101 protein-coding genes, 1 tRNA gene, 2 pseudogenes and 1 other annotated feature (2 of these 105 cut by a window edge) are annotated in these 115,343 nt (G+C 53.3%); of the genes and pseudogenes, 73 read left to right on the forward strand and 31 right to left on the reverse strand.

Annotation, left to right across the window (positions count from 1 at the left end; translation table 11 throughout):
* The 3 genes from M8T91_RS00260 to M8T91_RS00270 form a co-directional block, all read left to right on the forward strand.
* On the forward strand, positions 1-512 hold the 3' portion of the coding sequence (locus M8T91_RS00260) for an ABC transporter ATP-binding protein (protein ID WP_301415743.1). The gene continues 184 nt to the left of window position 1, outside the view; only the last 512 of its 696 coding nucleotides appear in the window; its start codon lies off the left edge, out of view; the stop codon is at positions 510-512.
* Positions 509-1,666: an ABC transporter permease gene (locus M8T91_RS00265; RefSeq protein WP_301415744.1), complete on the forward strand. Its 1,158-nt coding sequence runs from the start codon at positions 509-511 to the stop codon at positions 1,664-1,666. Before M8T91_RS00260 ends, M8T91_RS00265 begins: the two co-directional genes overlap by 4 nt.
* 78 nt (positions 1,667-1,744) lie before the next feature.
* On the forward strand, positions 1,745-2,932 hold the full coding sequence (locus M8T91_RS00270; RefSeq protein WP_301415745.1) for an ABC transporter permease: 1,188 nt from the start codon (positions 1,745-1,747) through the stop codon (positions 2,930-2,932).
* 39 nt (positions 2,933-2,971) lie between these two features.
* Here the strand turns inward: M8T91_RS00270 and M8T91_RS00275 are convergent, their stop codons facing one another.
* Entirely contained in the window at positions 2,972-3,820 is an 849-nt protein-coding gene (locus M8T91_RS00275; protein ID WP_301415746.1) for a lysophospholipid acyltransferase family protein, read from the reverse strand.
* A 197-nt stretch (positions 3,821-4,017) separates the two neighbouring features.
* Between M8T91_RS00275 and glyQ the strand changes: the two genes are divergently transcribed.
* From glyQ to M8T91_RS00295, 4 genes are all read left to right on the forward strand, one after another.
* Positions 4,018-4,974, forward strand: a complete 957-nt coding sequence (gene glyQ / locus M8T91_RS00280; protein WP_301415747.1) for a glycine--tRNA ligase subunit alpha — start codon at positions 4,018-4,020, stop codon at positions 4,972-4,974.
* The gene (glyS, locus tag M8T91_RS00285; RefSeq protein WP_301415748.1) at positions 4,974-7,055 is read left to right on the forward strand and encodes a glycine--tRNA ligase subunit beta; all 2,082 of its coding nucleotides are present in this window, start codon (positions 4,974-4,976) and stop codon (positions 7,053-7,055) included. Before glyQ ends, glyS begins: the two co-directional genes overlap by 1 nt.
* A gap of 55 nt (positions 7,056-7,110) precedes the next feature.
* A complete protein-coding gene (gmhB, locus tag M8T91_RS00290; protein WP_301415749.1) occupies positions 7,111-7,698 on the forward strand; it encodes a D-glycero-beta-D-manno-heptose 1,7-bisphosphate 7-phosphatase in 588 nt (195 codons plus the stop codon).
* Between the two features lie 309 nt (positions 7,699-8,007).
* Positions 8,008-10,989, forward strand: a complete 2,982-nt coding sequence (locus M8T91_RS00295) for a S8 family serine peptidase (RefSeq protein ID WP_301415750.1) — start codon at positions 8,008-8,010, stop codon at positions 10,987-10,989.
* Positions 10,990-12,025: 1,036 nt separating this feature from the next.
* Here M8T91_RS00295 and M8T91_RS00300 read toward each other — a convergent pair.
* Entirely contained in the window at positions 12,026-14,233 is a 2,208-nt protein-coding gene (locus M8T91_RS00300; protein ID WP_301415751.1) for a TonB-dependent receptor family protein, read from the reverse strand.
* Positions 14,234-14,463: 230 nt separating this feature from the next.
* Here M8T91_RS00300 and M8T91_RS00305 point away from each other — a divergent pair, with 230 nt between their 5' ends.
* The 5 genes from M8T91_RS00305 to M8T91_RS00325 all read left to right on the forward strand — a co-directional run bounded on the left by M8T91_RS00305 (position 14,464) and on the right by M8T91_RS00325 (position 17,543).
* On the forward strand, positions 14,464-14,907 hold the full coding sequence (locus tag M8T91_RS00305) for a GNAT family N-acetyltransferase (protein WP_301415752.1): 444 nt from the start codon (positions 14,464-14,466) through the stop codon (positions 14,905-14,907).
* 139 nt (positions 14,908-15,046) lie between these two features.
* Positions 15,047-15,727 carry a phosphoadenosine phosphosulfate reductase domain-containing protein gene (locus tag M8T91_RS00310; RefSeq protein WP_301415753.1) on the forward strand — a complete coding sequence of 227 codons (681 nt, stop codon included), beginning with the start codon at positions 15,047-15,049 and terminating at the stop codon, positions 15,725-15,727.
* A 1,211-nt stretch (positions 15,728-16,938) separates the two neighbouring features.
* On the forward strand, positions 16,939-17,172 hold the full coding sequence (locus M8T91_RS00315; protein ID WP_301415754.1) for a hypothetical protein: 234 nt from the start codon (positions 16,939-16,941) through the stop codon (positions 17,170-17,172).
* Positions 17,173-17,184: 12 nt separating this feature from the next.
* Positions 17,185-17,364, forward strand: coding sequence for a hypothetical protein (locus tag M8T91_RS00320; protein ID WP_301415755.1), 180 nt, complete (start codon positions 17,185-17,187; stop codon positions 17,362-17,364).
* A 2-nt stretch (positions 17,365-17,366) separates the two neighbouring features.
* Positions 17,367-17,543 carry a hypothetical protein gene (locus M8T91_RS00325; protein ID WP_301415756.1) on the forward strand — a complete coding sequence of 59 codons (177 nt, stop codon included), beginning with the start codon at positions 17,367-17,369 and terminating at the stop codon, positions 17,541-17,543.
* A gap of 112 nt (positions 17,544-17,655) precedes the next feature.
* On the opposite strand, the gene M8T91_RS00330 is transcribed toward M8T91_RS00325, so the two are convergent.
* From M8T91_RS00330 to M8T91_RS00340, 3 genes are all read right to left on the reverse strand, one after another.
* Positions 17,656-20,271 carry a TonB-dependent receptor gene (locus M8T91_RS00330; RefSeq protein ID WP_301415757.1) on the reverse strand — a complete coding sequence of 872 codons (2,616 nt, stop codon included), beginning with the start codon at positions 20,269-20,271 and terminating at the stop codon, positions 17,656-17,658.
* 315 nt (positions 20,272-20,586) lie between these two features.
* Complete coding sequence (locus tag M8T91_RS00335; protein WP_301415758.1) at positions 20,587-21,396, reverse strand: iron chelate uptake ABC transporter family permease subunit; 810 nt, start codon at positions 21,394-21,396, stop codon at positions 20,587-20,589.
* Between the two features lie 6 nt (positions 21,397-21,402).
* Positions 21,403-22,233, reverse strand: a complete 831-nt coding sequence (locus M8T91_RS00340) for an ATP-binding cassette domain-containing protein (protein ID WP_301415759.1) — start codon at positions 22,231-22,233, stop codon at positions 21,403-21,405.
* Between the two features lie 215 nt (positions 22,234-22,448).
* On the opposite strand from M8T91_RS00340, the gene M8T91_RS00345 reads away from it, so the two are divergent.
* Positions 22,449-23,234 carry a metal ABC transporter solute-binding protein, Zn/Mn family gene (locus tag M8T91_RS00345; RefSeq protein ID WP_301415760.1) on the forward strand — a complete coding sequence of 262 codons (786 nt, stop codon included), beginning with the start codon at positions 22,449-22,451 and terminating at the stop codon, positions 23,232-23,234.
* Between the two features lie 88 nt (positions 23,235-23,322).
* On the opposite strand, the gene M8T91_RS00350 is transcribed toward M8T91_RS00345, so the two are convergent.
* Positions 23,323-23,628, reverse strand: coding sequence for a hypothetical protein (locus M8T91_RS00350; protein WP_301415761.1), 306 nt, complete (start codon positions 23,626-23,628; stop codon positions 23,323-23,325).
* A gap of 283 nt (positions 23,629-23,911) precedes the next feature.
* Between M8T91_RS00350 and polA the strand changes: the two genes are divergently transcribed.
* The 3 genes from polA to M8T91_RS00365 all read left to right on the forward strand — a co-directional run bounded on the left by polA (position 23,912) and on the right by M8T91_RS00365 (position 29,417).
* The gene (gene polA / locus M8T91_RS00355; RefSeq protein ID WP_301415762.1) at positions 23,912-26,650 is read left to right on the forward strand and encodes a DNA polymerase I; all 2,739 of its coding nucleotides are present in this window, start codon (positions 23,912-23,914) and stop codon (positions 26,648-26,650) included.
* Between the two features lie 734 nt (positions 26,651-27,384).
* Positions 27,385-28,353, forward strand: coding sequence for a ribose-phosphate diphosphokinase (locus M8T91_RS00360; RefSeq protein ID WP_301415763.1), 969 nt, complete (start codon positions 27,385-27,387; stop codon positions 28,351-28,353).
* Positions 28,354-28,958: 605 nt separating this feature from the next.
* Complete coding sequence (locus tag M8T91_RS00365) at positions 28,959-29,417, forward strand: hypothetical protein (RefSeq protein ID WP_301415764.1); 459 nt, start codon at positions 28,959-28,961, stop codon at positions 29,415-29,417.
* Positions 29,418-29,727: 310 nt separating this feature from the next.
* On the opposite strand, the gene yihA is transcribed toward M8T91_RS00365, so the two are convergent.
* Positions 29,728-30,387 (reverse strand): ribosome biogenesis GTP-binding protein YihA/YsxC, encoded by a 660-nt coding sequence (gene yihA, locus M8T91_RS00370; RefSeq protein ID WP_301415765.1) that lies wholly within the window; start codon positions 30,385-30,387, stop codon positions 29,728-29,730.
* A 123-nt stretch (positions 30,388-30,510) separates the two neighbouring features.
* Between yihA and M8T91_RS00375 the strand changes: the two genes are divergently transcribed.
* The 7 genes from M8T91_RS00375 to M8T91_RS00405 all read left to right on the forward strand — a co-directional run bounded on the left by M8T91_RS00375 (position 30,511) and on the right by M8T91_RS00405 (position 35,800).
* A complete protein-coding gene (locus M8T91_RS00375; RefSeq protein WP_301415766.1) occupies positions 30,511-31,170 on the forward strand; it encodes a c-type cytochrome in 660 nt (219 codons plus the stop codon).
* Between the two features lie 225 nt (positions 31,171-31,395).
* A complete protein-coding gene (locus tag M8T91_RS00380; RefSeq protein ID WP_301415767.1) occupies positions 31,396-32,082 on the forward strand; it encodes a thiol:disulfide interchange protein DsbA/DsbL in 687 nt (228 codons plus the stop codon).
* A gap of 391 nt (positions 32,083-32,473) precedes the next feature.
* Positions 32,474-32,938 carry an ecotin family protein gene (locus tag M8T91_RS00385; RefSeq protein WP_301415768.1) on the forward strand — a complete coding sequence of 155 codons (465 nt, stop codon included), beginning with the start codon at positions 32,474-32,476 and terminating at the stop codon, positions 32,936-32,938.
* 275 nt (positions 32,939-33,213) lie between these two features.
* Positions 33,214-33,699, forward strand: coding sequence for a hypothetical protein (locus M8T91_RS00390; RefSeq protein ID WP_301415769.1), 486 nt, complete (start codon positions 33,214-33,216; stop codon positions 33,697-33,699).
* 188 nt (positions 33,700-33,887) lie between these two features.
* On the forward strand, positions 33,888-34,478 hold the full coding sequence (locus M8T91_RS00395; protein ID WP_301415770.1) for a hypothetical protein: 591 nt from the start codon (positions 33,888-33,890) through the stop codon (positions 34,476-34,478).
* 194 nt (positions 34,479-34,672) lie between these two features.
* Positions 34,673-35,044, forward strand: coding sequence for an ACT domain-containing protein (locus M8T91_RS00400; RefSeq protein ID WP_301415771.1), 372 nt, complete (start codon positions 34,673-34,675; stop codon positions 35,042-35,044).
* A 174-nt stretch (positions 35,045-35,218) separates the two neighbouring features.
* Positions 35,219-35,800 carry a hypothetical protein gene (locus M8T91_RS00405; RefSeq protein ID WP_301415772.1) on the forward strand — a complete coding sequence of 194 codons (582 nt, stop codon included), beginning with the start codon at positions 35,219-35,221 and terminating at the stop codon, positions 35,798-35,800.
* 922 nt (positions 35,801-36,722) lie between these two features.
* Here the strand turns inward: M8T91_RS00405 and M8T91_RS00410 are convergent.
* Positions 36,723-37,448 carry a 4'-phosphopantetheinyl transferase family protein gene (locus M8T91_RS00410; protein ID WP_301415773.1) on the reverse strand — a complete coding sequence of 242 codons (726 nt, stop codon included), beginning with the start codon at positions 37,446-37,448 and terminating at the stop codon, positions 36,723-36,725.
* Between the two features lie 562 nt (positions 37,449-38,010).
* Between M8T91_RS00410 and M8T91_RS00415 the strand changes: the two genes are divergently transcribed.
* The 19 genes and pseudogenes from M8T91_RS00415 to M8T91_RS00505 all read left to right on the forward strand — a co-directional run bounded on the left by M8T91_RS00415 (position 38,011) and on the right by M8T91_RS00505 (position 55,249).
* The gene (locus tag M8T91_RS00415) at positions 38,011-38,739 is read left to right on the forward strand and encodes a beta-ketoacyl synthase chain length factor (protein WP_301415774.1); all 729 of its coding nucleotides are present in this window, start codon (positions 38,011-38,013) and stop codon (positions 38,737-38,739) included.
* Positions 38,729-39,514 carry a lysophospholipid acyltransferase family protein gene (locus tag M8T91_RS00420; protein WP_301415775.1) on the forward strand — a complete coding sequence of 262 codons (786 nt, stop codon included), beginning with the start codon at positions 38,729-38,731 and terminating at the stop codon, positions 39,512-39,514. Before M8T91_RS00415 ends, M8T91_RS00420 begins: the two co-directional genes overlap by 11 nt.
* Entirely contained in the window at positions 39,511-39,768 is a 258-nt protein-coding gene (locus M8T91_RS00425) for an ApeE family acyl carrier protein (protein ID WP_301415776.1), read from the forward strand. The genes M8T91_RS00420 and M8T91_RS00425 overlap by 4 nt, the downstream gene beginning before the upstream one ends.
* 10 nt (positions 39,769-39,778) lie before the next feature.
* On the forward strand, positions 39,779-40,033 hold the full coding sequence (locus tag M8T91_RS00430) for an acyl carrier protein (RefSeq protein WP_301415777.1): 255 nt from the start codon (positions 39,779-39,781) through the stop codon (positions 40,031-40,033).
* A gap of 8 nt (positions 40,034-40,041) precedes the next feature.
* Positions 40,042-40,581, forward strand: coding sequence for a COG4648 family protein (locus M8T91_RS00435; protein ID WP_301415778.1), 540 nt, complete (start codon positions 40,042-40,044; stop codon positions 40,579-40,581).
* 8 nt (positions 40,582-40,589) lie between these two features.
* Positions 40,590-42,296, forward strand: coding sequence for an ApeI family dehydratase (locus M8T91_RS00440; protein ID WP_301415779.1), 1,707 nt, complete (start codon positions 40,590-40,592; stop codon positions 42,294-42,296).
* Positions 42,268-43,023, forward strand: coding sequence for a glycosyltransferase family 2 protein (locus M8T91_RS00445; RefSeq protein ID WP_301415780.1), 756 nt, complete (start codon positions 42,268-42,270; stop codon positions 43,021-43,023). Before M8T91_RS00440 ends, M8T91_RS00445 begins: the two co-directional genes overlap by 29 nt.
* A 2-nt stretch (positions 43,024-43,025) precedes the next feature.
* Positions 43,026-43,949, forward strand: coding sequence for a lysophospholipid acyltransferase family protein (locus tag M8T91_RS00450; RefSeq protein ID WP_301415781.1), 924 nt, complete (start codon positions 43,026-43,028; stop codon positions 43,947-43,949).
* Positions 43,946-45,505 (forward strand): HAL/PAL/TAL family ammonia-lyase, encoded by a 1,560-nt coding sequence (locus M8T91_RS00455; RefSeq protein ID WP_301415782.1) that lies wholly within the window; start codon positions 43,946-43,948, stop codon positions 45,503-45,505. Before M8T91_RS00450 ends, M8T91_RS00455 begins: the two co-directional genes overlap by 4 nt.
* Positions 45,495-45,926: an acyl-CoA thioesterase gene (locus M8T91_RS00460; protein ID WP_301415783.1), complete on the forward strand. Its 432-nt coding sequence runs from the start codon at positions 45,495-45,497 to the stop codon at positions 45,924-45,926. The genes M8T91_RS00455 and M8T91_RS00460 overlap by 11 nt, the downstream gene beginning before the upstream one ends.
* Before the next feature lie 2 nt (positions 45,927-45,928).
* On the forward strand, positions 45,929-46,540 hold the full coding sequence (locus M8T91_RS00465) for a LolA family protein (protein WP_301415784.1): 612 nt from the start codon (positions 45,929-45,931) through the stop codon (positions 46,538-46,540).
* Positions 46,541-46,551: 11 nt separating this feature from the next.
* Positions 46,552-48,813: an MMPL family transporter gene (locus M8T91_RS00470; RefSeq protein WP_301415785.1), complete on the forward strand. Its 2,262-nt coding sequence runs from the start codon at positions 46,552-46,554 to the stop codon at positions 48,811-48,813.
* A gap of 6 nt (positions 48,814-48,819) precedes the next feature.
* Positions 48,820-50,049, forward strand: coding sequence for an NAD(P)/FAD-dependent oxidoreductase (locus tag M8T91_RS00475; protein ID WP_301415786.1), 1,230 nt, complete (start codon positions 48,820-48,822; stop codon positions 50,047-50,049).
* Between the two features lie 47 nt (positions 50,050-50,096).
* The gene (locus M8T91_RS00480; RefSeq protein ID WP_301415787.1) at positions 50,097-50,585 is read left to right on the forward strand and encodes an ApeN family LolB-like membrane protein; all 489 of its coding nucleotides are present in this window, start codon (positions 50,097-50,099) and stop codon (positions 50,583-50,585) included.
* Positions 50,586-50,587: 2 nt separating this feature from the next.
* Positions 50,588-51,751, forward strand: a complete 1,164-nt coding sequence (locus M8T91_RS00485; protein WP_301415788.1) for a beta-ketoacyl-ACP synthase — start codon at positions 50,588-50,590, stop codon at positions 51,749-51,751.
* A 3-nt stretch (positions 51,752-51,754) separates the two neighbouring features.
* A complete protein-coding gene (locus tag M8T91_RS00490; RefSeq protein WP_301415789.1) occupies positions 51,755-52,201 on the forward strand; it encodes a hotdog family protein in 447 nt (148 codons plus the stop codon).
* Positions 52,202-52,930 (forward strand): 3-oxoacyl-ACP reductase FabG, encoded by a 729-nt coding sequence (gene fabG, locus M8T91_RS00495; RefSeq protein ID WP_301415790.1) that lies wholly within the window; start codon positions 52,202-52,204, stop codon positions 52,928-52,930.
* The gene (locus M8T91_RS00500) at positions 52,930-54,156 is read left to right on the forward strand and encodes a beta-ketoacyl-ACP synthase (RefSeq protein ID WP_301415791.1); all 1,227 of its coding nucleotides are present in this window, start codon (positions 52,930-52,932) and stop codon (positions 54,154-54,156) included. The genes fabG and M8T91_RS00500 overlap by 1 nt, the downstream gene beginning before the upstream one ends.
* A gap of 95 nt (positions 54,157-54,251) precedes the next feature.
* A pseudogene (locus tag M8T91_RS00505) lies at positions 54,252-55,249 on the forward strand (IS30 family transposase).
* Positions 55,250-55,470: 221 nt separating this feature from the next.
* Here the strand turns inward: M8T91_RS00505 and M8T91_RS00510 are convergent.
* Positions 55,471-55,869 (reverse strand): ApeA family protein, encoded by a 399-nt coding sequence (locus M8T91_RS00510; RefSeq protein ID WP_301415792.1) that lies wholly within the window; start codon positions 55,867-55,869, stop codon positions 55,471-55,473.
* A 304-nt stretch (positions 55,870-56,173) separates the two neighbouring features.
* Here M8T91_RS00510 and M8T91_RS00515 point away from each other — a divergent pair.
* The 3 genes and pseudogenes from M8T91_RS00515 to M8T91_RS00525 all read left to right on the forward strand — a co-directional run bounded on the left by M8T91_RS00515 (position 56,174) and on the right by M8T91_RS00525 (position 59,628).
* A pseudogene (locus M8T91_RS00515) lies at positions 56,174-57,390 on the forward strand (IS3 family transposase).
* Positions 56,452-56,568 (forward strand) — a sequence feature (AL1L pseudoknot). It overlaps the preceding pseudogene by 117 nt.
* 818 nt (positions 57,391-58,208) lie before the next feature.
* Complete coding sequence (locus M8T91_RS00520; RefSeq protein WP_301415793.1) at positions 58,209-59,375, forward strand: Aq_097 family APC-type transporter; 1,167 nt, start codon at positions 58,209-58,211, stop codon at positions 59,373-59,375.
* A gap of 115 nt (positions 59,376-59,490) precedes the next feature.
* A complete protein-coding gene (locus M8T91_RS00525) occupies positions 59,491-59,628 on the forward strand; it encodes a hypothetical protein (protein WP_301415794.1) in 138 nt (45 codons plus the stop codon).
* A 526-nt stretch (positions 59,629-60,154) separates the two neighbouring features.
* Here the strand turns inward: M8T91_RS00525 and M8T91_RS00530 are convergent.
* The gene (locus tag M8T91_RS00530) at positions 60,155-60,301 is read right to left on the reverse strand and encodes a hypothetical protein (RefSeq protein ID WP_301415795.1); all 147 of its coding nucleotides are present in this window, start codon (positions 60,299-60,301) and stop codon (positions 60,155-60,157) included.
* Between the two features lie 176 nt (positions 60,302-60,477).
* Positions 60,478-61,253 (reverse strand): IS5 family transposase gene (locus tag M8T91_RS00535; protein WP_301415796.1). Its coding sequence is split into 2 segments (ribosomal slippage): positions 60,478-60,938 and positions 60,938-61,253, totalling 777 coding nucleotides; the frame shifts between segments, so codons are not numbered across the junction.
* 391 nt (positions 61,254-61,644) lie between these two features.
* On the opposite strand from M8T91_RS00535, the gene M8T91_RS00540 reads away from it, so the two are divergent.
* Entirely contained in the window at positions 61,645-62,733 is a 1,089-nt protein-coding gene (locus M8T91_RS00540; RefSeq protein WP_301415797.1) for a ferritin-like domain-containing protein, read from the forward strand.
* A 304-nt stretch (positions 62,734-63,037) separates the two neighbouring features.
* Positions 63,038-63,643 carry an SOS response-associated peptidase family protein gene (locus tag M8T91_RS00545; protein ID WP_301415799.1) on the forward strand — a complete coding sequence of 202 codons (606 nt, stop codon included), beginning with the start codon at positions 63,038-63,040 and terminating at the stop codon, positions 63,641-63,643.
* A gap of 395 nt (positions 63,644-64,038) precedes the next feature.
* Here the strand turns inward: M8T91_RS00545 and M8T91_RS00550 are convergent.
* From M8T91_RS00550 to M8T91_RS00575, 6 genes are all read right to left on the reverse strand, one after another.
* Positions 64,039-64,114, reverse strand: a tRNA-Phe gene (locus M8T91_RS00550).
* Between the two features lie 122 nt (positions 64,115-64,236).
* Positions 64,237-64,512: an oxidative damage protection protein gene (locus tag M8T91_RS00555; protein WP_301415800.1), complete on the reverse strand. Its 276-nt coding sequence runs from the start codon at positions 64,510-64,512 to the stop codon at positions 64,237-64,239.
* Positions 64,513-64,528: 16 nt separating this feature from the next.
* The gene (gene mutY, locus M8T91_RS00560) at positions 64,529-65,608 is read right to left on the reverse strand and encodes an A/G-specific adenine glycosylase (protein ID WP_301415801.1); all 1,080 of its coding nucleotides are present in this window, start codon (positions 65,606-65,608) and stop codon (positions 64,529-64,531) included.
* A 69-nt stretch (positions 65,609-65,677) separates the two neighbouring features.
* Positions 65,678-67,801: an AsmA family protein gene (locus tag M8T91_RS00565; protein ID WP_301415802.1), complete on the reverse strand. Its 2,124-nt coding sequence runs from the start codon at positions 67,799-67,801 to the stop codon at positions 65,678-65,680.
* Between the two features lie 174 nt (positions 67,802-67,975).
* Entirely contained in the window at positions 67,976-70,090 is a 2,115-nt protein-coding gene (locus tag M8T91_RS00570) for a TonB-dependent receptor (protein ID WP_301415803.1), read from the reverse strand.
* 82 nt (positions 70,091-70,172) lie between these two features.
* Positions 70,173-70,463: a hypothetical protein gene (locus M8T91_RS00575; RefSeq protein WP_301415804.1), complete on the reverse strand. Its 291-nt coding sequence runs from the start codon at positions 70,461-70,463 to the stop codon at positions 70,173-70,175.
* A 124-nt stretch (positions 70,464-70,587) separates the two neighbouring features.
* On the opposite strand from M8T91_RS00575, the gene hisB reads away from it, so the two are divergent.
* The 4 genes from hisB to hisF are packed head-to-tail and all read left to right on the forward strand — an operon-like array spanning position 70,588 to position 73,372.
* Complete coding sequence (hisB, locus tag M8T91_RS00580; RefSeq protein ID WP_301415805.1) at positions 70,588-71,175, forward strand: imidazoleglycerol-phosphate dehydratase HisB; 588 nt, start codon at positions 70,588-70,590, stop codon at positions 71,173-71,175.
* Positions 71,175-71,825: an imidazole glycerol phosphate synthase subunit HisH gene (hisH, locus tag M8T91_RS00585; protein ID WP_301419158.1), complete on the forward strand. Its 651-nt coding sequence runs from the start codon at positions 71,175-71,177 to the stop codon at positions 71,823-71,825. The genes hisB and hisH overlap by 1 nt, the downstream gene beginning before the upstream one ends.
* Positions 71,826-71,879: 54 nt before the next feature.
* A complete protein-coding gene (hisA, locus tag M8T91_RS00590) occupies positions 71,880-72,608 on the forward strand; it encodes a 1-(5-phosphoribosyl)-5-[(5-phosphoribosylamino)methylideneamino]imidazole-4-carboxamide isomerase (protein WP_301415806.1) in 729 nt (242 codons plus the stop codon).
* 2 nt (positions 72,609-72,610) lie between these two features.
* Positions 72,611-73,372 carry an imidazole glycerol phosphate synthase subunit HisF gene (hisF, locus tag M8T91_RS00595; RefSeq protein WP_301415807.1) on the forward strand — a complete coding sequence of 254 codons (762 nt, stop codon included), beginning with the start codon at positions 72,611-72,613 and terminating at the stop codon, positions 73,370-73,372.
* A gap of 152 nt (positions 73,373-73,524) precedes the next feature.
* Here hisF and M8T91_RS00600 read toward each other — a convergent pair whose 3' ends face one another.
* The 3 genes from M8T91_RS00600 to gpmI form a co-directional block, all read right to left on the reverse strand.
* Positions 73,525-74,883, reverse strand: a complete 1,359-nt coding sequence (locus M8T91_RS00600) for a S41 family peptidase (RefSeq protein WP_301415808.1) — start codon at positions 74,881-74,883, stop codon at positions 73,525-73,527.
* A 160-nt stretch (positions 74,884-75,043) separates the two neighbouring features.
* Positions 75,044-76,171: a murein hydrolase activator EnvC family protein gene (locus tag M8T91_RS00605; protein ID WP_301415809.1), complete on the reverse strand. Its 1,128-nt coding sequence runs from the start codon at positions 76,169-76,171 to the stop codon at positions 75,044-75,046.
* A complete protein-coding gene (gene gpmI, locus M8T91_RS00610; RefSeq protein ID WP_301415810.1) occupies positions 76,171-77,718 on the reverse strand; it encodes a 2,3-bisphosphoglycerate-independent phosphoglycerate mutase in 1,548 nt (515 codons plus the stop codon). Before gpmI ends, M8T91_RS00605 begins: the two co-directional genes overlap by 1 nt.
* A gap of 226 nt (positions 77,719-77,944) precedes the next feature.
* Between gpmI and M8T91_RS00615 the strand changes: the two genes are divergently transcribed.
* The 6 genes from M8T91_RS00615 (at position 77,945) to smrA (ending at position 81,397) form a co-directional block, all read left to right on the forward strand.
* A complete protein-coding gene (locus M8T91_RS00615; RefSeq protein ID WP_301415811.1) occupies positions 77,945-78,361 on the forward strand; it encodes a rhodanese-like domain-containing protein in 417 nt (138 codons plus the stop codon).
* A 40-nt stretch (positions 78,362-78,401) separates the two neighbouring features.
* On the forward strand, positions 78,402-78,662 hold the full coding sequence (gene grxC / locus M8T91_RS00620; protein ID WP_301415812.1) for a glutaredoxin 3: 261 nt from the start codon (positions 78,402-78,404) through the stop codon (positions 78,660-78,662).
* Between the two features lie 158 nt (positions 78,663-78,820).
* Complete coding sequence (gene secB, locus M8T91_RS00625; RefSeq protein ID WP_301415813.1) at positions 78,821-79,318, forward strand: protein-export chaperone SecB; 498 nt, start codon at positions 78,821-78,823, stop codon at positions 79,316-79,318.
* 163 nt (positions 79,319-79,481) lie between these two features.
* On the forward strand, positions 79,482-79,934 hold the full coding sequence (locus M8T91_RS00630) for an acyl-CoA thioesterase (protein ID WP_301415814.1): 453 nt from the start codon (positions 79,482-79,484) through the stop codon (positions 79,932-79,934).
* Positions 79,927-80,790 carry an SDR family oxidoreductase gene (locus tag M8T91_RS00635; protein ID WP_301415815.1) on the forward strand — a complete coding sequence of 288 codons (864 nt, stop codon included), beginning with the start codon at positions 79,927-79,929 and terminating at the stop codon, positions 80,788-80,790. The genes M8T91_RS00630 and M8T91_RS00635 overlap by 8 nt, the downstream gene beginning before the upstream one ends.
* A gap of 19 nt (positions 80,791-80,809) precedes the next feature.
* Positions 80,810-81,397 (forward strand): DNA endonuclease SmrA, encoded by a 588-nt coding sequence (gene smrA / locus M8T91_RS00640; RefSeq protein WP_301415816.1) that lies wholly within the window; start codon positions 80,810-80,812, stop codon positions 81,395-81,397.
* Between the two features lie 164 nt (positions 81,398-81,561).
* Here the strand turns inward: smrA and M8T91_RS00645 are convergent, their stop codons facing one another.
* Both M8T91_RS00645 and M8T91_RS00650 read right to left on the reverse strand, forming a co-directional pair.
* The gene (locus M8T91_RS00645; protein ID WP_301415817.1) at positions 81,562-82,056 is read right to left on the reverse strand and encodes an META domain-containing protein; all 495 of its coding nucleotides are present in this window, start codon (positions 82,054-82,056) and stop codon (positions 81,562-81,564) included.
* Positions 82,057-82,119: 63 nt separating this feature from the next.
* On the reverse strand, positions 82,120-82,593 hold the full coding sequence (locus M8T91_RS00650; RefSeq protein ID WP_301415818.1) for an META domain-containing protein: 474 nt from the start codon (positions 82,591-82,593) through the stop codon (positions 82,120-82,122).
* 137 nt (positions 82,594-82,730) lie between these two features.
* Between M8T91_RS00650 and M8T91_RS18800 the strand changes: the two genes are divergently transcribed.
* Both M8T91_RS18800 and M8T91_RS18805 read left to right on the forward strand, forming a co-directional pair.
* Positions 82,731-82,967: a pyruvate kinase gene (locus M8T91_RS18800; RefSeq protein ID WP_367317731.1), complete on the forward strand. Its 237-nt coding sequence runs from the start codon at positions 82,731-82,733 to the stop codon at positions 82,965-82,967.
* Positions 82,901-83,164, forward strand: a complete 264-nt coding sequence (locus M8T91_RS18805; RefSeq protein WP_367317732.1) for a pyruvate kinase — start codon at positions 82,901-82,903, stop codon at positions 83,162-83,164. The genes M8T91_RS18800 and M8T91_RS18805 overlap by 67 nt, the downstream gene beginning before the upstream one ends.
* A gap of 26 nt (positions 83,165-83,190) precedes the next feature.
* Here the strand turns inward: M8T91_RS18805 and M8T91_RS00655 are convergent, their stop codons facing one another.
* The 8 genes from M8T91_RS00655 to gshB form a co-directional block, all read right to left on the reverse strand.
* Positions 83,191-84,441: a heme biosynthesis HemY N-terminal domain-containing protein gene (locus tag M8T91_RS00655; RefSeq protein ID WP_301415819.1), complete on the reverse strand. Its 1,251-nt coding sequence runs from the start codon at positions 84,439-84,441 to the stop codon at positions 83,191-83,193.
* On the reverse strand, positions 84,438-85,796 hold the full coding sequence (locus M8T91_RS00660) for a uroporphyrinogen-III C-methyltransferase (RefSeq protein WP_301415820.1): 1,359 nt from the start codon (positions 85,794-85,796) through the stop codon (positions 84,438-84,440). The genes M8T91_RS00655 and M8T91_RS00660 overlap by 4 nt, the downstream gene beginning before the upstream one ends.
* A gap of 119 nt (positions 85,797-85,915) precedes the next feature.
* Entirely contained in the window at positions 85,916-86,686 is a 771-nt protein-coding gene (locus tag M8T91_RS00665) for a uroporphyrinogen-III synthase (protein WP_301415821.1), read from the reverse strand.
* A gap of 13 nt (positions 86,687-86,699) precedes the next feature.
* Positions 86,700-87,617, reverse strand: coding sequence for a hydroxymethylbilane synthase (gene hemC, locus M8T91_RS00670; protein ID WP_301415822.1), 918 nt, complete (start codon positions 87,615-87,617; stop codon positions 86,700-86,702).
* Positions 87,618-87,698: 81 nt separating this feature from the next.
* Entirely contained in the window at positions 87,699-88,130 is a 432-nt protein-coding gene (gene ruvX, locus M8T91_RS00675; protein WP_301415823.1) for a Holliday junction resolvase RuvX, read from the reverse strand.
* Positions 88,131-88,162: 32 nt separating this feature from the next.
* Entirely contained in the window at positions 88,163-88,747 is a 585-nt protein-coding gene (locus tag M8T91_RS00680; RefSeq protein ID WP_301415824.1) for a YqgE/AlgH family protein, read from the reverse strand.
* Positions 88,748-88,782: 35 nt separating this feature from the next.
* Complete coding sequence (locus tag M8T91_RS00685; RefSeq protein ID WP_301415825.1) at positions 88,783-89,691, reverse strand: energy transducer TonB; 909 nt, start codon at positions 89,689-89,691, stop codon at positions 88,783-88,785.
* A gap of 100 nt (positions 89,692-89,791) precedes the next feature.
* A complete protein-coding gene (gshB, locus tag M8T91_RS00690; RefSeq protein ID WP_301415826.1) occupies positions 89,792-90,748 on the reverse strand; it encodes a glutathione synthase in 957 nt (318 codons plus the stop codon).
* A gap of 347 nt (positions 90,749-91,095) precedes the next feature.
* Here gshB and pilG point away from each other — a divergent pair, with 347 nt between their 5' ends.
* The 6 genes from pilG to M8T91_RS00720 all read left to right on the forward strand — a co-directional run bounded on the left by pilG (position 91,096) and on the right by M8T91_RS00720 (position 101,943).
* The gene (gene pilG / locus M8T91_RS00695) at positions 91,096-91,491 is read left to right on the forward strand and encodes a twitching motility response regulator PilG (RefSeq protein WP_020413651.1); all 396 of its coding nucleotides are present in this window, start codon (positions 91,096-91,098) and stop codon (positions 91,489-91,491) included.
* Between the two features lie 244 nt (positions 91,492-91,735).
* Positions 91,736-92,098 carry a twitching motility response regulator PilH gene (gene pilH, locus M8T91_RS00700; RefSeq protein ID WP_301419160.1) on the forward strand — a complete coding sequence of 121 codons (363 nt, stop codon included), beginning with the start codon at positions 91,736-91,738 and terminating at the stop codon, positions 92,096-92,098.
* Positions 92,099-92,115: 17 nt separating this feature from the next.
* A complete protein-coding gene (locus M8T91_RS00705; RefSeq protein WP_301415829.1) occupies positions 92,116-92,655 on the forward strand; it encodes a chemotaxis protein CheW in 540 nt (179 codons plus the stop codon).
* A gap of 163 nt (positions 92,656-92,818) precedes the next feature.
* The gene (locus M8T91_RS00710) at positions 92,819-94,960 is read left to right on the forward strand and encodes a methyl-accepting chemotaxis protein (RefSeq protein ID WP_301415831.1); all 2,142 of its coding nucleotides are present in this window, start codon (positions 92,819-92,821) and stop codon (positions 94,958-94,960) included.
* A 115-nt stretch (positions 94,961-95,075) separates the two neighbouring features.
* Positions 95,076-101,417, forward strand: a complete 6,342-nt coding sequence (locus M8T91_RS00715; protein ID WP_301415833.1) for an Hpt domain-containing protein — start codon at positions 95,076-95,078, stop codon at positions 101,415-101,417.
* Between the two features lie 43 nt (positions 101,418-101,460).
* On the forward strand, positions 101,461-101,943 hold the full coding sequence (locus M8T91_RS00720; protein WP_301415835.1) for a chemotaxis protein CheW: 483 nt from the start codon (positions 101,461-101,463) through the stop codon (positions 101,941-101,943).
* 352 nt (positions 101,944-102,295) lie between these two features.
* On the opposite strand, the gene M8T91_RS00725 is transcribed toward M8T91_RS00720, so the two are convergent.
* Positions 102,296-104,953, reverse strand: a complete 2,658-nt coding sequence (locus tag M8T91_RS00725; protein WP_301415837.1) for a penicillin-binding protein 1A — start codon at positions 104,951-104,953, stop codon at positions 102,296-102,298.
* A gap of 147 nt (positions 104,954-105,100) precedes the next feature.
* Between M8T91_RS00725 and M8T91_RS00730 the strand changes: the two genes are divergently transcribed.
* The 8 genes from M8T91_RS00730 to gltB all read left to right on the forward strand — a co-directional run.
* On the forward strand, positions 105,101-106,177 hold the full coding sequence (locus M8T91_RS00730; protein ID WP_301415839.1) for a pilus assembly protein PilM: 1,077 nt from the start codon (positions 105,101-105,103) through the stop codon (positions 106,175-106,177).
* Between the two features lies 1 nt (position 106,178).
* Entirely contained in the window at positions 106,179-106,754 is a 576-nt protein-coding gene (locus M8T91_RS00735) for a PilN domain-containing protein (RefSeq protein WP_301415841.1), read from the forward strand.
* 12 nt (positions 106,755-106,766) lie between these two features.
* A complete protein-coding gene (locus M8T91_RS00740) occupies positions 106,767-107,387 on the forward strand; it encodes a type IV pilus inner membrane component PilO (RefSeq protein WP_301415843.1) in 621 nt (206 codons plus the stop codon).
* Complete coding sequence (locus tag M8T91_RS00745) at positions 107,384-107,914, forward strand: pilus assembly protein PilP (RefSeq protein ID WP_301415845.1); 531 nt, start codon at positions 107,384-107,386, stop codon at positions 107,912-107,914. Before M8T91_RS00740 ends, M8T91_RS00745 begins: the two co-directional genes overlap by 4 nt.
* Positions 107,914-110,097 (forward strand): type IV pilus secretin PilQ, encoded by a 2,184-nt coding sequence (locus tag M8T91_RS00750; RefSeq protein ID WP_436970312.1) that lies wholly within the window; start codon positions 107,914-107,916, stop codon positions 110,095-110,097. Before M8T91_RS00745 ends, M8T91_RS00750 begins: the two co-directional genes overlap by 1 nt.
* Positions 110,097-110,618 carry a shikimate kinase AroK gene (gene aroK, locus M8T91_RS00755; RefSeq protein WP_301419163.1) on the forward strand — a complete coding sequence of 174 codons (522 nt, stop codon included), beginning with the start codon at positions 110,097-110,099 and terminating at the stop codon, positions 110,616-110,618. The genes M8T91_RS00750 and aroK overlap by 1 nt, the downstream gene beginning before the upstream one ends.
* Positions 110,619-110,701: 83 nt before the next feature.
* Positions 110,702-111,787 (forward strand): 3-dehydroquinate synthase, encoded by a 1,086-nt coding sequence (gene aroB / locus M8T91_RS00760; RefSeq protein WP_301415849.1) that lies wholly within the window; start codon positions 110,702-110,704, stop codon positions 111,785-111,787.
* A gap of 339 nt (positions 111,788-112,126) precedes the next feature.
* Positions 112,127-115,343 carry the 5' portion of a glutamate synthase large subunit gene (gene gltB / locus M8T91_RS00765; protein WP_301415851.1) on the forward strand. It continues 1,232 nt past the right edge of the window, so 3,217 of the gene's 4,449 nt are visible here — the first part of the coding sequence; it begins with the start codon at positions 112,127-112,129; its stop codon lies beyond the right edge, outside the window.

Consider the following 115,343-nt stretch of genomic DNA (forward strand, 5'->3'; position numbering starts at 1 on the left):
CCAGTGGCGGCGAGATTTGGTTTGATGGTACCCGCATTGACTCCCTCAGTGAGAGTGCCCTGACCCGCTGGCGCGCGGAAAATATCGGCTTTATTTTCCAATTTTACAATTTGATGCCGATGCTGAATGCGCAGCGCAATGTGGAATTGCCACTGCTGTTGACAAAACTGCCCAAGACCCGGCGCCGCAAAAATGTGGAAACGGCGCTGGCTCTGGTAGGCCTGAGTGACCGCACCAAACATATGCCCGGCGAAATGTCCGGTGGCCAGCAGCAGCGGGTGGCTATTGCCCGTGCCATCGTCTCGGACCCCAAGCTGATACTGTGTGATGAACCCACCGGCGACCTGGACCGCGGCACTGCCGATGAAATCCTGGAAATGCTGCAGCTGTTAAACCGCGATCACGGCAAGACCATCGTCATGGTCACCCACGACCCGGCTGCGGCCAAATACGCCAAGCGCACCCTGCATCTCGACAAAGGACAGTTTGTGCAGAAGGAAGTGGTGGCATGAACGATCTCTACTTAATTTACAAAAACATGACGAGGAAGCCACTGCGGCTGTTTCTCACCTGTTTTGCCATCTTTATTGCGTTTTTGATCTTTGGTGCCGTCACCAGCTTGAAAAGTGCACTCAATTCCGGCGTGGAACTCTCTGCAGACAATCGCCTGGTGGTGTTTAACCGAATCAACTTTACCAAATCCCTGCCCATTGCCTACTACCAGAAAGTCGCCGCGGTGACAGGTGTGAAGGACGTCACCCATCTGAACTGGTTTGGTGGCTACTATCAGGAACCGGCCAAACAAATTGTCTCCATGGCGGTGGAGCCTGAATCCTATCTGCGCGTCTACGGTGAGGTTATTATTCCCGAGACGCAGAAACAGGCCTGGTTCAACAACCGTCAGGGAGCCTTGGTGGGGGAAAAACTGGCGGAGATGTATGGCTGGAAAATTGGCGACAGAATTCCGGTTTCTTCGAATATTTTTACTCATAAGGACGGTGGCTATACCTGGGAATTTATCGTCTCTGGTATTTTTAAAGGAAATACTGAGCAGTACGATACCCGACATATGCTGTTCCACTACCAGTATTTTATGGAAACCCAGACTTTTGGCGGTGATTGGATTGGCTGGATGGCACTTACCACCGACGATCCGTCGCTGAATGAAAAGGTGGCGAAGGTGATCGACGACACCTTTGCCAATTCCCAGAATGAAACCGACACCAGCACGGAAGAAGCCTTTAATAAGGCATTTATCGAGCAGATTGGTAATATCGGCCTGATCATTTTCTCGGTGGTCTTTACCGCGTTTTTCACCATTCTTGTTGTGGTTGGCAATACCATGGCGCTGTCCATTCGCGAGCGCACCGGAGAAATTGCCGTACTGAAAACCCTGGGATTTTCCAGCACGAGAATTTTTCGCATGGTTTTATCCGAGTCCATGCTGATTGCACTGATCGGCGGCCTCTCCGGGCTGGCGGCCGCCTGGTTTCTGGTTGAGGTGGGGAAAACCTTCCTTGCACAGTTTTTACCCAGCCTGATTTTAGATGGCAATGTGGCCTTGCAGGCACTGGTATTTATGCTGTTGCTCGGCCTCGTCACCGGGCTGCTGCCGGCTTTTAATGCGCTGCGTGTGAATATCGCCACGGCATTTAACCGCCAATAATAATTTGTTTTATCTTCAGCCTGTTGCGACCCCTGTTATATCGGGAATGACAGCGAAGCTTCGACGAGGAGGGAAAGAATGGGTTCTCTTATTGCACAAATTGTCTCGGTAACCTTGATGAATCTCGGCAGTTTGCGCCGTCGCCTTTGGATGTCGCTGGCCATGGTGTTGGCTTCGGCAGTGGTGGTGGCAATATTGCTGGCATTTCTCGCCATGGCCAAGGGTTTCGAGGAGACCATGCGCGGTGCCGGCTCCAGCCAGATCGCCATCCTGATGCGCGAGGGCTCTTCAACCGAACTCAATTCGGTGATTCTTCAGGATCAGGTCAACCTGATTGGCGCATCTGCCGGTGTCGCTCGTGGCACCGACGGTCCGTTGATTTCACCGGAGCTTTACGTGATTGTGGATGGCATCAAGAAGTCCAGCGGAACCGAGGCCAATATCCCCCTGCGCGGGCTCAATACAGCCGGTATGGATATGCGTACCAATATGCGTTTGGTAGAAGGGCGCCTGTTTACCCCGGGTACCAACGAGTTGGTTGTGGGCGCGGGGGTACTGCGGGAGTTCGATGGCTTCGAGATCGGCAGGGCGGTGCGCTTTGGCAAAAACCTGTGGACTGTGGTGGGTGTGTTTGCCACTGAAGGCAATATTTTTGAAAGCGAGCTGTGGGCGGATATCAATATTATCCAGAGCCACTACAATCGCGGCAACAGCTATCAGTCAATCCGCGTGAAGCTGGAAAATGATGGAGACCTTGGGCCGCTACAGAAAACCCTCGAAAGGGAACCGCGCCTGAATCTGGAGATTCAGACCGAACGCGATTATTTCGCCAGCCAGGGAAAACAATTGCAGTACATTGCCATTTTCGGCTGGATTGTCAGTGCCATTATGGCCCTCGGTGCCCTGGCCGGCGCGCTCAACACCATGTACACCTCAGTGGCGGACCGGGCCAGGGAGATCGCCACTCTGCGCGCGCTGGGTTTCAGCAGTTTTTCCGCCTTCTGCGGCACGGTTGCCGAGGCCATGGTGCTGGCGGTCGCCGGCGGCCTCCTCGGTTCCCTCGCTGCGTTTGTTTTCTTTGACGGTCTCAACACCTCCACTCTGGGGGGTAGCTTTACCCAGGTGGTTTTCAGTTTTGAGATGTCGCCGGAGCTGTTTCTGCAAGGAGCCATACTGGCGTTGGTCATCGGCTTTATCAGTGGTTTTTTCCCCGCCTGGCGCGCGGCGCGCATGCCGGTGATTGTGGCATTTCGTCACGGAGCCTGAGCGGGCTGCTGCGTACAAGCAAAGGTGCCCTCACGGAGCCTACTGTTTCTTGCGGTAGACGGTGCTTTTGCCCTGTGGCTGTTTGCGAAAGCGTTTGTATTCCCACTGGTACTGTTCCGGTGCTGCGGCAATACAGGCCTCCACGCCGCGATTCATGGCCGCCAGGGAAACCTTCTGCTCGTCACTGTAGATCGCTTTCTCCGCGGGCAGGAAAACCAGTTCGAAGCCTGCCTCCACCCGCATGCCAAAGCCGAATACACAGTGACACTGGGTGCGTTTTAGCAGGTTGTGGGCCAGGGTCATGGTGAGTGCCGGACGACCGAAAAAGGGGGCGAAGTCGCCGCCCATATCCGGCTCCTGGTCGGGCAGCACCATGGCGATATGGCCGGCCTTCAGGCACTTGAGCAGGGCGCGCACGCCGTGAACATTGGTGGGTACCATCTGGGCGCCGGTTTGCTCACGGCCAGTGCGGATAATCGAATCCAGGGCGGCAATTTTTGGGGGTGCATACAGCGCCATGGAGGGTCTCAAAGACGCCAGGAAGATACCGAAAATCTCCCAGTTGCCCGTATGCGGCATCAGCACCAGTGTACCGCGACCATCCTCGTTGCCCTGTGACAGCAACTGCAGATTGCGTACCCCCAGGATAGTGTTTTTATTGACAGCCCAGGAGTGATGCCAGAGGCTCGCCATTTCGCAGCCGGTCATAGCAGTGCTCACCACACTCTCGCGAGCCAGTTGCTCCCGTTTTCCAGCGTCCATGGCCGGGTAGCAGAGCCGCAGGTTGATACGACTCAGGCGCAGGCCCTCTGTGCGAAACAGCACCGCCAGTCCGCCGGCGCAGCGCCCCAAGTGCCGCGACCATTTCAGTGGCAGTCTGCCCACCATTTTTAGTACACCTGCCGCGAGGTACCCCTTAATATCCACTGCACTCACTTCCTATACCAAACGCCGCAGCAAACGGCCAAGAGACCAGACACAGCTGGTCAAACTGCCCGGCACGGCCACAGTGCTTTAAGCGCGAGAGCTGCTGCCGCTATAATTGCGTCCCTTTGCCCACAGCTGATACTGATCCGGAGATAACGGTGTCCAAGCAATACGATCTCAGTACCTTTCAGGGACTTGCTTTTGCCCTGCAGGATTATTGGGCGCGCCAGGGGTGCGTCATTCTACAGCCTCTGGATATGGAAGTGGGTGCCGGCACCTTTCATCCGGCGACTTTCCTGCGCGCCGTGGGTCCGGAAAACTGGAACGCAGCCTATGTACAGCCATGTCGCCGCCCCACCGACGGCCGCTATGGCGAAAACCCCAACCGCTTGCAGCACTACTACCAATACCAGGTGGTGTTGAAACCGTCCCCGGACAATATCCAGGAACTGTACCTCGACAGCCTGCGCACCATGGGGGTGGACCCGGCCATCCACGATATCCGCTTTGTGGAGGACAACTGGGAGTCCCCGACCCTGGGCGCCTGGGGTCTCGGCTGGGAAGTGTGGCTAAACGGTATGGAAGTGACCCAGTTTACCTATTTCCAGCAGGTAGGTGGTCTGGAGTGCTTCCCGGTCACCGGCGAGATCACCTATGGTCTCGAGCGTATCGCTATGTACTTGCAGGGCGTGGAATCCATCTACGACCTGGTGTGGACCCGCAACCCAGGTGGCAGCCCCGTCACCTACGGCGATGTTTTCCACCAGAACGAAGTGGAGATGTCCCACTATAACTTTGAACACGCCGACGTAGAGTTCCTGTTCGCCACCTTCGATCACTGTGAACGCGAAAGTGCGCGCCTGATTGAACTGGGCCTGCCGCTGCCCGCTTACGAGCAAGTCATGAAGGCCTCCCACGCCTTTAACCTGCTGGATGCACGCCACGCCATCTCAGTGACCGAACGCCAGCGCTATATCCTGCGTGTACGCACCCTGGCCCGCGCCGTGGCACAGGCTTACTACGATGCGCGCCGCGCCTTAGGCTTCCCCATGGCAGATGAAGCCTTGCGGGCAGATATTTTGGCGGAAGACATCGAGCAAGAGGAGAAGCAGTAATGGCTCAGGATTTTCTGGTAGAGCTGGGCACCGAAGAGCTGCCACCCAGGGCGTTGCACAAATTGATGAACGCTTTCGCCGAGGGTATTACCCAAGGTCTCAAGGGCGCCGAGCTGTCTTTTGGCGAGGTTAAAGCCTACGCAGCTCCGCGCCGCCTGGCAGTAGCGGTGTTCGGCTTGGCAGACAAGCAGCAAGACAAACAAATTGAAAAGCTGGGCCCGGCCGTCAAAGTCGCCTTCGATAAAGAGGGTAAGCCCAGTAAAGCCGCTGAGGGTTTCGCCCGCAGCAACGGCGTGACCGTTGAAGAGCTGGGACGCAAAGAGACTGACAAAGGCGAGCGCCTGGCTTTTATCAGCGAGCAGAAAGGCGCTGAAACTGAATCCTTATTGGCGGGCATTGTCGAGAAAGCGTTAGCTCAACTGCCTATTCCCAAGCGTATGCGCTGGGGTGCGCGCCGCGAGGAGTTCGTGCGTCCGGTGCACTGGCTCGTCATGCTGTTTGGCAACAAGGTGGTAGATGGCGAAGTGCTGGGCTTAAAAGCCGGTAATACCAGCCGTGGTCATCGCTTCCACTGCAATCGCGCGCTGGAGATCCACTCCGCCCACGATTATGCGCAGGTTCTGCGCGAGCCCGGCTACGTAATGGCGGACTTCGCCGAGCGCCGCGAAGCCATTCGTGCCCAGGTGATTGCCGAGGCCAATAACGTCAACGGTGAAGCGGTAATCGACGACGATTTGCTCGACGAAGTGACTGCGTTGGTGGAATGGCCTGTCGCCCTCACCGGCCGCTTCGAGGAGCGCTTCCTGGAAGTGCCCGCAGAAGCCCTGATCTCCTCCATGAAGGCGCACCAGAAGTATTTCCACGTGGTGAATGAAGATGGCCAATTGCTGCCTTTCTTTATCACCGTGTCCAATATCGAGAGCCAGGATGCCGCCCAGGTGATCCACGGCAATGAGCGCGTCATCCGCCCGCGACTGGCAGATGCCGCCTTTTTCTTCGAGACCGACAAACAGACCAGTCTGGAGTCTCGTCGGGAGAAATTGCGCCAGATTGTGTTCCAGCAACATCTGGGCAGTGTCTACGACAAGACCGAGCGGGTCTCCGCTCTGGCGCGTGCCATCGCTGAACAGGTGGGTGCCCACAGCGACTGGGCCGAACGCGCCGGGCGCCTGTGCAAGTCGGACCTGGTTACCGAAATGGTGTTTGAATTCGCCGATATGCAGGGTATCGCAGGTTACTATTACGCGGAAAACGATGGCGAGCCGCTGGATGTAGCCAAGGCCATGTATGAACAGTACATGCCCAAATTCGCCGGTGACGAGCTGCCCGCCAGTGAGACCGGTACCGTGATCGCCCTGGCGGATCGCCTGGATACTCTGGTGGGCATCTTCGGCATCGGCCAGCCTCCCAGCGGCTCCCGTGATCCCTTCGCCCTGCGCCGCGCCAGCCTCGGCATTATCCGCATTCTGGTGGAAAAGCGTCTCGACCTGGATCTGCGCCAACTGCTGGAGCTGGCTCGCGACAACTATCCGCGCACTGCCCTGGGGGAGTATGACAGGGTTGTGGAGCAGGCCCTGCAGTATGTGTTGGAGCGCTTTCGCGCCCGTTATGAAGACGAAGGTATCGCCGCCGAGGTGTTTATGTCGGTGGCCGCACGCAATTTGTCGTGCCCACTGGATATCGACAACCGCGTGCACGCGGTCAACGCCTTCAGCCAGCTGCCGGAGTCCGGTGCCCTGGCTGCCGCCAACAAGCGTGTTTCCAATATCCTCGCCAAGCTTGACACCGCCTTGCCCGAAACTATCGACGAGGCCCTGTTGCAGGAAGAGGCGGAGAAGGCCCTGTACGCCGCTGTGCAGGTGGCCCGAGCTGAGGTGGAGCCGCTGTACAGCGATGCGCACTTCGCCGAGGGTCTCGCTGGCCTGGCGGGTTTGCGGGAAACCGTAGACACTTTCTTTGACCGTGTGATGGTGATGAGCGACGACGAGCGACTGCGCGAGAACCGCCTGGCCCTGCTGGCCCAGCTGCGGGCACTGTTTCTGCAAGTTGCCGATATTTCCCTGCTGGCACCGGCCAAATAACCCCTATAGGAGCCCCGGCTTCTGCTTCGCTTCAAACCAACAGGGCGCATCAGTCATGCCAATGATCATTCTCGGGCGCGATGGGGTTATCAACGAAGCCCCCGACACCTGCGTCAGATCTGCTGATGAGTGGCAGCCCCTGCCCGGCAGTATCGAAGCCCTGGCTGCGCTCAGTCGCGCCGGTTACCAACTGGTGATTGCCACCAACCAGAGCGGTCTGACCCTCGGTCGGTTTGATCTCGATGACCTTGAGGCCATACATACCAGGTTGCGCGCGCTGGTGGAGGATGCCGGCGGTGAGATCGCCGCGATCTTTTACTGCCCCCACGGCCCCGAGGACCACTGCCGTTGCCGTAAACCCAAACCGGGATTACTCGAAGCGATAGAGGCGGAGTTCGATACCAGTTTGCACGGATGCTATCTGCTTGGGGATAAGCTCGAGGATTTGCAGTTGGCGCTGGCAAAAGGCTGCAAGCCGGTACTGCTTAAATCCGGTGAGGGGGAACGCACGTTGAAAAAGATAATGGCGCATTCCAATCCAGACCTTGAGAACACGGTTCTATTTGCGGACTTGGCGCAGTTTGCTCAATTTTTGTTGGGCGGGTGTGTGGAGGACGCAAACAGGTTTCCGGCTGCGCCTTGAACCGGTCGATTTGCATATACATGACTTGCTTATCTTTCTCTACCTGCCCTTTCCGCCGCACCCATCACTACACAATAAATTGTGTGCCAACACGTTGAGTTGTAGACGACATTCCTTTAAAAGCTGGTAATGGGACGGGCAAGTCCACCATTGCAACCGCTATTTCTGACAGACCATGGATGGGCGCGGCGTTTCGAAGAGGGCCCTGTTGCGCGGCACTGAAAATACAGTGTGTGCCGCAGCGTTACAGAGATTACCCTGCCAGCCGCTATTTTCCCGCCTGCGTAAAAACATAAAAGGAACTTTTTAATGAAAAAAACGATAATTTTCGCGCTCATGACCGGACTGCTCATTTCGGGCAGCAGTTTTGCTGAAACGGGCAGTGGCAAACCCGCTGCCAATGCCGAAAAGCACAGAAAGGTTTATATCGTTCAACTAAATGGTGAACCGCTATCCTCTTACAGCGGCGCCGCCCCCGGATCGTCCGCGGTGAAATCCGCTTTGCAGCGCAGGCTTGACCTGCGCAGCGGCAGCTACCGACACTATGCCGGGTTCCTCAAGTCGCGCCGTGAGCGGGTGCTGTCCTCCATGCCCAGTGTGCGCAAGGTGCATGAGTACGATACGGCCTTTAACGGTTTCGCGGCGGTAATGAGCAAAAAAGAAGCCGAGGCGTTGCGCAGTCACACTGAGGTCAAGGGCGTATGGGAAGATCGTCTGCTCAAACCCCATACAGATTCCACTGCGGACTTTCTCGGCCTGACCCGTGTACCCAGCCCCTGGCTCTGGGGGATAACCGGTGAAAATGTGGTTGTCGGTGTGATCGATAGCGGTATTCACCCCGAGCATCTGAGCCTTGCCGACATCCCCACGCCCCGCCAGGGTAACCGCGGCGCTTCTATTCCCTACGGGCCTGTGCCCGAATCCTTTGTTGGCGAGGGCTGTGATTTCGGCAATACCGCATTCAACCCCAACGACGCTGCCTTCACCTGTAACAACAAACTGATCAAGGCCAAGTCCTTTTCCGACGCCTTCCGCTCCACGGGTACACTGGCGGACTACGAATTCCTCTCTGCGCGGGATGCCGACGGGCACGGCACCCACACCGCCACCACCGCCGCCGGCAACTACGGTGTGGTGACACCGGAAGGGGAAACCCTTACCGGCATGGCGCCGCGGGCAAGGGTTGCCGTGTACAAGGTATGCTGGGATGCGCCGAACCCGGACGACAGCGGCTGCTCCTCGGCGGACGCTATGGCGGCTATTGACGAGGCCGTGGCCGATGGCGTGGACGTGATCAACTACTCTGTGGGTGGCGGCAGCACCATCTTCACCGGTGCGGACGATATCGCATACCTGTTTGCTGCGGATGCGGGTGTTTTCGTTGCCACTTCCGCCGGTAACGGGGGCCCCGGTGTCGCCACCATCGGCACACCTTCCGGCGTTCCCTGGATCACCGCAGTGGCTGCCGCTGAGGATGACCAACGCTTTGGTACAGCATTGCGCGTGGATTCACCAGCGCCTATCGCCGGAACTTACGATGCTCTGGAGGGCAGTGGCCCCGTCTCCATGCAGGACGCTGGGCTGCTGTCGGCACCTGTCCTCGTCAGTGTGCCGCTCGAAGCTTGCGCTGCACTCGATAACAGCGCGGTTATGGCAGGCAAAATCGCCCTGGTAAAACGCGGGGGCTGCTCCTTCACGGACAAGTACAATAATGTGGCGGACGCCGGTGCGGTTGCGATCGTCGTATACAACGATGGCACGGCGGAGGATCGCTTTGATCCGATTGCCATGTCCGCGCCGGACACGCGTATTCCCGGCGTGATGATCCGCTATGCGGATGGCGAACTGATTGCGGGCAGTGAAGGCGTCAGTGGCATACTGGACCCCGCACTGCAGATTTCCCGCGAAGACCGTATCGCCAGCTTTTCCTCCCGGGGCTACAATGCCGGCGCGCCGGATATTATCAAGCCGGATGTGGCGGCACCGGGTGTTGGCATTCTCGCCGGTATTTCGCCGACGCTAAGCGGTGGCAGCCTATTTGGACGCCTGAGTGGTACCTCCATGGCCAGCCCCCATGTGGCTGGTGTGATGGCGCTGCTGAAACAGGCCCACCCGGACTGGTCTCCGGCAATGGCCAAGTCCGCGCTTATGAGTACGGCCCGCACCGACTTGCGCAAAACATTCGGCCCGGAAATGGCAGATCCGTTCGATATCGGTGCCGGCGCCATCGCACCCTCTTCCGCTCTCCAGCCCGGCCTGGTTTACGACGCCGGTTTTAATGACTATTTGGCGTTTTTATGCGGCGCTGAAAATCAGCCGCAAATTGTCGAGCGCACGACCTGTGACAACCTGGTTAATCTGGGTTATTCCATTGACAGCAGTGACCTGAACTTGCCCTCTATCGGTATTGGTGCACTGGTGGGAACCCAGACCGTAAAACGCCGTGTCACCAGCGTATCCCGCGGCTCAAAGTGGTACTGGGTCTCGGTTAATGCGCCGGTTGGTGTCGAGGTACAGGTACATCCGCGCGTGCTGCGATTAAGAGAGGGGGAAAGCGCGGAGTTTGAGGTTACGTTCACAGTCACTGAGAACGCTGCAATGAACAAGTGGGCTTTCGGCGACCTGAGCTGGCAATCAGTGGGCACCCGCTACTATGTGCGCAGCCCCGTCGCCGTCCGTCCGGTAGCCTTGTCGGCACCAACACAGGTCGCCGCTGAAGGTACCGACGGCATCCTCAATCTGGATGTGCGGTTCGGCTATAACGGCGACTACCAGGTGACGGTAAACGGCCTGGCAGAAGGCGTGGCCAATCCCGGCAGTGTAGAGGACGGCGGTTCCCAATTGATCTTCTTCGACGTGCCGGAAGGAACGAATCTGGCCCGCATAGCCCTGTTCGATGCCGATGTAGGCGATGGCAGCGGCAGTGATGATCTGGATTTACGGGTGTTTGGGCCGGCTCCCGATTTCCCGGAAGTGGGCAGCAGCGGTTCTGAAACCTCTACCGAGTCCGTGACCATACTCAACCCCGCGCCCGGGGAATACGCCGCGTTTGTCGATGACTACGATTCTGCAGCAGGCGCAACGCCTTTCACGCTGTTTAATTTCAACCTGACCGGTGACAGTGGCAATACCCAGTTGAATGCACCGGGCCAGGCGCAACTGAATAGCAGCGGCACTATCGCGCTTGAGTGGATGGGGCTTGCGCCCAATACCCGCGCCCTCGGCATCCTGAACCACGGCAATGGCGCGCAGGCCTTCGCGGAAACTGAAGTGATGGTCAACACTCAGTGAGAGGATAACTTGCCCCGCCATTGGGCTACTTTATCACTTCCGAATACCGGCAAAGACTTTTTTGTCTGCGCCGGTATTTTTTTACAATGACTGACAATCGCTCTCGGTTTAAATACAGCGACAATTTTCAAGAAATCAGGGTTAAAGTCTTTATCCCAGAAAGACCACCAGCATGAGGTAACCTGTTCAAATCCAACGTGTTGTGAGGGCACTCTCCCAAATTACTGCTCATTGATTGGGGTCATTAGGTATTCAATGACAGACCGTTTTAGAAAAAATACCTGCTTATAAAATCCCGCCTAAACCGTTGTGTTGGTCCAGACATGAAACAACCGACTATAGAGAAAAAGACATACTTATACTTACGACAAACGTCCGTATAATATTCGACAAATAGCCTTATTGTTACAAAGTTAATCTGGTTTCAATCCCTTCTCTAGTACTGTTTGATAGGCGACATAAACGCGTTGGATAGTGAGTGCAGTAAAATCGGTACCAAAGTTCTGCCAAATTGCAAGGTGCCGATTTTATAAGAGCTATTGCTTGTACATATAATGTATGCATAGAAGGAAAAGTCACCCCAACCATAACCAGTAAGATAATCTTCCGTGATGGGCCAAATTGGCATTGGCAACTGCGGTGGAGGTAGGGGTACAAGATACATCAACTTGATAGGGAGCACTTGAGAAAAGGCAAAACCGACTGAATATTATTAAAAGGCTGGATTCAGTGTAAGAGGTACGTTTGGCATCTCTCAGACCGTTGATCGCCATCATAAGGTACCGCCCCGGTTCGTAAACGATCATGTTGATGCTATCCAGAAGCCAATCATTACCTGAAGTGTAAGCCTGAAATATTTGGAAGTCGCCCTCTCTTAAACTGGGTGTCATTCACCAGCGATTTAACGAATAGCTAGTGCGTTGCAAGTGCGCATCCGGTTCGGAGGAGAGGCGACTTGGCCGCTAAGTTACTGCAGCGAATTACGGTAGACAACTACAACAGTAACTGAACGGCCACGGTATTTGGCCAAAGTGATTCAGAAGATGTACTTGATCCCCACAGTGGCCGCGCGCGGCCGGTTGGCGCGGGCGCCTTCCGGGCTGCGGCTGATAATCACCTGCTCGTCAAACAGGTTATCCACTTTCAGGTAACCGGTCAGGTCGGCGCTGAAATCGTAGTGTGCGGCGGCATCCACCACCCACAGGGACTCGGTGTAATCGAACTGGTTGGCACCGCCGCGGTTACAGCGGGTGTTGACACACATCTCATCCTGATAGGCTGCGGTGAGGTTCAGGCGCCAGGCGGCGCCACTGTCCAGGCCCGCAGATACCGCGAAGACATTTTCCGGCAGGTATACCAGGTTATCGCCGGCCAGCAGGAGTTCCTCAGGGTTCACATCGCAGAGGGGGTCCCCATTGCAGAGCGAGTCCTGGTCTTCGGTGACCTCCGCATCAGTGTAGGTGTAGGTGGCACGCACTGGCAGGGTCCAGCCGTTTGCGAGCACCCACTCGCTGCCCAAGGCAGCTTCCAGGCCCTTGATTTCCGCCTCACCGAGTTGAAAGGTGCCACTTTCGGCTCCATTGGGGCAGGATACGGCCACAGAGCAGTTCTGCACTGCATTCTCATAGTCGCTATAGAAGGCGATCAGCTCGGCGGCGAGGGTGCCGTTATCAAAGCGTGCACCCCACTCATAGTTGGTGGATAACTCGGGACCCTGGCCATTTTTAGCACCGGCACCGGGCGGGGCGAAACCGCGATGCACACCCGCCAACAGGCCCCACTGCTCGCTGACCTGATACACCAACCCCAGCCCCGGCAGCCACTCATCTACTTGGTTTGAGCGGTCACTGCCTTTCTCTGTACGCTGCGCATCGTTGTAGCGCTGTTGCTGGGTTTCCAAATCCTCATAACGCAGTACCGCCGTCAGGGTCAGTTTATTGCCCAACTGGATATCGTCGGAGATAAAGAAGGAGGTGGCATCGGCCTCTTCAATACGGTTATTACTAGGGCTTGGGAGTTCAACGCGATCAAATACCAATTGACCATTAATCTGGTCATAGATCTCCACGGGCTGGTATCTGTCCACCTCATCCCAATGCCGTCGTAAACCTAGGGTCAATTCGTGGTTGATGGAGCCGGTATTGAACAGCCAGTCGGCGCTGACCTGGATACCCTTGGATTCGTACTCACGATTGTTGTGCTTGATGCCAAAATCACGGTAATCCTGCTGCCCATCGAGTATCGCTTGCGCACTGGCAGCTACAGTTTCGTTGTCGCTATTGGCATCATCAATCAGGCCTCCGAGGCTGACCTTAAACCAGTCACGCTTGAACTTGTTGTAGTAGGCCTGGGTATGCAGCGTGAAGCCCTCGTCCAGTTCGATGCTGTGATTCAGCTGCACGGTGCTGTGGCGGTTCTGCATTTCATCCAGGGCGCTGATGCCGTAGCGGCGGTTGGGGTCGTCGTTTAAGTCGGCATCGCTCAGTCCCAGGTAGCTCATGCCGGACTCCTCTTCGGAGTACTGCAGTTTGATATCCAGTTGCTGACGATAGGTCGCATCCGCATCGGAGCGCAGGCGGCCCTTGAGCAGGTAATCCTCTTTGGCAATATCCGCGCTGCCGGCGCGATCGATGCTGCGGAAACCATCTGCATACTGTTGCTGGGTTTCCAGCAGCCAGCCGGTGTTTTCGGTGCTGGTGCCGTAATAGCTGTGCAGGCGAGCCTCGCCATACTCGCCGGCTTCGAGTTGTACTATGCCTGCAGGGCTTTCCGGGATTGGTGTGCTGAGCATATTCACGGCGCCGCCCACCGTGAATGGGCCGTAGAGCAAGGCAGCGGGGCCCTTCAGCACTTCGATGGCATCCAGACGGCCGGCGCTGGGGAAATAGTAGGCCTCGGGGGCTGAATAAGGTGCGGGCGCAATCAACACGCCATCTTCCATCAGAGAGATCTTGCCGGAGCGCCCCCCCTGGGCGCCGCGAATCCCGATGTTCGGCCGCAGGCCGTAACCATCCTCTTCCAGCAGGTAGACACCCGGCACCGAGCGCAGTATGCGGTTGATATCCACAAATTCAAACTCGGCCAACTCGTCGGCGTCGATCAGGTGTGCAGAACCCGGCAGGCTGGAGATGGATTCGGGATCGCCGATGACGGAAACAGTCTCCAGGCGCTCTTCGGCCAGACTCGGCATAGCCGTCAATGCCGCCAGGGCAAATGCCAGTGGCGAACGGGGGAAAAGTGTCATGGACCCTCCAGGAATTGAGTAGTATTAATAATGTTTTATTTGTTAATAAGAATGATTACATTTTACCATTGATTTGAGGTTCAACAGTTATTTTTTTGATTGCCCTTTGATGTCACTGGTGGATTGTCCCGTTTCGGATGGTTTCCACCCGATTGGGAGAACATTTTGTAGGGGCCGTACTTTGCCCTGATTAGGATTGTGCCTGTGTATCTGTCTCGGGAGCGCCGCCCGTGATTAGGAAGGCAGAATTCAAAGAGCTGGATCGGCTGGAACAGCTGTGGTTGCACGCTGCGGTCAGCTCACACCCCTCCCTGCCCCGAGCCTTCTGGCTAAATAGGGTACGCCAGTTTCGCCGTGAGTGCCGACGCGCCGGTCTGTGCCTGGTGTTTACCGGCCGTCACCCGGCGGTCGCCGAAGCCTTTATCACTGTTCTGGATCAAGACCGGCTTGCCCACCTGTGTGTCAGCCCCCTGTTTGCCGGTTGCGGTATCGGTGCAAGCCTGGTAGCTGCCGCCGGGCAGGGGAAAACCCAACTGCAGACCCGGGTGCTGAGGGAGAACTTGCGCACACGTTATTTCCTGCAGAGGTATGGCTTTGTGGAAACCGGGCGCTGCTACTGTGCGGAATACGGACAGTCGCTGATTCTGATGCGCTGCAGCACACTGCGGGGATAGTGGGGCAGGACATGCCCGTTGCGCGGCGGTGAATTGCTTATAACTGAAAATTATTACTTCAATTCTTTTTATTGTTTCTATATAGATAAGGAACTGGGTAGCATGCCTTCCATCCTAGTTTTTCTGTGCACTGATTTTTATGGGACGTAACGCTTCCGCCAATTCCCTGCATGTGGCTTCTGACCCATTCTTCCATCACGGCGCCGATTTGGACGCATTGAATCGCGATTTCGTCGGAGAGAAGCCCAGCGAGATCATGCGATTTACCATGGAGCGTGCGCAAAACCCGGTGGTGTTTACCAATTTTCGCCCGCTGGCGGTGGCTTTTTTACACCTGGTGACCAGAGAAAAACCGGATATTCCGGTGATCTGGGTAGACCATGGCTATAACACGCCGGAGACCTACCGCCATATAGAATCTGTAGTAAGCAAGTTTAATCTGAATCTGCGCACCTATGCCCCGAAGATGTCAGCGGCCCATTACCATGCCGTGTATGGCGGTATCCCCCCGCTGGACACTCCCGAGCACGACTTTTTTTCCCGCACGGTAAAACTGGAGCCATTCAATCGTGCCATGGGGGAATTGAAACCGGATGTCTGGTTGAACGGTATCCGCCACGACCAGAACGCACATCGCAAAAACCTGGACATTTTCACCCTGGGCAATCACGGCACCATCCGCGTGGCGCCGATGTTCCATTTGAGGGAAGTGGATGTGGAAGGCTATGTCTACGACAATAAGCTGCCGGATAACGATGTGTACTTTGACCCCACCAAGGGGGAAGAGCACCGGGAATGTGGATTGCTGCTGGAAAAGTAACGGTGCTCCAGCCCAACGGGGTCTAAACGCCTCGCGTGTGTGCAGCTATTTCCTGTGAGGCCTCGGTTGATCCACTTCGCTGTTATCTGTCAATTCTATCGGTCAGTGTGTGGCACTGCGGCTATTGTAAAGGCGCGCACCGATTTGCTGTCGACAGCGGGGTTTGTGCCGCAATGAACATCCCCCAGGTAGACATCTAACCATGCCGTAGTGGGCTTCCGGTTTTTTTACCTGGTGGAACCCCTTTTTGCCCGGGTAACCCGTTTAAGGAATAAGGTTTTTGGGCGGTTGAGAATAATCGCAGGCCTATTGAGACTTTCCCCTTTCAAATCCTTCTGCCCTGCTAAATCTGACCATAGTGTGTGTCTCACAAAGTTTGGCATTATACCAGTAAGAGAATTTTACGGGCTGCGGCCATTAATCAGGAAATACATCTGGTGGGCAGGGCTGGCACGAAGATAACGATTGGTGCCAAGCCTTAGTACAGTGTGTTGCCACGGGACCTGTTTTAGTAAAGTGTGTGTAATTTGTTGCGCTTTTTCAGGCCGGAAACTTTTGAAAAACTCGACCGGTTTGCGCGTGCTTAGGTGGCTAACCGTTGTTGACTTGATTGGAATTCAGCGTATTCCCGGGAGAGCATCCGAAACTTTTTGAGGTCTTCTGCCAGCATCTTCCCCTATTCGAGATTCCCACTTGCTGCTACCCGGAGCTGCTTGCGGGGCATTTTAAAGCAATTTCATGGATGTACTTTACCGACAATCACAACCCAATATAATTGAGAAAATACCCCTGTCATCAGGATCACTCAAGCCAGTTTTAACTTCGGTGATACTAGGGTGAGCGCATTCGAAAACACCTGAGCAATCGTAGCGAAGGGCTATCGACGTTTGCCAAGACTTTGAAAGCTCCTTACGCGGGAATTGTGGAGATCAGTGTAGTTATCGACTTTGTCGCCGGTCCGGCTGTGGTTTCACACAGAGCATGACGACTGCTTTTTTGAAGAACAGAAAAACTGCTGCAATGGTTATCCTGCGCGCAATAAGGCGGCTATTTGGGATGACAGCTTTGCGCCTATCTGGCCCGACAATGAATTTTGTGTCAATACTCTGAAGAGTATGCATTTTCTGCAGTGCCCGTCGCGTTTGTTACAGGGTGGGCTATCCTGTTGTTAACTATCAATTCTATCAAGCACGGCAGCACTGGAATCCCTTTTGAGGAATCTGTTCGATCGCTTTAGCCGATCTAGAAAAGCACGATATACAACCGGAGTGGTTGGTCTGGTTATCGCTGTGCCGTTCCTGCTTTGGGGGATCTTCGGTGCTATGGGCGTTGTTCCGTCACTACAAGCGGTTTTTGGGATATCGGGGCTGCGCATTCCTGCGGCAATCACGATTTTCGGTTTATTGATCGCCGCCGTTGGCTTCTGGGACTATGGTGACAATTAACTGGAGATTCCTGTGTTTAAGCTTTCGGATGTTTTTATTCTGTTGGCGGTCGCCATATCCTTTGCCCTGTCCGGGTATCTCTGGTTTAGTGGATACAGGGAACAGGGGGTTTTCACCGCGCTTTGGGTGCCGAGCATTCTGGCTTTTGGCATCTATTTTAAAGTATCGGCTTTAATTGCGCGCAGGGATTGACAGTGTCTGATTTATTCATTCTTGTGATCGCGGCTTGTGTATTTATTTGTATGTTGATCGGTATCGTGTTGACGGTATACGAATTACACAAGGCTGGTTCGGAACCCGTTCGTCCTGGGGTCAATAGTGGGATGAATGCGGACAACCCAAAAGAAAAGGCGCAAGATCCACGCAGCTAGCGCCTTTGATTGTGCTCAAAGGTCGTGGAATTCCCTCGCACACACGGGAAGTGTAGCAGTAAAGCAGGGAGGCACTGCGCCTCCCTTCCCGGGAAAAGCCCGCTACCGCTGATCAAAAGGTGTAAGTCATTTTTCCATAGATAAAACGGCCGCGCGGATCGTGCTGGGACTGCACATAACCATACAGATCGGCATCGCCGTCACCGATCGCAAAGGGAGGCGCTTCGTCGAAAACATTATCCGCGCCCAGGCTTAGAATCATATTTGCAAAACCGGTATATCGCGCTTGCAGGTTCATGGTCAGGAATGAGTCCACCGTGCGGGAAGTATTGGTGTCATAATCAAGTGTGCCGTCAAAGTCAATATCCGGCGTATCCTCGAATTCGCCGATATAACTCAGGCCTGCGCTGAATCCAAAACGGTCAAAGGTCCAGTCGCCTGTCGCATTCCAACGATGTTGGGGATATTCGTATTCTCCGGCCAAATCTCTTGTCAGGAACGCGTCGCCATCTGCGTTCAATTCTACGCGTTCGAATTCCATCAAGTAGGAATAATCAAACCGCAACCCGAGATTGCCACCGGCCAGGGCCAAACCGCTGTAAACGAAACTGAGGTCGACACCAGATACTTGCTGTTCGCCGATATTGGTAAAGCCACTGCGAATGGATTGCAATGCCCCCAGAGATTCTCCCTGTCGCGGTGTGCCCCTTTGACAGATGGTGCTACTCTGGTCATTACAATGCCTGCGGTAAAGGAACCCGAAAGGCGCCTCGTCAATCTTGCCTTCTTGGGTGATCTTCCAGTAGTCCAGGGACAATTGAAATCCTTCGATGGGCTCGAAAACAGCGCCGATATTGAAGGATTCGGATTCTTCGGCGTCCAGGTCGGGGTTACCGGAATAAATGATGGTGTAGTCGGTTTGACTGCAGTATGCCTCATTGACCTCGCAGCCGAAGGTATCTTTGAAGAACAGGGATTCCTGTGAGTCACCAAGACCAATTTGTGCCAGAGAGGGGGCACGGAATCCGGTACCCCAGGAGGCGCGCAGAGACAACTGGTCACTGGCGGTCCACAACAGATTGGCCATGGGATTAGTCGTGCTGCCAAAGTCGCTGTAATCGTCGTAACGGCCGGCCAGGGTCAGGTCGAGATTGGCGGGTAGGGGAATGGCGATTTCCACAAAGGCGGAAGTGATATCCCGGCTGGCTTTGGCGGAAACGGACTCGGTGCCAAAAATCAGACCGCGCTGGAACTGGTCATCGGGGATATCGGCGGCTTTTTCCTCGCGGTATTCGAGCCCCGCTGCCATTGCGACCATTCCGCTGGGAGTATTGAACAGGTCGCCGTTGATAGTGAGGTCGTAACTGGTGAGTTCGGATTTGCCCTGACGCACCAGACTGGTGGTAATGGCATCAATCACAGCGTCCGGATTCTGCACACCACCGAAGGGGTTGTAGCGCCCCGCATTGATTTCCTCCTGCAGCAGGTCCGTGCGAACCCAGCCCTGGGAGCGGTCTCCGGTCTGAGTGGATTCGCTGCGGGAACGCTGTACAGAGGTCTCCCAGTCCCAATCGGCAATACTGCCGCGCAATCCGAACACGCCGCGCAGATTATCAGTCTCTATGTTCCACTGCCGTGCGCCTGCATCCACGGTGCGATAGCGGAAGATATCCACACGTTCACCGAAGGGGTTGTTGGGATGATCTGCCTCCACGTAGAGTTCGGCATCTCCATCCAGCGGGGTGGGGGCGCCCTGGGCCACAGAAGTATTGTGCTGCACGGCAATTTCGCTGAAAAATTCAATATTCTCGGTCAGATCCGTATGGCCGAGCATCAGTAGACCGGTGCGCTCCGCCTCCGGGGTGATCAGGGTCCAGGGGCCGTAATCGTAGAGGCAGACCTCCCCGGTATCACGCTCTTCGGGACAGTTCGGGTCGGGGACTGTTATTCCGTTGGGAAGTGTGAAGCTGCCTGGGTAGCCCCGCGACGAGCGGAAGTCTTCTCCACCCCGTCCGGACTGATTGGCGGTGCCCAGACCGCTGCGTTCGGAACTGGCCAGGCGACTGTTTTTATGGTGGTCAAGTATCACTGTGAGGTTGGAGCCTTCGCCATTGATGCCCCAGACTGCGGAAAGGGACTGTTCGTCATAACCATCGGCACCGCCGTAATCCATGGAGATCTCCGCGCCTTCGAAATCCTTGCGCAGCACCAGGTTGACCACACCGGCCACGGCATCGGATCCATAAATAGCGGAGGCGCCGTCCTTCAGGACTTCTACCCGCTCAACAGCGGCCAGGGGAATACTGTTGATATCGACAAAGTTGGTGGTGATGCCCTCGGCAAAAGCGCTGATGGCCACACGCCGGCCATTCACCAGCACCAGGGTGGCATCCGCGCCCATACCGCGCAGGCTCACAGCAGCAGCGCCGTTGGCGGTGGAGTCCTGGTTATTGCCGCGAGTGGAAAAGGTGCCATTACCAGCGGCCGGGTTCTTTTCGAACAATTGTTGCAGATTGGTGTAACCGGATGTTTCGATGGTCTCGCGATCCAGAACCTGGACTGGTGTGGCATTCTCAAATTCGGTATTGCGACTGATGCGCGATCCCACAACAGTGATCTCTTCGATGGCGCCTTCCTCGGCGGCGATGAGTGTTTGTGGTGTTGTTGCTGCGGCAGCGGCCAGGATGGCGCTGGCCAGTAACGTGCGGCGGGGAGTGAAATTTTCCATGATTCTTGCTCTTCCTTTTGTCGTCATTATCCGTGACTGGCCCAAATTGGCTGGTCGTCGCGCAACACTAGCAACGGCGGAATATTGAAACAATTGGCTGTTGGCCGGGCAGAGGTTTATTGAAGAAATGGGTGATATAGATCCCATTATTCAGAAAACCAAAGCGCCAAACTGCAACGGTAGCGGTTTATCCTAAGCACTTGAAGTGTGGGGAATGCCAGGCGGGTTTGCGCAGTTTCTTTCTAAGGTGGCAACCAAATACACCGTCCAGGTCTTGTTGGCTTGCCGGTGCATTGCTCAAAAGGCATCCAGTGGCTATCTGGTTCCGGTTGGCCACAACTGACAGATAAGGAAGAGTAGCGAGGCTGCCAGTACGATGGCGGGGCCTGCAGGGGTATTCCACAGAATCGAGGCCAGCAGGCCGAGCACGACGGCAAAGCATCCGATCAGCGATGCCATCATGGCCATGAACTCCGGTGTACGGGAGAGCTTATGCGCAGCCGCTGCGGGAATGATCAACAGCGCGGTGATCAGCAATACACCCACGACTTTCATGGCGATGGCAATCAGCAGTGCCAGCATCAGCATCAGTGCCAGGCGTACACGCTCTACGGGTATTCCCTCAACGGAAGCGAGTTCCTCGTGCAGAGTGAAGGCCAGAAGTTTCTCCCAGAGAAAACAGAGCAGCAAAAGAATCCCCACTGCAGTGGTAGACATCAGCAGCAGGTCCTGGCTATTGACTGCGAGCAGATCGCCGAGCAACAGGGAGAGTAAATCCGCTTTAATCCCGAACAGGCCTATGGTGACAATGCCGAGGGCGAGCATTGAGTGGGAAAGAATCCCAAGCAGGGTGTCCACAGCGAGTTTCTGGCGACGCTGCAGGTATACGAGCAGTATTGCCAGCAGGCAACAGGTGCCGCCTATCGCCAGTATTGGAAGAATATGCAAAACATAACCCAGAGCCACGCCGAGCAGGGCGGTGTGCGCCAGGGTATCGCCAAAGTAGGCCATGCGTCGCCAAACGGCAAAACACCCCAAAGGACCGCTCACCAAAGCGACCAGCAGGCCGGCGCCCAGGGCGTACCAGAGGAATTGACTGTGCAGTAATTCGCCAGGCTCAATCACTGATGTTCACTCTTCGTCTCTGCTCGCAGCGGTTGGACCGGAGTGCTTGCGCGGGCAATCGGTCGCCTTCGCGATATCGCCACTGAGGTTATGGTGGTGGTTATGCTGATGGGTGTAAGGGGCCACCTTGTCGCCGAAGAGCTCCAGATAGGCCGGGTCCCGGCTGACCTGTTCCGGGAGACCCTGACAACAAATATGCTGATTGAGACACAGCACCCGGTCTGTAGCTGCCATGACCAGGCGCAGATCGTGGGAAACCAGTAGAACGCCACAGCCGAGTTCGTCCCGGAGCGTGGCGATCAACTGGTATAATTCACCCTGCCCACCCACATCCACACCCTGGGTGGGTTCATCCAGTACCAGTAGGTGTGGTTTGCGGGATGCCGCGCGGGCCAGCAGGACTCTCTGCATCTCTCCGCCGGAGAGGTTGGAGAGGTTGGTGTTTTTTAGTTGCCCGGCCCCGACTCTGTCCAGTGCGGCCTGTGCCTGGGAGGGCTGCAAGCGCCGCTGGCCCAATAATAAAAAGCGTTCAACAGACATGGGCATGGCGCTGTCAATATGCAGTCGCTGGGGCATATAGCCGATACGCAGCCCCGGTTTGCGCCAGATCATACCGCCGCTGGGCCGTGATAGGCCCAGCAGCAGTCGCAGCAGTGTGGTTTTGCCGGCACCGTTGGGACCGATAAGAGTGACAATGTCGCCCTGTAGCAACTCTACAGTAATGTCCTTTAGCAGTTGCCGACCGGCGAGCTGCAGAGAGACATTGTCGGCAGTAATGAGCGACTCGGAAGGGCTCAGGGTGAAATCTCCGGGGCTGGCGTGGGCAACAAGAGGCATGGGTGTTACGGCTTTGCTGCAAGTCCACTGGGTTGGGTACTGACCAATCGGGCTGGCGGCTTGAAGCCGGTTGTGATTATATCGCAGTTTTGCGTTGCCATCTGTCTTCCATGTTTTCCTCTAAGCGTCTTTTCCCTTTATCCGTTTTGGCCCTGCTCGGTTTTTGCCTCCTGGCCTGCGCTGACCCGCCCCCCCCCACAGGGGGAGAGTTGGTAGTGAGCGTGCGTCCGCTGGCCCTGATCGCGCAGGAAATTACCAAGGACGACGTACCCCTTCGGATATTGATTGAGGGAAGGGATCCGCACCACTATGCACCCAGTATCCCCGAGCGGGCGGCACTGGAGCGGGCATTACTGGTCGTGTGGCTGGGCCCGCAGATGGAGGGTGTTCTGGCCAGGCAGATGGCCTCTCTGCCCGCTGAGCGGCAGTTACCGCTGTTGGCCAATAGTGCTTATGAGTATCAGGGTGCCAGCGATGCGGACATGCACCTGTGGCTGCGCCCGCGCAACGCGGCAATTGCGGCGGCGCAAATTGCTGAGCGCCTGGCACAGCTAAGGCCGCAAAGCGCCGAGTTGTACCGGGGTCGCGCGCGGGATTTCTCCCGCTCCATGGCCAATCTGCAGAAAGTACTGGATCGCGCCCTATGGGGCTATCGCAATGTGCCTATTGTTGTGACCCACGACGCCTACGGGCATTTCTTTGGTTCTGCCGGGATAGAGACGCGCGCGCTAACCCGCGGTAGCGATAGCGGGTACGGTGCCAGAGCCATGCTTGATCTCTCTGGTGCAGGGGAGGGCTGTCTGTTTGGTGATGCTCCGGAAAATGCGCGCGACAGGCAGCTGGCTGAACATCTGGGTCTGCACTATGGGACCCTGGACCCGCTCGGCGCGCAGTTGGGTCCGGACGCCAGCTACCGGGATCTGATTGAATCCCTGCTGGCCCAGGCCCGCATGTGCCTGAGCCGGATTCCCGATGTGTCCGTCCGCGACTTCCGGAATTGATTGCAACGGGATTGGTTTTGGAATTTTGATGGGAGAGGGCGCCCAGCGGAGTCGGCACTGGGCGCAGTGCTGTGTTGGAATGGCCCGCTCAGTCGGGGGAATTGGCACTGCGTTTCAATTGTTGTAATTTTTTTGCGCGGTCGGCATCCCTTCTGGCCTGCTGAAGCAGTTTTTCCAGTTGACGCATCTGGCGTTGGAACAGCCGTTTTTCCTGTGCCTGCCGGGCTTTCTTGAGCATCAACTCATGATTTGGTGCGGTGGTGTGTTTTGAGGGAAACTTCTCTGTGTCCGGATACCCATCGCGGGCCTCCTCAGCTTCACCGGCCAAAACAGCGCCTGCCGAAGCTTGTATGCAGGTGATCATTAATAGAGCGGTGCCGATCACTCCTCTCATAGTTGGAATCCTTCCTTCATCATCTGTTGAGTCCTATTTTCTTGGGAATAAAAGTGTCTGTGCCGCCTGTTGGCAGCCAGAGTGCATTTGGTTCCCGGGGGGGCAGCGAGCGGTGAACGTCGCTATCGAGAAGACTAGCCCAGCATGTGGTTCTGGTGCGGTTGGTGCGCCAATAGTTGTTATGCGCAGGTTGAGCGGAAAATCTGTGCGAAGGGCGTTATCCTATTGGCCAGCCCGCCTCCTGTGGGTACAAATAAAGCCCAACAACAGAACGCCTTGACTTATGAGTAAACAAAGCTCCGGTGCCGCTCCGCTGATTTTGGTGGATGGTTCTTCTTACCTGTATCGCGCCTACCATGCCCTGCCACCGCTGACAACCAGCCAGGGAAAGCCCACCGGTGCGGTTCGCGGAGTCATCAGCATGTTGCGCCGCCACTTGAAGGAGCACGCCGACAGTACTGTGGTAGTGGTGTTTGATGCCAAGGGCAAAACCTTTCGCGACGAGATGTTTGCTGAGTACAAGTCCCACCGCCCGCCGATGCCCGATGACCTGCGCGAGCAGATTCAGCCGATTCACGACATTATCGACGCGATGGGCCTGTCCCGTCTGGTTGTGGATGGGGTTGAGGCAGATGATGTGATCGGCACCCTGGCATTGGAGGCCCAGCGCAGCGGCCAGGAAGTGATTATTTCCACCGGTGACAAGGATATGGCGCAACTGGTGCGCCCGGGGATCACCCTGGTCAACACCATGTCCAATACCGAGATGGACACAGACGGCGTGGTAAAGAAGTTCGGCATAGGGCCCGAACTGATTATCGATTTCCTCGCCCTGATGGGTGATAAGTCCGACAACATTCCCGGTGTGCCAGGCGTTGGAGAAAAGACGGCGTTGGCGCTGTTGCAGAACCTTGGTGGCCTTAAAGAGATTTACGCCGATCTGGGTGCCATCGCCACTCTGGGTTTTCGCGGCGCCAAGACCCTCGGCAGTAAAATGGCCGAACATCGCGCGGCGGCACAGCTGTCTTACCGGCTCGCCACCATCAAGACCGATGTGGAAATGCCCTACCATCCCCGGAACTTGCACAATTCTGCACCGAATATCGGAAAGTTGATCGAGTTGTTCGGACAAAACGAGTTTCGCACCTGGCTGGAAGAGCTGACCAGCGATAAGGCCGAGGAGGCCATGGCCGAGGCGGTGGAGCGGGACTATGTGGTTGTGACAGCAATGGCCGAACTGGATGCCTGGCTGCAGCGGCTCAAAAAGGCAAAAATCTTTGCCTTTGATACGGAGACCACCAGCCTCAACTATATGCAGGCCAGACTGGTGGGGGTGTCCTTTGCGGTTGAACCCTACCGCGCCGCCTACGTGCCGCTGGCACACGATTATATGGGCGCACCTGAGCAGCTGCCATTTGAACAGGTACTGCAGAAGCTCAAGCCGCTTCTGGAGGACGAGAAGCAAAGGAAAGTGGGGCAGAATTTAAAATACGACAGCCATATTCTGGCCAACTACGGCATTAGGCTGCGTGGTATTGCGCGGGATACCATGCTGGAATCCTATGTACTCGACAGCACTGCCAGCCGTCATGATATGGACAGCCTCGCGCTCAAATACCTGGGTGAGCATACGGTGCATTTTGAGGATATTGCCGGCAAAGGCGCCAAACAGCTGACTTTTAATCAGATACCGTTGGACAAAGCCGGCCCCTACGCGGCAGAGGATGCCGATATCACCCTGCGCCTGCATCGGGAGTTGAACGGCCGCCTGGCGCGAGTGCCGTCTCTGGTAAAGGTACTCGATGATATCGAGATGCCCCTGCTGCCGGTGCTTGTACGTATGGAGCGCAACGGCGCCTACATAGATGCAAAAATGCTCGCGGCACAGAGTGCCGAACTGGAACAGGAGATGCGTGAGCTGGAACAGCAGGCCTACGCGGTGGCAGGAGAGGAATTCAATCTGAGTTCCACCAAGCAGCTGGGGGCAATTCTTTTTGAAAAGTTACAGATTCCGGTGATCAAGAAAACCCCCAAGGGAGCGCCTTCCACGGCGGAGGCGGTGTTGCAGGAGCTGGCCCACAATCACGAGTTACCGGCGTTGATCATGCAGTACCGGGGCCTGGCCAAGCTGAAAAACACCTATACCGACAAACTGCCGAAAATGATTGATCCTGCCAGTGGCCGTGTACACACCTCCTACCACCAGGCGGTAACAGCCACTGGGCGACTTTCTTCCAGCGATCCCAACCTGCAAAATATCCCGATTCGCACCGAGGAGGGTCGCCGAATCCGTCGGGCTTTCACCGCGGACCCACGTGTCAATGGTGGCAGCGAGATCATCGCTGCGGACTATTCGCAAATCGAGTTGCGCATTATGGCGCACCTGTCTGCAGACCGAGGGCTGGTGAATGCCTTTGAACGCGGTGCTGATATCCACCGCGCCACTGCCGCGGAAGTGTTTGAAGTGGCCTTGGATCGGGTCAGCGACGAGCAGCGCCGCCGCGCCAAGGCCATCAATTTTGGCCTGATTTATGGCATGTCGGCCTACGGCCTGGCCAGGCAGCTGGGCATTCCCCGCGCGGATGCCCAGACCTATATAGACCGTTACTTCGAGCGCTATCCGGGGGTTCTGCACTATATGGAGAACACCCGTAAGCAGGCTGCGGAAAAAGGCTATGTGGAAACCCTGTTTGGCCGTCGTCTGTACCTGCCGGAGATCCGCTCTCGCAATGCGATGCAGCGCCAGGCCGCCGAGCGCACCGCGATCAATGCGCCTATGCAGGGCACAGCCGCAGACATTATCAAGCGCGCCATGATCGCGGTGGATACCTGGCTCAATAGGCAAAACCTGACCAGCAAGCTGATCCTGCAGGTGCACGATGAACTGGTACTGGAGGTGCCCAAGCCGGAAATAGAGACGGTTGCAACTGCTCTGGCGGAATTAATGCAGGGCGCTGCGCAGTTGCGCGTGCCGTTGACTGTTGATCTGGGACATGGCAAAGACTGGGATCAGGCGCATTGAAGCATCGGTTGTTGGTAGGTTTTAGGCCTGCAGGGGAGCGCATGCGTTGTGCCGAGGTAAAGAAGTAGTCCCCTCAGATACCTTTTGAGTGAAAATGGCGCCAATTAGTGTGTTTTAACTGCTATTTTTACAATCTTTGCCGAAATCCGTGGAACTGTTCCGGCGACAGCCCCTCTAAAGTGGCAAGATCGTTGGAATGCGTCATCATCCCCCAAGGAAGTCAGATGTTTGCCCCGGAACTCCCCAAGTCCGGGGCATTTTTTTGTCCTCTCAAGTTGAATCTTCCCCCGCCAGGCACTCTTTTGTGTCCTTTCTCATCCACTCCATTTCACAACCCTGAATGGCAGACCCTTTGGAGGTTTACTGGGCTAATCTGAGCACTACAGAGACCTAATTTCCACAGTGAGCATCTTCAGGGGCCTGTTCCCAGGGTCCGCTGACCTGCGGTTTGGCGTGTTGTATAAATGAGGATATTTGGGTTTTGTTTGCCTGAAGAGTGGCGGTGTGGGCTCCTGAAATACCATCCTCACCGCCAAGTTGGGTAGGTATTGCACGGGTGGCGAAGCATGAAAGATGGCACTCCCATTGGGCTGCCGGGTTTATCAAAAGAGAGACTGCGGTATCGATGCATAGATTAAATGAGCATATTCCCCGTGCCGCCCACCAGCTTCAGGAGCCGTTGGCATGACGCATAGGGTGGGTTTGACTTCCCGGTGGTTTGCGGGAGGTTGGTTATGGGTCGCTTGAAGCTATTTAGCCTGGATGTTGGCGCCGATTTTTGTGGACGCGTGGCCGCTGCCCTGGGAGAGCCCCTTTCCCGACACGAGGAACGCAGTTTTGTGGATGGTGAGCACAAGGTGCGCCCTCTGGACGACGTGGAGGGGGCCGATGTGTTCCTTGTGCAGTCCCTGTATGCCGATGTGTGCAGCAGTCTTGATGAAAAACTGTTGCGCAGCCTGTTTTTTATTGGCGCCCTCAAGGATGCCGGGGCATCGCGTATCACTTTCGTGATGCCCTATCTGTGTTACGGGCGCAAGGATCGGCGTACAAGGTTGCACGACCCCTTGCCAACACAGTATCTGGCCAGCTTGCTGGAGTCAGCCGGTACCCACACAGTTATGACGATGGACGCCCATAATTTATCCGCTTTTGAGAATGCGTTCCGCTGTCGCACTGTGCATTTGCTTGCCCGGCCTCTCCTGGTGGCGTTTGCCGCAGGACGACTGGCTGGAGAGCAGCGGCCACTGGTGGTGTTATCGCCGGATGAGGGTGGTATCAAGCGCGCGGAAATGTTTCGCCGGGCTCTGAGTGAGTGCTTAGAGAGAGCGATCGGCAGAGTTTTTGTCGAGAAATATCGCAGTGGCGAGCAGATCAGTGGTGGCACCTTGATTGGTGAAGTGGAGGGAACGGTGGTGCTGATTGTGGATGACCTGATTGCCAGCGGTGCAACTCTCTGTCGGGCAACGCTGGCAGCTGAGGCTGCGGGGGCTGCGGGTATCGTTGCTCTCGCGAGTCACGGCCAGTTCAGTGGAGATGCCAGAGCCCTTGTGTCGCGCCTTCCACTGGAGGTCGTTGCCCTGACCAACTCCCTGCCCCAGACAGACTTGCCGAACAATTGCGAACTGCTCGATTGTGCGCCTCTTCTCGCAGAGGGAATCCGTCGCCTGCACGACAACGGCCCGGTGTGTGAACTGACCATTTGAAGGGCTTTCCCTGTGAATACCGGCCACAGGTCCAAAACATCCACCATTTACATTTATTTACTCCAGTCTCGGGAACAAAGGGATGCCCGGTCGTATCCAATCCACCAGATCATTGTTACTCTCTAACCCCAAAGCGTTCAGCTTTTTCACCCCGGACTATCCCCATCTCCGGGGTTTTTTTCTCCCTGAATGCCCCCTGGGGGATGGATGGCAGGTGACGGTTTTCCGGGTAGAAATCCGGGCTAGTTGACAAGATTGGAATCTATTTCCGGAAATCCGGATGTGGGCGAGTATAGTATTCACATTCCTCTGATCGCTTTACTCGCCGGGTGGGAATACCAACGGCAGCAACCTAAGCTTCCCTGTGTGGAGGATCTTGCATTGAAGAGGAACCCTCAGGCGTACCCGTCCCCCTGGGTGCGCTTGGCAAGTGCCCATCCCCAAGGGCACTGACTCCTGGCCGGCAGTCCCCATCTGCCGGCTTTTTTTATACTCAAAAAGCTCCTGCCAGGACTCCTTAAGCAAGCGGCAAAAATTCAGTTTAATTATTTGCAAATGATAATTGTTCGCATTACACTGAGTGTGTTTCAAGCAAGGGAATTATCGTGAATTTACGTTACCTATGCGCAAACCACCGCCAGTGGTTGATTGCTGACACGGATCGTGCGGAAAAAACGTGGCTGGACTGGATAGAACTGGGCAAGATCCTCTCTGAAGAGGGCAATGAAAAAGAGGCGATTCCCTATCTGGGATGCGCTTTTGACCTTGCGGGCTTTCTGCTGGCAAAACAGTGGCCAAGCTATGCCGTGTCTGCGACACGCTTTAGTGAAAACGCCCTCTGCCTGATGGCAGCCTACCGGGAGTTGGGGGATGAAAAATTACACCGCTATATTCTCGCCGGCGCCAGTTCAATCCTCGCGCGCCAGCTTGGAGATGGCCTCAAGCAGCGGATTGCCGCTGACTGTATCAGTGCCCTCTATCCAACGGGTGTCGGCGACGCAATGCAAAAAGCAGCCCAAGCTAGATGGCCCGTCCACCTCGACAGAGATTGCCGGCTGCACTGAGGAAACCGCCCGTGTAAAGCCTGCAGAAACCCCGCGGCTGCTGACCGTTGCCATTCGCGAAGACACCCTGGTTGCGCTCTTGGCGCAACGCTGTCTGAGCGTTGAGGAGCTGCACTGCACGACACCCCAGACGCGCCAGCAGCTGCGGCAGGTATTGTTACGCTCCCTGTTGCCTCGGGATAAGTTGAGTTGCGCGCCGACAACAAAGAGTGCTGAGTGAAGCGGTTATTGCACGAAAGGTTTCCCAACCAGGCGCCCTTTAAAATCAGTATCAGTGCAGGCTGCGGCCGGTAGCCTGTAAGGGTTGAGGTCAGCTACTTGTGGCGGAGGGCTCCGTGCGGGATATGAGCCATTCATTCAATTTGCGCTCCAGCGTGTCGATACCCGTTTTCCTGGTGGAGGAGAACAGCTGCAGGGTAACCTCCCGGTCCAGACCCTGCTCCCTGAGGGCTTTCTCCACGGCAAAGCGGATATTATTGGCGGGGCCATGCTTCAACTTATCCGCTTTGGTGAGCAGGCAATGCACAGGCAGGCCTGCCTCAACCGCCCAGGTCAGCATATGCAGGTCGAACTCCTTGAGGGGCTGGCGTATGTCCATCAACAGCACCAGGCCGCGCAGACATTGGCGCTGCTCCAGATAGGCAGCCAGGTGGCGCTGCCACTCGTCTTTCATAACACGGGCCACCTTGGCATAGCCATACCCGGGCAGATCCACCAGTCGCTGCTGCTCAGACAGGCTGAAGAAGTTGATCAACTGGGTGCGCCCGGGTGTCTTGGAGGTTCGCGCCAGCTTGCTGTTGCCGGTCAACGCGTTGATGGCGCTGGATTTTCCCGCATTGGAGCGGCCGGCAAAGGCCACTTCGGCGCCGGAGTCCTCCGGGCACTCGGCCAGGGTGGGCGCACTGGTCAGAAATCGTATAGCACGGTAGTTCAGTTTTTGCGGCTGGGCATTCAGTTTGACAATTGACATCGTTTAAGTCCGCTGATCCGGTACACTCGTTTGGCGCGCAAGTATATAATGCCGCGGTTTTCGCCTCGCAGGATTTATGGGGCGGAGCGGAACACCATATCACAGCGCGCAACGGGACGATGTATGAACAGCTTTATCAAGAACACTGCTCGGGTACTTGGTCTGGTTATCGCCTTGGGAACCACATCCCTTGCAATGGCTATGGGTGATGCGGCTGAGGGTAAGACAAAGGCCGCCCAGTGTGCAGCTTGCCATGGTGCTGACGGCAATAGCCCGGTGCCCGCCTTCCCCAAAATCGCTGGTCTCGGCGAGAAATACCTGTTCAAGCAGCTTATGGATATCCAGGAAGGCAAGCGTAATGTGCCACAGATGATTGGCCAGCTGGACAATTTTAACGAGCAGGATCTACAGGATATCGCCGCCTACTTTGCCACCCAGCCGATGCAGTTGACCGGGTCCGAAGCGATTGCAGTCACGCTCAATAATGGCGAAAGTGTCGACGGCCTCATCTTTGGGCGCAAATTGTACCGTGCGGGTAATATGGAAACCGGCGTGCCAGGCTGTATGGGCTGTCACTCCCCCAGCGGTCAGGGCAATGCACCCGCCGGCTATCCGCGACTTTCCGGTCAGTATCCGGAGTATATTGAAGCCCAGTTGAAGGCATTCCGTGTCGGTACCCGCACAAATGACGGGGATACCCGTACCATGCGCACAGTTGCCAGCCAGATGTCCGATGCCGAAATCACCGCTGTCGCCAACTATATTGCCGGCTTGACGGAATAACAGCCAGGCCCCAGCAGCGGGAGGCCGGTCAAATGCCGGCCTTTTTTTGTGCCCGGTGCCCGCTCAAGCAGTGGGGAATCGGGTAAAGTAGTCGCACTTTCGTCGCGTTTCCTTGCCCCAAGCAACGGGAACTTCAATAATCTGCGTTGTCTATTGTGCCTCAGTGACCCGGCAGCCCGCCGCTAACAGGCCTCGATCAACGTAGGTACAAGCTGGAGAAGACTTATGAGAGCAGTTCTCGCCCCTATAACAATGGTTTTGGCTATATTGTTCAGCCTTGCCGCCTGTGCGCAGGAAAGCGGTGGGTTCAAAGCCGGTCAACACTATCAGGTGCTGCCCCAAGCGGTACCGCAGAAAGACGATAGCAAGATCGAAGTAACCGAAATGTTCTGGTATGGCTGTGCCCATTGCTTCCATTTCGAGCCGACCCTGGAACGCTGGAAAAAGAATATGCCCGGCGATGTTACCCTGCTGAAGCTGCCCGCTATCTGGCAGCCACTGATGGATGTCCATGCGCGCCTGTTTTATGTGGCTGACGCAATGGGTGTCCTGGAAAAGATGCATACCCCGATCTTTAATGCCATCTACACTCAACGCCAGATGCTTGCAGTTCGTGAAGGCCGGAACTGGAAGCCGGACCTGCCGGCAATTGAGGCTTTGTTCAACAAGCACGGCGCCGATGGCGCCAGGGCTGTCAAGCTGATGAACTCCTTTGCCATTAACAGCAGGGTCAAGCAGGGTATGGCCAACCAGCGGGCTTACAAGATGACCGGTACTCCAGAGGTGGTTGTGGCCGGTAAGTACCGTATCAGTTCTTCTCTGCCGGGCTATAAAGGGAAAAATAATGGCCAGGAACTGATGCTGCAGGTAGCTGACTATCTGATAGCCAAGGAGCGTGCGGAGCGCGGTTAATCTCTACGCTGTGTCTGAGCCCGCTTTGTTCGGAGCGGGCTTTTAATACCCGGCTGCCCCGGCGACGATAGTGTTTTCTGGGGTTGTTCACCCGCCCATTTCCCACTGGCAAATGACTGCTAAGCAGAAGACGGTCTTAGTCCCGTTTTTTGTGCCGCCCACCCATGCCCCGCCCCTCCAAAGACAGAAGGACTTGCGATCAATAGCGAATCGCCTCTGCCGTGGCTTGTTTTCGCCAGGCCTCAGGCGCCGGTAAGGTATGCGCGAGTGGTGTATTCCCTTATCTTGGCACCTGTATCCTCTTGATGGCGTCTACTGCACTGGAGAAAGCTGTCTAGACTGTAAAAAGGTTTATACGCCAAAAACGTGGCTCCGAGGTGAGGAATTTGCCATGAAGAAACCCCTCTTCGCAGTGCTAATCCTTTTGTATATGACCACCGTGCAGGCCGCTGATCCCCTCGATGCTTTCCCGGTAGAAGTGGAAGGGAAGCAGCGCCACGTTATCCAGCTGCCAAAAGTGAAGGATGAAAGTCGTTTTATGATTGAACTGGTGCCGGGGCGGCGTGAAATGGCTGACTGTAATTTGCGTAGCTTCACTGCACCTCTGCGCCGTGAGGTTTTAGCCGGCTGGGGCTATCCCTATTACGTCCTGTCCGATCTGAAGCCCACCTCCGGCGCGCGCAAGATCTGCACACCCAGCACCACCTCCCGACGCTTTATCCGCGTACGCGGGGATGGGCTGATACTCCCCTACAGCAGCCGCCTGCCACTGGTGGTTTACCTGCCTGAGGGGGTGCTGCTCAAATACCGTGTCTGGCGCGCGGATAAGAATCTGTCTGACGCGCGTACCCAATAAATACAGCCAAACAGGCCACTACCCCATTGGTTCTATTCCAGCAACTGAGCTGGCGCTTTTGTTAATATTTTCAATGCTTCTAATGCCACTGTGGGATTTTGTGTCTAGCCTTACTAGCAAAGGATGTGAAAAAGAACGCCTGAGAAATTTTTCACGCCGGCTTTTGGGGCTTGCACTCCGCACCGGACAGGAAAATTGGCGGCACTTTCTGCCGCCTTCTACAGTAACCCGCGCCCGTGCAAATGGCTTCGGGGGCAGAGACAGTAGAGCAGCGCATGAAGTATTTGCGTCATTTCCTATCGAAAGGTGTTATTGCTTCTCATCTTCAAACCTATGCCGTCGTTCTTGTACTTTTTCTGCCCGGTCACCCCGCTGCTGCGGCAGAATCAGCGCAAATGCAGTGGGCTGGCAATTGGCTGGTGGTTAGTGAGGGCGATGACCAGTTGGTTTGGCAGCTCAATGCGGATGGTTCTGGCTATGCCTATGGTTTTAATGACGGGGGGCGATTGACGCACGGGTTTGCCATTAACTGGCAGCTGGATGGCGATCGTGTGCGAGTGCGCACCGGGGCCTCGGTACGCTGCAAAGGGGGTGTGGTGTCGGTGGCATTCCGTGGCTGGAGTCGCTCAACACTGCTGTTTGCGGTTATTGATGGACGTCACTGGCTGCAGGCTGGCGGCGGCTTGTTGAGCTTCCAGCGTCGCCTGAGTAACTGGAGAACGCCCCAGGCCGGCAGCAATTGCCCGGATCTAGCCAGTTGAACTGGTCCTGTGTTGACGCCGGTTATAACAGGCAAAAATACTGTGGCACACTCGCAATGGGCCTGGGCATACCTTGTGCTCAGGACCTAAAGCGGTGGCATGTAACACTCGCCCTGCTCTTTTTGCTCATTGCTGGCCAAGTCTCGGCAGTTGAGGGCAAAGAAAAAAGTGGGCATGATGGCTGGCATGTGAAATCGCGCCTTGATGCCAGCCAGTGGGTTGGTGCCTGGCTCATCTCCCGCGACGGCGAGGCGCGCCATGTGTGGAGTCTGAAGCCTGACGGTACTGGCCGCTCTTATGCATTTCTCAATCGCAATGGGAAAATGCAGTTTGTATTTGGCTATGATATCCACTGGTATTTTGATCCCTTCACCCAGATGGCAAACATCAAAACCGGGCGCAGGCTTATTTGCCGGCGCGGAAAAATATACCCTTATTTCCTCACTTTGAAATCCTATGAAAGCGACTATGCGGTGCGGGGAAAGTTCGCCTGGCAGACAACCTGGACAGAAGTCAGTATTGGGCGTAACCGACTGCACAAATCCCTGGTGGTATTTTTAGCGCCCCTCTCCGCTTGGCACGATCCCGGTCGCGATGCTCCTTGTCCCGAGTTTCCCAGCCTGCATCTGGAAAAGGATATTGATATGGCCCTGCAACGTTGGGAGGAAGAAGAATCGCCGGATGCTGAAAAGAATAACAGATCACGACCGGGAGAAACAGAATCCAGAGAATTGGAGGAATCGAAAAAAAAAAGCGTGAACAAAGACAAACGAAATTAGAATGAGTAGCCGGTAAGGCAGAAAACCTATCAATACACAAGCTCCGCCACGGGCAATGGGGACCACCTATTCTCGGCCTCAGCCGTAGAGGAATGGTTGGTCAACCCGGGATGCCCCTACTTTTGTAGACAGGAAGTTTTGTATGGCAATAAGGTATGAGCGCTGAGGCCTCTTGCGCAGGGATCTTGCGGAATATGTGCCCCAGGCTGCAGGAGGAAACCTACGTATTCTGCCAGGTGGCGAATACCCGGCTGATGGATGTGATTGCGAACAGCCTGTGTATTTTTCGCGAAGGTGAGGGTATGAGTGTAATTTTGCCCCGGAATCTGGCTCGGCAACACGGTCTCGTTGCCAGCGCACCATTTCGCCTAATCACACTGCAGATAGTATCCGGCTTTAGTGCGATTCAATTGACAGCGATTGTTGCTGGAGCGCTGGCTGATGCCGGCATCGTTGCCAATGTGGTAACTGTGCTGCGCCACGATCATATCTTTGTACCGGAAGATAGTGCCGAACGCGCGCTGCAACTCCTGCGCGGTATCAGCAACCGGGCATACTATACCTGAGCTGCAACGGCTGTGCGCGTTGATTACCCTCCACCCCAACCTCACGGAGAAATCCGTCAGCTTCTGCCCGATCTATTCTATGTACCTGGGACGGTGACGCTGGTCCCGGCGGTCACAATTAATCGCAATATGGCCATAGTGCGTTGGGGAGGGGATCTTATTCTGGTGAATCCAATGCGTTTGCGCCCTCAGCAGGAGGAGAAATTGCGGGATATTGGACGGGTTCGCCATGCAATACGACTGGGATATCATCACGGACAGGACGATCTCTACTACCGGGATCACTTCGATCTCACCTTCTGGCGGCAGGCGGGATCTGATTTTTATCCCCCCAGTGCAGATCAATTGCTGAGAGAGGGAGGGGAATGCCCCGTGCCCGGGGGGCGCTTTCTGGAGTTTTCCTGCAGCCGATTTCCAGAAGCGGTGCTTTGGCTGCCCTTCAACGGTGGTTTGCTTTTGAGTTGCGATGCGCTCCAGTATTGGGGCAGTTGGCGAGGCTGTAACTGGTGTGGCCGTTGTCTGCTGCGATTTGCCGGGATGCGCTCTGGTATGCAGGTAGTACCGGCTTGGCGGTTGCGTATGGGTTCTCGGGGTAGGCACCCGTGGCAAGGGCTGCAGAAGGATTTTCAGCGCTTGCTAAAGCTGCCTTTCCTGCACTTTCTTGCCGCCCATGGCGAGTTTTGTGCCGACAATGCCCACGAAGCCGTATTTACCGCAGTGAATCGGGCTTTTCCGAAACTCAAAGGAGCAGCATAGTCAGGATTTCCATGCCCATTTGTGATATGCGGTTGAGTGAGCGGACGACCCACAGTGCCACAGAATTCTGCTGCTTGTCTGATGCTGCTGAGCGTTGGCCGATTTTGTTGTTGATTTGAAAAAGAACATCAATTAAAGCCAAGACTCTGCTCATTGCCCTGCTGGTTGTTTACTCCACTACACCGACGTCTGCCTCTATTGCCGATGCCGTTAATATCTATCGTAAAGTGAACTTCTTGATCTCTGCCTGGCTGGCGGCCAGGGTTAGTTTCAGAAGATGACTTTCCAGCGTCAGTTCGGAGGGGAGTGAACCGGGATTTGTTTTGCGGAGGTCGGCTGGCTTTTGGGGCTTCGGTATCGAAGCGTCGGACTATGGCATGGATGATTGCGTAGATCTGGATGCGCAAGGAAACATTGATGTGATGCTGGAGATCGCATGCCTATTCATGGCGGAGGCGGATAAGGAGATGTGCTGGGCTCTGATTACTCCGCGGAGTATCCCACCATCCTCCTGAATATGCCAATCTGCTGTACCCCTTCCGCGAAATGGTCACTTTCTGTGCAGAGTAATCCTTCCTTGATCCTATGCCGGAGGCGGTGATGTTCTTGCGGAGTGATTGCTACAATTTCGTCTGCTATGAGGTACCTTCCATCTATTGGATCGTCGGTCGCGAGGATCAGCAGCGGTGATGCATGATGTCGCAGAAGAGGAGGCTTTTCTGTGTGAACGCTACTATGAGCCTGGAGATGCTACATATGTAGCAATCGGGCATTTTGGACTGTCTGAAAGCCAGAAAAGTAATGGATGCACTGGATAAGCCCAGCGGGTATGCGGGATTTTTGGGTAACGAACTCGGTAAAGTGCGATTCGTGCTGTTAGCTTCGAGCATGATAAGCTGTGAGCCTGATTGTGTAATAATAGCTAGCTCAATTGTGAGGCGGCAATCCTGTACAGCCGGACTTTACTACCTCTTGAATCGTTGAAATTGGTTCTGTAAGTACCATTTAAGTGAAACGGAGGAGGGGTGGGCGCCCCATTGCCAACCAGGGCAAGGTAGGCCCCCCTTCCAATCGCACCTCTCCAACAGTGAAATTCTGCAAGCCTTTTTGGCCAGGAATTGACATCATTGATAATGGGAATGGTGGTTAATAGTTTACCAAGATCCTCTCCTGAGCACTTGGAGAGTGCTTCCTTGGTTGTCCAGATACGTAAAAACTCCTGAGCCAATACAGACTTAGGTTGTTTTTGCAACCAAGAAACTTCTTCATCATGAAAGCAACTCTGTGCTATTGCCAGCCAATCCCTTGATGGATATTCCAACTCGTAGTCGATGCCAAGCATATCTTTGCCTATAGCGACGGCCAGATAATCAGCCGAGTGGCTAATTGAAATATTCGCAAGATGAGCACCTCCGCATGAGGCAAATGTTGGCGCTACTGCTGCAAGATTCACTTTTTCAGGCTCACAAGCAAAGTGCTCAGCAATAAAGACACGAACAAGCAATCGTCCCGCTAAGAATTGAGTTTTCCGTCTTGTGCTGAGCATTTGGTGTAGGCGTGAAAGCTCCTCTTTACTTAACAGACTGGTCGATGTGGACTGCCAGTCATTGGACCAATGAGAAAAGGAAGTGCAAGTGAAATTCAGCATGAAGACTCATTTGACAGATTGTTTAATTGCCAATCAAAAAACAGTCAGAATGATAGGCTGTTATCCTTCTTAATCAATTAGCAATAGAGGCTATATCTAGATTCCTTGTGTAGGGGAGCAAATACCCAGGGGAATAGCCAAAAATAGCGGATTCGCCTCAGTGAGGTATAGTGACTTAAACTAACTTTTGGTCCAGTACCCTTCAATCTCAATGAAGAGCAGCTTGTTTCCTTTAAAGGAATCTTTTGAGGATTTTAGACTCAATATAGGATTAAAATGTGCTCTTGGTGTCTGAATACTCTTTATCAGTGGCGCTCGGGCATAGATAAAAATGGACAATGATACGAAAGCGTGCACTTTATGGAAAGTATCTGTGTCCATTTGTAATTTAATTGGACTCCCAGCTGAAAATAATTTTTCTTTTGCTAGCGGGAGTTGATCATTTTGTGTACCATTCCGGCCCTGTTACTAGTCGCGCAATGCCTAAAAAGTCAGATCAAAACAATGGCAGAGTTGTGGATATTGGATATTGGGGGGTGGAGTTCAGCTCCATTATGGTTGTTTGTCTATCGAATTTCTAATCACTGCTTGGCGAGCATGGTATTCGGGGATATCAGAGCTTTCTGAGTGGCAACGTTGGCGTTGTGAGAAAGCACTGCCCGAAGGTGAAAACCAGGCCGATGTTTCCTTCCTTACCGCTATGCAACGCCGTCGTTTGAGTCCATTGTCTAAAGCAGCACTTAATGCTGCTTATCCGCTTCTCAAACAGCGGGATATACCTTTGCTCTGTTGTTCTGTACACGGTGAATCGGTGAGAACTCATTCATTGCTAAAGAGCGCTGCCGCTGCCGAGGACTTGTCACCCACCGCCTTTGGACTTTCTGTTCACAATGGGATTGCTGGCCAACTTTCAATCCTATGCTCAGTACAATCTCCTGCGTTCGCTTTGGCCGGAGGTGACTTTCCATTGCTTGCTGGTTTATTGGAGGCTGTTGGTATATTGCAAGATGGAGCAGAGGAGCTGTTGATAATATTTTATGAAGAACCGTTGCCGGAAATGTATCAGTCCAGTGCGCAAAGTCCAGCCAATATTTGTGTAACGGCAATGCACCTAGCTAAGGGTACAAATGTACAGGATAAAAAATCTTCTTTGGTGTTATCTAAGAGTACTAAGATTGAATCGGCATTTGAGGCTCCAGATTATCAGCTCCCCCTAATTAGTGCCCTTGTAGAGGGATATGGAGTTGTTCCGTTAGGAAAAGGATGGGAGTTACACTTAAATGCAGCCTAAGTTCCTGTTTACCGGACGAACAGATAAATACTGGTTGAGGTTGTTAGCTACTGCTACAGCCTTTAGCTTGTTTGGTTTTAGTGGATTGGTTTTAAGATTTGTTGTTTTTCCGCCTCTCAAATTAATTTATCGAGATCATGAAATACGTAAAAGAAAGGCAAGGTTTTGTATTCATCTTGCATTTCGTACCTTCATTGGTTTCATGCATAAAACAGGCATTTATACTTATAACTTCCAAGATCAAGAGAAGTTACGTAGACCTGGCCAGCTAATATTGGCTAACCATCCATCGCTGATAGACGTTGTTTTTTTAATATCTCGTATTCCTAATGCAAACTGTATCGTAAAAGCAAGTTTGTTTCGGAATCCGTTTATGCGCGGAGCAGTAAATATTGCCGGTTATATTCCCAATGATGGTCCGGAAAAAATTATAGAAATGGCTGCAAAGGCACTTAAAAATGGCGAGTCAATAGTTTTGTTTCCGGAAGGCACACGTTCTGTACCGGGAAGGCCTTTTAAATTTCAACGCGGTGCCGCCTATATGGCGTTGCGCTCCGGTGTGACTCCTACGCTGGTTACCATTACATGTAATCCGCCTATGCTGATGAAGAATATTCCATGGTATAATATTCCGCTTTCTCGACCTCATTTCCAATTTAAAGTCACTGAATCTAGTAGTTTTCTGCAAGTTGTAGAAAAAGATGAGACTCCTATAGTTGCTCGCAAGATTATTCAAGAATTAAAAACATTTTTTACCGAGGATTGTACTGCGTGAATGAATTAATAAAAGAGCTTAAGGTGCTGATTATAGAAGTTCTTAATTTGGAGGATGTTACACCGGGAGATATCGCAAATGATGAACCACTATTTGGAGATGGGCTCGGTCTTGATTCCATCGATGCCCTTGAATTAGGTCTTGCGCTACAAAAAAAATATGGAATTTCGATAGATGCAGAAAATGAAAATACGAAGTTATATTTTTCCAGCGTAAATAACCTGGCAAAGTTTATCGATAGCGGTCGCACTTAATGAGGTGATTATGTTGGGTAACAAAGATGAAATACTGGTAAAGCTAACAGAAATTTTAGTGGAAATGTTTGAAGTTGAAGAGAAAAATATTAGAGAAGATGCACTTCTCTCTGATGACTTGGATATAGATAGTATCGATGCCATTGATCTGATTGTTCGTTTGAAAGAACTCACTGGAAAGAAAATTTCTCCTGAAGAATTCAAGAGCGTCAGAACTGTTGGTGATGTGGTAAAAGCCATTCAAAAAGTTATGGCAAATCAATGAAACGTTACGTGAAACTATTATTTTCAGTAATATTGATCCTGTATCCATTAACAGTTTACTTTGGTCTCCAGTACCTATCTTTAAATAGCATTCTGATGTTATTGCTTTTAATTACAATAATGCGGTTAGTATACAGTGATGATAATGGAAAAAAAATAGGAGGAATGGTTACTCTTTCTCTATCTCTAGTGCTTGTCCTTTCGTGGTTACGTGATGACCCAAATGGATTACTCTGGTATCCAGTTCTTTGTAATATAATCTTATTTTGGTTGTTTGCTTATAGTCTAAAACAACCTAAAAGTATAATTGAGCGTATTGCCCGGATAAAAGAGCCTGACATGCCTTACAATGGTGTAGTGTATACCAGGAAAGTTACAAAAATATGGTGTATTTTCTTTTTGGTTAATGGATCCTTTGCCACAGCAACAGTAATAAATGGCAATATGCAAGTCTGGGTATTATATAATGGCTTGATTTCATATATATTAATGGGCTTGTTAATAGCTTCTGAATGGCTTGTACGCCGCCGCATCCATAATGAAGTGTGAATATTGCTGTGATCGAAGTTCAATTTAATCAACTTTTTGGATACCGAGATGATAATGAAACAGTAAGTCATACCCTTACTGGCAAGGTTAATTTTCAGCAATTTAAAAAAGAACTTGCCTGGGCCAGTTACAAATTAAGAAATATAATAGCCAAAAAAAGAATATCTCGAGTTGCTATTTACTGTGAAGATAGTTATGAATTTTCTATTTTATTTTTTTCAGCTTTATCGTGCGCAAAAATTGTTGTCGTGCCTGGTAATAATAAAAGAATCACAATCAATTCTTTTGCGGAACCGATATTATTTCTCGGTGAGTGGAATAGAAAAACAGTAATAAAATTGGATGAGTTACTCCTAGATACAGGAGATCAAAAATTACCACAATTTTTTTCTAGTAGTATTCAGTTATTTACCTCTGGTAGTAGCGGTAGGCCGCAAGTTATATCCAAAAAAATTGAGCACCTATTTAAAGAGGTAAGTGAACATGAAAAAAAATGGAATTCATTGAATCGTAAAATTACTACTCTGGCAACCGTCAGCCATCAGCATATATATGGCCTCTTATTTAAGATACTATGGCCTATAATGAGTGGTCGAACCTTCGTAAGTAAAACCTATACAGATGTTCCTAAATTGCTTTTAGATGCGGCTAACTGGGCACCTGCGATGTGGATTGCGAGCCCAGCTCAGTTGAGTCGTAGAATGACAACTTGGCCTTGGCACCTTGGCAAGGCTTTTACGCATATATTCTCATCTGGAGGAGCACTGCAACTAGAGGATGCACAGGCTATCGAGAAACTCTGCGGAATTGTACCAAATGAAATTTATGGCAGTACAGAAACAGGAGGAATTGCTTGGCGTTGCCAACAAACTGAACCAAGCTGGACCCCATTAGCCAAAGTCAACCTATCTTCAACAAGTGATGGTCTGCTGAGAGTTAATTCACCCTGGTTGGATTTTCCGTTTTCCTGTCATGACAGGATAGAATTGCTTGAAAATGGAAATTTTCATCTTCTAGGAAGGATAGATCGCATTGTTAAAATTGAAGAAAAGAGAATTTCACTTTCTGAAATAGAGATCAGGTTGATTGCTCATGATTATTTTGTTAATGCGAAAGCCTTAGTTGTTGAACGAAAACGAAAAAACATTGCTGTAGTGGCAAAACTATCCGAGAAAGGATTAAATCTGTTAAAAACAGAGGGCAAAGTCCGATTTATAAAAAAGGTACGTAAATACCTGGCTTTAGACTTAGAAGGGGTAGCCTTACCGCGACTCTGGCGTTTTGTTGATGAAATTCCAACCAATCAACAGGGGAAAACACCAAAAGAAACTCTAATGCGAATGTTTGATACAACACCAGATACTATGGTACCTCATGTTGAAAAACGTGAGCAAATAGGCAATAGAGGCAAAATTGTGTTCAGGGTAAATTCAGACTTGCCTTGTTTACCAGGCCATTTTTCTAAAGCACCAGTTGTGCCTGGTGTAATTCAAATAGATTGGGCAATGCATTTTGGTAGGGAACTATTTGGTATTAGTGATATATTTTCTCACATGGAGGTGATTAAATTTAAACAGTTAATGTTGCCAGAAGACTTGGTTGCACTAATTATTGAGTTTGATCCGGGTAAGAAAAAATTGTTCTTTTCTTTTCATGATTATAATGAAAGCAATAAGGAGTACAGTAGTGGAAAAGTGTGTTTCCGGCATGACTAGTTATTGCTTTGTAATCCCTGTCTATAATCACGAATTAGCTATAGGTAAAACGCTAGCATCCTTGGACCTATTTAAGCTTCCATTTATTTTAGTAGATGATGGCAGTAATAAAAAATGCCGGGAAACGCTTCAGTCTATAGAAAAAAAATACGCCGGGCAGGTTCGTCTGATAGTAAGAGAAGTAAATGGAGGCAAAGGTGCTGCAGTAAAGGCGGGATTAAGGGCCGCTAAAGAATTTGGGTTTAGCCACGCCATACAAATTGATGCCGATGGACAGCATTGCCCGACGGATATTCCACGGATACTTGATGAAAGCCGAAAGCAACCTGATGCTTTTATCTGTGGATATCCGATTTATGACGAGTCGGTGCCAAAAATTCGGCTTTGGGGTCGATATCTAACTCATGCCTGGGTATGGATTAATACTCTTTCTTTAGAAATCAATGACTCAATGTGTGGATTGAGATGTTATCCATTAACCACAATTGTAAAGCTTTTAAATACAGAATATGTGGGTAATCGTATGGACTTTGATCCTGAAATATTAGTGCGATGGCATTGGCATAGAAAACAGTTAAGGCAAGTACCTGTTAATGTTCGTTACCCAGAAGATGGTATTTCTCATTTTAGAAGCTTTAAGGATAACCTTTTAATTTCCATTATGCATACCAGATTGTTTTTCGGAATGATATTACGTCTATTCCGGATTCATAAAGTGGAGTATTGATCTTGTTTAGTTTGCACTGGTCCAAGTATAGAGAGCAAGGTTTTTTTCTGGGCATCCGTTTTCTATTTTGGTTGCATCATAGGATTGGGCCTTATGCCTTTAAAGTAACAGTGTATCCCGTAGTGCTTTTTTACTATCTGAAGAATCGAAGTGGTCGCAAAGCAATAAGAGAATACCTTGATCTTTTTTCGAAGCGTTTTCCAAATAGTTGCACACGTTCAAATTGGAGAACCGGGTTTCAAATTTTTCTCAATTTTTCCAATAGCGCGATAGAAAAACTCGAAGCTTGGTTTGTAGGAGTGCCTGACAATCAAGTAAATTTTCCTAACAGAACAGTGCTGCATCATTTGGTGACAAGCGGGCAAGGTGGACTGATTATTGGCTCGCATCTGGGAAACCTCGAAGTTTCCCGTGCATTAGGCAGCTTGACTGAAGTGCGTGTTAATGTCCTTGTACATACCAAGCATGCGGTGAAGTTCAATCGGATGATGAAAATGTTGAATCCTCTTAGCCAAGTGCGATTGATACAAGTAACGGAAGTCTCACCAGCTTTGATGATGCACCTCTCAAAGGCGATTGGATGTGGAGAGTTAATTATTATTGTGGGTGATCGAATTCCGATTAACTCTGTTGGAAGAACTTGTGATGCTGTTTTTCTCGGGAAACGAGCACCCTTCCCCCAAGGGCCATACATCCTTGCGTCATTACTCAAGTGCCCGATTTATACGCTTTTTTGTCTAAGTAGTTCAACTGGTTACGATATATATATGGAAAAACTATGTGATCGTGTTTTGATGAAAAGGAATGACAGAGAAGGCCATATTAATTTTTTGGTATCGGAATTTGCCAAGAGGTTGGAGCGATATTGTCGCCTGGCTCCTTTGCAATGGTATAACTTCTACCCATTTTGGGATCAGCAAAGATGAATGCAGCAGTTTTGCAAGATGGCCAGGTAATTTTTGGTGGTACAGATTTAACTATTAATCAGATAAATAGTATCGCTAAGGGACATGCGGAAGTGTGTCTGTCAGAGAAAGAGGAGTTTATTTCCAGAATCAACCGTGGAGCTGAATTTCTGGATAATCTTTGGAAAAAAGAGGGGGTTATTTATGGTGTTACCACTGGGTATGGCGATTCTTGTACTGAAAGTATCCCCACTGAATTGGTAGAAGAACTCCCTTCTCATTTGTTCACCTTTCACGGTTGTGGGATGGGGGAGATGTTTTCCATCGAGCAAAGTAGAGCGATTTTAGCTGCTCGAATTGTGAGTATTGCAAAAGGATTCTCAGGCGTTCGTTACAAGCTGCTTCAAAAATTGGTTGATCTTTTAAAGAAAGATGTGATCCCGGTAATTCCACAAGAGGGATCTGTGGGGGCGAGTGGTGATTTGACTCCTTTATCCTACATTGCTGCTGTATTGTGTGGTAAACGTAAGGTATGGTACCTAGGTCAACAGATGTATACCACAAAAGTCTTTGATGCTTTGCAGATAGCGCCCCTAAGGCTACGTCCTAAAGAGGGCTTGGCAATAATGAATGGCACAGCAGCGATGACGGGCCTCGCGTGTCTGGCTTATAAACGTGCTGAATATTTGTCGCAGATAAGTGCTCGTATCACATCAATGATGTGTATCGCATTACAAGGCAATGCTTATCATTTTGATAATTCCTTGTTTTCTGTAAAGCCCCACCCAGGCCAAAATCAGATTGCCCAATGGATACACGAGGACTTAAATGTAGGAGCGGCACCTAAGCATAATAATCGATTACAGGATCGCTATTCATTACGCTGCGCTCCTCATGTTATAGGTGTTCTCCAAGATTCACTACCTTGGCTAAAGCGATTTATTGATAACGAGCTTAACAGCACAAATGATAATCCGATTATTGATGGTGAAAATGAAAAGGTTCTACATGGTGGACATTTCTATGGGGGTCATATTGCTTTTGCAATGGATAGCTTGAAAAATGCTGTGGCTAATCTTGCAGATTTGCTTGATAGACAAATTGCTCAACTATCCGATGTGAAATTTAATAATGGATTGCCCGCTAATTTATCTGGAGCAGTAGGAACTCGCAGTTCAATTAACCATGGTTTCAAAGCTGTGCAAATTGGTGCCAGTGCCTGGGCAGCTGAAGCATTAAAACAGACCATGCCTGCCAGTGTATTCTCAAGATCAACTGAATGCCATAACCAGGATAAGGTGAGTATGGGAACCATTGCTGCGAGAGATTGCATCAGGGTGATAGAGTTAACTGAACAGGTTGCTGCCTCTGCGCTAATGATAGCTTGGCAAGGAATTCAGCTCCGCATACGTAGTAATTCTATACTTTGGAACAGTCTTTCTTATTCTTTGAAAAATACAATAAAGCAAGTTTCCGATCAGTTCACACTTCTCGAGGAAGATAGGGAACTTGAAGATGCTCTGAGGCGATTTGTTAGTTTAATCCAGAAAAGACACTGGAGATTATATGAAGCCTAATAGCAATAAGATATCAGAAAAATGGCGTGCACGAGTAGAAATACAGATACCTTTTCATGATGTAGATGTAATGGAAATTGCTTGGCACGGACATTATACAAAGTATTTTGAAATTGCCCGTTGTGCCCTCTTAGATAAAATCAAATACAATTATCCTCAAATGCGTGAGTCGGGTTATGCATGGCCGGTTATTGAATTAAAAATTCGTTACATAAAACCACTGATATTTAAACAATGGATCGTGATATATGCTGAAGTTTCAGAATATGAAAATCGCCTAAAAATAAACTATACCGTATACGACAAAGATAGTGATAAACGTCTTACCAGGGGGCATACAGTACAAGTGGCAGTAGAAATGAAAAGTGGGGAAATGTGCTTTGTATCACCTCCATTATTATTAAAAAAACTTGGGATTTAAAAATGTCGAAGTTAAAATTATTCGTGCTTTGTTTGGCTATTTTTCTGATGCCAAGCTGCCTTCTTGCCTTGACTACAGAACAACGCCAAGTACTGGAAAAGATCGAAGATAGAATAGAAATAACAGGGCAAATGATAGGAAATTTTTCTCAAAAAAAAACAATCCCGCAACTACCACGCCCTTTGATTTCTAAGGGTGTAGTGGCAGTTTCCGATGATTTGGGTATAAGTTGGAGGATAGAAAGTCCTGTTAGCTCTCATCGAATTTTCTGGAATCCTGATAATAATAATGGAAAAGGTTCCTCCACGGATCCAATAGATAACCAAATAACTTACCCACTTTTACAGATTATCAAGGGCAATTTCTCTTCTTTAAATGATTTGTTTTATCTGAATGCACAAATAGAGCAGGAATACTGGCGAGTTAGTCTTATACCAAAACAGAAATCTTTTAGGGAGATTATAACTTCATTAGAGATTTCTGGAAATCATCATGTCAGAAAAATTATAATAGCAGAAACGAATCGAGCAATAACAGAGCTGGAAATCTCCGATTTTTATTCAATTAATCAAGAAAAAGAGAAATTTTTGGCTGAATTCTCGGAGAATAAATAGGAATAGGCTTAATGAAGTTTCGAATCCTATCCTGGCTATTATTGGTTTTCTCTATATCTATTTTAGCAGCTTTAAATTATCACGACGAGTGGATTCAAACTGATATTTTATTGCTAGCAAATAATGATGAACTTCCAAATAATATAGAAAAAGTTCAAAGCCAAATTAATCAGAAGCTGCAAGGAGGTGTGCTGTGGGTGCTGGTAAGTTCTTCAGAAGATACTTCTACTTTAGCAAAAGATACAAAACAGCTAGCAAGTAAGTTAACAGGTAGTAGTATTTTAACATCTGTAGAGTTTCGCTGGGCCAGTGATAAAAGCTTCAACAATGAATGGAAGTTTCTTTATCCGTTTAGATATCAACTACTCAATTTCAATGATAGGACTATTTTATACAAAAATCCAGAGAAATTAATTCAACAGCAGTTAGAGGTGATTTATGGACCTGGAGGCGTAGCTATTGATTGGAGCGGAGATCCCTTTTCTATTTTTCGTCGTTATTTTTCTCTTTCCGCAGATACTAAAATTGAGATAATTGGTGGAATACCAATTCATAAAGTGGGATTGAAAAATTATACCATAATTTATAGTGTGGCCACTCCTTTTGATCTCGGAGGAAACGCTGATACTCCCCTGCTGCTGTTACAAAAAAAATTAAAAGATTGGGCAAAAAAAAATGGAAATCAGCTGCTTGTTGCAGGTTCACCTTTACATACAGAATATGCTGCTAGTAAAGCGCAAAGTGAAATTCGTACTATAGGAGCAATATCTATAATTGCTATTTGTGCCTTATGTATTTTCATATTCCGTTCTTTATTCCCACTTTTGGCATCGATATTTTCAATCTTACTGGGCATACTTTCTGGTATAGCTGGAGTGATTATTGTTCTTGGCCAGATGCACATTCTTGCCTTTGTATTTGGAACAATTGTATCTGGATTGGCAATTGATTATGCATTTCATTTCATTTGCAATAGATTGCGTCCAGGATGCCCTAGAGACAATGATATTTTTCAGGGTCTTTTACTTGGACTAGTATCGAGTTGCTTAGCATTTTTTGCTTTATCTCTTACTCCATTTTCTCTGTTAAAACAGATAGGCATCTTTGTCGGCTTCGGATTATTGGGTGCTTGGCTAACTGTTTTTTTACTATTTCCTGCAGTTATAAAATTGAATTCGCGGACCATTACCTTATTTGATAATATTCCAAAAATAAATCCGAAAATATATTTTGGCCTAATTGCGATATTGCTTATTCTTGGTAGTATGATAATTCCACAAATAAAATTGTCTAGTGATATTGATTTATTTTACCAGTCACCAGAATTTCTTAAATTGGATGAAAAAAAACTAAATTCTTTGGTCAAAACACGCCCTGAGTCAAGCTACTTTCTTGTTTCTGGTAATAGTGAGCAACAGGTTTTATCACGGGAGTGGGCTTTAAGAGATTATCTGAATAAATTGAAAGAGCAAGATATTATAAAAAATTTTAAAGGGGTAACTGACAGATTTCCGCCGAAGGAAGTTCAATTGGCTGACTGGAATCTATTAAAAGAATTTTATAAAAAAGATCTGGTGAAAGAATTTTATTATAAACTTGGATTTAAATCCGAAGAAATTAATGATAAAATTAAAAAAATGAACCAGCCATTTCGTATACCAAGCTTAATGGCGTGGTCAGAAGTAACAGGGGAATTATTTCAAAATCTTTGGTTGGGCTGTCACGAAGACCGATGCTATTCTGTGGTTCGTATTTATGGTTTAGAAGGCACCATTCCTGAGCTAAAAGAAATTTCCGGAGTTGTTTTTATTGATCCGGTAAGCACTATTTCTAAAATTATTTCGTCGCAAAATGACCAATTGATAAGACTTTTACCGATAATATTAATTATTGTCCTTGCTGTTACAATAATGCGACTCGGGGTTAAGCAGGCGATAAGTGTAGTCATACTTCCTTTGAGTTCAGTTATTGCGACAATATCAACCATTATTTTGATGGGCACTTCAGTAAATCTCTTTCACGTTGCTGCTTTGTTGCTTATTTTTGGCATTGGAATGGATTATGCGGTTTTTGGTCATATATGCCAAAGGAAAGAACAGCATTATACGCAACTTTCTATCACAATGGCGGGATTAACAACTCTCTTGGGATTTGGCCTATTGGCGTTATCAGAAACACCGGCAATAGCAGATTTTGGCTTGGTCTTAACTATCGGATTACTATTAAATCTAACTTTAACATTTTTATACTTTTGTATTAGAGGTGAAAGATAAGATTACATGAAAAAGATTATCTCTGATGTTGTGATAATTGGTGCTGGCCCGGCTGGAGCTATTGCTGGAGCTTTAATAGCAAAACTAGGTTGGGTTGTTAATGTGATTGAAAGAGAAGAGTTTCCTCGTTTTTCTATAGGAGAAAGCTTGCTGCCACAATGTATGAAATCTCTTGAGCGTGCAGATATGATGAAGGTTATAAAATCCGCTGGATTTCAATTAAAAAATGGAGCTGCATTTGAATGGAATGGTGCAAGAACATCCTTTGAATTTTCTGATAAATTCTCTAATGGTCCGCAAACCACTTTTCAGGTGCAAAGAGCAAAATTTGATAAAATTTTAGCAGATGAAGCGGAACGCCAAGGTGTAAAAATATATTATAATCATATAATAAAAAAAGCCGAGGTGAATAAACAAAAAGCAACATTAATTGTAAAAAATGGGGATGCAAGTTTGATTTTTCAGGCTCGCTTTGTATTGGATGCGAGCGGGTTTGGTAGAGTTTTACCGAATTTGCTTAAGCTAGATATTCCTTCAGAGTTTCCTGTGCGTGAATCGGTATTTACCCATGTCGAGGATAATATAAATGATAGCCAGTTTGATAGAAATAAAATTTTAATAACAGTCCATCCAAAAGAAAGAGATATATGGTATTGGCTAATACCTTTTTCTGATGGCCGTGCTTCAATAGGTGTAGTTGGAGACAAAAATAAGCTTGCATTTTTGGGAGATTCCCCTGAAGAGGTTTTGGAAAATTCAATATTATCTGCTCCTTCTCTTGCAAAAACACTTGTAAATGCAAAGTATGATATGCCAGTTCAGAGAATTCATGGTTACTCAAGTAATGTCTCAAGGCTTGCTGGACCAGGATTTGCCCTGTTAGGCAATGCAGGTGAGTTTCTCGATCCCATCTTTTCCTCTGGCGTCACTATAGCCATGAAGTCCTCTGAGTTGGCTGCAGCTTGTCTGCATAAACAACTATCGGGTCAAACAGTTGATTGGGATGAAGAATTCTCTAAACCTTTAAAAGATGGTATTGAAGTCTTCAAAACATTTGTAAAATCCTGGTATGAAGGACATTTTCAGGACGTTATATTTTATCAAACTGAAAAAAAAGAAATTAAGCGTATGATATGCTCCATTTTGGCTGGCTATGCGTGGGATAAAACAAATCCTTTTGTTGCTGCTCCACAGCGAAGGTTAAATGCATTGGTGGAAATATGTTCTTCAGAATAGCACAGATTATATGCCTAATATTTCTTGTCGGTTGTACGAATCTTTCTTTGACTAAAGAAAAATATAATGCCTTACCTTTGGCGCCCTTGTTAGATGAGGATAAACGACAATTAAGCCAACATATAAAAGTAGATTATCTCGGTGAACGCTATGATGTTATTGCAGCATCATTGTTTTCCTCCACTGAACTGAGGGTAAGTTTTTTGAGCCTTGAAGGTATTAACTTACTCGATGTTCTGTATGATGGGCACAATGTACATCTGAAATATTATCTAAAAAAGCCCATACAGTTTCCTCCTGAAATGTTATTGGCAGATATTCAGCTTGTTTATTGGCCTGTTGAAATACTCCGTAAACAGTTACCATCAAATTGGAGGTTGAAAGAGTTGTCGGTTGAGAATACTTATCAGCGTCAGTTAATCATTGATGGGAGAGTATGTTCTGAAGTTCACTATAGCACCGATGACATTTGGATTGCTAACGTTCAGCTTGAGCATAAATTCCTTGATTATAAGCTAAGTATAAGGAATCTTTAGCTATGAATGGCTGTTTCCTTAATCATATGGGTTTGGCCTGTGCCCTTGGAGAGACGGAGAAAGATATTATAAAGTCTTTGTTTAAGGGGGATACCTCTTTCATGCGGCCGGACCTTGATCGAATACCAGGATATCATGGATATTTTGGTAAAATAGACTTTCACTTGCCAGAGATACCTCGGTTATATGAGGCCTACGATTGTCGTAATAATCGGTTAGCTTTGGCAGTTTTGCAGCAGATTGAGGGTGAAATTTCTAATTCCATTGCTCGTTATAGTGCTAATCGTATTGGTGTTGTTATGGGAACTTCAACTTCGGGGATTGAGTCTGGAGAAACCTATCTCAAGGGTCATGAAGAGAAAAATTTTAATTATCGATACCAACAGCAGATGGGCGGATTGAGTTCGTTTATAGGAGAGTATCTGGGTATTCATGGACCCCAAATTACTGTTTCTACAGCTTGCTCATCCAGTGCTAACGCTTTTGCTTCTGCGCGACGCCTTATATCTATGGATATTTGTGATGCAGTCATTGTTGGAGGAGTCGACTCCCTATGTGATATGACAATTAGAGGATTTCATAGTTTGGGAGCACTAAGTGCTGGCCAAACCAATCCCTTCAGTACTAATCGGGATGGTATTAACCTAGGGGAAGCTGGTGCAGTTTTTTTGATGAGCAAGGAACCCAGTGGGGTTTGCTTATCGGGTATTGCTGCTTCATCAGATGCGTATCATATGTCAGCACCGCACCCTAAAGGGCGCGGTGCCGAGATATGTATGCGAAATGCACTAGTTGATGCCGGTCTCGAACCTTTCGCAATAGATTATTTGAATCTTCATGGCACAGGCACTCACCATAATGACTCAATGGAAGCAACTGCTGTTTGGAATGTATTTGGCGATAATATTATTTGTTCTTCTACAAAACCATTGACAGGGCATACATTAGGTGCGGCTGGAGCGCTTGAAGTGGCTTTTTGTTGGTTGGCAATCAAATACGGGCAAATCTTGCCCCATTATTTCGATGGTAATTATGATCCTCATATATCACACATACAGTTATTTCGATATGGGGATAATAGCAAGTGTTTACGCTATGTTATGAGTAATTCCTTTGCATTTGGTGGCAACAACTGCTCGGTGATTCTCAGTAAGCTGGAGATTTAACAGATGCAGAAGTATACAGCTGAAGAATTGGTTCCACACAGCGGTGGTATGTCGCTTCTGGATGAGATTCTTTTGGTGGAGGAAGATAAGCTAAAAGCTAAGCTACAAGTACGTGATGATGGGTTGTTTTCCCGTGATAAACGAGTTCCCGCATACGTTGGTATTGAGTATATGGCACAAGCAATTGCAGCCTTCTCTGGGTATCATGCCAAAGAAAAAAGTGAAGATATTCGTTTGGGATTTCTGCTTGGAACGAGAAAATTCGTGAGTAATATTGAAAGTTATCAGTGTGGAGATGAAATTACGATTCAGGCTGAACGTCTCTTACAGGCTGAAAATGGTATGGCAACATTTGAATGCCGGATAACTGGATCAGGTGTGGAACAAAATGCACGCCTAAGTGTATATCAACCTGATAATGTAGAAGTATTCCTGAAGGAAAAAAGCTAAATGTCAAAGTGGGTTTTAGTCACAGGATCTAGCCGTGGTATAGGTCGAGCCATCGCAATTGAATTAGCTAAGGATGGTTTTAACATCGTTTTACACTGCCGTAACCGTCGTGATCTGGCAGAGGTAGTTGCAGGAGAGATAACCAGATTAGGATGTAACTATCGTATACTGCAGTTTGATATATCTGAACGTGAATCTGCAAAAGAGATTCTGCTGAAAGATATTGAAGACAACAGTTGTTACTATGGCATTGTGTGTAATGCAGGAGTTACTTCCGATAACGCATTTCCTGCTATGTCAGGTAAGGAATGGGACAGTGTAATACATACCAATCTAGACGGTTTTTATAATATCTTACAGCCATTGACTATGCCAATGGTACGACGACGGGCTCCCGGCCGGATAGTAGTCATGACATCAGTATCCGGGCTCATTGGAAATCGGGGGCAAGTTAATTACTCTGCTTCTAAAGCCGGGCTAATCGGTGCAAGTAAAGCTTTGGCTTTGGAATTGGCAAAAAGAAAAATTACGGTAAACTGCGTTTCTCCAGGCCTTATCGGCACTGATCTTTTGAGTAAAGACTTGCCCGTGGGTGAAATCCTGAAGATGATACCCGCTAGACGGCTTGGTAAACCTGAAGAAGTTGCGGCAGCAGTATCTTTTCTTATGCACGAACGCGCTGAATATATCACCCGGCAAGTAATTTCTGTAAATGGTGGTCTTTGCTAATGAAACGTGTGGTTATTACCGGAATGGCAGGGATTAGCCCTATTGGACAGGGATGGGATGCGGTCAGCTTTTCCTTGCATAATCGCCTTACAGGCGTAACTTACATACAGGATTGGGATAAATATGAAGGGCTTGAGACCCGCCTTGGAGCCCCTGTAAGAGAATTTAAAAAACCGGTCCATTATGACCGAAAACGTACCCGTAGTATGGGGCGGGTATCTTTAATGGCTGTTTTTGCCAGCGAACAGGCCTTACTAGATGCGGGCCTTTTAGATGACCCCGTTTTGAAAAGTGGTTCAGTAGGCATCTCTTATGGATCTTCGGCTGGCACACCAGCTGCAATGGCTGACTTTGGTAATATGCTCCTCAATTGCCGTACCGATGGTTTAAATGCAACCAGCTATATTAAAATGATGGCCCATACTGCAGCGGTGAACATCAGTGTATTTTTTAGGGTATGCGGACGTATTTATACCACCAGTTCTGCTTGCACTTCTGGTAGCCAGGGCATTGGTTATGCCTATGAAGCAATTCGGAATGGTGTTCAAAAGATAATGATTGCAGGTGGTGCAGAAGAACTTTGTGCGACGGAAGCTGCAGTTTTTGATACGCTCTATGCAACCTCTACCAAAAATGACTCCCCAGAAACTTCACCTCGGCCTTTTGATAAATACAGGGATGGGCTAGTTATTGGTGAAGGCGCAGGAACTCTTATTTTAGAAGATTACGAGCACGCAATTGCCCGTGGCGCCAAAATATACGCTGAAGTTGTTGGGTTTGGTACAAACTCTGATGGCAGTCATGTAACCCAACCTCAGTCATCCACGATGGGGGTTGCTTTACAACAGGCGATGTGTCAAGCGGGAATCAATGGGAATGATATTGGTTATGTAAGCGCACATGGTACAGCGACTGATCGAGGTGATATTGCCGAAAGCCATGCAACTTATAATGCATTCGGAAGACCCGTTGCAATTAGTTCATTAAAAAGTTATACAGGTCATACTCTTGGAGCCTGCGGGGTTCTGGAAGCTTGGGCCAGTATACAAATGATGCGTGATGGATGGTTTCACCCCACAATTAATCTAAGCGAGGTCGACCGTGACTGTGCTGACTTGGAATATATAACGGGCAACGGTCGCAGGATAGATACTGAATTTGTGATGAGTAATAATTTTGCTTTTGGAGGAATAAATACCTCTCTTATCTTTAAACGTCTGGAATAACATAATACGTGGTTTCGGATACTAAGTGCAATTGGATAAGGAGAAGAGCCAGCTGGTAGACTCCACGCATCTCCCGACCAAGAGATGAAGCACTGATGAGTTACCACCAGCTGACCGAAGAAGAAAGATACCAGATTTACGTATTATTGAAAGCAGAACATAACCAGAGGGAGGTTGCGGCTTTGTTGGGGTGCTCACCTTCAACGATTAGCCGGGAATTGAAGCGTAACCGGGGTTTGAGGGGTTACAGACCCGACCAGGCGCAACGCTTCAGTAACAATCGCAGAACTACGGCTCACAAAGCAATCAAAGTGACAGATGAGGTGAGAAGCTGGATAGAAAAGCTGCTTCGCCAGGAACTGAGCCCTCAACAAGTAGCAGACTACCTGTTGAGGCACAAGCAGGTGTCGTTGCACCATGAGACGATTTATCAAATTGTTTACGCCGATAAGGCTGAAGGCGGAGAGCTTTACAAGCATTTGCGAGTGCTCTCCAAGCCCTACCGCAAACGGTATGGCCATTATGACCGACGTGGACAGATCAAAAACCGCGTGGATATCGATGATCGTCCAGAGGTGGTTGATAGTCGTTGCCGAATCGGTGACTGGGAAGGCGATACCGTGATGGATAAGGGACGCAAGAGCGCTTTGTTGACCATGGTAGAACGCAAAACGCTGTATACGGCTAACCGGCTAACCGGCTAACCGGCTAACCGGCTAACCGGCTAACCGGCAAGCGGGCCGACTTACTTGCAGAGGCAGCTGTCACGAGCATGAAACCTCTGAAATCGAAGATTAAAACCATTACCCTCGATAACGGTCTGGAGTTTGCGGAGCATGAGAAAATCGCCATCGGCCTTGGTGGAGATGTCTACTTCGCTTACCCGTATGCTTCCTGGGAGCGATGTATCAACGAAAACATCAACGGTCTTATTCGACAGTATTTTCCCAAAAGCACCGACTTCAGTGAAGTCACGGATGAAAAGGTACAAGCAGTGATGGATCGACTTAACAACCGTCCGAGAAAGACATGGGGCGGTCGATCACCAAACGAACTATTTATGGGGCAGCGGGCAGATTTGCTTGCCGTGTAGTGAAATTGCAGTTATTACTTGAAACCGCGATACATTAACTATTTGATTTTTATGAAAATTATAAAGGGGCAAATAATAAGTGGCGTTTAGAAAATACTACTTTTGGGCTTGTTAAATTTCGCGAAAAATACAATAGGATAAGATTTATAACTAGTGATGCTGTGTATAATTTGAATTTTTAGTTGGCCCAACCAATTGAAAAGTTGAGCCATGGGTCAACTTCAGCGTGACATTTCTTTAATTATCGCGCTGTTGAGGTTGTTTATCCAGCGGTTATAACTTCTGTGGATGGTTTTTCGTTGGCCATCATAATCAAGCATTTTGCTATCTTTATAGGTGATGCTATAACTATCATTGTCGTAATTGATGTTAGCTTCAGCATGATGTTTTCTTATATCAATTGAGGCCAAAATTTGACCTGGAGAAACTTCCTGGCAAGACCATCCTTTTACAATGCAACCAGCAATAATTGATTGTTTAACGGAATCTCTAGTTTGTGACGAACCATCTATGCGGCTGGGTACAATTCGGTCTTGAATATTTAATAGTGGATAGCTGGTGCATGCTCCCAAGGTTACAGCGACTAAAGATAAAAATAATACTCTTTGCATAAGTTTCATAAAATTTCCTGATTATGGTTAAGGCAGAATCATTGGGGATGAATAGCTTGGATGGTTTTTCATGCTTGGTCGTTGTTAGGGCTGGGTAAAACGTCAACAGCACGGGAAATCGACCTAAAAGCTTGTACCGAAACCATTTGAAGCGCTCCTCATAGTAGCAAAACTATCTAATAATTTTGCAGCTTTGTAAAGGTAAGGTTTCAAGATTGTTGCCTTTTTCTATGCTGTCTCAGTTCCTGCTGAGATGTTAGTCCTGAATCCCCCCGGGTTTCTCGGAGGCTAACTTTCTTGAGAGAATTAGCCAATGAGCAAACGACCTGGATACTCTCCCGAAGTACGGGAGCACGCAGTTCGCATGGTATTGACCAGCGAGCACGAGCACCAATCACGCTGGGCAGCGATCACATCTATCGCTTCCAAGATCGGCTGCACACCCGAGACCCTACGATCATGGGTCAACAAGATGGAAGTCGACAATGGTATTAGGCCTGGCACCACCAGCAGCGACACGGCCCGTCTCAAAGAGCTGGAGCGCGAAGTCCGCGAGCTGAAGCGCGCTAACGAGATCTTGCGCAAGGCTGCCGCTTTTTTCGCCCAGGCGGAGCTCGACCGCAAACCGAAGTAATGGTGGCACTCATTGACCAGGAACGTGAGGCGCACGGTGTCGAGTCAATCTGTGAGGTTCTGCCGATTGCACCGTCGACCTTTTACCGCTGCAAGCATCTACAGGCCAATTCAGAGCAACGCTGTGCGCGCGCTCAACGTGACGATGAGCTGAAGCCTGAGATCCAGCGGATCTACGAAGAAAACCACCGCGTCTATGGTGCACGCAAGGTCTGGAAGCAGCTTAACCGTGAAGACGTAAAGGTCGCCCGCTGCACAGTTGAACGGCTGATGAAGGTACTGCAATTGGAAGGTGTTCGAAGAGGCAAACGTTGCGTTACGACTATCCCGGATGAGCTGGCCGATAAGCCGCTGGATCTGGTGAATCGCGAGTTTACGGCAGAGCGCCCCAACCAGCTTTGGGTGGCCGACATAACCTATGTTGCAACTTGGTCTGGTTTTGTTTATATCGCATTCGTTGTCGACGTATTCTCCCGCCACATTGTTGGCTGGCGCGTATTAAAGAGCCTTCAAACCGACATTGTGCTTGATGCTCTGGAGCAGGCACTCTGAGCACGAGGTAAGCCCCGTGGCGTTACCCATCACAGTGATCGAGGTAGTCAGTACCTGTCAATTCGATATACCGAACGGCTTAGTGAGGCGGGTTTTCAGGCGTCAGTCGGCCGTGTCGGCGACTCCTACGACAACGCACTGGCAGAAACCATCAACGGTTTATTCAAGGCGGAGGTCATCCACAGGGCAGGTCCCTGGAAAGGGCTGGATGAGGTTGAACATGCAACCTTGACCTGGGTCGACTGGTTTAACCATCGCCGCATTCTTGGGCCAATTGGCGATATGCCTCCAGCTGAATACGAAAACCTGTATTATCAACAAACCGAGTCTGCCCAAGCGGCATGACTCAAATCAAATTGCCTCCGACAAACTCGGGATGATTCAACTTGTTGGAGCGGGAATTTACTGCAGACAAAATACAGCTGTCGGGAAAATTCCTGTAAAAAAATTTCTTCAATTCTTCTAAAGTAGAAGCTGTCTCTGAAAAACTGCTAATGTGCTGAGCTAGAAAGGAGTAGGCAGTGTTAGAATTCACTGAAGTTAAGTATAATCTCACCAGAGAGCGAAGTGCTCTTGACTGTCTCCGCGAGGATAACTTTGAGGCGAAGAAAACCTCTTAAATCTGCTTCTGTTCTTACTGGTTGAGACCAATTTTGTCAAAACGCATACCGTCGGAAGCACAATATCATCACTCATGAGTTTTTCGACTCCTGCTGCAGAATGACTGTAGCCCTGCCCGTGTCATGCAATGACAAGTATCGCAGTGGTTTGGTCATTGACAGGCGGACCAACTGACATGTGGAGTAGGTTCCCGATATGAAAATGGGGGAAGTGTATCGAGGAGGGATTTGGCCGGTGCAAAACTGTGGGCTCACTCAACCCTATCAAAGTATGAGGATAGGAGCAAGGTGGTGTATTTAACATGGCATACATCGGTTGGAATTTAACGCGAACGGTGAATCTGTAAGGATAGTTTATTTGATGAGATGGAAAACAAGGCGATGCTCCGGAGATCTGGTAACAAACTGGCCAACTTCTTCACTTTATCGTTGTTTTTTCAAGAATGTAAGCGATCTTTCTGGGCAATTCCCAGATTGTTTAAATAGCCTTCCAATCTATGAATGAATAGGCATTCACAAAAACAAGCATCACAAAGGATTCACATGAATACGTCTGCCTCGAACCTGCTCATCAGTAATCAATCAACTGCTAAAATTCGCATGAATCTTCTGGCCACACCCCTTGCTTCAATTTTTGGGAGTGGTTTCCTGGTAATTTTACCGGTACTGGCCACAGCCACAGGCAACGGGATGGGGATAGCCATTATCGTAGTGACATCTTTGGCGTATGCTGTTGGAACAGCGATTCGTTTTAATATTCAACATGCGGAACCAATAATCGAAAAAGGCCAAAATACGCTGGTCTCATCACTAGACCGCATCTCTGATGTGTCAATATCCGTTGCCTATATCATTTCAATTACCCTGTATTTACAAATACTCTCATCATTTTTGCTGGCTGGCTTCAATCTTACTTCTCAGTTATTCCAAGATATATCCACCACCATTGTCATTGTCTCTATAGTCATTGTCGCTTTGACACGCGGATTGGGGACGTTGAATTTCCTGGAAACATGGTCTTTGATGACAACGCTCGCATTGGTCGTTGTTATTATTCTTGGGTTTATTCAATATGATCTCGCCAGTATTCAGCAGGGAGTACAAAGTATTCCCACACCAACGGCAAGCTGGTGGGAGATGGCAACGGTTGTAGGTGGTGCCTTAATTGTTGTTCAAGGTTTTGAAACCCCCCGTTTTCTTGGAAACAGCTATGATGCAGGCCTTCGTGTGTGGAGTTCACGCTGGTCTCAGGTTGTTTCCTCGACTATCTACATTGCATTTGTATTCCTCGCGATACCACTTATTCCCGAGTTGGGTGGTCAGTACGCGGATAATCTTTTGATTAAATTGGTCACTTATACAGCGATACCTTTCTTGTCAGCCGGAGTTGTGAGTGCCGCATTGCTAAGCCAGTTTTCCGCTGCGGTAGCAGATACCATAGCGACTCAAGGTAATGTTACGGAAGTATCTCAAAAAAGAATCCATCCGAAGTTAATCTATCTTTCAATAGGGATTTTGGCGATTATTTTAACTTGGTCAGCGGACACCTTTGAAATTCTAGCACTGGCTTCAAAAGCCTTTGCATTTTACTATTTTTTGCAGTGCCTGATCGCACTGATTATTGCACCAAATAATCTCTATCGTCTTGGCTTTTCAGCAATCGGGGTTGCCATGTTATTTATAGTGCTGTTTGCAAAGCCTGTAGGATAGCTAGTGGGTCATGTGATGAATTTTATACCGATTGTTTTGCCCGCTCGGCTGAAGCCAGAATTTGACTTGCTGGCCTTGTCGGTTTTTTACCGGCTGTGTGGTGCATTGCACCGAAGTGGGTAACTCCCGTCAGATACTGCACTGCCGCGAACTGAGTGTCGCGCTGGTTCAACGCTATGTCACCCTGGCTGCCGTGCTGCGCTTTGTGACCGATTATATCGGTTATACTGTGGCTAACCAGGGATTCAGGTAAGGGGAGCGCAAGGGTGAATTGCTTTACAGCATGCTGGTATACGGCCTGATCGGATGGCTGGTGTTTTACTATGTGTTGATGCTATGGAGAGAGACTTTTTTCACTGCGATGCTGGCCGCGGTCAGCGCCTGCTGAGCAGTGGGGCTGCTTTGGCGGAGATGGGGGTCGGAAATGGTACTTTGAAATACTCTATTGGCTGAGACTTATAACCGATAATGGCCAGGGAGCTCTGTGGAACCGCTTGCAGCAGGATACCGGTATCTAGCCTTAGCAAGTGGCTGTGACCCTGATGAACGGGACAAAGCTGTATTGTGATGTGGTGCAGGATTTTGACAATACAGTGGTGTGACTTTTTGAGACGGATCAGCTCGGAAATATTGCCCTCTATGAAAACCTGAAAAAAATCGGACTGGAAAGATGGGAAGGAAGTGAAATTTGTGCGCAGCGATAGCTGGGGAGACAACTTGAACTACATCTCCAGCCGGGAAGTCAGGTATGTGGAAGTACGCTACCTGAAGAAAAGACGCTAATCCTTATCGGGCTCCGGTTTGTCGCGGTCTGGTGGGGTTTGCTTATCACCAGCCTTTTGGCCCCGGCTTACATACGGGCTCTTGTCGTCATTATCATTTTCATCGGTCATCGAAGTTTGAAACCGCTTTTTATTTAAAGGCATAATGAAATCTCCTTGTTTGTTTGGTGGGGATAAAGGAGTATCATGTCTAAGTTGCTACAGTTGAAATGTTTATCAGGTATCGAGATATGCAGAGCAAGGCCGATAGTAAGAGGTAAATACCCAGCTCAATATGAAGATAGAAGGGAAGGGTAAGTAGTACATGAACTATATTCCTCTTAGGGCCTGTTCACACTAATTAAAGTGTCGACAATAAGCGCAAAGTGAATAAAAAATGTGAAAACGACATCCAGTTTGTCAAAACGAGAGAAAATTCTTCTGAAGCCCTTCAGGCGTCGAAACAGCCTCTCCACTTCATTTCGTTTTTTGTACGCCTCCACGTCGTATTTCCAGGTGCTCATTCGGTTACTCTTCGGTGGCACGACAGGTTCCATGCCCAGATCGAATACCAACTGCCGGGTTTCATTACCCTCGTAGGCCTTGTCCATGATCACTTTGGCACCATCCCAACCGCAGTTCTCAAGGCCTTTCAGCAGCTTTCGGCCCTCCGGAGCGTCTCCAGCCTGCCCCGGTGACAGAGAAAATACTACGGCGCGGTTGTGGTCGGCTGCAACCATATGAATCTTGGTGGTCCATCCTGCTCGTGATTTGCCGATAGATTGAGGACCGTTTTTTTTAACGCGCCAGTGCCATCTGGATGAACTTTAACAGCCGTAGAATCAAGAGAGATATGATCGACCTGGATATTGATCACATTATTTTCCTGGAGGGCCAGAAAGACCCTATCCAGTACACCTTGCTTGGCCCAACGATTCGCCCGCATGTAGACGCTGTGCCAACGGCCGAATTTCTTCGGCAGACCTCGCCATTTGCAACCATGCTCGGCTATGTAAAGAATGGCGTTCAGCACTTGTAAGTTGGATATTTTCACATTGCCGCGCTGAAGGGGCAGAAAATCTTCGATAATTTTGTATTGTTGCGCTGTAATTTCCATGAGGGGATTATACAGGATTTAGTGTGAACAGGCCCTAGAAAAGGATGCGGTTTATTTACCGCTTACATATGATGTCAATCTAAAAGAATGAAATCATGGATTTCCAACTCTACCCTAAGAAATACGAAAATTTGGTTTTGCAGCATACAATATCAAAATTGAACGAAACCCGAATGGCTGATCAAATAAAAACAAAATAGGTGATCAAGATAGGCCAGAATCTGCAGGCGCAACGGGGATGGTGAGTCAGGGGTGTAAACAGTTTGGCAGGAATACACTAAATTACTTCACTATATTGAGGCTGCAGAAGCTTTAAATAAGCTTAAAAGAGGTGTATAAAATACAGTGTTCACGTTAACGGCTTTCTAGGGACAATGGATAAAGGATAATCATGGCTATTGAATATGTAGATACAGCGCCCAATAACATCATTGAAGACTCAAGACCACAGATAACAGGAGAAGATATTGACAGTATTGTCGAAATCTTTAATACCCCTTTAACCGGATCCTACAACTGGGACTACGACTCTGCCGACAATCGTATTCGTAAGCTTTACGAATTGGGTAAACGGCTCAATTGGAACGCTTCTATCGATGTCGACTGGGCTATAGAGCTCGATAAAACAGAACCCCCAATGGAAAAGGAGTTTAATCCCTATAGCGACTACCCCGATTTTCTAGCCCTATCCCGTGAAGAGCAGCTCCGTTTTGGCTGGCACAACCAAGCCTGGACGCTGTCGCAGTTTCTCCATGGCGAACAAGGGGCCTTATTGGTCGCTTCGCAACTGGTCTCCTGCGCCCCGACCTATGAAGCCAAACTCTACGCCGCCTCTCAGACCTTTGATGAAGCCCGCCATGTAGAGGTCTTTGCCAAATATCTTAATGACAAAGTGGCTATCCGCTATCCGGTCAATAAGCCTCTCAAGCTGCTGCTCGATAAGATTCTTACCGACCCACGCTGGGATTTAAAGTTTATCGGTATGCAGATCATTATTGAAGGACTTGCCCTCGCCGCTTTCAATACTGTCAAAATTACCTGCAGAGATCCGCTGTTAAAAAATATCATTCATTTGGTGCTCCGCGATGAAGCACGTCATGTCTCCTTTGGCGTTAATTATTTAGAAGCGTTTGTACAATCACTGAGCGAACAAAAGAAAGAAGAGCGTGCTAAATTTGCCTATGAAGCCTGTTGTGTCATGCGTGAGAGACTGATTGCCACCGATGTCTTCGAACATTTTGGCTGGGATGTCGAGGCGGCAAGAAGCCATATTTTGAAGTCGGATATTATGGTTCATTTTAGAAAACTACTCTTTACCCGAATCGTGCCTAATCTTAAGCGTATCGGCTTGCTACCGGAATCATTCCGCGATAAATATGATGCTCTCGGTATATTAGAGTTTGAAAACCTCACCAGCGATGCCGTTATTGACTGGGAGGAGATGGCCAAGCCTCTCTATGAAGATGTCGACACCCCATAAAAGTCACTGTCGTTAGACACACAAAGTTATGATTTACATCACTATTAGCATGTCTCTTGATCTAAGCAAAGGCCGATCATCGCCATAAACGTTAGGACATTTTTTATGGTTGATTGTTTCGTGCCTAATGGATTCAGTAAGATACAATCCCGAAGGGGCTGAGCTTTTTTCAAGATTTATTTGGGGATTGGTAGTGCAAATGAATCTGGAAGAAGAAAATGGCATTGCTCACGAGAGATTCCGGCTAACATAGGATCTGGGAAAAAGACTCAAATAAGGAAATCTGGTAAAGGGGTTGGCACAGATGTGTAGTGTATTCGATGTGGATGATCACGCCGGTATGGAGCGCTTCCTAAAGGAGTATGGAGTACACCATCCGAAGCGCAAGTTGTATGGCCGCCGCAGACGGCCCACCCAGAGGGTTTCCATTGTCACTGCCAGGCATGGGGAGCCATCAGTTGAAACTGCAATCTGGCACCTGTATATGGAGCGCGACGGCGACAATTGGCAGAAGCTGGACAAGCGCCCCGAGTACCGCAAATCCCGCTGCCTGATCCCCACCACTGCCTGGGTCGAAAGCCTGCATGCCAAGAATCCGGTTAAATTTAGTTATGGGGAACCCTTTTTCTTTTGCGGGCTGTATAAGACCTGGGGCGACAGGTTGAGCTGTTCCATCATCACCATTGCGACCCATCCCAGGACCAGGAGATATCACGATAAATCCCTGCCCATGGTCGCGCGGGCCGATCAGGACTTTGTGCAGGACTGGCTCAGCGGAGGAGAGGATATCGCCTCCTTTGGACCCTACCTGCATCCGCATATTGAATACGCCGGTCATCCGCTGTCGGTGCGGCCGGTGGAAAGGGCGACTTCTACGCACTACACTGGCGAGCCGCTGGACCTTTCCTGATTTCAATTCTCTTCATGGTATTTTGCCGCCAGCGGTGAAGGTTTATCACGCCCCTCCCCACGCCTGCCGGCTTTGAGCTTTTCTTTACCCAGTGAAATTGGAAAACTCCGCAAACCCACGCAAGCCGTGGGTTGCAGCGATTTTTGGGATTTCACAAAATGAAGAGTTTTGAATAAATGTGAAGAGGTTTTTCACAGGCCAAAATGGCTGAAAGCTAGTAACCACGGGGTTTTCCGCAAAGTAAGGAGGTTTTGGAACAAATCTGCTCAGAGGGTGAGGAGTGAATATTGCGTTGGCGCTTTGTTGACACATTAGCGTCTTTATAACGCCAAGAAAGAGATCTACCCAAAAATTGAAAAACCCGCGAAAGCTGGCGCTGGCGCGGGTTTCAGGCATGGTGCCCAGAGGCGGAATCGAACCACCGACACGGGGATTTTCAGTCCCCTGCTCTACCGACTGAGCTATCTGGGCATTGAGATCCTCACGGGTCCCCCAAGGGCCGCGAGGCGCGTATTAAACCTGCTCCCAAGGCCGGAGTCAATGCCTTGATTGTAAAAAGTTTTTCCTTGCCGGGGGCGGTTTTCACAGCCCCGTTAGGGGCCCTCTGGGGGGGCGTAACCCTCCACCAGATCGTACTCCCCACCGCTTAGAAACTTCTGCATCTGTTCGCTCAGGTAGGTGCGGCTGGACGGCTCCATCATGTTCAGATGCTTTTCATTGATCAGCATGGTCTGGTGAGACAGCCACTCCTGCCAGGCTTTTTTGGAGACGTGTTCAAAAATATCCATACCCTTGGGGCCAGGGAAGGGGGGGGTGTCCAGTCCCTCCAGCTCTTGTTGGTATTTGCGGCAGAATACGGTTCTGGACATGGATTCCTCCTGGTTGTCAGTCGGTCGTGGTCAGCAGGGGCGCCCGCAGTGCAAGTAGCTGTTTAGCCAGCTTAACGATTGGTGCGGGCAACCCTACCTCCTGAGCGGCGCGAGGGCGATTCAAGTTGCGCAATTTATACCAGCCGACACCGCGTTTTGCTACTTGTGTGGGGGCTTTGGCGAGCTGTACCCACACCGGGGAAATATCCAGGTGGAAATGGGTAAAGGTGTGGCGCAGCGGTGGCAGAGGCTGAATTGTGCTGGCGCGCCAGCGCCGTTGATTGAGCCAGTCCTGGGTGTCGTCAGACTGGGGCGGGCACCAGAGGCCGCCCCAGATGCCTTTGGCAGGGCGCTGCTCCAGATAGATTTGGCCAGCGTATTCCAGCAGCAGCATGGTGGCGCTACGTGTGGGTTTTTGCTGACGCGGCTTCTTGTGAGGATACGTCTGGGGATTGCCCTGGGCATGGGCCCTGCAGCATTTCTTTAGCGGGCAGCCGTGGCAGTTTGGTGTGGAGCGGGTACAAAGAGTGGCGCCCAGGTCCATGATGGCCTGAGTGTAAAGGTTACCCTGGGTGTCGGGGGTATAGGTCTCGGCCAATTGCCAGAGTTTGTTGGCGACTGCTGTGCGACCGGGCCAGCCCTCCACAGCGTGATAGCGGGCCAACACCCGCTTCACATTTCCATCCAGAATCGATGCCTTCATCCCCATGCTGATGCTGGCAATGGCGCCGGCGGTGGAGCGGCCGATACCGCTGAGCCCGGTGAGGGCATCCAGGTTGCGGGGGAACTCGCCATTGTATTGATCCTGTACGGTCTGCGCGCATTTGTGCAGATTGCGAGCGCGGGCATAGTATCCGAGGCCGCTCCAGTGGGCCAGCACTTGTTCCAGAGGTGCGTTGGCCAGGGTTTGCAGGGTGGGGAAGCTGTTCATAAAGCGTGCATAGTAGGGAATCACTGCACTGACCTGGGTCTGTTGCAGCATGATTTCCGAAACCCAGACACGGTAGGGGGTGATGTCCTGCTGCCAGGGCAGATCCTTGCGCCCGTGTTTGTGAAACCATTTGAGAATGGCATTTTGGAACTGCTTGGGTGTCATGGATTACTGTGCGGTTGGGCGGTGTGAATACCTGGAATGTGCACCGGGTGTGACCCGGTGCGGTTTCAATCAGCGACCGAAGAGATTTTTCAGTTTTTCTTTCAGTTCGTCGACCTTTTCCTCCACTTTTTCGCCGTATTTCTTTTTGGCTTTGTACTTCAGTTCTTCGCGCAACAAATCGTCCAGGCGGCGGCTGTCGGGTTTGCAGGTGCCGATATCAATATCGTCGAATTGGCCCTTGCATCGCAGTGGCAGTGGGCGATTGCGCAAGCGCGGATTTTTTACCGTACAGCCGTCGGCAGAGGTGTTTTGGCCCACCAGGGAGAGACCTAGAGCGAAATCGAAGTTCTGTCTTTTCAGATTTACCGTGCCGTCTCCGGTCAAGGCAATATTCTCGATGCCCGCGAGTAGATCGCCTACTTTCACCTCCTGACCTTTGATCGTGATCGTAGCCCGCAAATCCTGCAGATGGGTTTTGGCGGGCCAGTCCCGATTCGGCATCGGGGTGTTTTCCGCATAGCTGAAAAGCTGGCACAGGCCCTTCTCCAGATTGAACGGTGCAATGGACAGCTCCCTGCTGGAGAGCACCGCAGAGGCGCGCAGGTTTTGTTGCAGGCTTCTGCTGGTTTTGCCCTTGGTGAGTGCGTCCCAGTTGAGACTGGCCGCGCCGGCCAGCTGCACTTTCCTGTCGGGGAAGAGGGCCTCCTGTACCTTGCCGAGATCCACCCCGGTGAGGCCGCCGTGCACCTGGGCTTCGGCGGACTGCGCGCGCGCGTTGAGTTCACCATTGGTATCGAGTTGGCCGCCGTAAATACTGGCGCTGAGCTTCTGAAGGCGGTAGAGACCGTTGTCCACGGTGAGCTGCAGCTCGGGGCTGACCAGTTGCAGACCGGCGGCGTGCAACTGGTCGAGGGCCAGGCTGATATTGGCGGTAAAGCCGCGCAGGGCGCTGAGGGGCAGGGGCTCTGTGGTAGCCTGCCGGGTCCCTTTTCCAATGCGGGCTGACGCAGCGGGCTGTACCGTGTGGGCCTTGGGGGCGGGCTGAATCTGCTTGGCCGCCCGGGAAGCCTCAGGCGCTTGTGTCTCCCCGGCATTTTCTTCTGGCGGGGAGGGCAGGTAGTTATCCAGGTTAAAAGTTCCGCCGCGCAGGCTCAGGTCGAGGCCCGGCAGTTCGGCATTGCGCACCTGGGCACTGCCACTGAAGGCAGTGCTGTCAAGCCGCAGTTGCAAGGGCGTCAGGTCCAGTTTCTGTTCCGAGCCCTCGATACTGGCCTCGATACTGAGTTTTTGCAGGGCGGTATCGTCACGGGGGGTAAATGCCGTTTCGGTCAACGCCAGCCAGGGGCGCAGGGGGTCAGCACTGGCGTTGAGGTTCATTTGCACCCGCCAGGGCTGATTGCTGTTGTCACGGCGCAAGTAACCGCGCAGGTGTACCGTGGCTCTGGCGCCGTTGTCAGCGGCAAAACCCAGCTGCAGGGGCTGCAGGCGCAGTCCGTTGAGACTTTCATCCAGAGCGAGGGTACTCTCCAGTTGCAGCTTCAAGGGGGCCTGCAGGCTGCTGCCGCGTACCTCGGCGTCGGCGCTGAGCTGTCCTGTCTCGCCCCCGGGAATCAGGTTGTCGGCAGTGACGCGCAAATCTGCCAGTTTGAATTCCCTGCCGGTGCGGGCATCGCGATAGGCGACAAGGCCCTGCTGGATGCGCAGTTTTTCCAGGCTGAATTGTATGCTCTGCTGGGCGGGCTGCTGCGTGTGTTTGGGGATATCCAGTTTGGGGGGCAGCTTGCGCTGTGCTTCCAGCGCCTGGCTGACCCGTTGCCAGTTGCTGCGCCCTTCGCTGTCCACGGAGAATTCGATCTGCGGTGCCACCAGCACAACTTCCCGGGCCTCTATACGGCGCTGCAGAAGGGGTTTGAGGGCGACACCCACGGCGATACGCTCCGCACGCACCAGTGTTTCCCGGGGAAGCTGCAGCGGGGCCAGCTGTACGTCGCTCAGTTGCAGGCCCAGCTGCGGCCAGAGCTGCCAGCTGATATCCCCGTCGAGTTTGAGGGCAATGCCCTGTTTGGCGGCGAGCTTCTCAAATTGGGGCTTGTATTGGTTTACATCGAGGCCCACCAGCAGCCAGGCAACTGCGCCGGCGAGCAGCAGGAAAATGATCAAAAGGGCGATAAAGGTGCGCTTGATCCAGGCCATGGAGAGGGTTGTCCCTGTTTGTTCACATGAGGGCGGGTCGCGTGTGCCGACCGTGCGGATGTTGCGGCGTGGCCCGAGGTTCCCGCGCTCTCTGCAATGAGCTTATGCGGGAAGTGTAGGAGATGCAGCCCCACGGGGCTGAGCGCGCCGCGGGGCCATTGAAGCAGTTGTCTATCAGAAAATAAACCGTACGCCCGCCTCAAAGCTGCGACCTGGAGCTGGCGCAAAGTCCCGCAACAGGGAGGTGGAGTAACGTATTTCCTCATCGAGCAGGTTGTGCGCGCTGGCAAAGAACACCGCATCGCTGCCGCCGATAGTGAAATTGTAATGGGCCTTCAGGTCCATGCGGGTGTAGCCATCGGTGGGTTCTTCAAAGGGGCCAACACGGTCCTGGTCAGCCGCCTGTACCGTGCGCCATTCCCAGCCCCACCGGTCATAGTCCGCACCTAGGGCCAGGCCGGCCCGCAGAGGTGGCATGCGCGGCACATAGGAACTCTCGCCGGCAATGGTGTTGTCAAAGCGGGCACGGACCATATCGCCGAACAGGGTCAGGTAGAGTGTTTCCCGCAGGGGCAGTGTGGCGGACACCTCTGCGCCGTAAAAAGTCGCATCGCGATTGGTGTATTGGTAAACCGGTAACTCCTCTTTGAAATCCTCTGTATTTTTTGCGTAGATGTAGTCACCAATACGGTTGTAAAAAAGACTGGCCTCAAACTGTAAGGCGTGCCAGCCTTTGGCCTGTCCATTGTGGTGGTGATAACCCAGTTCAAAGTTGATTGCAGCCTCTTTGTCCAAGTCGCTATTGCCCAGCACATAGCGGAACTCGGCCAGGTGAGCGCCGTCGGCAAACAATTCCTCTGCTACCGGCGCACGCTCTGAGCGGGTGGCACCGAAACTGAGGTGCTGGTGGTCGGCGAAGAAGTACTGGAGCGTGCTGCTGGCGCTCAGCAGTGAGTAGTCGCGCTCACTGCCGCTTTGCGGGTCGATGTCTACCCGCTCCAGGCGCGCGCCCAAGTCCAGGTGCCAGTTGTCCCAGGCCCGCTCCTTCATCGCGAAGGCACCGGCACTGCGGGTGCGCGAAGGCTGGATAAATGCCTCTTCACCACCCATAGCGGCGAAATCTTTGTCCATAAGTTGCAGCCCGTAGGCGCCGCGCCATTCACCGCCGCTGTCGTGGGTCAGTTCCACGCGTCCCTCCCAGGCCTGGTTGGTAAAGCGGGTGCCGGGCACACCGCCCTCCAGTTCCGTGTGTTCGTAGTCGTTGTAACCGATACGCACGCGCAGCTTGTCCCAGTTATCACTGTCGAAACGGTGCTCCCCTTTCAGGTCGTAGCGGGTCTGCGCCATATCGATACGCACCGCTTCCGGCTCGCCGTGCTCGTCGTGCTCAAGTTCGTCGTGATCCTCGCCCTCGTGGTCCTCTTCATCTTCGTGGTGGTGTTCGTGGGTACCCAGCGGGATGCCATAGTTGTTTTTGAGGCGGTTTACCGATAGGCCCACATAGCCGCTGTCGGTGATCCAGGAGACTCCGCCGCTGTAACTGTGGGCACGGGCATTGGTATTGCCCACAAATCCATTGGTATTGAATTCTTCCTCGTGCTCGTCTTCGCCATGTTCCTCATGTTCCTCATGCGCATCGCCGCGCTCCAGGATAGCGAGGCCGGGAATTTCCGTATCGCCATTTTCCCGGTAGACCCCATCCAGATACCAGGCCAGCTGCCCGGTGCCGCCACCCAAACGAAAGACGGAGGCGTCCAGGCTGTCGGCGGTGTTGTGGCGCAGCTCCAGCGCACCCTCAAGTTCCTGGGGGACTACCGTGGGGATACGTCCGTCGATAACATTCACCACACCGCCGATCGCACCACTGCCGTAGCGCAGGGCGGCGGGGCCGCGCAGGATCTCAATACGCTCAGCCAGTAGGGGTTCGATACTGGCGGCGTGGTCGGAGCTGGTGTTGGAAGCGTCCGCCACATCCAGGTTATCGCTGAGGATCTTTACCCGGTTGGCGCTCTGCCCGCGGATCACGGGCAGTCCCACGCCGCTGCCAAAGGAGGCATTTGCCACTCCGAGCTGGTCCTGAAGAGTCTGGCCCAGTGTGGCGGAGGCGGCACTGCGCAGGGCGTTGCCCGAGAGGATGGAGACCGGCGCTGCCACGGCATCTGCGGGCTTGTCCAGCGGGGATACGGTCACACTGACCTCTTCCAGGGGGGGAGTGTTTTCTTGTGCGGCATAAACTGCAGGTGTGGCGAGGCTGGCGATAGCCAGGGCCAAAGTATTGAATTTGATCATTGGTTTTATTCCTGTCACTGGAGGACACTACCGCACAGGGCAAGGTTTGCCTCCTTCAAGCAAAGTAAGTGGTGAATTTGGATTAGCTGGGTGACAGGAAGGGGGGCGGCGCGCGTGCGCTCTGGCGCTCTGGCTGGCGATTGTGTGGTATTGCCGCAGTGGGCTGGTTTTCGTGGCTTTCAGGCTTTGCCTGAATGGGCGGGAACTCGCTGGCAAGTGCTGCGGGCATCTGCATACAGCACAGGTCACACACCTCTACCTGGCTGTTATCCAGGTGGAAATGTTCCGCCCACAGCGGCTGTGCGGCTACCAGGGCGAGTAGCAGGAACAGGCTGGCCCAGTAATGGGATTTTCGGCGTTTATGACTAACCATGGGCCTATGATATTTGCACGGCGCTGTGAATCAAGTTTCATTTGCCACCGGTGGGCCACAGAAGGTGCTATTCGTCCTATAATTTGCGCCCTTCGTCTTAACGCTCAAAATAGGATCGCCCTCAATGCGCAAGGCAAACGTCACCCGTGACACCCTGGAAACCAAGATACGTGTCAACCTGAATCTGGATGGCCAGGGTCATGGCCAGTTTGTAACGGGGGTCCCCTTTCTTGAGCATATGCTCGATCAAATTGCCCGCCACGGTATGCTTGACTTGGATATCACCTGTGACGGTGATACACATATTGACGATCACCATACCGTGGAGGATATCGGGATCACCTTCGGCAAGGCCATTGCCGAGGCGCTGGGGGACAAGAGAGGCATTACCCGCTACGGCCACAGCTATGTGCCCCTGGATGAGGCCCTCTCCAGGGTGGTGATCGACTTTTCCGGGCGTCCCGGTCTGGTGATGGAGGTCCCTTTTACCCAGAGACGTATTGGTCATTTCGACACGGAACTGTTTTACGAATTTTTCCAGGGGTTTGTAAACCACGCCCTGGTGACGGTACATATCGACTGTCTGCGTGGCCACAATGCTCACCACCAAGTGGAAACGGTGTTTAAGGCCTTTGGCCGCGCCCTGCGCATGGCGCTGGCCCCAGATCCGCGTATGGCGGGTACCATGCCCTCTACCAAGGGGGTGTTGTGATGGGGAAAGTTGCGGTACTCGATTACGGCATGGGCAACCTGCACTCGGTGGCCAGTGCCCTGAATCAGGTGGCGCCGGATAGCGAGGTGGTACTGGCAACCACTCCGGAGCAGGCTCAAAGTGCTGGGCACCTGCTGGTGCCCGGCGTGGGGGCCATTCGCGACTGTATGGCGGGATTCGAGGCGGCGGGTTTTGCCCCCCTGTTGAAAGAAGCCATCTCCGCCGGTGTTCCGGTGCTGGGCATCTGTGTGGGCATGCAAATCATGATGCGCCACAGCGAGGAAAATAACGGGGTCGATTGCCTGGATATTTTTTCACAGCCGGTAAAATTTTTTGGCGGCGATCTGCCGGAGCTTCCGCAAGGGCGGCATTTCAAGATCCCGCATATGGGTTGGAACTGTGTGCAGCAAACCTGCAAACACCCTCTGTGGCAGGGTATTGTCGACCGCAGTCGCTTCTATTTTGTCCACAGTTATTATGTGCCCGCTGTCGATAACTCGGAGGTGGCGGGGCAAACGGAATACGGAATCCCCCTGGCTGCTGCTTTGGCGCGGGGAAATATCTTTGCCACCCAGTTCCATCCGGAAAAAAGTGCCCGAGATGGTCTGCAACTGCTGAGCAACTTTGTCAACTGGGATGGCCGCACCTGACCACCACGGCTTTTTTCAGACCACCAACAACGACTGCAGATATAAAGACAGAACATGATTGTAATTCCCGCGATTGACTTGAAGGACGGCCAGTGCGTGCGCCTGCGCCAGGGTGAAATGGACCGTGCCACGGTGTTTTCTGACGATCCCCTGGCCACCGCCCGGCACTGGGTGCAGCAAGGGGCACGGCGTTTACACCTTGTGGACCTGAATGGTGCCTTTGCCGGTAACCCGGTCAATGAAGAGGCTGTCACCGCTATTGCCAGCGAATTCCCGGATCTGCCGGTGCAGATTGGCGGTGGCATCCGCAGCTTGCACACCATAGAGCAGTACCTGAATGCCGGGGTCAACTGGGCCATTATCGGCACTGCCGCGGTGAAGAATCCGCAATTGGTACAAGAGGCCTGCCGCGAGTTTGAGGGGCACATTATTGTTGGCCTCGATGCCAAAGATGGCCTGGTGGCCACCGAGGGGTGGGCCGAGTTATCCGGACTGCAGGCCAGTGAACTGGCCAGGCGTTTTGCCGATTCCGGTGTCAGCTCGATCGTGTACACGGATATTGCCCGCGATGGCATGATGCAGGGTGTCAATATCAAGGCCACCCTGGAAGTGGCGCAGGCAGTGCAGGTGCCCGTCATCGCCTCCGGCGGTATCGGCAGCCTCGGGGATATCCAGCAACTGCTGGATGCCGGGGGTATCTACGGTGCGATTACCGGTCGTGCACTCTATGAAGGCGAGCTCAACCTGGGCGAGGCGCAGCGACTCTGCAGTCGGGGGGAATAACAGTGGCGCTGACGAAACGTATAATCCCCTGTCTCGACGTCGATGCGGGTCGTGTGGTCAAAGGGGTGAACTTTGTCAATATCCGCGATGCCGGTGACCCGGTGGAAATCGCCCGCCGCTACAATGAGGCCGGCGCCGATGAACTCACCTTCCTGGATATTACTGCCACTCACGAGCGGCGCGATACCCTTCTGCACACAGTGGAGAAGATAGCCCGCGAAATCTTTATTCCACTGACAGTTGGCGGTGGGGTTCGCACCTTGCAGGATATCCGCAATCTGCTCAATGCCGGCGCGGACAAAACCGCGATTAATTCTGCTGCGGTGCGCAATCCCGAATTTGTGCGCGAGGCTGCCGAGCGCTTCGGCAGCCAGTGTGTGGTGGTTGCTATCGATGCCAAACAGGTGGGCGACAACCGCTGGGAGACCTTCACCCATGGCGGTCGCCAGCCCACCGGGATTGATGCGGTGGCCTGGGCTGGGCAGATGGCGCGCTTTGGTGCCGGGGAGATACTGCTTACCAGTATGGACCGGGATGGCACCAAAAACGGTTTCGATTTGGCGCTGACCCGTGCGGTCTCCGAGGCAGTGCCCGTGCCGGTGATCGCCTCCGGTGGTGTGGGCAATCTGGATCATCTGGTGGAGGGTGTATTGTCTGGCGGTGCGGATGCCGTGTTGGCAGCGAGTATCTTTCACTTTGGCCGATACAGTATCGCTGAGGCCAAAGCGTTTATGCGGAACGCCGGTATAGCAGTGCGACTGTAATCCCGCCGCCCGCGGGGAGTGGCCACCGGGGCTTTTTTTCTGCTTGCCGGGTATATTCTGGTGTGTGGCAGAGGGCGTTGGGCGGCGCCCCGAACTCGCTGTGGTGCCGCTGGGTGCCTGAGCACGCAAGTGGCAGGGCTGTGGCGCGCCTGTTACAACCTTTCTTCTGCGCGGGCAATACGCGCGCGCAGTCCTCTGTCCCTGTGTGCGTAGAGATTCAGGCCCTTGAGCAGGTTGAGCGCCTCAAAGATCTGATTGTCGCGGTCCAGCCAGTTATCGAATGCTTTTTGGGTGCGTGCGCGCGCTTCGGCATTGCGATCGGCACCGCCATTGCCATTGTCCAGGTGTCTGGCCAGATCTGCCTCAGTCGGGTGTGCCGCCTCCTCCAAACGGGTCACTTTAACTCGCTCTACGATGATATCGGGGGTGATACCCTGGGCCTGGATAGAGCGGCCATTGGGAGTGTAATAGAGGGCGGTGGTCAGTTTGATAGCGCGCTCACTGTTGATGGGAATCACAGTCTGTACCGAGCCCTTGCCGAAGCTGCCAGTCCCCATGATCACTGCGCGGCGGTGATCCTGCAGGGCACCGGCGACGATTTCCGCCGCCGAGGCGGAGCCGGCATTGATCAGCACCACCAGCGGCGTGCCTTCGGTCAGATCGCCGGGTTCGGCAGAGTAACTCAGGCTGGCGGCCTCACTGCGACCCTCTGTGTAGACGACCAGGCCCTCTTCCAGGAAGGCATCGGCCACTTCCACCGAAGATTGCAGCACACCGCCGGGATTGTTGCGCAGGTCGATAATCAGACCTTTGAGCTTGCCTTTGTCTTGCAGTTTGATCAGTGCTTCCGCCACATCCGTACCGGTATCCAGTTGGAACTGGCTGATACGCACATAGCCGTAGCCCTCGTCGAGGATCCTGCTGCGCACACTGCGCACGCGCACGGTATCCCGTTTGAGGGTGATGTCAAAAGGCGCTTTGTGGCCCTTGCGCGCGATCGTCAGAGTGACGCTGGTGCCTTTGGGGCCGCGCATCCATTCCACCGCTTCGTCGAGACTGACGCCTTTGGTGGATTTCCCGGACAGGCGCAGGATCACGTCACCGGCCTTGAGGCCGGCCCGAGAAGCAGGAGTATCATCCATCGGGGTCACAACGGTGATGCGGTCGTTCTCGATGCCCACTTCAATGCCGAGACCGGCAAACTCACCGGTGGTATTGGCTTGCAGGTCATCGAAGGAGCGGCGATCCAGATAGGAGGAATGCGGGTCCAGGCCCTGCAGCATGCCTTTGATGGCGTACTCCAGCAGGGTGCGGTCATCCACTTCCTCGATATAGCCTTGGCGAATTTGCTCGAAGACCTTGGCGAAGCTGCGCAGATCCTCAAGAGGCAGGCGTGCCGCGTTATCGGCAGTGCTCTTGTTCTGTGTTTCGCTCTCACACAGACCCAGTAAAGGCAGAATGGTGAGGGTGGCCGCACCGAGAAACCTGGTCAGCGCCTTGGGGGTGGACATATTGTTGTGACCTCTGCCTTGTTTTTTCGCCGCTTTGCGAAAGTGTAGACTGCAGGCGTTGGCGGGGATTCTAAGTGGGCGCCAAATTCTACTGTGCTAGGGGATTAGTCGCAGTGTGTCCAACTGCCTTACAGGGCGCTTCGAGCACACCGAGTGCAGGTCAGCTGCGACACCAACTGGCGGGGTCCAGAGTCTTGCCGAGGTGGCGGATTTCGAAGTAGAGGGCGCTGTGGCTGTTACCACCACTGTTGCCTACCCGGGCAATGGTGTCACCGCTTTCCACCCATTCCCCAAGACTGCGGGTGAGGGACCGGTTGTGGGCATAGAGGCTCATATAGCCATTGCCGTGATCGAGAATCACCAGCATGCCCTGGCCGCGCAAATAGTCCGAAAACACGACGCGGCCCCGGTGTATGGCACGAACAGGCTCGCCCTCGGCGGCGCGGATGGTGACCCCTTTCCAGGTAATGCCGTTGGTGCGGCGGCCGCCAAACGCATTGGTGCGACGCCCTGCAACCGGCCAGCGCATTCTGCCGCGCTGGCGCGCAAATGGCTTTTGCTCACCGGGGCCGACCAGAGAGGCAATGGCGCGGCCCACCTCGTCGATCAGCTTCTGCAGGCGCGCGCGGTCGCCCTGTAGCTGTTTTAACTCGCCATTGCCATCGGCGAGCCTTGCCACCAGTTTGTCCAGAGTGCGTTTGCGGTTTTGCTGGGCACTGTGCAGCCTGCGCTGGCGTTCCTGCAACTGCGTGCGCTTTGCACCCAAAGTCGCCTGCGCGCGCTCGATGTCACTGGCCACTGTTTTGAGGGCGGCGAGGGTTTGCAGATAGGTGTCGATAATACGGGTGCGTTCTTGGAGGAAGTAGTCGTGGTAACGAAGTTGGCGGGCGATATTCTGTGGGTCTTGCTGGTTGAGGAGGAGCTTGATCTGTTCCTGCCGGCCCAGTCGGTAAGCGGCGGCGATCTCCTGCTCGACCCGCCGCTGCATACTTCGTCGGGTCTCCTGCAGTTGTAACTGCTCACGCTGGAGTTCGCGCAGCTTGTCCGAGCGAGTGCGCAGCTCTCGCTTGATCTGATCAATGCGATGATGGAGTCCGGAGATGCTTTTTTCGTTTTCTTCCAGGTCCTTGAGCAACTGGTCACGCTGGTCACGCACCTGGTTGAGTTCCTGTTGCAGGGATTCGATGTGCCGCTTGATTTCCGCGAGGCGTGCCTGTTGATCTCCCTGTGCCTGGCTCCAGGCGGGCAGTGACAGCAGGGTGATCAGAAAGAGAGTGAGGGTTTTCATCAGTCCATTTTTACCAGGCTGCGGCCAGTCATTTCCGCCGGCTGTGGCAGACCCATCAACGCTAACATGGTTGGCGCTACATCCGCCAGACTGCCGCCATCACACAGTTGTACATTGCGTGTGCCGATATAGACAAACGGTACAGGCAGGGTGGAGTGCTGGGTGCTCACCTGTCCCGAGTCAGTGTCGAACATCACCTCTACATTGCCATGGTCGGCGGTGATGAGCACCTCGCCACCGGCAGCCAGGGTCGCATCCACAACTCGACCAATACAGTGATCGAGGGCTTCTACCGCCTTCACTGCGGCTTCGAAGACGCCGGTGTGACCCACCATATCGCCATTGGCATAGTTACAGATAATGGCGTCGATTCCCCCACTCTGGATGGCCGCCACCAGTTTGTCGGTCACTTCCGGTGCGCTCATTTCCGGCTGCAGGTCGTAGGTAGCCACATTCGGGGATTTGATCAGTTCGCGGGTCTCGCCGGGGTAGGGCGTCTCGCGACCGCCACTGAAAAAGAAAGTCACGTGGGCGTACTTTTCCGTCTCTGCGATTCGCAGCTGGGTTTTACCCCGGTCGGAAAGGTATTCGCCCAGGGAGTTCTCCAGAGTCTCCGGCGGGAAGGCGCAACTGGTATGGATATCAGTGGCGTATTCGGTGGTCATCACGAAGTCCGCCAGTGCCGGTCTGGTTTTGCGCTTGAAACCGCTGAAGTCTTTGTCGGTAAAGGCACGGGTCAGCTGGCGCGCGCGGTCCGGGCGGAAATTCATAAAGATCAGCGCATCACCAGCGTTGATGGGGGCCGGTTCACCGATACGTGTGGGGGCGACAAACTCATCGTTCTCACCGCGCGTATAGGCGGCGGTTAGCCCCGCCAGGGCATCGCTGGCCTCGTGCTCTGCAGTACCCAGGGTCAGCATGTCGTAGACCGATTCAGTGCGCTCCCAGCGCTGATCGCGGTCCATGGCATAGTAGCGCCCGGCCAGGGTGGCCAGGCGGGCATTGCCGAGGGTGTCGCAGACCTGCATCAGGCGGGCAACAGACGACTCGGCACTGCGCGGCGGTGTATCGCGGCCATCGAGGAAGGCGTGCACGTAAATGGATCGGGCACCGCGCTGGGCGGCCAGGGTCACCATGGCGACGATGTGGTCCTCGTGGCTGTGCACACCGCCCTCTGAAAGCAGGCCCATAATATGTACGGCGCCTTGGTTGGCAATGGCCTTGTCAACCGCTCTGGTATAGGCGCTGTTGCGAAAGAATTCGCCGTCCTTGATGGCCTTATTGATGCGGGTGTAACTCTGGTAGACCACACGGCCCGCACCCAGGGTCATATGGCCCACTTCGGAGTTACCCATTTGACCATCCGGTAGACCCACAGCCATACCCGAGGTCTGGAGCAGCGTCTTGGGGCGGTTTGCCCAGAGATTGTCCCACACTGGCGTATGCGCGGCGTGAATCGCATTGTGCCGGGGGTTGTCGCTGTGGCCGAAGCCGTCCAGAATCAGCAGGACCAGAGGGCGTTTTTGCGAGGCTTGCGAAACGGCCATAGCAACGGGTTTCCTGTTCCAAAAATTTGTACTGTGGGCGCGGATTTTAACCTGTTAGGACCCCCTTTCACTATGTCAATTTGCACAAGTATGGCTTTGTAGAGTCTATGCGAGGGCAGCGGCAACACCATTTAGCTGGTTAGAATTTCGCCAGAATCGTGTATACTCCCGCCACCCTTGGCGCTGGCGCGCCATATCGATAACCACTAAGGATTTTGGGGGCGAAGTGGATTTTTTCGTCTTTTTGAGTGAACAGTGGCTGCTGGTCGGCCTGCTTGTGGCTCTGCTCTATACGTTGGCTATCAGTGAGCGCTACCGGGCTGGTGTGCCGGTATCCCTGCATGAGGTGACCAGGCTGATTAACAGTGACGGGGCCCGGGTGCTGGATGTGCGTGACCGCAATGAATTTATTGCCGGTCATATCGTCGACGCCGTGCATATTCCCCATGGAGAGCTTTCCGACCGCCTCGGCGAACTGGTGCCTTTGAAGGACAAGGTCGTGATTGTAGCGGACAAATTGGGCCAACACGCGGGCCCTGCGGGGCGTCTGTTGAAACAAAAGGGCTTCCAGGTGCGCCGCCTCCAGGGTGGCATGAGCGAGTGGAGCAACCAAAACCTGCCTCTAGTCAAGGGCCAGGGCTAGGATGACCCATGGCATTAATGACATTCGATGAAATTTAGTAATGCAGGAAGTAGTCATCTATACAACCCGCTTCTGTCCCTATTGCATCCGGGCCAAGCGATTGCTGAGCGACAAGGGTGTGGCCTATCGTGAGATCGCTGTGGATAACAAACCGGGCCTGCGTGCACAAATGGCGGCCCTGGCCGGGCGACGCTCGGTGCCACAGATCTGGATCGGTGATTATCATGTGGGCGGTTGCGATGAGTTGATGGCACTTGCACGAGGGCACAAGCTCGACGACCTGCTTTCCGCCGCCAGTTGACGAAGGCTGGCGCCGGCGGCCACTCGCGGCCGCCGGTGTTTGCTTATTATCCAATCCGGGGCTTGAAACGGTATTTGTAGGCCCCATCTGGAGGCTTACTTACGGGGTCTTTCTCATGGAAGGCATCAATAATTTTTTTATAAAGAACAGGCGGTAACATGGCTGAAGAACTAAATGGCGCGGCGGCAAATGCAGAGGCTCCGAAAGTACAATTCGCGATGCAACGTATCTACCTGAAAGACCTCTCTTTTGAGACGCCAATGGGTGTAGAGGTGTTCAAAAAGCAGTGGAAACCACAGGTTAACCAGGAGTTGAATACCAAGACTGCCAAGATTGATGAAGATCTGTACGAAGTGGCACTGACCCTCACTATTACCGTCAAACTGGAGGAGGAGACTGCCTTTCTGGTGGAGGTGAAGCAGGCCGGCCTGTTTGGTATCAAAGGGTTGGAGGGCCAGCAACTGGCTCAGGCGCTAAATACTGCCTGTCCTCAAATCCTGTTCCCCTACGCCCGTGAGGTGATCGACAACGCCGTTGTCAAGGGCTCTTTCCCGGCTTTGATGCTGCCGCCGGTCAACTTCGATGCACTGTTCGCAACGGCTTTGAACCAGGCGCAAAAACAGGCCGAGGGTGCCCAGGCGCAAGCGGATGCTTAGTGGTTGCCCGCATGATAAAAAGGCCCCTCCGGGGCCTTTTTTTATCCCCGTTGTTCTCTTTTAATCAGAGGACAAGCCAATGGAATACCGTCTTCGCTGCCTGGGCTTTACGATCAAGCGTGTGGCCGGTAAATAATTGCTGATAGTCAGTCGGGAGTTGCCTGTGCAATGGGATTTACCGAACCCCTTCATCCGAAAAGTGCTTGTGGGTGCACACCATGTTGATGGTCTGCATCATGCCAACAACGCTGAATATGTGCATTGGTGTGAGGCCACTGCCTGGGCCCACAGCACAGCACTGGGTCTGGATGTCACGAATTATCAGGAACTCGACCGCGGAATGGCCATCCGTCAAAGTGAGTATGATTATATACTGGCGGCGAGAGAGGGGGATGAACTGATATTTGGCACTTGGTTAACTGATGTGGACGGGTGTCTGAAGGTGATTCGCCGCTTTCAGGTCTTTCGTGCCGCCGATGGGGCTGAGGTATTGCGGGCCCGGTGGCGGATGGTGTGCATCGAGCTGTCCACTGGCAGGCCGAAGCGCATGCCGGCGATCTTCAAGAAAATCTACGGTTCCGCAGTGACTGACCGGGAGGCTGAGAAAAGTGAGTGAAGAGTTTATTACCCTGACTGAGAACACAGGGACCCTGAGGGATAAGACTATTTTTATCACGGGTGCCAGCCGTGGCATAGGGCGCGCCATAGCGCTCAAGTGTGCTGCCGACGGTGCTAATATCGTGATTGCCGCCAAGTCCGCACAGCCCCATCCCAAGCTGCCGGGTACCATCTACTCGGTGGCTCAGGAAGTGGAAAATGCCGGGGGTAAGGCCCTTGCCCTGCAGGTGGATGTACGCGATGCACAGCGGGTAGAGGAAGCGATGGTAGAGACTGCGGATAAGTTTGGTGGTATCGACGCGGTGGTCAATAATGCCGGCGCGATCAGCCTGACCAACGTGGCCTCCACTCCCCCCAAGCGCTATGACCTGATGCAGAGCATCAACAGCCGCGCGGTGTACCTGACTGCACACCTGGCGCTGCCCTATTTAAAAAAATCGGGCAGCGCGCATATCCTCAGCCTGTGCCCGCCACTGAATCTTCAGCCCAAATGGCTGGGCCCTTTTGCCCCCTATGCGCTGTCAAAATTCGGAATGACGATCCTGAGCCTGGGCCTGGCGGAGGAGCTGCGCGAGGCCGGTGTCAGTGTGGCCACACTGTGGCCGCGCACCCTGGTGGCCACCGCTGCTATTGAATTTGCTGTGGGCAACCGCGAGATGTTTGAGCAGAGCCGCAAGCCCGCGATTATGGCGGATGCCGCCTACGAGGTACTGGCCACAAAAGACGCCGCACTCACAGGGCGCCAATTGATTGATGAAGAATTACTGGCAGAACGGGGGGTCAGGGATTTCACTGACTATGCCCATAATCCGGCCAACGCGGACAGTTTGACCCGGGATTTGTTTCTCGATTGAAGCCGGCAGGAGGTATTGTGTGAGCAGCGACAGCAAACTGTTCAAAGACGCCCTCGGAGAGCTTGGGGGTGTCAGGCCCTTGGTGCAGGAGCGCTGTGTCGCGCTGCGCAGGGAAGATATGCCCACGGCATTGGTGTCGCGGGAGCGCCGCGCTGCCGCCACTCGCCAGGCCGGGTGCGAAATGAACCCCCTCTCGGGCGAGTATCTCGAACTGGTGGTCCCCTGGGATCCGCTGGCATTCAAGCGTGACGGGGTGCAAAACGGAGTGTATCGCAATTTGCGCCTGGGCAAATACACGGTGGATGCACGCCTCGATCTACACCGCCACTCCGTGGAGATGGCGCGCGTTGCCGTAGTGGAATTCGTGCGGGACTGTATCGAGGCAGATGTGCGCTGTGCTCTGATTACTCACGGCAAAGGCGAGGGCCGCAGGCAGCCGGGCCTGTTGAAGAGCTGTATCAATCACTGGTTGCCCCAATTGGAAGAAGTCCTGGCTTTTCACAGTGCCCAGAAGTGGCATGGTGGTATGGGTGCTACCTACCTGCTGCTGCGCAAAAGCGCACGCAAGCGGCAGGAGAACCTGGAAAGACATTCGCGGCGCCGTTAGGCTTTTCCCTGACATTTGTTTGTCACTTTTGCCGATTAAGATACTTGGGCAAGACTCCCTTTATGCGCTTGCTTCTCTTTATTGTTATCTCTCGATTGTGTATTGACGACCCACTGGGTCGTTTTTTTTGGGCTGTTGCCCGCGCGCAAAGCCGATAGCGTAACCTAGCGCATCGTGTCCCGGACGCGATCGAATTCGAGCAGTGTGGACTCGTCGCTGTTGCGCAGGATCAATTGATCGCCCATCACTTCGAGAAAACGGGTATTTCGCAGTGCCCTTAAGTAATCGGTTTCCAACGCATCACTGGGGTAGATTTTGCCCATGCGCGAAATGTCCGGTGGGAGCGGCCAGGACAGCTCGCCATGGCCTGCAAGAGAGAATCGGCCCAGATAGGGATTGATACCGCCACTGCCACGCACATACCCGAAGCGGTCACAGGTAAAGAAGGGGCGGTCCCGCCAAAACTTTCTCCACAGAAGCTGGTACTGGTAGGTGTGCTCGCCATCCACCATATTTGAAAGAACCCAGGCGTGATCGCATGCGGACCAGTCGGACTGCCCGAGAGCCTGTGCTGGATGGTCAGTGGTCATACACCCCGACAATAAAAGGGAGAGTGCAATGGGGAGGATAAGTTGCAGGCGCTTCGAGTATTGTGGCATAGAGGCGCTCTTATTTTTTAACAGCATTAAACCACGAAAACAACCTGTTGTCTGTGCGTGTGTTCAAGGCCCGACATTGACATATTCTATGTAGATATCACCCGATACATTGCGCAGTATCAGGCGTTTGCCCCGGGATTTTGTAAATGCCTGGCGTGTGCCGGCCAGTGCACGCAAGTAGGTGTTTTCCTGTTGTAGCAGTACCTCCGGACCGCTCATCTTGGTAGAGGCGAAGCTGGAGGTATCCCACAGAAGCTGGCCGTTGTCGGTAACCTGTAATACGCCACGGTAGGTATTGATGCCACTGCGGCCCACTACGTTGCCGTCGCGGTTACACACGAAGGTGAAATTTGCAAGTCCTTGCACCGAAATGGCGGCGCCGTTGATCCGAAGGCGCACAAGTTGCCACTTCTTGCCGCAGACTGTGCTCATATTACCTGCCGACTGGACGACCCTGGCTTCTTCCACACCACTTGTCAAGCATCCACCAATAGCCAGCAGGGTTCCCAGTAGCCACAGTTGCACCAACCTGCGCATCGGCGATTGACTCCTTTATCGCTGACTCTGCCCCCGGTTTCCTTAGCTTAGTTGTTGCGCGCAACGGCGAGTCGATAAGGGTGACAAGCTATGTTCCCACTGTGACGGGAAAAATTACCAAAAGAAGACTGTTTGGCATGAACAGACGCACAAAAATTGTCGCCACGTTCGGGCCTGCCAGCGATAGGGCAGAGACCCTTTGTCAACTGATTGCGGCGGGCGTTGATTGGGTACTCTTCAATTTTTCCCATGGTGACCCCGTGGACCACCGCCGTCGTGTGGAGTCTGTCCGGGCAGAGGCGCCACGTTGCCCTGCTGGGAGATTTGCAAGGGGCCAAAAATTCGGATCGGTAAATTTACCAATGGGCGTGTAGACCATGAACACGGGACGGACTTTGTGTTGGACCCGGTCTGGCCTGTAGAGCGTGGCAGTGCCGAAAGGGTCTCGGTGGATTTTCCCGCGCTAGCCAGGGACTGCCATGTAGGCGACTGCCTGTTACTGGATGATGGACGCCTCACGCTGTGGAGAGCAATTTTTTCGGTACAGATAAAAAGGTCACGATGCGCTTAATGGGTTGGAGCTGCGGGAGCGGGCAATTAGGCGTGCGCACCTAGCAGGGGCGTATCCCGGCTGGGCATTGGCAATTGTGGCAGATCGTTGACAGCCTGCATCAACCCCTCCTCATACAGTTGTGCGGCTTTGTCTTTTTCTCCCAGTGCCTGGAGCAGGCGTGCCAGTTCCGCGGAGGTAACCGGGTCCTGGCGCAGCAGCAGACTCTTCTCAAAATACTGCTGGGCCCTGCCCCACAATTCGTTGCGCAGGCTCAAACGGCCGAGGCAAGTCAGCAGGTCAGCGCTTTCGCCATACTCCTTGAGCCAGCCTTCGGCGCTGGAAAGCTGTGCAGCGGGATTGACCCCTGTCAGGCGGCCGTACAGGTCGCCCAGCTCTGCACTCCATTCCCGGTTAAGCAGCCAGCGCAAATGTTTCTCCGCTTCGGTGTCCTCACCAACCTGATGAAGTAGTGTCGCGTAGCGGCTGCGCAATGACATATTGCGTTGCCAGCGTCCGTTCAGACTGTGCCAGATACGCTGTAGCCTGTCTCTGTCGTTGCGATTGGCTGCCTCGTCCAGCTGGTGTTGATAGATCTGCAATTCCAGCTGCTGTAACTCGTCATCGCTCATACCGGCGTGCTTTTCCAGCTCCGGCAGGAGCTCGCGCAGGCTGCTCCAGTCCCTCAGCAGGTAGTACGCTTGTCTGAGAAGCTGTAACAGAGCCGGGTGTTTGGGTTCCAGTTGCTTGGCGCGCTTCAGACTGGCGATGCACTGTTCATAGTGCTTGTCCTGCAGTTGCATACGCGCTTGGTTTAGGGCCACGGCGAGATGGGTTTCTTCACCGCAGGCCTCAGCTTTCGCCAAAAGCTCATTGGCCTCTTCGCGAAAGCCCAGTTCAAAAGCACTGCGTGCGGCTGCCAGGTAATTGATCAGCGGAGCTTCTGAGCGTGGGGCACTTTTCAACAGTTGACGCCGAGCGCGAGACCAGTTGCCCTCCATAAATTCCACCAGTCCGTTGGTGAGGCGCCGGCGTGCCACGCGCTGGCGGCCAAAGCGCAGGCGGTCAACACTGCCCCTGATCGCGCGAATCAGGCTGAGTATCAGCCAGACCGCCAGGAACAGGGTGAACAGTATTGTCAGCAATGCAACGAAGGCAAACCAGAGGTTCATTTCGTAGCCCTTATTGAGCTCGCCGCCAAACCCAATGACCAGGAAGCCTGGGTAATTGTTACTGACCTGTGGAAACAGGGCGCCCAGTAGCAGCAGTACCAGGGCTGCAAAAAGAATTTTCCTCACTGGGTACCCTCTCCCTGCGTATTGTCACTTTGGTCTGAGGTTGTGTGCAGTTGCTCAATGTAATTGTTCAGTGCCACCTGTGAGGCATTCAGGTTGGGCATCTGCGCCTGGATGCGCTCTTCGCTGAGTTCGGCCAGTTGCTGGGCGAGGGCGTCGCGGTGCGGGTTGGGCGTGCCATAGGTGAGCAGTAGTTCACGGGCACTGTTCAGGGCATCCTTGTATACCGTGGTATCGCCGCGCAGCAGTGCCAGTTGGGCCTGCTCCATATCCAGGCGCAGGGTTTGGCGGAAACGCACCTCGCTTTGTGGAGAGAGCATGACTGGGTTGATATCGCCATCAATGGGACGCACTGAATCTCGCAGGAAGCGGATAAATTTCTGCCAGCCCCGCTGCCAGGAGGGTTGGGTTACCCCTTCGGGTTGTGGCTCCTCCTCCTGCCCCTCCGGCTGGGGGTGGGTCATGTCAAACTCCGGCTGGATTCGGGCGCGGATCAGCGCGCCTTCCAAAGCGCGCAGACGCAGGAAGAGCCCCTCGCGGTCGATATCTTGCACCAGCTTGAGCGCGGTAATATCTTGGGCCAGCTGCTGGCGCACACCATACAGATCCGGCAGGTCCACTTCTCGCAGGATACTGTCCACTTCCTCCACCAGTCCCAGAGCGGCACGGCTGTCATCCTCAAGTATCAGGCGTTGATTGGCCATGCGCAGCAGATAACTGGCTTCAGCCAGCTGCCAATCCTTTCGGGTCACATTGCCCAACTCGCTCAAGCGGTTGCCCTGGGCAGTGATACTGCGCTGCAAACCGGCCAGCTGTTGTTGCAGTTCTTCGATAGTACGGGCCTGTGACTCTATCTGGCTGCTCAGGTCGGCATCCGCCTGTTGAGGCTGGCTGGCTTGCTGGTCCGGGGTCGGGGCTGCCAGTTGTGAGGATGGCGGGGGCGATTGTGCACCATCCGGCTCGGGTCCCCCCCCGGGCTCTGCTTGCGGTGGCTGTTCGATCGGGGCTGCGGGCGCACGGGTGGCGTCTGCCGGCTGCCGGGTATTTGCGGCACTCTGGGTTGGTCCAGCCTGGTTGGCGGGCGGGAGATGCTGATGGCCGCTGATGTGAATGCGCAGCTGCGGCCAACTGAACCAGGCAAAGGCAATCAGGGCAATCAGCAGCAGAAAGAACACCAGCCACCACCAGTAACCGCTCCCTTTTCCGGCCCTGCTGGCGGGGTCTGGTAACTTCTTGCCAGCGGGGTTTTCCTGTGCCGATCTGGTGGAGTTGCTTTTGTGCTCTGCCCTGTCGGCACACTCACCGGCGGGCGCGGTGTTTTTTGCAGGGGGGCTGTTCTTGGTCTTTTTGTCGGTCATGGCATAACAGCGCAGATGGAAATTGTCGTCAAATTATAGCGAGTGGCGCCAACCTTTATAGGAAGGGTGGCGCCCTTTTAAGACTTTCATCCCAATACGGCGGAGAATTCGATAGCAATTCAATCCAGAGCGCTGCGCAGTGCGGCCAGCATGGCCTTGTCACTGGCATTCTGAGCACTGTGGGGGTGCTTGAAACCCAGTGCGCGTGCCTGTTTGGCGACCCGCGCACTGGGGCAGACTAGCGCAGCGTGTCGCAATTGCCCTCGCGCGGATTGCACAATACAGTGTGCCAAGTTTGCCAGGGATTCACCACTGTGCACACTGATGGCATCCGGGGTTGCCGGATACTTTGCCAGTGCATCCGGGGCGCAGGGGGGCAGCGTGCGCCGGTATAGTGCGCAATAGGTCACCCGGGCGCCGCGGGCGCGAAGGGTATTGCCAATCAGGCTGCGCCCACCAATTCCGCAGAAGATCAGGATACGGTGACCGGTCACCTGTTGCAGGGATGGCAGGGTGAGCAGGTCTTCGGATGTCATGTGCCCTCTGTTTTGCTCGCAGGGAATACCACGCGCCTGTAGCGCTTTTGCCGTTGCGCTGCCAATCGCGTAATAGTGCGGCCCCTGGGGTAATTGCGGCCAGTAGTCCTCCAGCCAATCCACACCGTGATGGACGGCATTCTGGGATACAAAGATCGCTTCTTGCACCTGATCAAAACTGAGAATGCGGCTTTTGATGGCTTGCAGTGCACTGGCCTCCCGGAGAGGTTTGATGGCCAGCATGGGGATATTGTCGACCTGCGCGCCAGCTGCCTGCAGTTGTGCACACCAGTTGGCGGACTGGTGAGTTGGGCGTGTTGTGAGTATGCGCTTGCCGTACAGTGAACCTGGCATGTCGTTATCAATCTCAGAGGGCCGCGAGTATTTTGTCGGCGCCGTCGGCCAACAGCTGCTTCGCCAATTGTGTGCCGAGCATCTCTCCATTGATGGCAGCACCGCAGCACTCTGCCCGTATCAGCGTAGAACCGTCCGGGCTGCCCACCAGGCCGCGCAGCCAAAGAATTTCATTCTGCAACTCGGCGTAGCATCCGATGGGTACTTGACAGCCGCCGTTGAGGTGTTTGACCAGTGCGCGCTCGGCACTGAGGCGCGCGGCGGTTTTGGCACAGTGCAGAGGCTGCAGCAGGGCTTCCAGGGCTTTGTCACGGCGGGATTCAATGCCCACTGCGCCCTGGCCGCCTGCGGGTAACAGTGTATCGGTGGGCAGGTAGCTGCGGATGCGCTCACGCATGCCCAAACGCAGCAGGCCGGCCGCCGCAAGAATAATGGCGTGGTAATCCCCTGCATCGAGCTTTCCCAGTCGAGTATTGACGTTGCCGCGCAGGAATTGGATCCGCAGGTCCGGACGGCGCGCCAGTAGCTGGCACTGTCGTCGCAAGCTTGAGGTACCCACTACGGCGCCCTCGGGTAGCTCTTCGAGGCTGGTGTAGCGGTTGCTGACAAAGACATCGCGGGGATCTTCACGGGCGCAGATCACAGGCAGGTGCAATCCTGCGGGAAATTCCATCGGGACATCCTTCATGGAATGTACGGCGATGTCCGCGCGACCCGCCAGCATGGCCACCTCCAGTTCTTTCACGAAAAGCCCCTTGCCCCCAACCTTGGCCAGAGGAATATCCAGAACCTGATCGCCACGACTGGTGAGGGGCAAGAGTTCAATCTGTAGGCCCGGGTGCTCCCCTTGCAGGCGGTCTTTTACGTAATTGGCCTGCCAGAGTGCCAGGGCGCTCTTACGCGTGGCGATGCGGATACGGGAAATGGGCATTCTGTTCGATCATTTGTTTGAGTGGTGGGGCAATTCTACCAAATGGAGGGATATCGTGGCTTTTATAGGCAAAGGGAAATATCAGTTTGGAAACTGCTGTGCGCGCAGCCAGTCTTCCAGAATAATGCGCGCGGCGATTGAGTCCACCGGATCCCTGGCGTAATTGCCGCGGTGACCGCGCCCATGGGCCTCTTCCTTTGCGGTGCGGGTACTGAGGCGCTCGTCGATAAAGGCCACCGGCAGCCCGGTGCGCCCGTGCAGGCGTTGGCCGAATTTGCGTGCGCGGGCACTCAGTACACTCTCGCTGCCATCCATATTCAGGGGCAGACCCACCAGCAGGTAGTGGGGTTGCCACTCTGCAATAAGACGCTGCACGCTTTCCCAATCCGGTTTGCCGTCCCTTGCCGGCAGGGGGGGCAGTTCCCTGGCGCTTGCGGTTAGGCTCTGGCCAAACGCGAGGCCGATGGAGCAGGTACCGAAGTCGAAGGCCAGGGCTGTAATGGGTTTACTCATGGGGCGGATATTTTTGGGTTGGTGTGCGCTGGCTAAGCGTGACCGGTCTGTGAGCCGAGACCGGACAGATTGATACCATGGCGCGCGGCAGCATTCTGCCAGCGTTTCTCAATTGGCGTGGCGAACAGGATCTCCGGTTCTGCCGGCAGCGTCAGCCAGGCGTTGTCAACCAGTTCCTGTTCCAGTTGCCCGGGTTCCCAACCTGCGTAGCCAAGCGCGAGCAGTACGTCATCGGGGCCGTGCCCGCCGGCGAGGGATTCGAGAATATCCTTGGAGGCGGTGAGGCTGATTTCCGCATTGATCTCAGTTGTTGAGTCAAACTGAATACCCGCCCCGTGCAGGACAAAGCCCTGTTCCGGGGAGATGGGGCCGCCCAGCAGCACCGCCTCACCACCGCGCTGGCTGGAGTCTTGCAAGGACAACTGTTCGAATACCTCTTTCCAGTGGACCTTGCTGGGGGCATTAACCACGATACCCATGGCCCCCTCATTACTGTGTTCCACAAGCAGCGCTACGGTCTGCTTGAAGCGGGGATCCTCCATGCCGGGCATGGCCAGCAGGAACTGGCCGCGCAGGCTGCCGTGGGTCAAGTCACTGTCGATGTTCGATCTGGGCATAGCGTGATTTTAGGTCGGCTAAGTGAAAGGCAAGTTTAGCCCCGCTTGGGCGGGTCACTTGCAGAGGTGGAAAATCCGGTCATCTCAAAACGCCAGGTACGTATAATTTCCAGTCTGTCGACCTCCTTGCGGATCTGCGCTGGAAAGGGCGCAAAGGGTGCCGCGAGGTGCATGATCTGTTGGGCCGCATCATCGAGAATGCGCTCGCCGGAAGATTCTAGTATGACCACTTCCTCCACTGCGCCGCTGGGCAGCAGGCGCACCATCATTCGCAGGCTGCCGGTAATCTGTTGCTGCAGAGCTTCCTCGGGAAAGTTGTCGCTGCCCACGGCCTCCACCTTCTGTCGCCATTCGTGCAGATAAGCCGCGTCTGCAGAGGCTTTGGTCGCCACTGAGGTGAGGCGCCTCACCCTTGGTCGCTGGGCAATGGTTTGCCGGATTTTATCCAGGCGCGCCTGCAGGCTGGTAATTTTCGGATTGGTTCGGTCCAGGTCACTGGGGGCATCGCCGCGCTTTTCTTCAGAGCGCTTGTCCTCTGCGGGCAGCTCTGGCGCCTGTAGCGGGCTGTTGCCAATGGTGGTGACCAACTGGCGCCGCTGGTCTGCCGGGCGCTTTGTCTGTTGCTGCGGCAGTGGATTTACATCGTGAATCTGTGTATCGGCAAACTCCGCGCGGCGGTTGCTGGACAGCTCTTTGGGAGTATCGGCGATGCCGCTGGCCTGCTGGTTGTGCTGGGCCAGGTAGTCAGCATCCACCGGTGTTTGTGCCGAGCGGTGCTGGGCCAGGGTTACCTCCAGCGTGGGGGATGACTGCCAGCCCTCGGGTGCGGTAAAAGCCACACCGAAAATAACCAGGGCGTGGATAGCGCCGGCGAGAAACAGGGAGAATACAAAGCGCTCGCGCTGGGTAGCGTCAAATGGTGCCGTATTGGCGGTGGAGTTCATCTTGTGCGGTCTTTACTATCTGTTGCGCCAAGCCCTTTAACCGGTAGTCTGTGGCCCACTGATCGGCAAGCGACCAGGGTTGCATTCGAAGCGCCCCAGTTTACCCTGTTTGTGCCAAGCGAAGTGTGATCGCGTGCATTAGTCGCATGCCGATCTTGGTGTCATAGGCTGCATCGATTTCGCGCACACAGGTTGGGCTGGTGACATTGATTTCGGTGAGGTAATCCCCGATGACGTCCAGACCGACAAACAGCAGTCCTCTCTCTTTCAGCGTGGGTGCGACCTGCTCGACAATCCACCGATCGCGATCATTTAGTGGGCGCGCTTCACCGCGTCCACCTGCGGCCAGATTGCCACGGGTTTCTCCGCCTACAGGAATGCGTGCAAGACAATAGGGAACCGCCTGTCCATCAATGACCAGAATACGTTTGTCGCCATCCTTGATTTCTGGGATATAGCGCTGCGCCATAATTTGCCGGCGACCGTGTCCGGTGAGCATCTCCAGTATTGCCCCGAGATTGGCACCGTCGGGTTTGCAATGAAAAACTCCCGCGCCTCCCATACCGTCCAGGGGTTTGAAGATAACGTCCCTGTGTGTCTGGTGAAACATCCGCAACTTGGGCATATCCCGGCTTACCAGTACTGGCGGGGAGCACTGTGGGAAACTGGTTGCGAAAATTTTTTCGTTGCAGTCGCGCAGGGACTGGGGCTTGTTGACGACCAGTGTGCCCTCGCGCTCTGCCGCTTCGAGGATGTAAGTGGAATAGATATATTCGTTATCAAAAGGGGGGTCGACACGCATCAAGAAGGTGTCCAACTCCCCTAGAAGTACCTCCCTGGGCTCGTCCAGGGCAAACCAGCGCTCGGTGTCATCAAAAACCCGCAGTGGCCGTCCGCTGCCGGTGGCGCGACCATTATCCAGGTACAGATCGGTCTGTTCGAAATAAAACAGCTGGAAACCACTGTCTTGTGCGGCCTGTAACAGTGCAAGTGTTGTATCTTTTTTAACATTGATCTGGGCGATGGGGTCCATCACTACACCGAGGGAGTAATTCATAGGGGTTTCCGTTTCTGGCGGGATAGCGCTACCCCGCGCTGTGGTGGTTGTGGCTCAGTGTAGGCTGCCGCTTCCGACTTTGTAGGGTGGATACGGTAAAAGCAGCTTCACCAGGGTGCAACTTTAACACGCTGTACTGGGTTCAAGACCAAAGTGGTGATAATTTGAACCGCATCGCCAGGGGTTTGTCGAGTCTGGTAGATTAACCTGGGGTTCTGTGATAAAAGTTCCTCCAGTGTGCGATTTTGGCTAGGCGAGACACCCAGACCCCCTATGTGGTTCACCGAGGGTGCAAGAATACGTTTTCGCGTGCCCGGCAATAAGTAAACAGGGGAGTCAAAAAAACTATGGAGCTTAACTGGGAAAGTCTGACTGTTATGGTGATCGACGACAGTAAGACAATTCGTCGCACTGCCGAAACACTGCTGCAGAAGGCGGGTTGTACGGTCGTTACCGCAACGGATGGCTTTGATGCGCTGGCGAAAATCGCGGACTCTCGCCCGGATGTTATTTTCGTCGATATCATGATGCCGCGCCTAGATGGTTATCAAACCTGTGCCCTGATTAAAAATAACAGTGAATTTCGCTCTACTCCTGTCGTTATGTTGTCGAGTAAGGATGGTTTGTTCGATAAGGCAAAGGGGCGTGTTGTCGGATGCGATCAATATTTAACCAAACCGTTTAGTAAAAGTGAATTGTTGGGTGCGATCTCAGCCCATGCCAAGCCACATCACGCAGCCTGAGCGTTGTCGCTAACAAAGAAAGTGAGTGGCCGGTACCAGGTGGTGCTCTGAAAAACAGACAGAGGCTGGTTCGGAATTGCGTACATATTCCCTTGTTTATGGGGACCTGGGAAATGTGTTGGCCGGGAAGCAGCTGATAGCCAGTGCAAACTTGGGCATGCTAACAAGAAAGTAACAAGCAAACCGTCAAACGCGGTCGTTCAGCTGCCGATGAGCCGATTATAAGATGTCATGGGGAATAATGATGGCAAAAGTATTAATAGTGGATGACTCTCCTACTGAAACACACAAATTGACTACAATTTTGGAAAAAAACGGACACGTGGTAATCACAGCCCCCAACGGCGAAAACGGTGTTGATGTCGCGCGAGCGCAGTGCCCGGATCTTATTTTAATGGATATTGTGATGCCCGGTCTGAATGGCTTCCAGGCCACCCGCCAACTGAGCAAGGACAGCAGTACCTCGGGCATCCCAATTATTATTGTGACTACCAAAGATCAGGACACAGATCGGGTCTGGGGCATGCGCCAGGGTGCCAGGGCTTATCTAACCAAGCCTGTGGACGAGGGCAAGCTGTTGAGCGCGATTGGGGAGGTGTTGGCCTGACGGCCAGCTGCTTCAGTGTGCAGTCAACAATACCTTATTTGGCCCTGATTGATATTGCGCGGCGTGCCAGGGCGCAGTCCAATGGCCTGCCCGCACGCCGGGAAATCAAGCCGTACTGGAGTGGGGTTGGTTTCTCCATTCTCGAGCATAATTTCGTCGCCTCCATGGATGATGTTGTGGAACTGCTCGAAGTGCCGCAATACACCTTCATCCCGGGCGTTCAGCCCTGGGTGAAAGGGGTATCTAATGTACGTGGCCGCCTGTTACCCCTGATTGATCTCGCCGCTTTTTACGGTGGCCATCTTACCGGTCCGCGACAGCAGCGCCGGGTGTTGGCGCTTGAACGCGAAAAAACCTATGTGGGTTTGATTGTGGACAGATTGCACGGAATGCAACACCTGGCGTATGAATATGCCCGGGAAGCGCCAACGGATTTGATTGAGTCATTTGCACCCATGGTGCAGGGCCAGTTTATTTTGCAGAGGGACCGATGGCTGGTGTTCGATATGCGGGCCCTGCTCAAAGATGGCCGTTTTATGGATGTAGCCCTTCAATAGAGAATCCAAGCTCAGTTTGCCGGCGCCTCACTTTATTGACAGCGCCGGGAATGGTCAGCGGGCGGTGCAGTGATGAACACCGGCTGCAGGCGGTTGTTGTAAATGTGTTAGAAGTCAAGTGGTACTAATCTGGCCTGATACCCGGGCCCGCTAGGAGTGAACTATGAAAACAGGCTCCCAGAGTTCCTTTTCCGCGTTGCGCAGTAACCCTGCCGCGTTGGGTTTGGGCCTGCTGGTACTCGCCGTACTGGCGGGACTGGTCGTCAGTATCTATCTGGTACAGACCCGCAGCGATCGCGATAAAGAATACCTGCAGCAAGTGGCGGAATTGCGCGCACTCTCTTATCAGGTGGTTTCCTATGCACCGGCCGCTACCTCAGGTGATGAGGAAGCGTTTGTCGAGCTAGAGAAAGTGTCCGGGCAGATGGCCAACGCCTGGAACCAGTTGCAGCAAATGGATACAGGTAGCCGCCGCACACTCGAAGCCGAGCTGGCTGCCTATGGGCAGGTGTGGCGCAAGTTACGAGAGCAGGTGGACACCATTCTCGGCAACAAGGAAACCATTATCTTCCTGAATGACGTTGCCACCACGCTGAGCGCCTCTCTTCCCGAATTGCAGGCGGAACACAACAATATTGTTGAGATCCTGCTGGCTAACAACGCCCCGGCCAATCAGGTGGAGCAGGCACTGCTACAAGTTTGGCGCGCGGAACGGATAGGCCGGAATATCGACAAGATGTTGCAGGGTGGCGATGACGCCGAAGCCGCTGCGGACCAGTTCAATACCGATGCGAGTCTTTTTGGTAAGGTCGTAGACGGTATGAAAAGTGGTGATGTGGTGATGGGTATTTCCCAGGTTACCGACGATGAAGCGCGCCGCTCCCTGGATGAAATTACGGAATTGTTTGAGTTTGTAAGCTCTTCGGTACGGGAAATCTTTGAGGCGACCCCGGCTCTGTTTGCCACGCGCCAGGCCTCCGATGGCATTATCGCCTCCTCACCGCAGTTACTAGAAGCCCTGAACGCGCTGAATGACCGCATCGTGAATCTCTCGAATGAACGCCAGCCAAACAATATGACCATTGCGATTCTGGCAGCGGCCTTTGTATTGCTGATTTTCGTCATGATGGGAATGGTCATCTCCGGTACACGCCGCAATCTGCTGCAGGAAGCGGATACCAACGAGCGCAACCAGCAGGCCATTATGCAACTGTTAGACGAGTTGGCGGATCTTGCCGATGGGGATTTGACCACTTCTGCCACAGTAACCGAGGCCTTTACCGGTGCGATTGCTGACTCTATCAACTTTACTATTGACCAGTTGCGCGTGCTGGTATCGCGGATCAACGGCGCCGCTCAGGAAGTGTCCGGCCTGTCCCAGGAAACCCAGCAGACCGCTTTGCACCTCGCCGAGGCCTCTGAGCATCAGGCACAGGAAATTGCCGGGGCCTCCGCTGCGGTGAATGAAATGGCGGTTACCATTGACCAGGTGTCTGCCAACGCCTCCGAATCTGCTCAGGTGGCAGAGCGCTCGGTACATATCGCCAGTAACGGGGCCAAGGTGGTACAGAACACCATCAAGGGGATGGACAACATCCGTGAGCAGATACAGGATACTTCCAAGCGAATTAAACGGCTTGGGGAGTCGTCCCAGGAGATTGGTGATATCGTAAGCCTGATTAATGACATTGCTGACCAGACCAATATCCTCGCATTAAACGCCGCCATCCAGGCGAGTATGGCCGGTGACGCTGGCCGGGGTTTTGCGGTGGTTGCGGATGAAGTACAGCGACTGGCGGAGCGCTCTGCCGCTGCAACCAAACAAATAGAAGGCCTGGTGAAAGCCATTCAGTCCGACACCAATGAAGCGGTCATCTCCATGGAGCAAACCACCACGGAGGTGGTGCGTGGAGCCCGACTGGCCCAGGACGCAGGTGTCGCCCTGGAGGAGATCGAAAACGTATCCGGTAACTTGGCCTCTCTGATTCAGAACATCTCCAATGCCGCTCGCCAACAGGCTTCCTCTGCCGGCCATATTTCCAATACGATGAACGTGATCCAGGAAATTACCTCCCAGACCTCGGCAGGTACTCAGGCAACGGCGCAGTCCATTGGTAACCTGGCGCAAACGGCCAACGCACTGCGCGATTCCGTTGCCGGCTTCAAACTGCCCCAGGAGGAAAGCCTCGAAGTCAGCAGTGAGTCGTATGACGTGGAATTACCCGAAATGGATGTGGACAGTTTCACGATCGAAAGTGAAGAGCCCGCTGCTTTGGGGGCTCGCGAAGGGCGGGCGTTGGCCTGACTAAAAGGACCATCTGGCGTTGTTTTAAGATGACCTCGTGGACAGGGGCGCGCGTGAGGCTTTCGTGATCATCATGGAAGCCGGCTCGCATCGGAGTATTGCGCCTGCATAGAGAATGAAAAATTGGGGACTTGGCGTGAATCACGACAATCCAAACTTCCTGGCCCTGGATTGGCTGATCGGTGAAATCAACGAGACCATGGCGCAGGCGCGTCAACTGCTCGAGACATTTGCTGACGATCCAGATGCCGGTGCACCACTGTTGCAAAACTGTCTGTCTCTGGTCCATCAGGTACACGGCAGCCTGCATATGGCACAGCTTTCCGGTGCCGCCATGCTGGCTGAGGAGATGGAACAACTGGTTCAGGCGTTAGCCAGTGGTGGTATCGAAAATACGGAAGAGACCCGTGAGTTTCTTATGCGCGCGCTGTTGGAGTTGCCCCTGTACCTGGAAAAAGTCTCTTTCCAGCGTCGGGACAATGCGGTGCTCCTGCTGCCTCTTCTCAACGACTTGCGTGCGGTGCGTCGTGAGCGTCTGATCACAGAAGGTGCGCTTTTTTCTCCCGACCTTTCCCCTCTGGAGCAGGTCACCGGCAAGCGCCAGCCGCTGACCGCGGACAGTGCGAAACTGCAGGAGCTGGTCACCAAACTGAGAAAGATGTATCACGTCGCTGCGGCAGGCCTGATTCGGGATGTGAACAGCGGTGAGAGCCTGGCCTACCTGAACAAAATTGTTGAAAAGATGCAGTTGCTTTACCGCGGCAGTGTGCGCGAGTCCCTATGGGCGGTTCTGCTGGGCATCTTTGAAGCCATCGGTGAGCATCGGCTCAGTGTACAGCCCGCCCTGCGCCACCTGCTGCGCAGGGTCGATGTGGAGTTCCGCCTGCTGCAGGGCCACGGTGCCAGGGTACTGGATGCACGCCTTGATGCAGATTTCCTGCGCAACCTGCTTTTCTACGTCTACCTGGCCGGTCCCAACGGTCCGCGTTGCCACGATCTGTACCTGCGTTTTGGCCTGGACAGAGCGGTTCCGGGCACACCTCGGCCCGATACCGAGGATGTGCTGGCAATGGGCCCCGAGGCTCTCGGCACCGCGATCACCGCTCTGCGCGAAGAGCTTCAATGGGTGCGCGAAGCCCTGGAGCCGAGCAGCGCTGCGAGTGAACAACCGCCATTGAGCGAAATTGCGGTGGTGGTCAAACGGGTTGCGGATACCCTCGGCGTGCTCGGGCTTGAGACGCAGCGCGCTCGTGCCCGCGACATATACGGATATTTGCGCGATGCCTCCCGTGGCAGCGATGTTGAGGAGTATCTGATGCGCGCCGCCGGCGAGCTGGTACAACTGAATTCCGCCCTGGCGGCCAATATCGATCGCAATAAACGGGTTGATGATGAACAGCCGATTATGGGCGATGCTACAGATTCGGTTCGGCGTGAGGCGCACCTGGGGTTGGAGGCAGTTAAAGAGGCGGTGATGGAGTATGTCGCCAGTCACTGGGACATTAGTTACCTGAGCCGGGTGCCACAGCGCCTGCAGGAAGTCTGTGGTGGCTTGGAAATGGTGGGCTATCGGCGCGCCAGCGAAATAATCGCCGCCTGTAAGCACTATATCGGGAAGTCCCTGATCGAGAAGGCCGAGCAGCCCGAGTGGCACATGCTGGATACCCTGGCCGATGCCATTACCAGTGTTGAATATTATCTCGAGCGCCGCTGCGAGGGTCTTGAGGATGCCGAGATGCTACTGGCATTGGCCGAAGACAGTGTCGCCAATCTGGGCTTTCCCCTCAGTGGGGAGAGGCGGAATCCCCCCGAGAGCGCCGATTCCACAGATGAAGCAGTACCGGAGAACGAAGCTGTTGGTGGGGATAGAGAGGCTTTTGCACTATTTGATACGGAGTGTACCGAGGCTGGGAAAGCCGAAGGTGAAATAGAGCATGAGTCCAGTCCTGCAGCGGAGCCTGCAGGGGGAGGTACTCCCTTCACCTCCGCAAAGGCGGAGAGCATGGAAACCCCTGCTGAGCCCCTGAGGTTCTTTGAGCGGGATGAAGTACCCAATAAGAACCCTATTGCGGCTGACAATAACACTGAGGGTGCACATGCCCTTTCCGCAGGCGATGGGGTGCCGGCTACAGAAAAGGCGCATGGATTACTGAGCGGTGAGCATTCTCCCAAGCCTTTACATGTATCCGCTCCGGCATTGGAAGATGCGATTGGTAAACCGATACCAATGGATGAAGAGACGCCCATCGCGCCGGAAGCGAATACCCACATCGGACCGGCCTTGGAGTCGCCTGAGAAATTAACAGGGGTACAGGCATCGACCGGTGATGACGAGGGCCTGATCGATGAAGAGATTGTAGAAATATTTCTCGAAGAGGCCGGTGAAGTTCTCGCCCATATTCGCAATTACTTCCCCGATTGGGCGGTCGATTTTGCCAATGTGGGTGCCCTGGTGGAATTTCGCCGCGGTTTCCACACCCTAAAGGGGTCGGGCCGCATGGTCGAGGCACTGGATATCGGCGAGCTGGCCTGGGCGGTGGAGAACATGCTCAACCGCATTATCGATGACAGTGTGAAACCCCAGGGTGCCCATGTGCGGTTGGTCGAGCGGGTCTGCGAGAAACTGCCCTCTATGATCGAGGCCTTTCGCGGCGGTCGGGGTGATCCGGATCAGCAGCAAACCTTGCAGCTGCAAGCCTGGGCAGAGCAGCTCAGCCATGGGCGTATCCCCGCGGAACTGGAAATGCAGAGCGCCGGCAGAGTTCAGAGCCCCGTAGAGGAGGACAATGGGGAGGATCGGGCACAACTCTGGGAGATCTTTGCTCAGGAGGCGGAGACCCACTTGGCGGTGGTGGGCGGATTCATTGAGGATATGCGTACCGCTGCGCCGGTTTACGGAGTGCCCAGCGATCCTTTGCATCGGGCGCTGCACACCCTGAAAGGCTCTGCTCATATGGCGGAAGTTAACGTGGTCGCCGAATTGATGGCGCCGCTGGAACGATTCGCCAAAGAGTTGCGTATTTATCAAGTGCCGATTGACGGCGACATACTGGAATTGATCAATGATGGGGCCAGCTATGTACGTCAGGTGTTGGCCCAGATCCGTGCTGGGAAACCGTTGGGCATTGGAAGATCTGAGCAGTTCCTCGCCCGAGTGGCCGAGCTGCAGGAGCGCTCTGTTGGCCACTTGATCCGCGAGCGCGAGGCCAACGAGCCCAGGGCGGTGGACCCGGAACTGCTCGCGGTACTGATGGCCGACGGAATGCGAGTTTTGCTGGATGCCGACCAAGTGCTGAATCATTGGCGTGCCAATCCCGCCGACAAGTCCCAGGTCACCCTCGTTGCCGAAGAACTCAAGGTTTTACAGGAAGCGGCCAGTCACGCTCAACTGCAGACTCTGGCGGAGCTTTCCCAGTTACTCTTGGGTGTCTACCACAGGGTACTTTCCGGTCAGCTTGAAGGTGAGCCGGCGCTGTGGGCGTCCTTGGAACAGGGGCACAATGAACTGCTGGACCTGGTTGATGCTGTCGCCGCTGCGCAGGATTTGCCGGAGGTGAGTGAGGCTGTCGGGGAGGCACTGCGTTACCTGGCACAAGGTGTGGCGGTCACCGAAGTGCCCGAGGAGGATTACGATCTGAGTGAACTGGGTATTAACGGCCCAGAATTCGGCATTGTGCAGACGCTGGAGCAGTCCCGCGATACCGCCGTTGAATGTGGGCCTGCGCACGGAGTTGAAAAGGCGGTGGCAGACAGCACCAGTGAAGGGGTGCAAAAAGCGCCCGCTGCGCTTTCAGGGCTACAGGTGACAGCGGTGCCGGAGCATGGGCCGCAACAGTCTGCAGATGCCACACTCGGGGTGCATACAGCGGAGACAAGCGAACCTGAGGCAACCCCTGTTGAGTCATCATCGGTGGCGGAAGTCAGTGCCGCCGGGTATCGCCAGGAGGTAGGCGCTGAGCAAGAAAACCTGCTCGCAGAAATCGATCCCGATGTTGTCGACGTCTTTATGGAGGAAGCGGTTGATCTTGCCGACGAGTTGGAGGCCTTGATCCAAAACTGGGAAGATGCACCGGAAGACCGGAAACAGGCGGAAGCGCTCAAGCGGGTGCTGCATACCTTTAAAGGCGGTGCGCGCATGGCTGGCCTTATAGGGCTTGGCGAAGTGGCCCACCGATTTGAAACCGTGATTGAGCAAATGCGGGATGACATTCAGCCATCTCGGCAGTTTTTTGCCGGTGCCCACGGTATCCACGACCGTATTGCCGACGGCGTTGAAACTGTGCGCGCCTGGATGTCCGGAAAACAATCGGAAGCCTTTGTGCAATTGCTGGTCGCCGACTGGGCCGATCAGGATCCCCGAGGGCGTGCTGCCGAAACGACGGAGAGCGAGGCTGTGGTCCTGGAACTGGCACAAGCCGCCGAAGATGTTACCGCTGACGCTCGGTCAGGGGTGAGTGCACCGCAATCCTTATCCACAGAAGGGCTGAAGGAGAATGAGCCCTCTGATTGTCCAGCGCAACGGGAAGTTGTCCAGGGCAGTGGCAACATACTGCCGTTTATCCGCAAGTCGGAGGGCTCGGATGAGGTAGCGGGTCCCGCCAGAAACCAGCCCCAGGAAATGGTCCGCGTCGCCGCTGAGCTGTTGGAAGAACTGGTGAACCTAGCCGGCGAGACCGCCATTTCACGCGGTCGGCTCGAAGAGCAGATGAGTGAGTTCGGACTGGCGCTCGACGAAATGGATTCAACCCTGGTGAGGCTCAATGAGCAGTTGCGCCGCCTGGATAGGGAAACCGAGGCGCAGATCCTGTTTCGGCACGAACAGCTCGCTGAGCAGGACGGTAACTTCGATCCGCTGGAAATGGATCGCTACTCCTCCATCCAGCAGTTGTCCCGCTCCCTGTTGGAATCCACTTCTGACCTGATGGAGCTTCGCTCCACCCTCGATAACAAAGCGCGGGATACCGAGACCCTGCTGCTGCAACAGTCGCGGGTAAATACGGAACTGCAGGAGGGCCTGATGCGCAGCCGCATGGTGCCCTTCTCCCGCCTGGTGCCACGCCTTCGCAGGATCGTGCGACAGGTGAGTGCAGAACTCGGCAAGCAGGTAGATCTGGTGTTCTCCAATGTTGAAGGGGAGTTGGACCGGTCCATGCTTGAGCGCATGGTGGCACCGCTGGAGCACATGCTGCGCAACGCGGTGGACCACGGCATCGAAGTGCCGAAGGCGCGTCTCGCTGCGGGCAAGCCCGAGCGCGGTCGAATTGAGGTCGCTCTGACGCGCGAGGGCAGTGAGGTGGTGCTGACCATCTGCGATGACGGTGCCGGCGTCGATCTGATAAAGGTGCGGGAAAAAGCCGTGGAAAATGGCCTGATGCGCCCGGACGCAGAGCTGTCCAATAATGAGATACTGCAGTTTATCCTGCAGGCGGGCTTTACCACTGCGGAAAAAGTGACCCAGATTTCCGGTCGTGGGGTGGGTATGGATGTGGTTTCTGCAGAGCTGAAGCAGATTGGTGGCGGCGTGCATATCAATTCCCAGGCGGGAGCGGGTACCGAGTTTGTCGTGCGTCTGCCGTTTACCGTGTCTGTCAATCGCGCGCTGATGGTAAAAATCGGTGAGGACCTGTTTGCCTTGCCCCTGAATACCATTGAGGGCATCGTACGTCTCAGCCCCTTCGAACTGGAGCATTACTATCGCACCGGCGACGCCCGCTTTGAGTATGCCGGTGATCGCTATGAGGTCTGTTATTTCGGCACTTTGCTCAAATCGGGTGCCCAGCCAAAACTCAGTGTCGACGATATGCAGTTGCCGGTTCTGCTGGTGCGTTCCGAGGGCCATGCCATGGCGCTGCAGGTGGATGCTATCCGCGGCAGCCGTGAGATCGTGGTGAAGAGTCTGGGGCCGCAGTTTGCCGGCGTACAGGGGGTATCCGGGGCAACGGTAACTGGCGACGGCACCGTGGTGGTGATCCTCGACGCCCACGCCCTGCTGCGTCGACAGGCCACCCAGCTGGCGCGCCCGGCAATGCCACAATTACAGTTGCAGACGACGCCGAAGCGGGAGACGGAAGAGCACCAGCAGACAGTGATGGTGGTGGATGATTCAGTCACCGTGCGCAAGGTGACCACCCGCTTCCTTGAACGCGAAGGCTACCTCGTCAATACCGCCAAGGATGGCCAGGATGCAGTGATCCAGTTGCAAGACAAGATCCCCGACCTCATCCTGCTGGATATCGAGATGCCGCGTATGGATGGTTTCGAGGTGGCGCGGCATATTCGCTCCAGCAGTCGACTGCGGGATATCCCCATTGTGATGGTCACATCCCGTACCGGTAGCAAGCATCGCGATCACGCCATGTCGCTAGGTGTGAACCACTATCTGGGCAAGCCCTACCAGGAAGACGTATTGCTGGAAACCATTCGCGAGTATGCGGGAACTTCAGCTGTTGGCAGATGAGGTTGCCTGCGCCCAAGAGAGAGCCTGAACACAAGAGGTAGCAATGCGTGAAGTTGAAGCCCTACCGGTGGATGTCCCCCCTGAGGTAAGCAGTCTGTTGCTGCCCCTGCAGCAGGGGCAGATGCTGGTACCCGTAGACAGTCTCTCCGAAATCATTGCGATGCAGACTCCGGTGGCTGTGTGCGATACGCCTGAATGGTATCTGGGGGACCTTATCTGGCGTGAGCAACGCCTGCCGCTGTTGTCTTTTGATGTGATGCGCGGTGATTCCCTCGACGATATCTCGGAGAATGGGCGCATCGCTGTTCTGAGCAGTGGCAATCCCGATGGCGACCTGCCATATTTCGCGCTTGTACTACGGGGGACTCCACGCCTAGTCCGTGTAACCCCGGAAGAACTGGCGCTGCGTGAGCAATGCCTGAACCCCGGCGAACTAATGCACGTTGCCCTCTCTGGGGAGGAGGCTGTCATACCCGATTTACAGGGGCTGGAGTGTGCCTGTCTAAAATACCGCAGGACGGAGTGACAAGGTGTCCGGTTCAGGCGGGCGGCAGCCTGCCTTTCCCTGTGTACAGGGAAACAGTGCCAAAGAGATGGTGCAAACGTGGCGAACCGTGAGTTTACCCTACAGATTCCCTCGCTAAACACACTGCCTATGGAACTGTTTTGAGACCCTAGGTATCCCGTGCAGAGAATGCATTGGTAAGGCCATAGTGAGCCCGGCTTGCGCTCTGGGTATCCTGTAAAGGCTGTGGTGCCTTTCTGGCCGGCCCAGTGGCAATAATAGGAAGCCATATCTCCTGCATGACAGCGCAAATTCCCCCCGTGAACATTCAGCCATAGACTGCCCAGAGCTATTTAAAGGCGCTCTGGGAGGCTTAAAACAGTTCCTCGGGCAGGGATTCAACCGGCCGTTCCCGTCCGGGCATATCCCTATCGTCGTCGGTATATCTGTGGCGGTAGGGGTTATAGACCTCCCGCCCGGGTACACGATTGGTTCGGAAAATCTCGAACATGCCGCCATAGGAAGTGCGCAAGCCATTCTTAGGGTTGATACGCACGGTCATGATATTGTCGGGTTGGGGCAGGTGGCGCTCCGGCAGGCCCTTGAGAGCTGCGGACATAAATTCGATCCAGATAGGTAGCGCGGCGGAGCCACCGTACTCATTCTTGCCGAGTTCCCCATAGGAGTCGAAGCCCACCCAGGCACTGGTAGCCAGGTATGGGCTGTATCCGGAGAACCATGCATCCCGGGGGCCATTGGTCGTGCCGGTCTTACCGGCGATATCGCCGCGTTTCATCACGAGGGCGCGGCGCCCGGTTCCTTTCTTGATGACATCCTTGAGGATGGAATCCATGATGTAGGTGGTTTCCACGGTCATGGCGCGTGGGGCCAGGGGACGCGCCTGGTTCTTTGCAGGGTCCAGGGGCCCTACCGGCAACACGTTCAACTTAACGGGCCCCTTGCCCTGATCAGGGCCTTCCTCAGCCTGTTGCCAAGCTGCCAGGTCAAGCGGCTCCTCCTTGAAACCCTGGGCATCGATACCGGGTTCGGGGCAGTCAGTACACACGGTGAGAGGCAGTGCCTGGTAGAGTACCTCGCCATTGACATCCAAAACCCGGTCCACCAGATAGGGTTCCACCCGGTAGCCGCCGTTGGCAAAGGCGGCATAGCCGCGCACCATGTCAAGGGGAGTGAGCGCAGAACTGCCCAGGGCAATGGTCAGGTTGCGCGCGAGCTTGCTGCGTTCGAACCCGAAGCCTTCAATAAAGCCAAGGGCATAATCGAGCCCAAGGGCCTGTAGCAGGCGGATGGAAACCATGTTACGTGATTTATACAGCGCCGTACGCAAGCGGGTTGGCCCGAGAAAGGTGCCGCCATCATTCTCGGGGCGCCACACATCCTGCAGGTTGGTTTCTTCAAAAATAATCGGCGCATCGTTGATCATACTGGCAGCCGTATAGCCCCGTTCAATGGCGGAGGCGTAAATAAAGGGCTTGAAACTTGAGCCTGGCTGTCGCGCTGCCTGAGTCACCCGATTGAAGTGGCTCTGACGGAAATCGTAGCCGCCAACCAGAGCGCGTATGGCACCGTCTTTGGGGTCGATGGAAACCAGCGCTCCCTGAGCTGCCGGCACCTGGGCTAACGCCCACTCCTCGGTGACCTGCGCTTCCGAGAGCTCTGAATCGCTTTCATCGGGATCGGCAAATGGATCCGGGTTGGGAATTTCCTCGTCGGTTGGGTTCGAGGCGGTATGGCTGGCGTTTTTACGGGGGGTCAAGACAATGTGGCGCAGGCGCACCACATCGCCCGGTGCAAACATTTTTTCAGCGGATTGCAGGCGCGGGCCCCGGGCACTCTCGGAGATGTAGGGACGAATGGCATTGAGCCCGTTGCGCCAGGGAATCTCCACTACCCGTCGATCCCGCAACTGCACCTGAAGCTGCCTGGGCTCCACGGCAGTGACCACAGCGGGCTCGAGGCCGCCGAGCACAGGAATTTCATTGAGCAGATCAATCAGCTGGTCACTATCGTGCAATAGTTCTGGCGGCAAACGCTGCTCAGGGCCGCGGTAGCCGTGGCGGGTATCGTAGGTTTCGAGCCCGTGTTGCAGGGCCTTTCGCGCCGCATCCTGAAGGCGGCTATCCACGGTTGTAACCACCTGATAGCCATCGGTATAGGCGCTATCGCCAAACAGTGCCACGGCCTCCTTGCGAGCCATTTCGGCAATGTAAGGGGCATCCAGGTCCAGGTCCCGACTGTGATAGCGGGCAGTGACCGGGGCGGTGATGGAGTGTTTGTAGGCATCCTGGTCGATATACCCCAGATCCAGCATACGCTTCAGAATCCAGTTGCGGCGCACCAGTGCACGGGTTGGATTGGCAATGGGATTGAAGGTGGAAGGGGCCTTCGGCAGTCCCGCCATCATGGCCCACTGGGCCAGGTTGAGTGCCTTGATATCGCGCCCATAGTAGACTTGGGCGGCCGCCTGGAAACCGTAGGCGCGGTTACCCAGAAAAATCTTGTTAATGTACAGCGTCAGGATCTCGTCCTTCGTGAGTTCGCGCTCTATCTGTAGGGAAAGCAGGATTTCATTGAATTTGCGTATAAAGCGCTGCTCGCGGCTCAAAAAGAAGTTGCGTGCCACTTGCATCGTCAGGGTGCTGCCACCGGACTGAATGGCACCGGTTTGTATCAGTTGGGAGGCGGCCCGGATCAGCCCTTTGATGGAGACGCCGTTATGGGAGTAAAAGCTCGCATCCTCGGCGGCGAGAATGGCCTGGATAAAGGGCTCGGGTGTTTGCTCGATGGTAATCGGGCTGCGCCGTTTTTCCCCGAATTCGCCAATCAGTTTCATATCCTGTGAATAGACCCGCAGGGGTGTCTGCAGGCGAATATCCCGCAAACTTTCAATGGAGGGCAGCCCCGGCTTCAGGTAGAGGTAAATGCTGGCGAGCACCATGGCGCTAGCCGACAGGCCGGCGAGGCAGAGCCAGAGCAGCCCCAGCAGGCGGTTTTGGACTTTTGCGGTCATGAAATGGCTTCTGTGTACTTCATTTGTTGGGTCCGATGAATAATTATACGAATATTGTGCGCTATTACCTATGCAAATGCCGGTTGAAGGGGTAATTTAAAGTGCTATAACATCAAACTCTTATAACCCACGGAAAAGATAAGAAAAATGGGGATTTTCCCTTTTCTGAATAAAGGCCAAAAGGCCATGCTGGGGCTCGATATTAGCTCTACTGCGGTGAAATTGCTGGAGCTGAGTCGCAATGGTGATAAATATCGAGTGGAGGGTTACGCCGTGGAGCCCCTGCCTCCCAATGCGGTGGTGGACAAAAACATCAACGATATCGGGGCTGCCGCTGAGGCTATCCGCAAGGTGGTGCGCCGATCCAAAACCCGCCTGCGTCAAGCCGCCGTGGCCGTTTCCGGTTCGGCGGTGATTACCAAAACGCTGGAAATGCCCGCGGATCTCTCCGATGAAGACTTGGAGGCGCGGATTGCACTGGAGGCAGACCAGTATATTCCCTACCCCCTCGAAGAAGTCAGTCTGGATTTCGAAGTGCAGGGTCCTTCTGAGAAAGGCGATGATCAGGTGGAGGTTCTGCTGGCAGCATGCCGAAGCGAAAACATTGATCAGCGCGTTTCCGCGCTTGCAGAAGCCGAATTGGAAGCCGGTGTGGTTGATGTGGAAGCCTATGCCATAGAGCGTATATATACTCTTTTGGAAGGACAATTGCCACCACAGGAGCAACTGGTTGCCGCTGTTGTGGATATTGGCGCCACTATGAGTGCTCTGTCCATTTTGGTGGATGGCAAGACCGTTTATACCCGTGAGCAACTTTTCGGTGGGCGTCAACTTACCGATGAAATACAGCGCCGTTACGGCCTGTCATCGGAAGAGGCTGCCCTGGCGAAACACCAGGGCGGTAGCGGACTGCCGGACGATTATCACACTGAGGTGCTGGAACCTTTCCGCGACGCGGTGATTCAGCAAATCACCCGTTCTCTGCAGTTCTTTTACTCTTCAACTTCCTACAGTGATGTCGATTACATCCTGCTCTGCGGCGGTGTTGCGGCCATGGAAGGCTTGTCTGAACTGGTTGGCGAGAAACTGGGCAAGCCCACGTTAATCGCTAACCCGTTTGCGGGGATGAGTATCTCCTCCAGGGTCAATCACAAGGCGCTGGGCAGAGAGGCTCCGGCCCTGCTGATTGCCGCAGGCCTGGCGATGCGGGAAAAGGAATACTGATATGGCCAAGATTAACCTGCTCCCCTGGCGCCAGGAATACCGGGCCCAGAAGCAAAAAGAATTTCAGCAGATTGCCCTGCTGGTTGTGATGGCGGCAGCGGTGTCTGTATTTCTTTGGATGGAAACTGTGGATCAGCAGGTTGATCGCCAGAAAGCGCGCAACCAGATCCTGCAGGTGAGGATCAACGCTCTGAATAAACAGGTCGCGGAAATCAAGGAATTGAAAAAGCACCGCCAAGAGCTGATTGATCGCATGCGGGTAATCCAGGAGTTGCAGGGCAACCGCCCCCTGGCTGTGCGCTATTTCGATGAGCTGGTGCAGGCTACACCAGAGGGGCTATGGCTGACTTCTCTTGTGCGTAAGGGCAATAGCTTGGCCCTTTCTGGTGTCGCGGAATCCAACAATCGGGTCTCATCCTTTATGCGCAACCTGGACCAATCAGACTGGTATGACTCACCCATACTCACGGATGTCACGGCAAGTCCTGCGTTTGGGGAGCAGGCGAGCGCTTTTCAGCTCGGAATCAACCTGAGTGGGCGTAAAAAGGACAGTGAACAAGCCGATGCAGACAATTGAAGGAATCTGATCATGGCATTGGGGGATACACTAGAACAACTGAAGAATCTCGATATTAATGATATCGATTTCAGTCGTGTGGGCGTCTGGCCGCTGCCTGGGCGTGTTGCGCTTTTGAGCCTGGTCGCGGCAGGGTTGATAGGACTTGGGTATTACGTCTGGATTGGCGACCTGTACAGCAAGCTGGAAATCGCTGCAAAAAAAGAGCAGGAATTATTTGTTCAATTTGAGCGCAAACAGTTTGAAGCGGAAAACCTGGAGGCCTATCGTGCACAGCTTGTCGAAATCAAAGAGAATTTTGGTGCCTTGCTCAAACAGCTGCCGCAGGATACCGAGGTGCCGGGCCTGCTGGAGGACATTGACGAGTATGGTCGCGGCAGTGGCCTTACTATTGAAAAAGTGGCACTGGAAGACGAATTGGTGGGCGAATTCTATGTGGAGCTTCCAATTCGTATAGAGGTTCAAGGGGGCTACCATGAATTTGGCGCCTTTGTCAGTGGTATTGCCGGCATGCCGCGTATCGTCACACTCCACGACTATGAAATCACCACCAATCGGGATGGCGCAGGCCTTCTGAGTATGGTCATCAACGCCAAGACATATCGCTATAAAGACCAGGAGGAAGAGGGGTGATTAGGTATATCGTCCTCGCCGTTACTCTCCTGATGGTTTCGGGATGTAGCCTGAATACGGACTACAGTGACTTGCGCGAGAGAATGGCCGAAGTAGAGCGGCGGCCCCGGGGTCAGATGGAGCCGATACCGACTTTTACGCCGTATAGCCCCTATGTGTACAGTACTGCAGCCCGACGCAGCCCTTTTGTTCGCCCGGTGCTGGAGTCGGAGCAGAGGCTGGTGGGGCGCAAGCTCGATATCGCACCGGATATGAATCGGCAGCGGGAGCTGTTGGAAAGAGTCAACTTCGATGCCCTGTCGATGGTGGGCACACTGTCCCGCGACGGGCAGCTCTGGGCTTTGATTGATGATGGCGCCGGCGGTATCCACCGGATTACCGTCGGCAACTACATGGGGAAGAACCATGGGCGCGTGGTGAATGCCACGGCTTCACAAGTCGACGTACTGGAAATTGTACCGGATGGCACCGGCGGCTGGATTGAGAGGCCGCGGGCACTGACGTTGAAAGAGAGGGACAACGGATAATGATCAATAAGCAGTTCGCCAAATGTTTGGCCCCGTACCGGCTACTACTGCTCGTTTTGTTGATACTTCCTGCTGCCCTGCAGGCCCAGGTGAATCAACTGACTGATATCCAGTTTTCCGAGCTGCCCGGTAGTCGAGTGCAATTGCGCCTGACATTTAACGACGTACCGCCCGAGCCCACAGGGTACACAATCGAGAAACCAGCGCGCATTGTGATGGACTTCGCCGGTGTTGAGAGTGTTTTGCCGAGAAAAAAATACCCCCTGGGGATAGGAGGCGCCCGCAGTGCGGTGATCGTTTCCAGCGAGGGCCGCACGCGCCTGATTGTCAACCTGGACCAGTTGCCGGTGTATACCAGTGCGCGCGAAGGTAATCAACTGGTACTGGACATCGGCGCCGATTCGGCGACAGGGGCCACAGTGGCCGCCCCTGTCACCCCGAATCCCCACGATCGCGGTGCCAATTTGAGTGGTGATCAACAGTTCCTCACGTCTGGCAGAGTGGCTATCAGCAATATCGATTTTCGCCGCGGCGAGACCGGTGAGGGGAAAGTGATTATCAGCCTGTCTGATCCGGCCGTGAACATTGATGTTGAGCGTACCAAGGGCAAAATATACCTCACGTTTCTCAATGCCGAGTTGCCGGATTCTTTGCGCCAGCGCCTGGACGTAACGGATTTCGCGACCCCAGTGAATTCAATTAGGGTTGATCACGATGGGCGAAACACCGTCGTTGCTATTGATCCGGCAGATATCGAATATGATTATCTTGCCTATCAGGCGGATACTGAGTATGTGCTGAGCGTGAAACCGCTGACGGCTGCGGAAGTTCGTGAAAAAGAAAAGGCGTTTGAATTTTCCGGCAAGAAAGTATCACTGAGTTTTCAGGATATAGAGGTACGTTCGGTTCTGCAGATCTTTGCCGATTTTACCGACCTCAATCTGGTGGCAAGCGACACCGTGCAGGGGCGTATCACCCTGCGTCTGGATGGTGTCCCCTGGGATCAGGCCTTGGACCTGATTCTAAAGGCAAAAGGTCTGGACAAGCGCCAGGAAGGCAGTGTCATCATGGTGGCACCGGCTGCAGAGATTGCCGAACGGGAGCGGCAGGAACTCGAGACACGCAGGCAGTTGCGGGAGTTGGCACCGCTACGCACAGAATATATCCATGTCCGCTATGCCGATGCCGGTGAGCTCTTCAAGTTGTTTTCCGGCGAGCAAGGAGAGAGCCAGGGGCAGGGGGGCTTTGCCGGTGGCAACAGCGACGATAGCAATAAAGCCAGTATATTGTCCCCGCGTGGCAGTGCGATTGTCGATGAGCGTACAAACACGATCATTCTCACGGACACAGAAGATAAGATCGCTCAATTTCGCGAGTTGATCGAGGCCATTGATGTCCCGATCCGCCAGGTAATGATCGAGGCCCGTATTGTTACCGCAAACAGTGATTTTACCCGCCAACTGGGGGTCAAGTGGGATTATGTGGGGGATCATGTACTCAGTGATGATGCTCTGGGGGTTGGCTCTGGCAGCCTGAATTTAAAGGAGGAAACCACCCTTGGTGCCCTAGAAGGAGACTTTGATCCTTTACTGGTGGATTTGGGGGTAAGCAATCCCGCAGGTAGCATCGCCTATGCCATCTTAAAAAGAGACTTCTACCTTGGCTTGGAGCTGTCTGCTCTGGAAGAAACCGGTATGGCTGAGATAGTCTCCCAGCCAAAGGTGGTGACGGGAGACAAGCAGGAGGCCAATCTTCAATCGGGCGTAGAGATTCCCTATCAGGAGGCCACTTCCTCGGGAGCTTCCGCTATCACCTTTCGCGAAGCGGTGCTGCAGTTGAAGGTTGTGCCGCAAATCACCCCGGACAACAATATTATTATGGCGTTGAGAATTGACCAGAACAGTATTGGCGAGCTTGTCGACGTAAGTGGCGGCGGTCAGGTGCCCTCGATCAATGTGAATTCTCTGGAGACAAAAGTGCTGGTCCGCAATGGCGAGACGATAGTCCTGGGTGGAATTTTTGAGAGTAATGTGCTTGAGGGGGAAAGCAAGATTCCTTTCCTGGGCGACATCCCCTACCTGGGTAACTTGTTCAAGAGGACTATTCGGACGGATGACAAACGCGAGATACTGATGTTCATTACACCGCGTATTATGGAAGACGAGACATTTTTTGCGAAGTGATCAACCGCTCCATTTTTTTAGTCGGCCCCATGGGGGCGGGCAAGTCTACTATCGGTAAATTACTGGCGGCCCAACTGCGGTTGCCGTTTGCCGATACCGACAAGGTGCTGGAAGAGCGCACAGGGGCAGATATTCCCTGGATCTTCGACGTGGAAGGGGAGGCGGGATTTCGTCGGCGAGAAAGTGACGTGCTTGAGGAACTGTGCCGCGGGGTTTGCCAGGTGATTGGCACAGGCGGTGGCATAGTACTGCTGGCGGAGAACCGACACAAGCTGCAACAGTGCGGCCACGTCGTCTATCTGCAAGCCGGTGTGGAACAGCTGCTCGAACGCACGTCAAAAAATGCCAATCGACCACTCCTGTATGTCCCCGATCCGCGCAAGCGTATTGAAGAGATACTGCGGGAGCGAGAGCCTCTCTACCGCGAGGTGGCAGACGTCATCTGCACTACCGATCACTTAAATCCCAAACAGGCCGCCGAGTTGGTGGCTGAACGTCTGCAAGACTTTCTCTGCCAATAATGCCTTGGGCACTCTGTGCTACAGTGGGCCTCATTTAATTCCCCGTTGCGGCGTCAGATGCGAACTGGGAGAAGGAGAGCACCATGCACAGCTTGAATGTAGCGCTGGGAGCGCGCAGCTACCCCATTATCATCGGCTCGAGACTCCTCGGAGACGCTCAGTATTTGTTGCCCTCTATCCGCGGGCGTCAGGTCTGTGTGGTAACCAATGAAACGGTTGCACCCCTGTATCTAGCCCGACTGCTCGATGGCCTGCCCGGCTTCGATAAGGTGGATGTTGTCGAGTTGCCCGACGGCGAATCATACAAAACCCTGAATACCGTTAACCGTATCTTCGATGTTCTCCTGGAGAAACGCCACAACCGCACCACCACTCTGATCGCTCTTGGCGGCGGTGTGGTTGGGGATATGTGTGGTTTTGCCGCTGCCTGTTACCAGCGCGGGGTGGATTTTATCCAGGTACCCACGACTCTGCTCGCGCTCGTGGATTCCTCTGTCGGCGGTAAAACCGGCGTTAATCACCCATTGGGGAAGAATATGATCGGCGCCTTTTACCAGCCTCGCCTGGTATTGGCGGATACGGATACCCTCGCCACCCTGCCCGACAGGGAATTTTCCGCCGGTGTAGCCGAGGTTATCAAATACGGCTTGATCTGTGACGCGCCGTTTTTTCATTGGCTCGAAGCCAATATGGATGCCCTGTTGCAACGCGATGCAGCCATCCTGGCCTATGCCGTTGATCGTTGCTGCCGGGATAAGGCGGCCGTGGTCGCCAGTGACGAGCGTGAGTCCGGACGTCGTGCCATATTGAACTTTGGCCATACCTTCGGCCACGCGATTGAAACGGTGCAGGGCTACGGTGTCTGGCTCCACGGTGAGGCGGTTGCGGCTGGTATGGTCCTGGCACTGGAGCTGTCACTGCTGTGTGGGAGTATCAACAACAACCTGCTCGAGCGACTGCGGAGTCTATTGCGCAAGGCCCGGCTCCCACAACGGCCGCCCGCGGAGATGACCGTTGTCGACTTTCTGCAAGCCATGGAGCTAGACAAGAAAGTGGTGAATGGGAGGTTGCGCCTGGTGGTACTGAAGTCGCTCGGCGAAGCCAGGGTGGCCGATGACACACCGAGGGAAAAAGTGATAGAAGCGCTAAAGAACTGTGGGGTGAGGTGATGATTCTCCGGATATGATACGCAGTGTGAGAAGTGAATAACGGCAAATGATCGAAGAAGGAGATAAATCTGGCTTGATTTAACTTGGCAGATTAATAATCTGCAAAATATTGAAAATACAGTGGCATAGAAGTACTATTGCGCGCCCCCACGAAGAATGATTGGGTGGAAAAACCGCCAAAAAGAAGAAAAAAGAAAGCCCCAGCAGAGGGCTTTTTTTATCTCGGGATCTTCTGGGAATTGCAGGAGAGCGTGCGGAATTCAAGTGCAGTTTTAGCCCATGCCAGGTCTGGAGTTGTCCCTGCCTGTGGTCCCGCAATCGATAGTGACGAGGAGTTCTATGGGTAGCAGTTTGTATCAGTTGGACGAGTTCAAAGACAACTGCGGCTTTGGCCTGATTGCGCATTTGCATGGTTTGGCGAGCCATCAATTAGTGCAAACAGCCATCCAATCCCTCACCTGTATGACCCACCGGGGTGGTATTGCCGCCGATGGCAAAACCGGCGATGGCTGCGGACTGCTGCTGCAAAAACCGGATGCCTTTCTACGCGGCGAGGCCCGCGCTCTTTTTGGTGCCGAACTGACCGATACTTATGCGGTGGGTTCGGTGATGCTGCCCCTCGATGAGCGCGAGGCCCAGGCCGCCCGACAAATTTTGCAGGGTACGCTGGAAGCGCAGGGCCTGCGTATTGTCGGTTGGCGCTCTGTGCCCACCAATCCTGAATGCCTGGGTCCCATTGCCCGTGATAGCCAGCCGCGCTTTGAGCAACTGCTGGTCAATGATGCCGAGGAGCCACTGGGGCAGGCGTGGTTTAATGCACGTCTCTATGTTGCGCGGCGCAAAGCGGAAAAGCGACTGGGCAACGCGGTATATATCGCCAGTCTCTCTACCAGTGTGCTCTCTTACAAGGGTCTGATGATCCCGGCAGACCTGCCTGCATTTTTCCCGGAATTGGCCAACTCCAGTTTGCAGTCCGCCATCTGTGTCTTTCACCAGCGCTTTTCCACCAATACCATGCCGCGCTGGCCCCTGGCCCAGCCGTTCCGCCTGCTGGCGCACAATGGCGAGATCAACACCATCACCGGCAACCGCAACTGGTCTGTGGCACGCAGCAATAAGTTTGTCACCGATCTGATTCCGGAATTGGGTGAACTGGTACCGCTGGTTAATCGCGAGGGCTCCGACTCTTCCAGCCTGGATAATATGCTGGAGATGCTGCTTGCTGGCGGTATGGAACTGCACCGTGCCGTGCGCATGCTGGTACCGCCCGCCTGGCAGAATGTCGAGGGCATGGATGCGGACTTGCGCGCTTTCTATGAATATATCTCCATGCATATGGAGCCGTGGGATGGCCCTGCCGGTCTGGTGATGACCGATGGCCGCCATGCCGTTTGTACCCTCGATCGCAACGGTCTGCGCCCGTCGCGGTGGGTGATTACCAAAGATGACATCATCACTGTGGCCTCTGAGGTGGGTGTTTACGGCTATGCAGCGGAGGACGTAGTGGCCAAGGGCCGCCTGGGGCCTGGGCAGATGCTCTCCGTGGATACCCTGGAGGGCAAGCTGTACCATACCACCGATATCGACAACATGCTCAAGCGGGCCCAGCCGTACAAACGCTGGCTAAAGGAAAAAGCGCGGCGTATTCGCTCCACCCTGGTTACCGCACCGGTGGACAATAATTTCTCCCATCAGCAGTTCAAGGTCTACCAGAAGCTGTTCAGTTCCTCCCTGGAAGAGCGCGACAAGGTGGTGCGCCCCATGGCGGAAGCCGGCCAGGAAGCGGTGGGCTCCATGGGGGATGATACCCCGATGGCGGTTTTATCCCGCCACAATCGCGCTCTTTACGACTACTTCCGCCAGCAGTTTGCCCAGGTGACCAACCCGCCCATAGACCCCTTGCGGGAGACGGTGGTAATGTCTCTGGAGACGTGCCTGGGTCGCGAGAAGTCCGTGTTCGAGGAAACACCGGAACACGCCGACCGGGTGATCCTGTCCTCCCCAGTCCTGTCCCATATGAAATACACCGCATTGTTATCGCTGGATCGCCCCGGTTTCGATGCGCAGATTTTCGACCTGAATTACGATCCGGCGGAACTGAACCTGAAAACCGCCATCGAGAAATTATGCGCCCGAGTCGAGGTCTCGGTGCGTGCCGGCACCGTGATCGTGGTGCTCTCCGACCGGGATATCAGTCAGGGTCTTCTGCCTATCGACGCACTGCTCGCAACCGGTGCCGTACACCACCACCTGGTTCATACGGGCCTGCGCTGTGATTCCAATATTGTGGTGGATACTGCCAGTGCGCGGGATGCCCACCAGCTTGCCTGCCTGGTGGGCGTTGGCGCCACTGCCGTACATCCCTATTTTTCCTACAGCATTATCAATCATTTGATCGATACTGGTGAACTGCTGCTGGATGCCGCCGAAGCGCAGAAAAATTATCGCAACGGCGTCATCAAGGGATTGTTGAAGATCCTGTCGAAAATGGGGATTTCCACGGTGGCTTCCTACCGCGGTGCCCTGTTGTTTGAACTGGTGGGACTTTCCAAGGACGTTGTGGATTTGTGTTTTCCCGGTGCGCCCACCCGCATAGAAGGTGCCGGTTTTGCCGAATTGGAGGCGGATATGGTCTCCCGCGCAGATATCGCCTGGAAGGCGCGCAAGCCGGTCTCTCCCGGCGGGCTGCACAACTATGTCCACGGTCAGGAGTATCACACCTTCAACCCGGATGTGGTGACTGCCCTGCGCCGCGCTGCCAGTAGCGGTGATTACGCTGCCTGGCGTGATTACACGGCATTGGTGAATCGGCGTCCGGTGGCGACCTTGCGGGATATGCTTGGTTTCAAAGAGTCTATTGATCCGATACCTTTGCAGGAAGTGGAGTCTGTTGCACAGATCGTACGTCGGTTCGACACCGCCGCCATGTCCCTGGGTGCGCTATCACCAGAGGCCCACGAATCCCTGGCCCAGGCGATGAACCGCCTGGGAGGTCGCTCCAACAGTGGAGAGGGGGGGGAAGACCCGGCCCGTTTCGGTACCGACAAGGTTTCCAAGATTAAACAGATTGCCTCCGGCCGCTTCGGAGTGACGCCGCACTATTTGGTAAATGCGGAAGTGTTACAAATCAAGGTGGCCCAGGGGGCGAAACCCGGCGAGGGCGGACAGCTGCCGGGCGGAAAGGTGAACGAACTGATCGCGCGTCTGCGCTATTCGGTCCCCGGTGTAACCCTGATCTCACCGCCACCGCACCACGATATCTACTCCATCGAGGATCTGGCCCAGCTGATCTTTGATCTGAAACAGGTCAATCCCGATGCACTGGTATCGGTGAAACTGGTTTCGCGTCCCGGCGTTGGCACTATCGCCGCCGGGGTGGCCAAGGCCTATGCGGACCTGATCACCATCTCCGGCTACGATGGCGGTACCGCCGCCAGCCCCATCACCTCTATCCGCTACGCAGGTTCGCCCTGGGAGTTGGGGCTGGCGGAAACCCATCAGACCCTGCGCGCCAATGATTTGCGCGGCAAGGTGCGGGTACAGACCGATGGTGGCC

This window comes from Microbulbifer sp. MI-G, assembly GCF_030440425.1.
Taxonomy (GTDB): Bacteria; Pseudomonadota; Gammaproteobacteria; order Pseudomonadales; family Cellvibrionaceae; genus Microbulbifer; species Microbulbifer spongiae.

Bases quoted from the DNA above. Each gene is read 5' to 3' on its own strand.
- M8T91_RS00265 (WP_301415744.1), top strand. From the start codon at position 509: ATGAACGATCTCTACTTAATTTACAAAAACATGACGAGGAAGCCACTG.
- M8T91_RS00270 (WP_301415745.1), top strand. From the start codon at position 1,745: ATGGGTTCTCTTATTGCACAAATTGTCTCGGTAACCTTGATGAATCTC.
- M8T91_RS00275 (WP_301415746.1), bottom strand. From the start codon at position 3,820: ATGGTGGGCAGACTGCCACTGAAATGGTCGCGGCACTTGGGGCGCTGC.
- glyS (WP_301415748.1), top strand. From the start codon at position 4,974: ATGGCTCAGGATTTTCTGGTAGAGCTGGGCACCGAAGAGCTGCCACCC.
- gmhB (WP_301415749.1), top strand. From the start codon at position 7,111: ATGCCAATGATCATTCTCGGGCGCGATGGGGTTATCAACGAAGCCCCC.
- M8T91_RS00295 (WP_301415750.1), top strand. From the start codon at position 8,008: ATGAAAAAAACGATAATTTTCGCGCTCATGACCGGACTGCTCATTTCG.
- M8T91_RS00300 (WP_301415751.1), bottom strand. From the start codon at position 14,233: ATGACACTTTTCCCCCGTTCGCCACTGGCATTTGCCCTGGCGGCATTG.
- M8T91_RS00310 (WP_301415753.1), top strand. From the start codon at position 15,047: ATGGGACGTAACGCTTCCGCCAATTCCCTGCATGTGGCTTCTGACCCA.
- M8T91_RS00330 (WP_301415757.1), bottom strand. From the start codon at position 20,271: ATGGAAAATTTCACTCCCCGCCGCACGTTACTGGCCAGCGCCATCCTG.
- M8T91_RS00340 (WP_301415759.1), bottom strand. From the start codon at position 22,233: ATGCCTCTTGTTGCCCACGCCAGCCCCGGAGATTTCACCCTGAGCCCT.
- M8T91_RS00350 (WP_301415761.1), bottom strand. From the start codon at position 23,628: ATGAGAGGAGTGATCGGCACCGCTCTATTAATGATCACCTGCATACAA.
- polA (WP_301415762.1), top strand. From the start codon at position 23,912: ATGAGTAAACAAAGCTCCGGTGCCGCTCCGCTGATTTTGGTGGATGGT.
- M8T91_RS00360 (WP_301415763.1), top strand. From the start codon at position 27,385: ATGGGTCGCTTGAAGCTATTTAGCCTGGATGTTGGCGCCGATTTTTGT.
- yihA (WP_301415765.1), bottom strand. From the start codon at position 30,387: ATGTCAATTGTCAAACTGAATGCCCAGCCGCAAAAACTGAACTACCGT.
- M8T91_RS00375 (WP_301415766.1), top strand. From the start codon at position 30,511: ATGAACAGCTTTATCAAGAACACTGCTCGGGTACTTGGTCTGGTTATC.
- M8T91_RS00380 (WP_301415767.1), top strand. From the start codon at position 31,396: ATGAGAGCAGTTCTCGCCCCTATAACAATGGTTTTGGCTATATTGTTC.
- M8T91_RS00385 (WP_301415768.1), top strand. From the start codon at position 32,474: ATGAAGAAACCCCTCTTCGCAGTGCTAATCCTTTTGTATATGACCACC.
- M8T91_RS00390 (WP_301415769.1), top strand. From the start codon at position 33,214: ATGAAGTATTTGCGTCATTTCCTATCGAAAGGTGTTATTGCTTCTCAT.
- M8T91_RS00400 (WP_301415771.1), top strand. From the start codon at position 34,673: ATGTGCCCCAGGCTGCAGGAGGAAACCTACGTATTCTGCCAGGTGGCG.
- M8T91_RS00405 (WP_301415772.1), top strand. From the start codon at position 35,219: ATGCGTTTGCGCCCTCAGCAGGAGGAGAAATTGCGGGATATTGGACGG.
- M8T91_RS00410 (WP_301415773.1), bottom strand. From the start codon at position 37,448: ATGCTGAATTTCACTTGCACTTCCTTTTCTCATTGGTCCAATGACTGG.
- M8T91_RS00420 (WP_301415775.1), top strand. From the start codon at position 38,729: ATGCAGCCTAAGTTCCTGTTTACCGGACGAACAGATAAATACTGGTTG.
- M8T91_RS00430 (WP_301415777.1), top strand. From the start codon at position 39,779: ATGTTGGGTAACAAAGATGAAATACTGGTAAAGCTAACAGAAATTTTA.
- M8T91_RS00455 (WP_301415782.1), top strand. From the start codon at position 43,946: ATGAATGCAGCAGTTTTGCAAGATGGCCAGGTAATTTTTGGTGGTACA.
- M8T91_RS00460 (WP_301415783.1), top strand. From the start codon at position 45,495: ATGAAGCCTAATAGCAATAAGATATCAGAAAAATGGCGTGCACGAGTA.
- M8T91_RS00465 (WP_301415784.1), top strand. From the start codon at position 45,929: ATGTCGAAGTTAAAATTATTCGTGCTTTGTTTGGCTATTTTTCTGATG.
- M8T91_RS00470 (WP_301415785.1), top strand. From the start codon at position 46,552: ATGAAGTTTCGAATCCTATCCTGGCTATTATTGGTTTTCTCTATATCT.
- M8T91_RS00475 (WP_301415786.1), top strand. From the start codon at position 48,820: ATGAAAAAGATTATCTCTGATGTTGTGATAATTGGTGCTGGCCCGGCT.
- M8T91_RS00485 (WP_301415788.1), top strand. From the start codon at position 50,588: ATGAATGGCTGTTTCCTTAATCATATGGGTTTGGCCTGTGCCCTTGGA.
- M8T91_RS00490 (WP_301415789.1), top strand. From the start codon at position 51,755: ATGCAGAAGTATACAGCTGAAGAATTGGTTCCACACAGCGGTGGTATG.
- fabG (WP_301415790.1), top strand. From the start codon at position 52,202: ATGTCAAAGTGGGTTTTAGTCACAGGATCTAGCCGTGGTATAGGTCGA.
- M8T91_RS00500 (WP_301415791.1), top strand. From the start codon at position 52,930: ATGAAACGTGTGGTTATTACCGGAATGGCAGGGATTAGCCCTATTGGA.
- M8T91_RS00510 (WP_301415792.1), bottom strand. From the start codon at position 55,869: ATGAAACTTATGCAAAGAGTATTATTTTTATCTTTAGTCGCTGTAACC.
- M8T91_RS00520 (WP_301415793.1), top strand. From the start codon at position 58,209: ATGAATACGTCTGCCTCGAACCTGCTCATCAGTAATCAATCAACTGCT.
- M8T91_RS00530 (WP_301415795.1), bottom strand. From the start codon at position 60,301: ATGCCTTTAAATAAAAAGCGGTTTCAAACTTCGATGACCGATGAAAAT.
- M8T91_RS00540 (WP_301415797.1), top strand. From the start codon at position 61,645: ATGGCTATTGAATATGTAGATACAGCGCCCAATAACATCATTGAAGAC.
- M8T91_RS00545 (WP_301415799.1), top strand. From the start codon at position 63,038: ATGTGTAGTGTATTCGATGTGGATGATCACGCCGGTATGGAGCGCTTC.
- M8T91_RS00555 (WP_301415800.1), bottom strand. From the start codon at position 64,512: ATGTCCAGAACCGTATTCTGCCGCAAATACCAACAAGAGCTGGAGGGA.
- mutY (WP_301415801.1), bottom strand. From the start codon at position 65,608: ATGACACCCAAGCAGTTCCAAAATGCCATTCTCAAATGGTTTCACAAA.
- M8T91_RS00565 (WP_301415802.1), bottom strand. From the start codon at position 67,801: ATGGCCTGGATCAAGCGCACCTTTATCGCCCTTTTGATCATTTTCCTG.
- M8T91_RS00570 (WP_301415803.1), bottom strand. From the start codon at position 70,090: ATGATCAAATTCAATACTTTGGCCCTGGCTATCGCCAGCCTCGCCACA.
- M8T91_RS00575 (WP_301415804.1), bottom strand. From the start codon at position 70,463: ATGGTTAGTCATAAACGCCGAAAATCCCATTACTGGGCCAGCCTGTTC.
- hisB (WP_301415805.1), top strand. From the start codon at position 70,588: ATGCGCAAGGCAAACGTCACCCGTGACACCCTGGAAACCAAGATACGT.
- hisH (WP_301419158.1), top strand. From the start codon at position 71,175: ATGGGGAAAGTTGCGGTACTCGATTACGGCATGGGCAACCTGCACTCG.
- hisA (WP_301415806.1), top strand. From the start codon at position 71,880: ATGATTGTAATTCCCGCGATTGACTTGAAGGACGGCCAGTGCGTGCGC.
- M8T91_RS00600 (WP_301415808.1), bottom strand. From the start codon at position 74,883: ATGTCCACCCCCAAGGCGCTGACCAGGTTTCTCGGTGCGGCCACCCTC.
- M8T91_RS00605 (WP_301415809.1), bottom strand. From the start codon at position 76,171: ATGAAAACCCTCACTCTCTTTCTGATCACCCTGCTGTCACTGCCCGCC.
- gpmI (WP_301415810.1), bottom strand. From the start codon at position 77,718: ATGGCCGTTTCGCAAGCCTCGCAAAAACGCCCTCTGGTCCTGCTGATT.
- grxC (WP_301415812.1), top strand. From the start codon at position 78,402: ATGCAGGAAGTAGTCATCTATACAACCCGCTTCTGTCCCTATTGCATC.
- secB (WP_301415813.1), top strand. From the start codon at position 78,821: ATGGCTGAAGAACTAAATGGCGCGGCGGCAAATGCAGAGGCTCCGAAA.
- M8T91_RS00645 (WP_301415817.1), bottom strand. From the start codon at position 82,056: ATGCCACAATACTCGAAGCGCCTGCAACTTATCCTCCCCATTGCACTC.
- M8T91_RS00650 (WP_301415818.1), bottom strand. From the start codon at position 82,593: ATGCGCAGGTTGGTGCAACTGTGGCTACTGGGAACCCTGCTGGCTATT.
- M8T91_RS18800 (WP_367317731.1), top strand. From the start codon at position 82,731: ATGAACAGACGCACAAAAATTGTCGCCACGTTCGGGCCTGCCAGCGAT.
- M8T91_RS00660 (WP_301415820.1), bottom strand. From the start codon at position 85,796: ATGACCGACAAAAAGACCAAGAACAGCCCCCCTGCAAAAAACACCGCG.
- M8T91_RS00665 (WP_301415821.1), bottom strand. From the start codon at position 86,686: ATGCCAGGTTCACTGTACGGCAAGCGCATACTCACAACACGCCCAACT.
- hemC (WP_301415822.1), bottom strand. From the start codon at position 87,617: ATGCCCATTTCCCGTATCCGCATCGCCACGCGTAAGAGCGCCCTGGCA.
- ruvX (WP_301415823.1), bottom strand. From the start codon at position 88,130: ATGAGTAAACCCATTACAGCCCTGGCCTTCGACTTCGGTACCTGCTCC.
- M8T91_RS00680 (WP_301415824.1), bottom strand. From the start codon at position 88,747: ATGCCCAGATCGAACATCGACAGTGACTTGACCCACGGCAGCCTGCGC.
- M8T91_RS00685 (WP_301415825.1), bottom strand. From the start codon at position 89,691: ATGAACTCCACCGCCAATACGGCACCATTTGACGCTACCCAGCGCGAG.
- gshB (WP_301415826.1), bottom strand. From the start codon at position 90,748: ATGAATTACTCCCTCGGTGTAGTGATGGACCCCATCGCCCAGATCAAT.
- pilG (WP_020413651.1), top strand. From the start codon at position 91,096: ATGGAGCTTAACTGGGAAAGTCTGACTGTTATGGTGATCGACGACAGT.
- pilH (WP_301419160.1), top strand. From the start codon at position 91,736: ATGGCAAAAGTATTAATAGTGGATGACTCTCCTACTGAAACACACAAA.
- M8T91_RS00710 (WP_301415831.1), top strand. From the start codon at position 92,819: ATGAAAACAGGCTCCCAGAGTTCCTTTTCCGCGTTGCGCAGTAACCCT.
- M8T91_RS00715 (WP_301415833.1), top strand. From the start codon at position 95,076: ATGAAAAATTGGGGACTTGGCGTGAATCACGACAATCCAAACTTCCTG.
- M8T91_RS00720 (WP_301415835.1), top strand. From the start codon at position 101,461: ATGCGTGAAGTTGAAGCCCTACCGGTGGATGTCCCCCCTGAGGTAAGC.
- M8T91_RS00725 (WP_301415837.1), bottom strand. From the start codon at position 104,953: ATGACCGCAAAAGTCCAAAACCGCCTGCTGGGGCTGCTCTGGCTCTGC.
- M8T91_RS00730 (WP_301415839.1), top strand. From the start codon at position 105,101: ATGGGGATTTTCCCTTTTCTGAATAAAGGCCAAAAGGCCATGCTGGGG.
- M8T91_RS00735 (WP_301415841.1), top strand. From the start codon at position 106,179: ATGGCCAAGATTAACCTGCTCCCCTGGCGCCAGGAATACCGGGCCCAG.
- M8T91_RS00740 (WP_301415843.1), top strand. From the start codon at position 106,767: ATGGCATTGGGGGATACACTAGAACAACTGAAGAATCTCGATATTAAT.
- M8T91_RS00750 (WP_436970312.1), top strand. From the start codon at position 107,914: ATGATCAATAAGCAGTTCGCCAAATGTTTGGCCCCGTACCGGCTACTA.
- aroB (WP_301415849.1), top strand. From the start codon at position 110,702: ATGCACAGCTTGAATGTAGCGCTGGGAGCGCGCAGCTACCCCATTATC.